Here is a 115,343-nt window from a genome sequence, read left to right as displayed (position 1 = left end):
CGCGTCCCGGCTGGGCGGCGACCGGGGCGCGGCGTTCGGCACGCTGCCGAGCGGCCTGGACCTCGCGGCGGTGGTGGACCGGGCACGCGCGGTCGGCTGAGCGGGCGGCGCCCGCCGGTTCACCGGCTCGCCCCCGGCCGCGGCGGCCCGTCGCGGCAGCCGCGGGGGTGGTGCTGCGCCGACACGGCACCACCCCCGTGGCACGGGCCTGTTCGAGGCCGCGAACACCGCCCGGAGGCGGCGCCGTGGACAAGTCTCGGCCACGGTGCGGCGGTTCACCAGGGTTGCAAGGGGTTGCAACCCCGCGACAACTGTGCCGCGCCGGTGTGCCACCGGCACCCCCGGGCGGCACCATGGGACCACGACGCCGGACCGCAGAGCGCCGTCCGGCGCCCGACAGCCGTGTGCGATGCCTTCCCGGGGAGGAACCCAAGTGGTGGACCCGCCGATCGACGTGGCCCGACTGGCCGCCGTGGACGCGGCGCGGGCGGCGCGGGTGCTGAACGAGGTCCGCGAGGCCACGCTCGCCGGTGGACGGACGCGGTTCGCGCCCCGGCCGGTGATCGAGCAGTCCTGGGGACGGATGCTGCGCGGCGGCGTCGACCCCGACCACGACTTCCGGTCGGGGCTGCTGTCCCCGGACGAACTGCGGCGCCGGCGCGAGGAGTCACCGCTGCGGCACATCCTGCCGGTGCTGCGCGAGGGGCTGCTCTCGGTCGCGGACGTGGCCCAGCACATCATGGTGGTCGCCGACGCGGACGGCCGCGTGCTGTGGCGCGAGGGGTCGGCGCCGGTGCTGCGCAAGGCCGACGGCCTCGGCTTCGAACTCGGCGCCGACTGGCGCGAGGACGTCGTCGGCACCAACGGCCTGGGCACCCCGGCGGTGGAGCGGCGGCCCGTGCAGGTGTTCGCCGCCGAGCACTTCGTCCGCTCGCACACCTCCTGGACCTGCTCGGGCGCCCCGGTCACCGACCCGCGGGACGGCCGGCTGCTGGGCGTGGTGGACGTCAGCGGCCCGCTGGAGACGATGCATCCGGCGACCCTGGCCTGGGTCGACTCGGTGGCCAAGCTCGCCGAGGCCCGCCTGCGGGAGCGGCACCTGGCCGCCCTGGAACGGCTGCGCGCGACCGCGGCGCCGGTGCTGGCCGGGCTGCGGGGACGGGCGCTGGTGGTGGACGCCGACGGCTGGACGGCCGCGGTGACCGGGATGCCGTACCCCCGGCGGGTGGCGCTGCCCGCGTCCCTGGCCCCGGGGCGCCGGTGGCTGCCGTCGCTCGGGCCGTGCTCGGTGGAGCCCCTGGCCGGGGGCTGGCTGCTGCGGGCGGCCGACGAGCCGCCGGCCACCGCCACCCGGGTCGTGCTGGACCTGGGCAGGCCGCACCGCCGGTCGGTGACGGTGTCCGGCGCCGCGGGTTCCTGGTCCTGTGAACTGAGTCCGCGGCACGCGGAGTTGCTTCAGCTGCTGGCCGTGCACCGGGCCGGCCGCAGCGCGGCGGACCTGGCCGGGGCCCTCTTCGGCGACCGGTCCCGCACGGTGACGGTACGGGCCGAGATGTCCAGGGTCCGGCGGTACCTCGGGGCGCTCCTGGAACATCGGCCGTATCGTTTCTGCGAGGACGTGGAGGTCGAGGTGCTGCCACCCGGTGACCCCACCGGCCTGCCCTCCCGCCCGACCGGACCAGGCGCGGAGCGGGTGGAGACGCGTGAGGCGGCGCATGCAGCGGCGCGGGCGGAGGCCGCCGGGCGGGGCGGGGCAGCCGGCGGGGGCTGAGGCGGCCGGCGGGGGCCGAGGGGCCCGGGTCCGGCATCTCCCCACCTGGACCGCGTGGGGCCACATGCCCGAATCCGGAGGTGTCTTCCGCATATTTGCGCAGACTTCGACCCGCGCGGCCCGCACTGCCGTAGCATCCTTCGTGGGCCTCCCCACCTGCTCCTCGGTCAACATGCCGACCATCAGGCGCAGTTGGCCCGCTCGGGAGGAGACATGAAGTATCGCGGCAGACACCGCAGACGCAGGCGGGGCGCGGCACTGCGCGGCGTCCTGGCCGGGACCGCGCTGGCCCTGACCGCGGCCGCCACGCTGATCAGCACGTCGCAGGCCACGGTCGCCGAGGACCCCGGCGCCCTGAAGCCGCTGACCTCCCCGGCCGCCACCCGGCAGCTGCGCCTCCAGGAGCACCTGGTGCCCGGGCGTTCGCTGGACCGGCTGGCCGCCGCGATGGGCGCCCCGGTCGGTGTGGACGCGGTCCTCGGCGACACCGACGGCCACCTGCGCGAGGGAGCCGGCTGCGGCGCCGCCGACCGCGCGTCGCTGCCCTCCGCGCCCGCCGCGAGCCGCGCCTACTGCTGGGACCCGGCCGACACCGGCACCGCCGGCTGGCGGCCCGCCTCGGTGACCACGTCCGGGGACGCGGACGACGACGGCCGCTGGGGCCCGCACCGGGTGATCCTCACCGGCTGGACCCACGGCGCCGGCTCCGGCCCCGCCGCCGAGCGGGGCCTCGCCCGGGTCGCGGTCGTGAACGCCGACGACCCCGGCCGCCCGGACTACCGCTGGGTGCTGCTGGTGGTGCCGGTCGACGGCGGCCGTGACTACCGGGGCCTCACCTCGCAGGTCTCCGGCATGGTCTGGTACCAGAACAGACTCCTGGTCACCGCCCGCCGGGGCGCCGGGGAGGCGCTGTACGTCTACGACCTGAACCGCATCCAGCGCACCACCGTGGACGCCCCGGCGATCGGCCGCGTACCGGGCGGCTGGGCCGCCGACGGTCACCGGTACGTGATGCCCGCCGTCGCCGCCTACCGCTTCGCCTCCGGCCGGTGCGCCGCGACGGCGGCCCCCTGTCCCGGCGCGCTCGCCCTGGACCGCGGCTCCGCGCCCGACAGCCTGGTCCTCGCCGAGTCCACCCCGCCGGGCAGCGACCGGCACGCCCGGCTGTGGCGGTACCCCTTCAGCCGCGACCCGGCACGCGGCGGGCTGCTCGCCGCCGACGCCGCCGGGCGGGTGGACGCGAGCGAGGCGTACGAGACCCGGGCCGCCGGGATCACCGGGGTGCTCGCCCACCGTGCCCGCGGGGCCACCGGCTCCTCCTGGTACCTCGGACGCGTCTTCGGCTCCTTCGACGGCCGCGGCAGCCTGTGGCGCCAGGACGGCACGGGGGCCGAGGCGGCCCGCTGCGGCTCCGACTCCGGCCACCGCTGCTGGGCGGAGGGCGCCGGATCGCTGTCGTACTGGCAGGGAACGGGCACGGTGTGGTCGGTGTCGGACCGGATGCTCTTCTCGGTGCCGCTGGCGTCGGTGGACGACTCGCTGGGCTAGGGCGTCCGGGGGCCGGACGCGATCGACAGGTCCCGGCCCCGGATGATTCCCTGGCCCGCATGAACAGCGTTGCCCTGACCACCTGGTCCCTGGAGCAGACCTCCCCGGCCGACCTCCTGCCCGCCGCCGCCCCCGAAGGCGGCCTGCGCATCGAGCGCGCCGAGGTGCCCTCCCCCGAGTTCAGCCGCTTCCTCTACGCCTCGGTCGGCGGGGACATCTGCTGGATCGACCGGCTCGGCTGGACGTACGACCGGTGGCAGGAGTACCTGAACCGGCCGGGCGTCGAGACCTGGGTGGCGTACGACCGCGGCACCCCGGCCGGTTACGTCGAGCTGGAGCCGCAGGCGGAGGGCGCCGTCGAGATCGTCTACTTCGGCCTGATCCCCGCCTTCCGCGGCCGCCGGATCGGCGGCCACCTGCTCGCCCACGGCACGGCCCGCGCCTGGGACCTCGCGGACCGGTGGCCCGGACACCGGCCGACCGAGCGGGTGTGGCTGCACACGTGCAGCAGGGACGGGAAGTTCGCCATGGACAACTACCTGCGGCGCGGGTTCCGGCTGTTCGACACCAAGGTCGAGGAGGAGCCCGAGGTGGTCCCGCCCGGCCCCTGGCCGGGAGCGCTGGCCGGCTGACACCGGGCGCCCGGCTCCCACCGGGCCCCGTCGGCTCAGCGGCCGCCGGTGCCGGGGGCGGTGTCCTCCGTGCCCCAGCGCCGGGCGGTGCGGCCGCCGCGCCGGGCCAGGCCCAGCGCGGACAGCAGCCGCTCGTCCAGGACGGCCTCGCTGGGCACGCCTCCCTCCTCGTAGGCCCGCCGGATCAGCCGGGCGGCGCAGCCCATCACCCGCACCAGCGGATCGCCGGGGCCCAGGGCGTACGGCGCCCAGACCCAGTCGTGGCTGCCGTCGGCCAGCGGCCCGGACCACTCGCCGGGCGAGCCGTCCCGCAGGGCGTCCCGCGTCGCCGGCAGCCGCACCAGGTCACCGAGGAAGCAGGCGCTCGGCAGGGCGGCGTCCTCCTCCCGCGCCATCACGTCCAGCAGGGCGAGCGCCGCGACCGGGGTCCTGATCCGGCCCAGCATGTGGACGGCCTCGGACCGGCCGGGCGCCACCGCGCGGCGCAGCGCGGGGACGGCGATGTCGCCCATGCCCACGAGCGCGTCGGCCAGGTCGGAGCGGTCGGTGAACCGGTCCGGCGTCTCGGAGGCGGGGTCGAGCAGCAGCGCCGCCAGTTCCCCGGCGGCACGGGGCAGCGCGGTCGCGGCGAGCGCGCTCACGGCCGCGGCCCGCACCGGCCCCGGGACCGGGTCCGCCGCGGCCGTCCGCAGCTCCTCGAACACGGCGTTCCCCCGGGGCCGCGGGTCGCGGGCGAGCGCCCCGAACGCCGCCGCCGGCGAGGTGACCTCCAGGTCCGCGCGGGCCTGCCGGAGCGTGGCCCAGGCGTCCGCGATGACGGCGTCCGCCAGCGCGTCGTCCACCCGGCCGGCGTCGGCCAGGCACTCCAGAGCCAGCAGCGCGTCGTAGCGGCGCACGTCCTCGATCATCGGCGAGCAGTCGCCCTCCGCGCTGCCGAACCACAGCCGCACCGTTTCCCGCCAGCGCTGCGGGTCCGCGCGGTGGCGCTCCAGCAGGCCGGGCCAGTCGCCGGCGAGTGCGGTGGCGGCCAGGTACTCCTGGAGGGTGAGGTGGGCGAACTGGTAGCGCTCGTCGCCGGCGACCCGGATCAGCAGCCCACTGCGCTCGACGATCTCCACCAGCACCCCCTTGGCCTGCTCGACGGGTTCGCGCTCGGCCGCCAGCGCCTCCTCGGTCCACTCGCGCACCGCGCCGACGCTCAGCTCGCGTCCCGTCCCGTCGCCGGTGAGCGCGTCCTGCGCCCGCAGCCCGAGCCGGCGCAGCACCGCCCGCTTGACCTCGGGCGGGAACAGGTTGCCGAGCCGCTCCCGGTCGCCGACGAAGACGCTGGTCACCTGCTGGTAGAACTCGGCACGGGTGCGCGGCAGGGCCTTGCCGGTGCCGGGGTACACATGGGTGTACAGGTAGGCGATCATCGTCAGCAGCAGGGGGTTGCGGGCGAGGGACATCAGCCGGGGGGTGTCCTGGAGGGCCCGCAGCAGCCGGTCGACGGAGTCCTTGGCGAACTCCCGCGGCCAGGGCCAGTCCGCCAGGAAGCGCCGGATGAGGTGGTCGCTGAACTCCTGCACGGCGAGGACCTGGTCGAAGGCCTCGATCAGCCGGCCGCGGTGCGCGGGGTAGACGGCGGTCCGGCAGGTGACCACGATGCGGACCTTCCCGCTCACGGTGGCCAGCTCCCTGATCTTCTCGACCGTCTGGGGCCGGCGCTGCGCGGGCACCTCGTCGAGGCCGTCCAGATAGAGGGCGATACGGCCCTCGCGCAGGCGTTCCCTGATCCAGTCCGGCCGGACGCCGGGGCAGTCGTGCTCCTCGAAGTGCCGGACGAGATGGTCGGTGAAGTCGGTCTGCGTGAGGTCCAGCAGGTGCAGGTCGACGAGGACGGGGACCGGTTCCGGCTCCGCCGTCCGCCGGGCGCGCGCGCCGCGGCCCCGCGACGGCCACGGCAGCCGCGGCGATGCCCTGCCCCGGCCGCCTCCGTGTCCCGCCGGGGCCACCGGTGCCGGCGCGGCCGCGGGAGCGACCGGTTCCCGGCGCCGCAGCGCCCACCGCAGCACCGTGTGCTTCAGCAGCATGCTCTTGCCGGCCCCGGGGTCGCCGCACACCACAGCCCGGCGGACCCGCTCCAGGGTCTCCGAGGCGTCGTGCCCGCTCTCCTCGTCGCCGGGCCCGGCGGTGGCGCGCGGCCCCTCCACGACCCGCAGCGGAACGTAGGCGGAGCTGGTGGACAGCCGCTGGATGCGGTGGTCGGCGAACGGGACGGGGAAGTCGCGGTGGCGGTCGTAGAGCGCGTCGGCGTAGCGGCGCAGCAGCCGGTGGTCGGCGCCGAGGAGGCGGGCGAGCCGGGAGCCGGAGCGGGTCAGCAGGCCGGTGGCGGCCGGCTTGAGCACGTCCTTCAGCGCCGTGGCCAGGACGCCGAGCACCAGCGCCCCGACCGCCGAGGCCCACACCCACAACTGCCCCCACACCGGCGCCCCCTTTGTCCAGCCCATGCAGAATAGGGGCGATGCGGTGCCCCCGTCACCGAGGCGCCTGGAGTGACGCAGGCCACCTCGTCTCATCATTCAAAATACTTTCGTCCGCATGTTGGACGATGGTGGACTGCCCAGAGATCCCCGTGACACGCTTCCGTCATGTCCGGAACTGGAATTGCCTTGGTGAGTCGGCGTCACGTCGACCTCGGCCGCATGTCCAGCGCCATCTGTCCGGCGAGCTGATCTCGCCCTGGTGGCCGCAGGCCACCGGCTGAGCACCGCCGACTCCCCGTAACCGCCTCCGCCCGCGCACGGCCGCGCACGTCTGCCCCGACGTGCCCGGGCACGGGTCCGAGCCGCTTCCGCCTGTCCCGAAGGACGTACCAGCCATGGCCGCCACCCCGCAGAACCCTGCCGCCTCAGCGCCCCGCCGCAAGGTGAGTCGTCACCGCGGTGAGGGTCAGTGGGCCGCGGGGCACTTCACCCCGCTCAACGGCAACGAGCAGTTCAAGAAGGACGACGACGGTCTCAATGTGCGGACACGCATCGAGACGATCTACTCCAAGCGCGGCTTCGACTCGATCGACCCGAACGACCTGCGCGGCCGGATGCGCTGGTGGGGGCTGTACACCCAGCGCAAGCCCGGCATCGACGGCGGCAAGACCGCGGTGCTGGAGCCGGAGGAGCTGGACGACGAGTACTTCATGCTGCGAGTGCGGATCGACGGCGGGGCGCTCACCACGCGGCAGCTGCGGGTGATCGGCGAGGTCTCGCAGGAGTTCGCGCGCGGCACGGCCGACATCACCGACCGGCAGAACGTGCAGTACCACTGGATCCGGATCGAGGACGTGCCGGCGATCTGGGAGCGGCTGGAGGGCGTGGGCCTGTCGACCGTCACCGCGTGCGGCGACACCCCGCGCGTGATGATCGGCTCGCCGGTCGCCGGCATCGCCGAGGACGAGATCATCGACGCCACCCCCGCGCTGGAGGAGATGAAGCGCCGCGTCCTGAACAACCCGGCGTACTCGAACCTGCCCCGCAAGTTCAAGACGGCCATCTCGGGATCGCCGCTGCTGGACGTGGTGCACGAGATCAACGACGTGGCGTTCGTCGGCGTACGCCACCCCGAGCACGGGCCGGGCTTCGACGTGTGGGTCGGCGGCGGTCTGTCCACCAACCCCAAGCTGGGCGTGCGGCTGGGCACCTGGGTCTCCCTGGACGAGGTCCCGGACGTCTACGAGGGCGTCATCTCCATCTTCCGGGACCACGGCTACCGCCGGCTGCGCACCCGGGCCCGCCTGAAGTTCCTGGTCGCCGACTGGGGCGCGGAGAAGTTCCGGCAGGTGCTCGAGGACGACTACCTCGGACGCAAGCTGACCGACGGCCCCGCCCCGGAGCAGCCGGTGCAGCAGTGGCGCGACCACATCGGCGTGCACCGGCAGCGGGACGGCCGGTTCTACGTCGGGTTCGCCCCGCGCGTCGGCCGGGTCGACGGCGCCACCCTGACGAAGGTCGCCGACCTCGCGGAGGCGCACGGCTCGGGCCGGGTGCGGACCACCGTCGAACAGAAGATGATCATCCTCGACGTCGAGGAGGGCCAGGTCGACTCGCTGGTCGAGGGCCTGGCGGCGCTGGACCTCACCGCCCGCCCGTCCTCCTTCCGGCGCGGGACGATGGCCTGCACCGGCATCGAGTTCTGCAAGCTCGCCATCGTCGAGACCAAGCAGCGCGGCTCCCAGCTGATCGACGAACTGGAGCGCCGCCTGCCGGACTTCGACCAGCCGATCACCATCAACCTCAACGGCTGCCCGAACGCCTGCGCCCGTATCCAGGTGGCGGACATCGGTCTCAAGGGCCAGCTGGTGCTGAACGAGCGGGGCGAGCAGGTCGAGGGCTACCAGGTGCACCTGGGCGGCGCCCTCGGCCTGGAGGCGGGCTTCGGCCGCAAGGTCCGCGGCCTGAAGGTCACCTCGGACGAGCTGCCCGACTACATCGAGCGGGTCCTGAAGCGCTACGAGTCGGAGCGCGAGAGCGGCGAGCGCTTCGCCACCTGGGCCGCCCGGGCCTCCGAGGAGGCTCTCTCATGAGTGAGCGTGCGGCTCCCTTCTACTGCCCCTACTGCGGGGACGAGGACCTGCGTCCCCACGAGCAGAACCACGGCGCCTGGGAATGCGCGGCGTGCAACCGCGCATTCCAGCTGAAGTTCCTCGGGCTCCTCGCCCGGGGTGTTCAGCGAGCCGACCACGGAGGGGACGAGCGGATATGACGACGGCTCAGGAACTGCGCGGTGACGAGGAGTTGCGGGCACTGGCCGAGCAGGCCGGCCGCGACCTGGAGGACGCCTCCGCGCTGGAGGTCCTGCGGTGGGCGGTCGACACCTTCGGCGAGCGCTTCTGCGTGACCTCGTCCATGGAGGACGCGGTGGTCGCCCACCTCGCCTCCCGCGCCCGGCCCGGCACGAAGGTGGACGTGGTGTTCCTCGACACCGGGTACCACTTCCCGGAGACCATCGGCACCCGTGACGCGGTCGAGGCCGTGATGGACGTCAACGTCATCACCCTCACCCCGCGGCAGACGGTCGCCGAGCAGGACGCCGAGTACGGCCCCCGCCTGCACGACCGCGACCCCGACCTGTGCTGCCGGCTCCGCAAGGTGCTGCCGCTGGAGCGGGGCCTCGCGGGCTACCAGGCGTGGGCGACGGGCCTGCGCCGCGACGAGTCCCCGACCCGGGCGAACATCCCGGTCGTCGGCTGGGACGAGAAGCGGCGGAAGGTGAAGATCTCCCCCATCGCCCGCTGGAGCCAGGACGACGTGGACGCGTACGTCGCCGAGCACGGCGTACTGACCAACCCGCTGCTGATGGACGGCTACGCCTCCGTCGGCTGCGCCCCCTGCACCCGCCGGGTGCTGCCGGGCGAGGACGCGCGCGCCGGCCGCTGGGCGGGACGGGCGAAGACCGAGTGCGGGCTGCACGGATGACGGCCACCGCGCTTTCGACGAACCAGGAGAACCACGTGACGACCGGAGCCACCGTCTGGCTCACGGGTCTGCCGAGCGCCGGCAAGACCACCATCGCGTACGAGCTGGCCGGCCTGCTGCGGGCCGGGGGGCACCGGGTGGAGGTGCTCGACGGCGACGAGATCCGCGAGTTCATCTCGGCGGGCCTCGGCTTCAGCCGCGAGGACCGGCACACCAACGTGCAGCGCATCGGCTTCGTCGCCGCACTCCTCGCGCGCAACGGCGTCACGGTGCTCGTCCCGGTGATCGCGCCCTACGCCGACAGCCGGGACGCGGTGCGCAAGCGGCACGAGGAGGCCGGCACCCCCTACCTGGAGGTGCACGTGGCGACCCCGGTCGAGGTGTGCTCGGTGCGTGACGTGAAGGGCCTGTACGCCAAGCAGGCCGCGGGCGAGCTGACCGGGCTCACCGGGGTCGACGACCCGTACGAGGCACCCGAGGTGCCCGATCTCCGGATCGAGTCGCACAACCAGACCGTGCAGGAGTCCGCGGCGTCGGTGCGCGCCCTGCTCAGCGAGAGGGGACTGGCATGACGGCCGTCGCCGCAGTCGAGGAGGGCACGGCCAGCCCGTACGCCCTGTCGCACCTGGACGCGCTGGAGTCCGAGGCGGTGCACATCTTCCGCGAGGTGGCGGGTGAGTTCGAGCGGCCGGTGATCCTGTTCTCCGGCGGCAAGGACTCCATCGTCATGCTGCACCTGGCGCTGAAGGCGTTCGCCCCGGCCGCCGTGCCGTTCTCGCTGCTGCACGTGGACACCGGGCACAACTTCCCCGAGGTGCTGGAGTACCGCGACCGGACCGTCGCGGAGCACGGGCTGCGGCTGCACGTGGCCTCCGTCCAGGACTACATCGACCGCGGGGTGCTCAAGGAGCGCCCCGACGGCACCCGCAACCCGCTCCAGACCCTCCCGCTGACGGAGAAGATCCAGGGCGAGAAGTTCGACGCCGTCTTCGGCGGCGGCCGCCGCGACGAGGAGAAGGCCCGCGCCAAGGAGCGGGTGTTCTCGCTGCGCGACGAGTTCTCCCAGTGGGACCCCCGCCGCCAGCGCCCCGAGCTGTGGAACCTGTACAACGGCCGCCACGCCCCGGGCGAGCACGTCCGCGTCTTCCCGCTGTCCAACTGGACCGAGCTGGACGTCTGGCAGTACATCGCCCGCGAGGACATCGAACTGCCGCAGATCTACTTCGCGCACGAGCGCGAGGTGTTCCGGCGCGGCGGGATGTGGCTGACGCCGGGCGAGTGGGGCGGTCCCAAGGAGACCGAGACCGTCGTCAAGCGCCAGGTGCGCTACCGCACGGTCGGCGACATGTCCTGCACCGGCGCGGTCGACTCCGACGCGACCACGCTGGACGACGTCATCGCCGAGATCGCCGCCTCCCGGCTGACCGAACGCGGCGCGACCCGCGCCGACGACAAGATGTCCGAGGCCGCGATGGAAGACCGCAAGCGCGAGGGGTACTTCTAGACATGAGCACCACCACGACCGAGGCGCTCCCGGAGACCACCCTGCTGCGGTTCGCCACCGCCGGGTCCGTCGACGACGGCAAGTCGACGCTCGTCGGACGGCTGCTGCACGACTCCAAGTCGGTCCTCACCGACCAGCTGGAGGCCGTGGAGCGCGTCTCGGCGAGCCGGGGCCAGGAGGGCCCGGACCTCGCGCTGCTCACCGACGGACTGCGCGCCGAGCGCGAGCAGGGCATCACCATCGACGTGGCCTACCGCTACTTCGCCACGCCCCGCCGCCGCTTCATCCTGGCCGACACCCCCGGCCACGTGCAGTACACCCGCAACATGGTCACCGGCGCCTCCACCGCCGAGCTGACCGTGATCCTGGTCGACGCCCGCAACGGCGTCGTCGAGCAGACCCGCCGGCACGCGGCGATCGCGGCGCTGCTGCGGGTGCCGCACGTGGTGCTGGCCGTGAACAAGATGGACCTGGTCGACTACCGGGAGCCGGTGTTCGCCGCGATCGCCGAGGAGTTCACGGCGTACGCGACCGAGCTGGGCGTGCCCGAGGTCACCGCGATCCCGATCTCCGCGCTCACCGGTGACAACGTCGTGGAGCCGTCCGCGACCATGGACTGGTACGGCGGCCCGACGGTCCTGGAGCACCTGGAGACCGTCCCGGTCAGCCACGACCTTGCGCACTGCCACGCCCGGCTGCCCGTGCAGTACGTGATCCGGCCGCAGAGCGCCGACCATCCCGACTACCGGGGCTACGCCGGGCAGATCGCCGCCGGCACCTTCCGCGTCGGCGAGGCCGTCACGGTCCTGCCGTCCGGGCGGACGACGACGATCTCCGGCATCGACCTGCTGGGCCGGCCGGTCGACGCGGCCTGGACGACGCAGTCGGTGACGCTGCTGCTCGCGGACGACATCGACATCTCGCGCGGCGACCTGATCGTGCCCACCAAGGACGCGCCGGCGACCACCCAGGACGTCGAGGCGACCGTCTGCCACGTCGCCGACCAGCCGCTGTCCGTCGGGCACCGGGTGCTGCTCAAGCACGGCACCCGCACGGTCAAGGCGATCGTGAAGGACATCCCGTCCCGGCTCACCCTCGACGACCTGTCCCTGCACCCGCACCCGGGACAGCTCGTCGCCAACGACATCGGCCGGGTGAAGATCCGTACCGCGGAACCGCTGCCGCTGGACTCCTACGCGGACTCCCGCCGGACCGGTTCCTTCATCCTGATCGACCCCAGCGACGGCACCACCCTCACCGCGGGCATGGTCGGCGAGTCGTTCGCGGCGCCCGAGCCCGTCAAGGACGACACCGACCACGACGGCTGGGACTTCTGAACGTGAAGACGACCGACTACTACTCCACGTTCGCCAAGGAGGGCGGCCGCGTCGGCAGCGGCGCCCTCGGCAGCGGGCAGGGCGGAGTCGCGCGATGTGTGCGCTGACGTACGCGCACCGCTCGCGCGCCCTGTCCCCCCACCCGACGTCCCGGAAGCGACGAAAACCTTCTGCCGAACTCCCGGCCACGACCTGAGACCGTGACCGCCGGGCCAACGAGAGGAAAGCCTCCCGTGCCTGCCAACCGTTCCACCCTCCTGCGCCGCGGTCTCGCCGTGGCCACCGCACTTCCGCTTCTCGCCCTGGCCGCCTGCGGCTACGGTTCGGACGCCAAGGACGAGGGCACCACCAAGGTCGCCGCCGGCGCCGAGAAGACCGACGGTCTCGACTCCGTGAAGATCGGCTACTTCGGCAACCTCACCCACGCCACCGCGCTGGTCGGCGCCCAGAAGGGCTTCTTCCAGAAGGAGCTGGGCGCCACCGAGGCCAAGTACCAGATCTTCAACGCCGGTCCGTCCGAGATCGAGGCGCTGAACTCCGGGTCCATCGACATCGGCTGGATCGGCCCGTCCCCGTCGATCAACGGCTACACCAAGTCCGGCGGGACGAACCTGCGGATCATCGGCGGTTCGGCGTCCGGCGGGGTCAAGCTCGTGGTGAACCCCAAGAAGATCAAGTCCCTGAAGGACGTCAAGGGCAAGAAGATAGCCACCCCGCAGCTGGGCAACACCCAGGACGTGGCGTTCCTCAACTGGGCCGCCGAGCAGGGCTGGAAGGTCGACGCCGAGAGCGGCAAGGGTGACGTCTCGGTCGTCCGCACCGACAACAAGGTGACGCCGGACGCCTACAAGAGCGGTTCCATCGACGGCGCCTGGGTGCCGGAGCCGACGGCGTCGAAGCTGGTCGCCGAGGGCGGCAAGGTGCTGCTGGACGAGTCGACGCTGTGGCCCGGCAAGAAGTTCGTGATCACGAACATCATCGTGTCGCAGAAGTTCCTCAAGGCGCACCCCAAGGCCGTCGAGGCCGTGCTGAGGGCCTCGGTCGAGACCAACAAGTGGATCAACGCCAACCCCGACCAGGCGAAGGCCGCCGCCAACAAGCGGCTGGGCATCGACTCCGGCAAGGAGCTGCCGGCCGACGTCCTGGACCCGGCGTGGAAGTCGATCCAGATCACCGACGACCCGCTGGCGGCGACCCTCGACACCGAGGCGAAGCACGCCGTGAAGGCGGGCCTGCTGGAGAACCCCAAGCTGGACGGCATCTACGACCTCACCCTGCTGAACAAGGTCCTCACGGCCGAGGGTGAGAGCACTGTGGACGACGCCGGACTCGGCGTCAAGTAAGCCCCGATCCGAGCGTTCCCAGGAGGTGACGACCATGGCAACCGCCCTCGCCAAGGCCGACGAGGCCGAGGCAGTCGAGTACGCCGCCCGCATCGAGCACGTCTCGAAGTCCTTCACCGGGCCCACCGGGCAGCAGCTCGTCCTCGACGACATCACGCTGGATGTCGCGCCCGGCGAGTTCGTCACCCTCCTGGGGGCCTCGGGCTGCGGCAAGTCGACCCTGCTCAACCTGGTGGCGGGACTGGACGACCCGTCCGCCGGCGCCATCACCACCCACGGCCGGCCGGCCCTGATGTTCCAGGAGCACGCGCTGTTCCCGTGGCTGACCGCGGGCAAGAACATCGAACTCGCCCTGCGGCTGCGGGGCGTGCCGAAGAACGAGCGGCGCGGCCGGGCCGAGGAACTGCTCGAACTGGTCCGGCTGACCGGCGCGTACGGCAAGCGGGTGCACGAACTGTCCGGCGGCATGCGCCAGCGCGTGGCGATGGCCCGCGCGCTCGCGCAGGACAGCCAGCTGCTGCTGATGGACGAGCCGTTCGCGGCGCTCGACGCCATCACCCGGGACGTGCTGCACGACGAACTGACCCGGATCTGGACGGAGACGGGACTGTCCGTCCTGTTCGTGACCCACAACGTGCGCGAGGCGGTGCGGCTGGCGCAGCGGGTGGTGCTGCTGTCCTCCCGGCCCGGCCGGGTGGCGCGCGAGTGGACCGTGGACATACCGCAGCCGCGCCGCATCGAGGACGCTCCGGTGGCCGAACTGTCCCTGGAGATCACCGAAGTACTGCGTGGGGAGATCCGCCGCCATGGCCAGCACTGAGACGACGCCGGTCCGGGACGCCGGGAGCGTCGAGGCGGGCCTCGACGCCCTGGAGACCACGGCCACCGGCCGCACCCCCTTCCGCCGGACCTTCCTCGACAAGATCGTGCCGCCGCTCACCGCGGTCGTCGTGGTCCTGGTGATCTGGCAGGCGCTGATCAGCTTCCACGTCGTGGACGATCCGTCGAAGCTGCCCTCGCCGGCGGCCGTGGGCGACGAGTTCAAGGACGCCTGGCTCGCGGGCAAGCTCCTCGGCTACATCTGGACCAGCGTCTCGCGCGGTCTGCTCGGCTTCCTGCTGGCGCTGGCCATCGGCACGCCGCTGGGGCTGCTGGTGGCCCGGGTGAGGTTCGTGCGCGCGGCGATCGGCCCGGTCCTGTCCGGGCTGCAGTCGCTGCCGTCGGTGGCCTGGGTGCCGCCCGCGGTGATCTGGCTGGGCCTGGACAACTCGATGATGTACGCGGTGATCCTGCTCGGCGCCGTGCCGTCCATCGCCAACGGCCTGGTCTCCGGCATCGACCAGGTGCCGCCGCTGTTCCTGCGGGCGGGCCGCACCATGGGCGCCACCGGTGTGCGGGGCGCCTGGCACATCGTGCTGCCGGCCGCGCTGCCGGGCTACCTGGCGGGCCTCAAGCAGGGCTGGGCGTTCTCCTGGCGCTCGCTGATGGCCGCCGAGATCATCGCCTCCTCCCCCGACCTCGGCATCGGTCTGGGCGCCCTGCTGGAGAACGGCCGCAACGCCAGCTCCATGTCCATGGTGTTCGAGGCGATCTTCCTGATCCTGTTCGTCGGCATCGCCATCGACCTGCTGATCTTCAGTCCGCTGGAGCGGTGGGTGCTGCGCAGCCGCGGCCTGCTGGTGAAGGGCTGAGCCCCGGTGCGCCCCCCGGTCCGTCCCGTCCGCCCCGTCCGGCGCGCCCGTCCCGTGCGCCCGGTCCTCGTGGTGGTCGCCCACGGCAGCCGTGACCCGCGGCACGCCGCGACCGTGCACGCCCTGGTGCGGCGCGTACGGTCGCTGCGGCCGGGGCTGCGGGTGGAGACCGGTTTCCTGGACTTCAACGTCCCCTCCGTGCACGCGGTGCTGGAGTCCCTGGCGGCGGAGGGTGTCCAGGACGTCGTCGCCCTGCCGCTGCTGCTGACCCGCGCCTTCCACGCCAAGGCCGACATCCCGGCCGTACTGCGGGAGGCGCCGGCGCGGCTGCGCGTCCGGCAGGCGGACGTGCTCGGCCCGTCCCCGCTGCTGCTGTCGGCGCTGGACCGGCGGCTGGGCGAGGCCGGGCTGACGTCCGCCGACAGGTCCTCGACCGGGGTCGTCCTGGCCGCCGCGGGGTCCAGCGACCCGGAGGCGATCGCGGTGATCGCGGACGTGGCACGGGAGTGGCTCCACACCGGCTGGCGTGCGGTGCGGCCCGCGGTCGCCTCCGCCGCCGGTCCGGGCGGGCTCCCGCGCACGGAGGACGCGGTGCGGGAACTGCGCGCGCTGGGCTGCCGCCGCGTCGCCGTCGCCCCGTACGTCCTGGCCCCCGGCTTCCTGCCGGACCGCATCGCGCGGGGCGCGGCGGGCGCGGACGTCCTCGCGGACGTCCTGGGCCCGGCGCCGGAGGTGGCACGGGTGCTGCTGGAGCGCTACGACGCGGCCCGGGTGCCCGCCCTGTGGGCCGTCGGGGCCTGACCGGACTCACCCGGCGGTCAGCTCGGCCAGTTTCAGCACGGTGTTCCAGTTCCGGCTGGTCGCGACGGTGCCCTTGGTGATCCGGGGCCGCGCCAGCGCCTCGGCGAGCCGGGAGCGGCCGAGGCCCTCGGGGGCGTAGAGGTAGAGGCAGCGGTCGCCGAGCCGGAACTCCTCCGGGAGGTGGGCGTCCCGGTCGACGTCCGCGAAGCGCTCCGGGCCGACCGGGACCGAGAAGTAGGTGACGTGCAGCTGCTTCGGTTCCAGGTCCGCCGCCGGGAACGGGCAGGCGTCGGCCACCGCCCGCAGATAGGTGTGGTCGCGCACGATCACGTCCACCGGGAACCCGAAGCGCCCCTCGATCGCCTGCGCCAGTTCGGCCCCCAGTGACTCGCCGTCGCCGCGCCCGGTGGTGAAGACGGCCTGGCCGCTCTGGAGATGGGTGCGCACACCGGTGTGGCCGAGGCCCTCCATGAGCTGCCGCAGGTCCGCCATCGGGAGCTTCTTGCGCCCGCCGACGTTGATTCCGCGCAAGAGCGCCGCATAGGTCGTCATGCCCACACCCTAGGACCGGCCGCGAACCCTGATCGCCGCCCCCGACGCCGGCCCATGGATGTAGGGGCCCGCCGTCCTCCGCAGTGGTGAGGGCGGGGGGTCCGGGGGGAGGAGTCCGGGTCGCCCCGGTTCACCGGGGAGCACGACGTGACGTGCTCACGTGGCCCATACCGTCGAAGTCACGAAGCGGAGCGTGGCGGCAGGGGCCGTCACCGCACACGAGGGGGCAGGCCCGTCATGGGTAACGGAGATTCGCCGGCGCGGGTGCGGGGCCTCGCCGCCCGGGCCGGAGGCTGGAGCGCCCGGCACCGCTGGGCGGCGGTCGGCATATGGGTGCTGTTCGTCGTCCTGGCGATGGGACTCGGCTCGGCGGCGGGCCGGGTGGACGTCAGCGAGGGCGACCAGCTCAAGGGCGAGACGCACACCGCCGCGCGGATCATCGACGACGCGGGGATCGAGGAGCCGGCCGGTGAGACCGTACTGATCCAGTCGAAGGACAGCACCGTCAGGGCCACCGACGCCGGGTTCCGGGCGGCCGTCGCGGACGTCATGAAGGCCGTCGGCAGGACCGGTGCGGTCACGGCCGTGACCTCGCCGTACGACACGAGGACCATCTCCGCCGACGGGCGCAGCGCGCTCGTGCAGTTCGACATGCGCGGTGACGCGGAGACCGCCGCCGACCGGGTGGAGCCGGTGCTGGAGGCCGTCGCCGGGGTGCAGCGCCACCACGGGTCGCTGACGATCGCGGAGATCGGCGGCGCCAGCATGAACAAGCAGTACGCGGACGCCTTCGGCGACGACTTCCGGAAGGCCGAGTACTCCGCGGTGCCGGTGGCGCTCGGCATTCTGCTCATCGCCTTCGGCGCGCTGGTGGCGGCGCTGCTGCCGGTGGGCCTCGCGGTCACCGCGATCATGGCGACGATGGGCCTGATGGGCGTCGTCAGCCACGCGCAGCCGATGAGCGACACCGCCAGCTCCGTGATGCTGCTGGTCGGCATGGCCGTCGGCGTCGACTACTGCCTGTTCTACCTGCGCCGGGAGCGCGAGGAGCGGAAGGCCGGCCGGGACGCGCGGACCGCGCTGCGGATCGCCGCCGCGACCAGTGGCCACGCGATCGTCGTCTCCGGGGTGACGGTGTGCGTGGCGATGGCCGGCATGCTCTTCACCGGGCTCGCCGAGTTCGAGGCGATGGGCCTGGCCTCGCTGATGGTCGTGGCGGTCGCCATGGTCGGGTCGGTGACCGTGCTGCCGGCGCTGCTGTCGCTGCTGGGCGAGCGGGTGGAGAAGGGCCGCATCCCGTTCCTGCGCCGCCGGCGGCGGCACGGCGGCGGTGAGAGCCGGTTCTGGACGGCCGTCCTGCGCGGTGTGCTGGCCAGGCCCGCCCTCTCGGTCGTGGTCGCGGTCGGCGCGCTGCTCGCGGTCGCCGCCCCGGCGCTGGGCATGAAGACCTCGCAGCTCACCCTGGACCAGGAGTTCGGCGACACACTGCCCATCGTGCAGACCTACGACCGCCTCAACCAGGCCTTCCCCGGCGGCTCCGAGCCCGCCGAGGTGGTCGTGCGGGCCAGGGACATCGACGCGCCCGAGGTCCGCGACGCCCTCGCCGCGTTCAAGGACCGGGCGCTCTCCTCGGGCGCCTCGCGCGGCCCGGTCACCATCACGCTGCACGACGCGCAGAACGTCGCCCTGGTCTCCGTACCGCTGGTCGGCGGCTCGGACATGGACCGGGCTACGGACAGCCTGCTGAAGCTGCGCGACGAGGTGCGGCCCGCCACGCTGGGCAAGGTCGACGGCGTCCAGGCGCCGATCACCGGGAACGTCGCCGGCTCCCACGACTTCAACGACCAGTTGCTCGGCTCGGTCGTCCCGGTCTTCGCGTTCGTGGTCGTCTTCGCTTTCCTGCTGATGCTGGTGTCGTTCCGCTCGCTGACGGTGGCGATCACCTCGATCGCCCTCAACCTGCTGTCGGTGGGCGCGGCCTACGGCATCCTCGTCGCCGTCTTCCAGCACGGCTGGGGTGCCTCGCTGGTGGGCGCGCAGGGCGTCGGCGCGATCGTCACCTGGCTGCCGCTGTTCCTCTTCGTGATCCTGTTCGGACTGTCCATGGACTACCACGTGTTCGTGGTCTCCCGCATCCGCGAGGCGCGGCTGCGCGGCCGCAGTACCCGGGACGCGATCCAGCACGGCGTGGTCACCACGGCGGGCGTCGTCACCAGCGCCGCCGTCATCATGGTCGCCGTGTTCGGGATCTTCGGCACGCTGTCGATGCAGTCCATGAAGCAGATGGGCGTGGGTCTGGCCGCCGCCGTCCTCATCGACGCGACGGTCATCCGCGGTGTGCTGCTGCCGGCCGTGATGGCACTGCTCGGGGAGCGCAACTGGTACCTGCCGAAGTGGCTGCACCGGATGCCCGACCTCACGCACGACGAGTCGCCCGAGGCCGTCGCGCCGGCCGTGCGGGACGAGGGCGAGCCGCTGCGGGTGTGAGCCCGCCCCGGCACGCGGGGTCCGCCGGTCCGAGGGGGACCGACGGGCCCCGCCGCGTCGTGTGCCGCCCGGGTCAGCGCTGGTAGCGGGCCAGGACCAGGTTGCCGTCCCGTTCCAGGCGGTGGCGCAGCCCGCTCAGGCCGATCGCCCCGCTGTAGTACTCCTGGAGGGCGGGTGTGGCGACCTTGTCCTTCCACTCGGGGTAGCCGCGCACGGACTGGGCGGGCGCCGGGTACAGGTGGGCCGCCAGCGCGGTGCCGGTGGCCCAGCCGTTGTCGGCGGTGTGCAGGGCCGGGTCGCGCAGGGCGCTGGTGGCGGTGGGCAGCATCCAGTCGCCCAGTGCGAGGCGGACCATGTTGCGGGGCCGCAGCAGGAAGTCGACGAACGCGGCGGCCTCCTTCTTGTGGGGGCAGTCCTCGGCGATGGAGAGCGTCTGCGGGCTGACTCCCTGGGCGAGGCCGCCGGCGCCCGCCGGTGCGGGCAGTACCTGCCAGCGGAAGCCCTTCGGCGCCTGCTGGACGATCTGCTGGCGGTAGGAAAAGCCCAGCGGGACCATCGCGTACTTCCCGGCGAAGAGGCCCGGCAGGGTGTCCGAGCCGCCGCTGCCGAGCAGGGCGGCGGGCGCGCTGTGGTCGGTGCCGACCTGGTCGCGGACGGTGCGCGGCACGATCTCGTCGCCGGCCTCGAAGCGCACGCTCACCCTGCCGTCCGCGCCGCGGTGGAACAGCCGTCCGCCCGCCGACAGCGACAGGTTCAAGGTGGCGGAGACGGGCTCCTTCAGCGGCCAGGCGACGCCGTACCGGCCGGCGCCGCTGAGCTCGCGGGTGACCTGCCGGAACTCGGCCCAGCTCCACGGCCGCCGCGGGGTGGGGATGCGCACGCCGGACGCGCGCAGCCGGTCCGCGTCGGCGATCAGCACCCTGGGTTCCTGGAGGAACGGCACGCCGTACACGCCGTGCCCGAAGGTCGTCGTCTCCCAGCTGCGGCGCGGGATGTCGGAGCGCAGGCGGCCGGACAGCAGGCCGGTCAGGTCGGCGAGGTAGCCGCCGTAGGCGAAGTCCGCGAGGTCGTCGGAGGCGTCGTGGATGACGTCCGGGGCCTCACCGCCCTCGAAGGAGGTCAGCAGCTGGTCGTGGACGCTGTCCCAGCTGCCCTGCACGTACGCGACCCGGACGCCCCGGTGCGTGGCGTTCCACTCCCGCACCAGCTCCTTGTTGACGGCGACCGACTCCCGCTGCCAGGCCAGGGACTGGAAGCGCAGGGTGACCGGGCCGCCGTCGTCGCGGCCGCCCGGGGAGCAGCCCGCCAGGAGCAGCAGGAGCGCGAGGAGCGCCGTCGTCAAAGGTGTGCGCATCAGCTCTTCACCGCCCCGGTGAGCAGGCCGCCGGTGATCCGCCGCTGGATGAGCGCGAAGACGACGAGGGAGGGCAGCGTGGCCAGGGACGCGGCCGCCGCCAGCGGGCCCAGGTCGGCCGCGCCCTCCGCGCCGATGAAGTGGGTGAGGACGACCGGCAGGGTCTGTTTGCGCGGTGTCTTCAGCAGCACCAGCGCGAAGAAGAACTCGTTCCACGCGGTGACGAACGCGAACAGCGCCGTCGCCGTGATCCCGGGTGCCAGCAGCGGCGCCGTCACCGACACCAGCGTCCGCAGCCGTCCGGCCCCGTCGACGGCCGCCGCCTCCTCCAGCTCGGCCGGCACCGCGCGGACGTGTCCGACCAGCATCCACAGGGCGAACGGCAGCGCCCACACCACGTACACCAGCACCAGGCCGGCCTGGGAGTCGATCAGCCTGAGGTGCTTGAGCACCAGGAACAACGGGATGATCACCAGCACGAACGGGAAGGCCTGGCTGACGAGCACCCAGCCGGTGGCCGCCCGGGTCAGCGGCGAGCGGCGCCGGGCCATCACGTAGGCCATGGGGGTGGCGACCGTGACGGCGACGACGGCGGCCCCGAGCGCGGCGAGCAGGGAGTTGAGCGCTGCCCGGGCCAGCGGCTGTTCGCCGAAGGCCTGCCGGAAGTTGTCCAGGGTCGGGTGCGCGGGGATCCAGGTGGGGTGCAGACTGCCCAGCTCACGCGGTGACTTGAACGCGGTGGACAGCAGCCACAGGAACGGCAGGGCCAGGAACAGCAGGTAGGCGAGCAGCGCCGCGTACTGAGCGGCGCGGGTGCCGGTACGGGTCCTCATGCCGCGTCGCCTCCTCGCAGCCGGCCGGCCAGGAACACGGCGAGAAGCACCGAGATCACCGCCACCAGCACGCATCCCATCGCCGCCGCGTAGCCGAACTGGCCGTAGCGGAAGGCCTCTTCGTAGGCGAACAGCATGGGCAGCCGGGTGCGGCCGCCGGGTCCGCCGCCGGTGAGCACGTACACCAGGGCGAAGGAGTTGAGGTTCCAGATGAGGTTGAGGGCGGTGACGGCCACGGCGACCGGTCTGAGCGCCGGCCAGGTGACCGTGCGGAAGCGGCGCCAGGCGCCCGCGCCGTCCACCGCGGCCGCCTCGTGCAGTTCGCGCGGGGTGTTCTGCAGCCCGGCGAGCAGGGTGACCGTGGTCTGCGGCAGGCCGGCCCAGACGCCGACGACGAGGACGGCGGGCAGGGCGGTGCCCAGGTCGCTCAGCCAGTCCCGGCCGCCGCCGAGGCCGAGGTCGCGCAGTGTCTCGTTCAGGACACCGGCGTCCGGATGGTAGATCAGCCGCCACATGATGCCGACGACGACCTCCGGCATCGCCCACGGGACGATCGCCAGGGCCCGGGCGAGCCCGCGCAGCCGTAACTCCTCGTTGAGCAGCAGGGCCAGGCCCAGCGCCAGCAGGAACTGGGGCACGGTCACCCCGGCCGCCCACGCCAGGCCGATCCGGAAGGACTCCCAGAACAGCGTGTCGTGCAGCAGGTCGCGGAAGTTGAGGACGCCGGTCCACCGGGTGGGCGCGGTGCGGCCCGACTGGGCGTCGGTGAACGCCAGCCAGATCCCGTACAGCAGGGGGCCGACGCTCAGCACCAGGATCGGGATCAGCGCGGGCAGCACCAGGAACCAGACGCCGGGAGCGGGAGCGCGCCCCGGCCCGCGAGACGTCCGGCCCGGATGGGCGGTGCGGGTCGCCAGTGCCATGGAAACCTCCCCCGTCGCGTGGCCCGGGTGGGCCTGGTCATGGTCGTGAAGGCGGCGGGCCGCGTCAAGGCGTCCCGCGGTCCCGCGGGTGCGGCGACCTGTGCGGATGCGAGACTGGCCGCGGGAGCGGCGCGAACCCGGCGCCGACCGGGGAGTCGACGACGGAGGCGGACGGATGGACGAGGCACGCGCGCGGGACGTACTGGCGGCGGCCGGGGTGCTGCCCGGCCCGGCCGGGGACGCGCGGCTGCTCGCCCTGGGCGAGAACGCGGTGTTCGCCGCCGGTGACCTGGTCGTCAAGGTGGGCCGCGACGCGGAGCTGCTGGAGCGGGCCCGGCGGGAGCTGGCGATCGCCGGCTGGCTGGCCGGGGCCGGTGTACCGGCGGTGCGGGCGGCCGGCGCGGAGGCGCTGCTGGTCGAGGGGCACCCGGTGACGGTGTGGCACCGCCTGCCCGACGCCGTACGGCCGGCCGAACCCCGGGACCTGGCCGCGCTGCTGCGGACCGTGCACGCGCTGGAGGCGCCCCCCTTCGCCCTGCCGCCCCGCGACCTGCTGGGCGGTGTGGAACGCTGGCTGCGCCTCGCGGGCGACGCCGTCGATCCCGCGGACGCCGCCTATCTGCGCGCGCGCCGGGACGGCTTCGCGGCGGCCGCGGCCGCGCTGACGCCCCGTCTGACGCCGGGCCCGATCCACGGCGACGCGCTGCCGCGCAATGTGCACGTCGGCCCCGACGGCCCGGTCCTGGTGGACCTGGAGACGGTCTCCGCCGATCTGCGCGAGCACGATCTGGTGGTCATGGCCCTGTCCCGGGACCGCTACGGCCTGTCCGCCGAGGCCTACGACTCCTTCACCGCGGCCTACGGCTGGGACGTGCGCGAGTGGGAGGGCGCCCCGGTGCTGCGCGGCGCCCGAGAGACGGCCAGCTGCGCCTGGGTGGCCCAGCACGCCCCGGCCAACCCGAAGGCACTGGCCGAGTTCCGCCGCCGGGTGGCGTCGCTGCGGGACGGGGACGAGACGGTGCGCTGGTACCCCTTCTGAGGCGGGGCCGCGCCGCGGTCCGGTCCGGCGGGGCGGGGCGCGGTCAGCCGCGCGGGGAGCGGACCCGGTCGGCCGCCTGCTCCCGCAGCGGCCACCGCCCGTCCACCGCCGCCGTGGCGTCGCCCTTGCGGCGCAGGAAGTCCTGGAAGTCCGCCGCCCAGGACGCGTACCACTCGATCTGGCGCCGGTGCAGCAGCGCCGGGCCGAGGGCCGCGACCTTCGGGTGGCGGTCGGCTATCGCACCGGCCAGGCGGGCCGCGGCGAGGGCGTCGGCGCCGGCGTCGTGGGCCGCGTCGAGCCGGATACCGTACTCGGCGCAGACCGCTTCGAGGTTGCGTTTGCCCGGGCGGCGGCGGTCCACCCAGCGGTCGATGGTGTAGGGGTCGACGACCGGGGCGGGGGCGAGGCCGCCGAGGCGGTCGGCGAGGGACGGCAGTCCGTGGCGGCGCAGCTCGGCGGAGAGCAGGGTGAGGTCGAAGGCCGCGTTGTAGGCGACGACGGGGACGCCCGTGCGCCAGTAGCCGGCCAGGACGTCGGCGAGGGCGTCGGCGACCTGGTCGGCGGGCCGGCCCTCGCTCACCGCGCGTTCGTTGCTGATGCCGTGCACGGCGACCGCCTCGGCCGGGATCGGCACGCCCGGGTCGGCCAGCCACTCCCTGCGGCCCAGCGGCTGCCCGGCCCGGACCTCGATCACGGCTCCCGTGACGATGCGTGCCTCGAACGGGTCGGTGCCCGTGGTCTCCAGGTCGAAGCCGACGAGCAGCTCCCGGTGCCAGCCCATGGGCGGCCCCCCTTCTCGGTGGTGCGTTCCCCCGGTGATCTCAAGTGGTCCCACCCTCGCACGCGCCACTGACAATCCGGGGTCCGCGGCCCGACCGCTCTCGGGACAGACCGGACCAGATCGACATCGCGAGCACGACGGTCAGAGCGTCAGGGAAGGGGCCTTTCAGGACACCGGGCGTGAATCCGCCCAGGCCTGCTCGAACTCCTCGCGGTAGGTGGGGAAGAGGCCCGCTTCGGAGGTGTCGCCCGACCTGACCAGCCGGCTGCCGCCGCGCAGCACCAGCACCGGCGACTCCATGCCGCGCGCCGCGCGCAGGTAGGACTGCACGACGCCCACCCCGTCGGCGCCGTCCCCGTCCACCAGGTAGGCGGTGCAGCGGGGGGTGTCGTCGTAGACCTGGATCTCGAAGGCGCCGGGGTCGCGCAGCCGGGAGCGCACCCGGCGCATGTGCAGGATGTTCATCTCCACGGCGCGGCTCAGCTCGCCCCGTTTCATGCCCAGCTCGCGCTCACGGCGCTTGACCGCGCTGGAGGCCGGGTTGAGGAAGAGCAGCCGCACCCGGCAGCCGCCCTCGGCGAGCCGGACCAGGCGCCGGCCGGAGAAGTTCTGCACCAGCAGGGTGAGGCCGATGCCGATCGCGTCGAGGCGGCGGGCGCCGCCGAAGATGTCCTCGGCCGGGAACTGCCGCAGCAGCCTGACCCGGTCGGAGTGCACCGCGACCACGTCCGCGTACCGGTCGCCGACCAGGTCCTCGACCGCGTCGACGGGCAGCCGGCGCGAGGGCACGTCACCACCGGCGCCCAGCATCTCCAGCAGCCGGGCCGAGGCCCGCTCGGCCTGGTTCAGCACGGCCTCGGACAGCGCCCGGTTGCGGGAGACGACGTTGCGGGTCACCTCCAGCTCGTCCAGGGCGAGTTCGAGGTCCCGGCGCTCGTCGAGGTACGGCTCGAAGCACGGCCAGTGCTGCACGATCAGCTCGCGCAGCTGCGGCAGTGTGAGGAAGCTGAGCACGTTGTCGTCGGCCGGGTCCAGCAGGTAGCCCTTGCGGCGGCTGACCTCGCGCACGGCGACCGCGCGCTGCACCCACTCCTGTCCGGCGGGCCCGGCCGCGGCGACCACCCAGTCGTCGCCGTGCACGGGTTCGTAGACGGGCCGCAGGACGGCGGCCACGACCGTGCGCAGCCGCTGTTCGACGAGGTTCAGCCAGATGTAGGCCCGGCCGGCCCGCTGGGCGCGGGTGCGCACCTCGAGCCAGGCGTCGGTGTCCCAGTCCAGTTCCGGTCCGATGGAACCCGCCGCGTCCATCGGCCGCGCCAGGGACACCGCGCCGGGCGGGACGTCCGTGGAGTTCCCCTCGTGACCGTCGTCACCAGGGGGCAGCTCCAGCCCTCCCGAGCCCACCCGCGCACCGCCTTCCGCTCCCCCGGGTCATCCCCGTCCCAACGATCAAGGAAGGGTACTCCGGGAGCGGTCGGCGGTGCAGCCCGATGGACAGGGTCGTCGCGTCAACTACGCGGCCGCCAGTGGCCGTTCTGGGACGACAGCTCGTCCGGAGTGAGCGGATTCATAGCCGTGACGTCGCGCGGGGCGATGGCGAACCCCTGCCAGTGCACGGGCATGGGCTGCTGGTCCTCGTCGCGGGCGATGTGGTGGAAGCCCACGTTCATCCAGATCACCGGGTGGGTGAGGGTCTGCCCGTCGACCCACTTGTCCACGGATTTGCCCGCCCCGGCCGGGCAGGCGCCGGGGTTGTTGCTGGCGAACTGCTCGCACTTGTTGTACTCGGTGACGTACACGTCGTGCTTGGTGAAACTGCGGCCCGGGTAGCGGGTGGTGGGGCCGGGGACGATCTCGTACGAACGCGCGTGCCCGTCCTTGTTCTTGCCGGTGGCGCTGACCACCCGCCACCAGCGGTAGGTCTTGGCGTCGCCGGCGAGTTCCTTGGTGACCTTGGTGCGGGTGGTCCTGTTGGTGGGCGCCTCCTGGCCGCGGGCGGGCGCGGTGACGGCCGAGTCGTACTGCTCGACCTTCGTCCTGGAGGAGCCGTCCAGGCCGAAGTCCAGCCGCCAGAAGACGTTGTGGCTGTGGCTGGTGGCGTACGCCTTGGCGCCCTTGCCGATGGGCCAGCCGCGGCCGTCGCCGGCGTCGTAGTCGTCGTAGGAGAGGCTGCCGGTGGCGCCGACGTTCATGGTGACCGTGCCGTCGTCCTGGAAGCGCCACTCGGTCATGTACTCGTACCAGCCGACCTGGTTGACGGTGTAGACGAGCAGGTCCTTGCCCTGGGCCTGGAACACCTTGTTCGCGGTGTCGCCCTGCATGCGGTAGGCGTGGCCGCGGGAACGGGTGGTGGTGCACAGGCCGTTGACGTCCGGGTGCTGCGGGTCCCAGGCGTCCGGTACGCGCACGGTCCTGATGGTGCCGCCGGGGCACTCGCCGGGCGCCAGGTTGACCAGGCCCTGGGCGAAGCCGAAGCCCGTCAGGTCGTCGTACTCGACGCTGCCGTCGTCGTAGGGCACGTCGATCTGGGCGAGCCGGGCGCTGTTGAGGACCTTGATCGGCTGGGCCTCGCCCTTGGGCTGGTAGGAGATCTTCTCCAGCACCAGTCCGGCCTTGCTGTCGTAGCGCCAGCACATCCGCCAGGTGGTGCCGCTGGAGAGCTTCTGCTCGATGCGGTAGGCGGCACTGCAGTCGGCGGCGGCCGCGGTGGCGGTCCGCGGCTGGGCGGCGGCCGGTCCGGCGCCCGCGGTGGCGCCGGCGGCGAGCGCGGCCAGGGTGACGCCGACGGCCGCCCGCGAGCGGGCCCGGCGGGGCCGGAGGTCGCTGGTTGAGCACTTCACGCGCATGGAAAGGTGACTCCCCTTGCAGGAGGTACGGGTTCGGAAGGTGGCGGGCGGGCTGCTCAGCCGCGGTCGAGCCGGGCGACCTTGCGGGCGCTCAGGTCGACGATCAGCGACCGGGCGTCGATCCAGGGCCCGTTCTTGATCTTCGGGAACAGCCGCACGCACCGGTGTTCGCCGCACGCGTCGAGGACGGCGGGCTGCGCGCCGGGGGCGGCCCGGTAGACCGCGCCGTTGAGCAGCAGCTGGTCCGGCGAGGTCAGCTCCTTGCCGGTGGCGTCCCGGTAGTCGGCCTTGAGGTCCGCGCCCAGCGGGTCGGCGATCAGCAGCCGGGCCGCCTCGGCGTTCTCGGCGCGGCTGAACGGCGGCTGCACGCCGTGCTGGTAGCCGGTGCGGACCACCTTGCCGGTGGTGAGGTCGACCGTCCGGGTGATGAGCCGGTCGCCGTGGTAGTCGTAGAACGTCACGTCCGCCCGTCGCGGCGCGTCCGGGTCGTCCACCTCGCCCGGCTCCGGGTCGGCGAGGTCGACGCTCAGCCGCTGCGGGCCGCGGTCGCCGTCGACGCCCTCGCCGGAGGCGAGCAGCTGCCGATTCAGGGCGATCCTGCCGACCCGGTCGATCTCGTCGTCGGTCAGCGGGTCGCGGCCCGTCCCCTCGGCTCCCTCGGCCGGCGCCCCCTCGACGACGCCCGGCCGGACCGGGTCCTGCCCCTGGCCCGCCTGTCCCTGCGCGGCCCGGGTCCCGGCGGTGCCGCTCCCCGTCCCGCTTCCGCCCGTCTCTCCCGCCCCGGCCGTGCCGGGCAGCGTGATCCCCACCATGACGGCGGTGGCGGCCACCGCGATGGCGGTGCCGGCCACCACCTTGCCCAGATGGCGGTGCACTGTGTCGCGCACTGAATTCCCCCTGCTCCCCCCGCTTCCCCGGGAGTGCGATCGGCCCCATTGGTTCGGCGCACAGCGGGTACACGCTCCGCTGTATGCACTGGTCGACCGGTAAGAGGGGCCCGCCTCACAGGAGGTTGCCTCACTTTCCGGAAGACTCGGGACCAAGCCGTCCCCAGCGGGGCGTCACACCTGGAAGAGTCGTGTCCATGCAGGTCTGGCCTGGAGAGGCGTATCCGCTCGGTGCCACGTACGACGGCGCCGGAACCAACTTCGCGGTCTTCACCGAAGCCGCGGACCGAGTAGAGCTGTGTCTGTTGCACGACGACGGCTCGGAGACGGCGGTGGAACTCCGCGAGAGCGACGCGTTCGTCCGGCACGCGTACCTGCCGGGCGTGATGCCCGGACAGCGGTACGGGTTCCGGGTACACGGACCCTACGACCCCGCGCGCGGGCTGCGCTGCAACTCGTCGAAGCTGCTGCTCGACCCGTACGCGAAGGCGGTCAGCGGGTCGATCCGCTGGGGCGAGGAGGTGTACGGCTACCACTTCGGCGCGCCCGACAAGCGCAACGACCTGGACTCGGCGCCGCACACCATGACCTCGGTGGTCATCAACCCCTACTTCGACTGGGGGGACGACCGGCGTCCGCGGACCGAGTACCACCGCACCGTGATCTACGAGGCCCATGTGAAGGGCCTGACGATGCGCCACCCGGGGCTGCCCGAGGAGCTGCGCGGCACCTACGCGGCGCTCGCCCACCCGGCGATCATCGAGCACCTGACCGAGCTGGGCGTCACGGCCCTGGAGCTGATGCCCGTACACCAGTTCGTCAACGACCACCGGCTGGTCGACATGGGGCTGAACAACTACTGGGGCTACAACACCATCGGCTTCTTCGCCCCGCACAACGCGTACGCCTCCTGGGGCGACCGCGGCCAGCAGGTCCTGGAGTTCAAGTCGGCGGTCCGGGCGCTGCACGAGGCCGGGATCGAGGTCATCCTGGACGTGGTCTACAACCACACCGCCGAGGGCAACCACCTGGGCCCGACGCTGTCCTTCAAGGGCATCGACAACCCGCAGTACTACCGGCTCACGGACGATCCGCGGTACTACATGGACACCACCGGCACCGGTAACTCGCTGCTCATGCGGTCCCCGCACGTCCTCCAGCTGATCATGGACTCGCTGCGGTACTGGGTCACCGAGATGCACGTCGACGGCTTCCGCTTCGACCTCGCGGCGACCCTGGCCCGGCAGTTCCACGAGGTGGACCGGCTGTCGTCGTTCTTCGACCTGGTGCAGCAGGACCCGGTGGTCTCCCAGGTGAAGCTGATCGCCGAGCCGTGGGACGTGGGCGAGGGCGGCTACCAGGTGGGCAACTTCCCGCCGCTGTGGACGGAGTGGAACGGCAAGTACCGGGACACCGTCCGCGACCTGTGGCGGGGCGAGCCGCGCGCGCTCGCGGAGTTCGCCTCCCGGCTGACCGGCTCCTCCGACCTCTACCAGGACGACGGGCGCCGCCCGCTGGCCTCGATCAACTTCGTCACCTGCCACGACGGGTTCACCCTGCACGACCTGGTGGCCTACAACGACAAGCACAACGACGCCAACGGGGAGGACAACCGGGACGGCGAGAGCCACAACCGCTCCTGGAACTGCGGGGCGGAGGGCGACACCGACGACCCCGGGGTACGGCGGCTGCGCGCCCGGCAGATGCGCAACTTCATCGCCACGCTGATGCTGTCCCAGGGCGTGCCGATGATCAGCCACGGCGACGAGTTCGCCCGCACCCAGCGCGGCAACAACAACGCCTACTGCCAGGACAACGAGCTGTCCTGGGTGGCCTGGCCGGGCACCGACGGGGTCGGCGAGGACCTGCTGGAGTTCACGCGCGCGATGGTGTGGCTGCGCCGGGACCACCCGGTCTTCCGCCGCCGCCGCTTCTTCCACGGGCGCCTGGTCGAGGGCGCCCACGACGAGCTGTCGGACATCGCCTGGTTCACCCCCGAGGGCGGGGAGATGACCCAGCAGGACTGGGACTCGGCGTCGGCGCTGACGGTGTTCCTCAACGGCAACGCCATCTCGGAGCCCGGCCCGCGCGGGGAGCACATCGGGGACGACTCGTTCCTGCTGATGTTCAACGCCTCTCCCGAGCCGCTGGAGTTCGTGGTGCCGGTCGACCACGGCCGGCAGTGGCAGGTGGTCGTCGACACCGCCCGGGAGGAGGGCGTGCCGCCCGGCACGGGACCCAAGGTCCAGGCCGGCGAGCGCCTCACCCTGCCGGACCGCAGCCTCACCGTGCTCCAGCGGCCGGTCTGAGGCGGCACCGGCCCCGGCGGCAGGACCGGCCACAGGAGCCGGGAGCGGACCGGTGGCCGGGCCGGTGACGGGATTCGTCCGGCGCGGTGCGCGAGCCGCGCCGCGCCGGACGGGTCCGCGCCCGCCGCCGAGGCCCGCCCGGCCGGCCGGCCGGGCGGGCCTCGGCGGGTACGCCGGACGGGTGAGCCGGGCCGCTCGGTCCCCGGGACCGGCGGCCGGTCCCGGGCACCCGGTCACGTCCGTACGGACCCGGGTGACACGAAAGCCGGCGGGGTGGGTACCTAGGTTCCCATGACGACTGAGCGACCCGGCCCGGCGGTGCCGACGGCCACCTACCGGCTCCAGCTGCAGCCCCAGTTCCCGTTCTCCGCCGCCGCGGCGGCCGTCCCCTACCTGGCGTCGCTCGGCGTCTCGCACGTGCACCTGTCCCCCGTGCTGGAGTCCGTGCCCGGCTCCGTGCACGGCTACGACGTGGTCGACCCCACCCGGGTGCGCGAGGAGCTGGGCGGCGAGGAGGGGCTGCGCGCGCTGGCGCGCACCGCGCGGGAGCACGGCCTGGGACTGGTGCTGGACATCGTCCCCAACCACATGGCCATGGCGCCCCGCCACAACCCCGTGCTGTGGGAGGTCCTGCGCGAGGGCCCCACGTCACCGTACGCGCGCTGGTTCGACATCGACTGGGAGGCACAGGGCGGGCAGCTGCTGCTGCCGGTGCTGGGCGGTCCGGTCGGCGCCGAACTGGAGCACCTGCGCGTCGACGGCGGCGTCCTGCGCTACCACGACCACGCCTTCCCGCTGCGCGCGGGCACCGAGGACCTGCCGCTGCCCCGGCTGCTGGACGCCCAGTGGTACCGCCCGGTGTGGTGGCGGCTGGCCCGCACCGAGCTGAACTACCGGCGCTTCTTCAGCATCTCGGAGCTGATCGGCGTACGCGTGGAGGACCCGGAGGTGTTCGAGGCCACCCACGCCAAGGTGCTCCAGCTGCTGCGCGAGGGCGTGGTGGACGGGCTGCGCGTCGACCACCCGGACGGGCTCGCCGACCCCGAGGGCTATCTGCGGCGGCTGCACGCGGCGACCGGCGGCCGCTGGACGGTCGTGGAGAAGATCCTCGCCGACCACGAGCACCTGCCGGCCTCCTGGCCGGTCGCCGGCACCACCGGCTACGACGCCCTGCGGCACGTCGACGGCGTGTTCGCCGACTCCGCGGGCGCGGCGGACCTGCTCGGGCACTACCGCGCGTTCGCGGCCCCGCAGACCGACCGGGGCGGGGACTGGGCGGCGACGGCCCGGCGGGCGGCGTACAAGGTGCTCACCCACGAGCTGTACGCGGAGGTGGAGCGGCTGACCCGGGTGGCCGCCCGGCTGTGCGCCCACTCGCCGGAGCCGGCGCTGCGCGACCGGGCCCCCTGGGCGCTGCGCACGGCCCTGGAGGAGCTGCTGGTGCGGCTGCGCGTGTACCGGCCCTACGCCTCGGGGGACGTGGCCGCCGTCGTCACCGAGGAGGCCGCCGAGGAGGCCCGCCGGGCCTTCCTGGTGCCCGAGGAGGCGGGCGCGGTGGACGTGGTGCGCGCCCTGCTGGTCGGCACGCCCGGGGACGAGTCCGCCGAGGACGGGCCTGAGCGGGCCGAGCTGCGGGCGCGGTTCGCGCAGACGGCGTCGGCGCTGCGCGCCAAGTCGGTGGAGGACACCGCGTTCTACCGCTACGTGCCGCTGCTGTCGGCGACCGAGGTGGGCGGCGAGCCGGGCAGCCCGGCCGTGTCCCCCGAGGACTTCCACGCGTACTGCGCGCGCGTGCAGCGCGACTGGCCGGCCACCGGCACCGTCGTCTCCACCCACGACACCAAGCGCAGCGCCGACGTGCGGGCGGCGCTGTCCGTGCTGACCCAGGTCCCGGGGCGCTGGGCGGAGCTGCTCGCCGAGGTGACCCGCGACGAGGCGGACGTGCCGGACGGACAGCTGGCCTGGGCCGCCTGGCAGACGGTGTTCGGGCTGGGCCCGGCGGAGGAGGAGCGGGTCCAGCAGGCGCTGCTCAAGCACGTGCGCGAGGCGGGCATGTACACCAGCTGGACGGAGCAGGAGCCGCCGTACGAGGAGGCGGTGGCCGCCTTCGTCGCGGCGGGGCCGTGCGGGCCCTCGAGCGAGCGCGTGGCCGCCTTCCGCAAGTCGGTGGAGGGGCACGTCCGGGCGAACGTCCTGGGCACCGCGCTGGTCCATCTGACGATGCCCGGCGTGCCCGACGTGTACCAGGGCACCGAGGGCGAGTACCGGGCGCTGGTGGACCCGGACAACCGGCGTCCGGTGTCCTTCCCGCCCGAGGTGCCGGGCGAGAAGGACGCGGTGACGGCGGCGGCCCTGCGGCTGCGCGCCCGGCGGCCCGCCGCCTTCGGCCCGGCGGCGACGTACGCGCCGCTGGCCGCCGAGGGCCCGGCCGCCGGGCACTGCCTGGCGTTCGCGCGCTCGGGCGAGGCGGTCACGGCGGTCACCCGCCTGTCGGTGCGGCTCGCGGAGGCGGGCGGCTGGGGGGACACCCGGCTGCCGCTGCCGCCCGGCCGGTGGGCCGACGCCCTCGCGCCGGGGCGGGAGTTCACCGGGCACGCGCGCCTGGCGGACCTCTTCGAGCGGCTGCCCGTGGCGCTGCTGGAGCGGGTCGGCGACGGCGCCTGACGCGGCCGGCCGCGGGCGCGGTGCTCAGCGCAGCCGCACCGGCAGCGCCCGGGGCGCCCCGGCGGACAGCTCCGCGCGGGCGGCCCGGGCGCCCGCCCCGGGGAGCAGCACCGGCGCCGCCTCCAGCAGGGCGTGCAGGCCGTGCACGGCGGTCAGACGGGCCGTCAGGGCCGCCGGGCCCGCCTCGCCGTGCTCCCCGGCGGTGAGCGGCCCCAGGGGCGCCGGGTCGGCGCGGAAGGCGTCGTAGCGGTCGGGGTCGGCGTACCGCGCCGGGTCGCGGCCTGCGGCGCCGAGCAGGCAGGCCACGGTGGCGCCCGCGGGTATGCGGCCCACGGGGCGGGCGGCCCGGCGCAGCACGACGTGCAGCGGCGGGTCGCGGCGCAGCGACTCCGCCCACGCCCCGGCCGCCAGCTCCGGGCGGGCCCGGACGGCGGCCAGCTGGCGGGGGTGGGCGACGAGGCTGGCGAGGAAGGACGCGAGCGCCGCGGCCGTGGTCGCCGCACCGCCGAGCAGGGCGCGGGCCGACGCCGTCACGCTCTCGTCGGACGGCCGCGCGCCGTCCGCCCGCCGTGCGCACAGCGCGGACAGCACGTCGCTGCCGGGATGGGCACGGCGGCGGGCCACCAGGGGCCGCAGGAACGCGTCGAGGTCCGGCGCCGGGCCTGCGGGGTGCCCGCCGTGACCCGGGACACCGGGACCGGCGCGGCACCAGCGGTGCACGCGCGCGGTGTGCTCGTACGACAGCCCGAGCGCGGCCGCGGCCGTGGCGGCGGGCAGCCAGTCGCAGAACTCGGTGACCAGGTCGGCCTCGTCGCGGGCGGCCAGGCGGCGCGCCAGGACGTGGGCGGCGCGGCGCACGGCGGCCGTGAGCGCGGCGAGCACGGGGGCGTCCAGGGCCGCGTGGGCCGCCGGTGGGGTCCCGGTGACGGGCACCAGCCGGGGGTCCGCGAGGGCGGCGCGGACATCGGCGTACCGGCTGACCAGCCAGGCGCCGAACGGCTCGTCGTAGACCAGCGGGAAGTGGGTGCGCAGGGCGCGGTAGAGCGGGTGGGGGTCGGGGCCCGCGGCGGCGAGACTGGGCGGCGGCACGGGTGGCGGCGCGACCGCTCCCGCGGTCCGCGTGGTCGGCACACCGGTGAGACACAGCACCGCGGGCTCCAGGACGGTCGTGCGCGAGCGCGGCCCGTCGTCCGCGCGCGTGGCTGTCCCCAGCCGACCACCGCCGCACGCGCGGCGCAGTCCTCGTACGCCCGGACGGGTGACGCGGCCGCCGCGGGCACCGGCCAGGTGGCGGGCGGGAGGTCCACTAACGCGGCAGGCACCGGACCCCCGGGTCTCTCACGTGCCGAGTACTTGACAGTTCACCTACGCCGTGCGGGACTGGGAGGGCGAAGCCAGGCGGACATGACGGGGGTGAGTCCGTTGCCGGAGTCGCGTTATCCCAGCGTGCCCGAACTCGTCGCGTCCGCACGGGCGCTGACGGCCCGGGAACCCGGACTGTGCACGCTGCGGCAGGTGGGCGTCTCCCGGGCCGGGCGGCCGCTGCACCTGCTGTCCGTGGGACACGCCCGGCGCGCGGTGCTGGTGGTCGCCGGCGCCCACGCCAACGAGCCGGCCGGCGGCTCCGCCCTCCGTTCGCTCGCCGAGCGCGTGCTGGGCGGCGGGCAGCTGCGGGCGGACACCGCCTGGCACTTCCTGCTGTGCGCGGACCCCGACGGGGCCAGCCTGCACGTCACCCCGGCGCCGCGCAGCCTCCTCGACTACCACCTCGGCTTCTACCGGCCGGCCGGCGCCGAGCAGCCGGAGTGGTCGCCCGCGGTGCTGCCCCCGGACCGCCTGCCGCCCGAGACCCGCGCCCTGACCGGTGTCATCGACGAACTGCGCCCCTACCTCCAGGTGACGCTGCACGGCACCGACCTGGGCGGCAGCTGGGTGCAGCTGACCAAGGACGTGCCGGGGCTCGCCGAGCCGTTCGCGAAGTCCGCCGCCGAGCTGCACATCCCGGTGGAGACGGGCGCCTCGGACGCCGCGGGCTGGCCGGCCTCGGGCCCCGGGGTGCACGTCATGCCGGGGCCGGGGTCGGACGCGGCGTACCCGAGCCTGCCGGACGACGCCCGGCGCAGCACCTGGTACCACGCGCACCGCTACGGCGGGCTGACCGCGGTGGTGGAGGTCCCGATGTGGGCCAGCGACCTGGTGGACGACCCCGCGCCGCATCCGGCACCGGCGGCGGCGATGCGCGGCCTGGCGCGCCGTCTGCTGCGCGACGCCTGCCGGGTCGAGCAGGTGCTCGCCGAGGCGCTGCCCCGGCTGGACGGGGCGGAGGGGCCGTTGCTGCGGGCCGCCCGGTGGGCGCTCGGGCTGATGCCGGGCCTGGCGGCGGACTGGGCGTGCACCCGGCCGGCCGGCACGACGATGGCGTACGTGGGCAGCGTGGACGCCTTCGGGCGGCGGCTGCCGCTGCGGGCGGCGGCGATGCTGCTGCGGGTCCTGCGGGAGGCGGACGACCGGGCGGCTCCCCGCCTGGAACGGCTCGTCGCCTGCTGGTGCGACTCCTTCGCGGAGCGGTTCGGGGCCCGCTGGGTGCCCCTGGAGCACCAGGTGGAACACCAGTGCCGCACGGTGCTCGCCACCGCCCGGCACGCCCGGGACCGGGCGGCGTAGGACCGCGCCGGCCCCCGGAGCGGCGACCGTGCTCCGCCCCGGGGCCGCCCGGGCGCCGTCCGCGGGGTGTCAGGCGTCCAGGGCGAACACCGAACCGGTGCGGGCCTCCATCACGCACGCACTGGAGAACGTCTCGGTGTAGGAGACCGGACGCCCGTTCCACCGCCCGCGCGCGTGGGCGGTCACCGGCGCGTAGATCGACGGGCAGACGGCGTCGCGGTGGACCGGGATGCCGGCGATGTCGCCGCCCGAGGTGGCGAGTTCACTGCACGCCTGGGCCGCGCGGGCGTGGCCCAGGGGCGGGTCGCACAGCAGGAGGGTGCCCCGGGTGTCGCTGGAACGGGTGTCGCCGCGGGCGACGGTGACGTAGAGCCAGTCTCCGGAGTGGGCGGGCCGGGAGGATGCGGCCTGGGCGGAACCGGCGGTGAGGAGGGAGGCGGCCGCCAGCAGGGCGCCCGCCGCGGCTGTCGCTCGGGTGAGGTGCGTCATTCCCGGTGCATCGGCACGGCGGCCCCGGCGCTCCAGCCCGACTCACCCGAACGGGAGCGTACGCGCGCGTGCCGCTGCGCCAGCTCGAAGGCGCTCAGGACGACGCGCGCCTGGTACTCGGCCTGGCGGGCGACCGGGATCCAGCGGGCGCCGAAGCCGTCACGGTAGTCCGCGCACCAGGTGTCGATGAGCCGGTCGAGGTCGGGCAGGGCGCCCGCCGGGCCGGGTCCGGCGCCGCGCACCAGCCGGTGCAGCAGTCCGGCGGTGCGCAGGGCCAGCCGGCGCCCGGCTATGCGCAGGGCGGCCAGATGGCCGGTGGTGAGCGCGGGCAGCGGGCGGCCCCGGCCGTCGTCGGTGTCGGGGTCCCAGGCGTCGGCGAGGCCGGGGCAGACCAGCAGGTAGTCGTCGACCGGCGCGAGCAGCGCGGCCGCGTCCGGTACGGCGGCCAGCCGGGGCCTGACCCGGGCGAGGACGCCGGTCAGCAGCCGGGTGTCGGCGCGCAGCCCGCGGCTGACGGCCCGCAGCACCGCGTCGGGGTCGGCCGGCGGTGAGCCGTCCTCCACGGCGGCCACGCCCCACATCGGCGCCTCCACCACGGCGGTCAGGGTGCCGTGCCGGCAGGGGTGGAACCAGGTGGACTCGACGGCCGCCTCGGTGATGGCCGCGGCCAGGTCGCCGCGGCGCGGCGGCGGGATGCGGTAGACGGCGGGCTGCAGCGCCGGCCAGTACAGGGTGTCGTAGGCGCCGAGTTCGCGGGGGATGCCGAGGCGGGCCGCGGTGTGCGCGACGCGCCGGGCGAGGCCGGGCAGGTCACGGGTCAGCTCGACGAAGCCGCCGCCCACGTCGACGCCGTGCAGCGAGCACTGCAGCACCGGCCGCAGCTCGTCCTGGAGGTCGAGCAGGGCCCGGGTCTCCGGCAGGGCGGCGGCCGCCGCGCCCTGGGGCAGCCACTCGGGCTGCTCCAGGAAACCGGGCCGGAAGAAGTTCCGGAAGTAGTGGCCGAGAGTGTACGGCCCGGCCAGCCACTCCTCGTTGCGCCGGGAGCCGTCCGGGTCGAGGCACAGCAGCAGGTTCCAGGTGGTGTCGGCACCCTCGGTGAGCCGGGGGTCGGCGAGGGCGCGTTCGGCCAGCCGCAGCACGGTGGCGCCGCCGACCGGCTCGTTGGCGTGCGGACCGGCGACGACGAGCGTGTGGCGGCTGCCGTGACCGACGGAGAGCAGCCACAGGGGCGTGCCCGCGCGGGACGTCCCGACCCGGCGCAGCCGGGCGTCGCGGGGACGGCGGGCGACCAGCGCGGCCGCCCGGGTGCCCAGTTCGTCCACGGACGGGTAGCGCGGGAGTGGCGGCAGGGCACACCTCCACGATGCGGCGCCGTCGGTTCACCTGGTGTGTCTGGTGTACGCACAGTCAGTCACGACTTGTGGGGTACGTCAACACCGCCTCTGACAGCGCCTTTTCGACCACATCAGCTTTCCGCGAGCCGGAAGACCACCTGTCCGAAGGAGACCTGGTCGCCCTCGCGGACCACGGCCGCGCCGGTCACCCGGCGGCCGTTGACCGTGGTGCCGTTGGTCGAGCCGAGGTCCCTGAGCACCCACATGCCGCCCTGGCGGCCGAGTTCGGCGTGCACCCGGGAGACCGTCTCGTGGTTCAGCCGCAGCCCGCTGGCGGGGTCGCGGCCGATGCGCAGCGCGTGGCCGGCGCCCGGGTGCGGCAGCAGCAGCTTGGGCAGCCGTTCGGCCCGCCAGGCCCGGCGCAGCCGTACCGTGAAGCCCGAGACGGCCTCGACGCCGCCGAACAGCGCGCGCGAGAAGCGGTTCTCCTGGCGCAGGTCGGCCGTGAGGACGGCGAGGTCCTCGGCGCGGCGGGCGGCGAGCGCGAGTTCCATGCGGCGCACGAAGGTGTCGTGGGAGAGGCGGCCCAGGGCGGCGCCGTCACGCAGCACCCGCAGCGCCTTGTCCCGCTCCGCGTCGGAGACCCGCGCGGGGTACGTGGGGAACTCGAAGGACGACGTCACGTCGGTGATTGTCGGTCAGCGGACCGCGGGGTGTCCAGAAGACGGGGAAACCGTGCCCACGCGCGCGTGCGTCCCGCGACACCTGCGGGGAAAGACGATATCGGGCGCCGGAACGATCTCGTTCACGGCACGATGGACGAGCTACATACCGGTGAGCAGACGAAGGGGAACCGTCCGTGCAGTTCGAGGTGTGGGCACCGGAGGCGGAGCGTGTGACGCTCCATTGCGACGGCGGTACGCGCGCGTTGGCGCGCGACCCGGGCCGGGATGGCTGGTGGACCGGGGAGGCGGAGGCGCGGGACGGCACGCGCTACGGGTTCGCGCTGGACGACGGTCCCGTGCTGCCGGACCCGCGTTCGCGCCGGCAGCCCGACGGCCCGGACGGACTGAGCGCCGTGGTGGATCACGGGCGGTACGCGTGGCGTGCCGCCGCGCCCGGGCGGCCGCTGCCGGGCGCGGTGCTGTACGAGCTGCACGTGGGCACCTACACCCGCGAGGGCACCCTGGACGCGGCCGCCGGCCGGCTGGAGCACCTGGTGGAACTGGGCGTCACCCATGTGCAGTTGATGCCGCTGTGCCCCTTCCCGGGCCGGCACGGCTGGGGGTACGAGGGGGTGTCGCTGTGGGCGGTGCACGAGCCCTACGGCGGCCCCGAGGCGCTGAAGAGGTTCGTCGACCGGGCGCACGAACTGGGCCTGGGCGTCGTCCTGGACGTCGTCCACAACCACCTGGGACCCTCCGGCAACTACCTGCCCGCGTTCGGGCCGTACTTCACGGACACCCACCAGACGCCGTGGGGCTCCGCGGTGAACCTGGACGCGCCCGGCTCGGACGAGGTGCGCGCGTACCTGCTGGGCAGCGCGCTGGCCTGGCTGCGCGACTACCGCATCGACGGGCTGCGCCTGGACGCGGTGCACGCGCTGGTGGACACCCGCGCGTGCCACTTCCTGGAGGAGCTGTCGGGGGCCGTGGACGCGCTCGGCGCCGAGCTGGACCGGCCGCTGTTCCTGATCGCCGAGTCCGACCTCAACGACCCGCGGGTCATCACCCCGCGCGCGGAGAACGGCCTCGGCCTGCACGCGCAGTGGAACGACGACTTCCACCACGCCCTGCACACCGCGCTGACCGGTGAGTCGCAGGGCTACTACGGCGACTTCGCGCGGGCGCCGCTCGCCGCCGTCGCCAAGACGCTGACCGGCGGCTACTTCCACGACGGCACGTACTCCACGTTCCGGGGCCGCCGCCACGGCCGCCCGCTGGACCGCGCGCGGGTGGCCGCGCACCGGCTGCTCGGCTACAGCCAGACCCACGACCAGGTCGGCAACCGCGCCCAGGGCGACCGCCTCGCCGCCGCCCTCTCCCCCGGCCTCCAGGCCTGCGCGGCCGCGCTGACGCTGACCGCGCCGTTCACGCCGATGCTGTTCATGGGCGAGGAGTGGGCGGCGGGCACTCCCTGGCAGTTCTTCACCGACCACACCGACCCCGACCTCGCCGAGGCCGTACGGCGGGGCAGGCGGCGGGAGTTCGCGGCGCACGGCTGGCGGGAGGAGGAGGTGCCCGACCCGCAGGACCCGGCGACCCGGGAGCGTTCCTGCCTCGACTGGTCGGAACCCGGACGCGATCCCCACGCGCGCGTGCTGGCGTGGTACCGCCGGCTGATCGCCCTGCGCCGCGAGCAGCCCGACCTCACCGACCCCGACCTCGCCGACACCAAGGTGGCCTACGACGAGCAGGCCCGCTGGCTCGCGTTCCGGCGCGGGGACGTCCGGGTCGCGGTGAACCTCGGCAAGGAACCCGCGGCGATCCCGCTGGGCGCCGGGCACGTGGAGATCCTCGCCGCGTGGGACCCCCCGGAGGCGCCGTACGGGGACGGGGTGCTCCAGGTGCCCGGGGAGTCGTGCGTGGTGCTGACCCAGGTCTGACGAGCGGCCGGGGGCGCCGGGCGGTCTCAGGGCGCCGCGTCCGGCCCGCCCCGCCCGCCGCCCGGGCCGTCGGCGTCGGCGTCGGCGTCGACCGGATCGTCGGCGCCGTGGGCGGCGTCGGCGGCGGCGTCGTCGGTGGCCTCGCGGAACTCCGTCACGCGTTCCAGCAGGATGGCCTCCCAGGCGCGCGCCAGCTGGGTGCGCAGCAGGGCCTCGGGCGGGCCGGGGCGGCCGTCGAGGGCGTCGGTGAGACGGACCACCGTGTCGCAGCGGGCCAGCCACAGGCCGCGCAGGCAGGGGCGGGCGCCGTACCCGGCGAGGGTGGCGGCGCGGACGGCCGCGCCGGAGCCCACGGCCAGGGCGAGCCCGGCGATGTCCTCCGCCGGGTCGCCCACGACCGCGCCGGACCAGTCCAGGACGCCGCGCACCCGCCCGTCGGCGCTGACCACCAGGTGCTCGCCCCGCAGGGCGTGGTGGGTGAGCACGGCGCCGCCGGGCTGCGCGGCGAGCTGGACGGCCACCCGGGGCGTGAGCTGCTTCAGGCGCACGGCGTCGAACTCGTCGGCCGCGGCGAGGCGTTCGGCGGCGTGCACGGCCATCCGGCGCAGCGCCTCCAGCGAGCGCGGGGCGGTACGCGGCACCCCGAGCGTCTCGGCCTGCCGTACGGGCACCGCCCGCAGTCCGGTGAGCAGCCCGGCCAGGTCGGCCTCGCCGACGGCGGAGACGTCGTGCTCCTCGGCCGTGCCGCCGGGCACCCGGGCGTCGAGCGTGTAGGTCAGCCCCGGGGCCCACTCGCCGTGCGCCACGCACGCAGGCACGGTGACGGGCAGGTGGGGGCGGATCAGGTCCCGCAGGCGCAGTTCGCGGCGCCGGCGGAGGGCCGCCTCCCGGTCGGGGGCGAGCCGCAGCACGTGGCGGGTCCCCACCCACCAGGTGCGGTGCTCGCCGGGGACCTGTGCGACGGGCCGGACGTCGGGCGTCGCGGCCGCGTCCCGGCCCTCCTTCAGGAGGGTGCGGACAAGCCGGCGGACGGTGTCCGCGGTGGGTGTCGGTGCCTGGGTCATGGTCGCGCCGTAGCCGTTCCCGGGGTGGTGTCGAGGATGTCTCTCCTGGTGCCCCTATTCCACTATGACCATCTCGCGGGTGGTGTCGTTGAGGCGGCGGCCGCCGTCCCCGGTGACGGTGACGATGTCCTCGATGCGGACGCCGAACCGGCCGGGCAGGTAGATGCCGGGCTCCACGGAGAAGCACATGCCGGGCACCAGCGGCTGCTCCTCCCCCTCGATCATGTACGGCGGCTCGTGCGTGGTCACGCCGATGCCGTGGCCGGTGCGGTGGATGAAGTACGCGCCGTACCCGGCGTCCGCGATCACGGCGCGGGCGGCGCGGTCGACCTCCTGGCAGGGCACGCCGGGCCGCACCGCCCGGAAACCCGCCTCCTGGGCGGCGCGCACGACGTCGTGCACCTCGCGCTCCTCGTCGGTCGGCTCGCCGACGTGCACCGTCCGGCTGGTGTCGGAGCCGTAGCCGTCCTTGAGGCCGCCGAAGTCGAGGACGACCATGTCGCCGTCCCGGATGACGCGGTCGCCGACCTCGTGGTGCGGGTTGGCGCCGTTGGGTCCGGAGCCGACGATGGTGAAGTCGACCTGGGTGTGACCGAAGCGGCGCAGCAGGTCGGCGAGGTCGCGGCCGACGTCGCGCTCGCGGCGGCCGGCGAAGCCGACGCCCCGGATCTCCTCGAAGGTGGCGTCGGCGGCCGCGGCGGCGGCGGCCAGCAGCTCCAGCTCGGCCGGGTCCTTGACGGCCCGGAGCATGGGCAGCGCCTCGGTCAGGGCGGCGTAGGAGGTGCCGGGCAGGGCGCGCTGGAGGCCGAGCAGGTGCATGGCCCAGGTGTTGTCGCTGATGCCGAAGCGGCCGCGGGTGCCGAGGAGCTCGGCGGTGACGGCGTAGGGATCGGTGCCGTCGGTCCAGTCGCGCAGGGTGAGGACCTCCGCGGCGACCGCCCGCTCGGCGTCCGGGGCCTCCAGGGTGGGCACGACGAGCACGGGCGCGCGCCCGGGAACCAGGACGAGGGCGGTGAGCCGTTCGGTGACCGCGGTGGGCGTGTAGCCGGTGAGCCACACCATGTCCGGGCCCGGCGCCACGAGCAGCCCGGCCAGCCCGGCGTCGGCGGCCGAGCGGACGGCGCGCTCCATCCGGGCCCGGTGGTCGTCGGCGGTGAAGGGCGCGGGCGCGGTGCCGGTCATCCGGGCCTCCGGGCGGGTGAGGAAGCGGGGCAAGGAGTCTCGGGAGGCATCCTGCCCGCCCCGGCGGGGACGCGCGAGCCGGTTTCAGCGGGGTGGGGCGGCGGTGCCGCCCGGGGCGGGGGCGGCCGGGGCGCTCAGGTGACGACGCCGGGGACGACGGTCAGCTGCTGGTACCCGCCGCCGGCGTGCCGCACGGTGAGCGTCACCGCGGTGCCGGGACGGGCGCGGGCGACGGCTGCGACCAGGTCGGCGGCCGAGTCCACGCGGCTGGAGCCGAACCGCACAGCCACGTCGCCGCGCACCAGACCGGCCGTGTAGCCGGGGCCGGGCACGTGCACGGCGACGACCAGCGCGCCCGGCGTGCGGGCGTCCATGGCCTCGACGCCGAGGGTGGCGGCGGGCCGCGCCGGGGCGAAGCCCGGTGCGGTGAGGGCGGTGGTGCGGGCGGAGGCGGCCGGCGGGGCCGGGCGGTGCGCGGCGGTGAGCCCGCCCGGACCGGCCATCGTGACGCCGACCACCCCGATGCCGATCCCGCACAGCAGCAGCACGCCGCCGGCGGACAGGCCGCACAGCAGGGTCCGCAGTCTCCGGCCGCGGCGTGGCGCGGCGTGCGGGCGCCGGGCGGGGCCGGGCGCGGCGCCGCCGCGGCGGTCCTGTCCGGGCATCGGCTTGGGCCGCAACGCAGTCTGTTCCATGGTTCGCCTCCGGCTGGTGCTCTACCCGGTGCACCGGGCCGCGACGAGCCACGAACGGGTGAGACCGGCCCGCCGGACGGGACGGACCCGCCGCGGGGTGCCTCAGCGGGCCGGGCTGAGCAGCGGGACAGGGGCGGACGGCCGGTCCGGGAGGAAGCCGTGGGTGCGGCGGCCGAGGTAGGAGGCCTTGTAGCGGTCCACCTCCCGGTGCCAGTTGAGGATTCCGGCCATCCAGTTCTGCAGGCCGGTGACATAGGCCGCGAGGTCGCCCCGCGCCCGGGCGGACAGCTGGAAGTCCTCGCAGACGACGGGGAGTTCATGGGTCAGGACGTGCTCGAACTGCTGCATGCGCTGGGTCGTCAGGTCGTGCACGATGCGCAGGGCGGCCGGGTAGTCGATGCCGAAGAAGTTCTGCACGACCAGGACGGCGTTGTGGATCTCGCCCTCGTACTCGATCTCCTTCTGGTAGGAGAAGATGTCGTTGAGGAGGCAGGCGTAGTCGATGGCGGCGTTCTCCAGCGACCGCACGGGACCGCTGCGGTAGACCTCGGCCGGGATCGCGGGCCCGTGGCCCATCCGGCACAGGCTCAGGGTGAGGTCGGAGCCGAAGGTGGAGCGCCGCATCTCCAGGTAGTCGACCGGGTCGGGGACGCGGTTCTGCGCCTGGTTGGACAGCTCCCACACCCAGCTCTCGGTCATCGTGTCGACGGCCGCCTTGAGGGTGCGCCGCTGGTCGGGGGTCATGTCCGCCGTCGTGCGCGCCCACAGGTCGACGAGCCCGCGCTCCACGGCCGACGCGGGCACCGGCACGGGCTCCCCCGCGACGGGCATGCACGCCGACAGCCGCGCCGTGGTCAGCCGGGCGGCGGCCAGGTCGCGCCGGTGGCCGTGGACCAGGGGGTAGTAGTCGTCGCCGTAGGTGCCCCAGGCGAGCCACTGGGAGCTGAGGTCGAGGGCGTCGGGGGTGGCGTCGGGGTCGAGGCCGGCCGCGCACAGCGGGAGGTCGCAGGAGGCGAGCTTGTCCTCGTCCCAGACGCCCTCCTGGAGCATGCCCATCCGCCGGGTCCAGCCGGTGAGGCGCTGCCGGGCGCCGTCGAGGTGCGGGCTGAGCCGGAGCGGGTAGGGCATGTAGAACTCGGGCAGCAGGGAGGGGCCGACCTTCTGCCGGGGCACGTGGGAGTGGGCGCGCAGGCGCTCCGCCGCGGCGGCGGCGAGCAGGGCGCCGACGTCGGCGGCGGAGGTGCCGGGACGGGCGAGGAGCTGCCAGGGCGAGTGGGCGCGGGCGCCCTCGTTCATGTACCGGCTGGAGCGCAGGTGCCATTCGTGGCCGCCGGACTGCCAGTCCTGGAGTCCCTTGGTGTAGGCGGCGACGGCGGCGGCCTCGGCCGGTGTGAGGCCCTTCTCGGCGGCCACGGCGGGCACTTCGGTCAGCGCGGTGTGCTCGAACTGGTGCAGGCGTGAGGTGAGGACGTCGTTGACGGTGTCGGCGGCCTCCTGGGTGGTGCAGCCGAAGAAGGTTTCCAGGACCAGAACGCCGTTGCTGTTCTCCCCCTCGTCCTCCACCTCGCGCTGGTAGGAGAACAGGTCGTTGCGCAGGTGGACCGCGTCGGAGAACGTCTCCATCAGCACCCTCAGCGGCCTGGTCCCGGCGACCGCGGCGGGCACCTCGGCGGTGGCGTACTCCACGAGTCCCGCCGACCAGGGCGCCCCGCCCACCTTGCGGCGCATCTCGATGTACTCGACGGGGTTGGCGATCCGCCCCTCGTTGATGTTGGACAGCTCCCACAGGGACTCGTTGAGCAGGTGCTCGGTGGCGACCGCGAACCGGCGGCGCCAGCCGGCGGACATCGCCGGCACCGTACGCGCCCAGAGGTCGGCGAGGCCCGCCTCCACCGGGTTGCGCGGCTCGGGCACGGGCGTGGCCGGGTCCAGCGGCATGAACAGCGGCAGGCGGTCCAGGTGGGCCTTGCCCGCGGCGCGGTCCTGGGTGCGCTTGAACATGTCGAGGAAGTGGTCGTCGAAGAAGAACACCCACACGTACCAGTCGGTGATCAGCGACAGCGCCGGTCCGTCGCAGTCGGGGTGGGTGTAGGCGCACAGGAGTCCGTAGTCGTGCGCCTCCAGGTCGGACTGCTCCCAGATCCCGGACCCCTCGAGCATGCCCATCTCGCGCGCCCACGCGGTGCAGTGCGCGCGTGCCTCGTCCAGGTGCGGGTTGAGCCGCGCGGGATACGGCATGTAGAAGTGCGGGAGTGTGAACGGCTGCGTCATGGCCGGGCCCTACCCGCGGCCCGGTACCGCCATCCGCCGCGCGGCACATGATCACACCATCGCGTGAATCGCGGACAAACCCGGAACTCACGCCTCGGGATGTGGTGTTGGCTCCATGGCGGGCACGGCAGGCGCGGGCGCCCCTGTTCGCGGTCGCGGGCGACGGCGCCCGCGGGTCACGTCCGCCGGCTGCCGGGCGCCGGGTTCACCTGGATCAGCGCGTGGGTGCCGCCGGTGCGCCAGCGCCCTGGCTCCGCCGCGTCCAGCGCGGCCTCGGTGGCGGCGTCAAGGCCGGTGACCACCTCGGACTTCAGGGTGCGCAGCGCGGCGACCGGGCCGGGGAAGCGGGCGGTGACCTCGTGGAAGGGCGTGGTCGGCGGCCACCGCCGGTCACCCACCAGGCGGCGGTAGTTGAGGTCGCCCTTGACGACGGTGAGGGAGGCGGCGGCGAAGTCGGCGCGCAGGTCCTCGGGCGCGTCGGCGTAGGGCAGCGGGGCGCAGGAGAAGGGGTGGGCCCGCACGGTGAGGCGGCCGTCGGCCATGGCCGCCCACAGCAGGCGCCCGTACCCGGCGGCCGCGCCCGGCGCCGCGGTGAGCCGGCGCAGCGCGTCGACGACGTCGGCGGTGGTGGCGTCGGAGACGTAGTACGGGTAGGGCTTGACGTGCAGCACCGCGCGTGCGGCGCGCCCCTCGGCGAGGAGGTGGGCGATCAGCAGCAGGTCGGGGATCAGTTCGCGGCCCGCGTTGTCCGCGACGAGGCAGAGGGTGCCGGCGGCGGAGGGCGTGAGCAGCGACCAGAGGGTGTCGCTGTCGTCGGCGACCAGGGCGGGCACGGCCTGCCGGGCTTCGGCGCCCGCGGCGGAGAGGCGGAAGCCGAGGTCGGCGCGGTTGCCCCAGAGCGAGCCGTGCAGCAGGGCCCGGGCCCGCTCGGGCTCCGGCCGGTCCTGGAGGCGGTCGAGCGCGGCCAGTTCGTCGTCCGTCTCCGGGGCGTCGAGTTCGGCGCGCTTGAAGGGGAGGAAGGGGTCGATGCCCTGCCAGGGTCCGGGGCGGAAGTAGCCGACGGCGTCGAGGAGCCGGCGGTAGAACCAGCTCTCGGACCACAGCCACGGCACGTCGAACCAGGACCGCCCGGTGTACGCGGCCAGGCCCCAGTCGTGCCAGCGGTCCCGGTCGGGCGCGTCGGCGGGGAGCGGCTCGATCACGCCCCGCGTGCAGCCGGCCAGCAGCTCGTCGAGCGCGCGGTGCTGCCCGGGGCCGTACGGGAAGGCGTCCCGGACCTGGCGGATGATGGCGGGGTGCCGTTCGGCCAACACGCTGTGCGGGAAGGAGCCCGTCTCGTCGGCGAGGAGCACGGGCGCGCTGGGGGTGTCGGGCATGGGCGCCACGCTACCGCTCCGGTCATACGTTCCTGATCTCCCGCTCCAGCTGCGCGGCGAGCGCCAGATAGCGGGGCCGGCGGTGCACCGGGACCAGGCCCCGGATCGACAGGTGCCACATCTCGGCCACCCGGCGCGGCAGCCGGCCGACGGGTTCGAGGGAGCGGCCCGCGATCCGGGTGCCGACGAAGAAGCAGACCAGTGAGTGGGCGACGGCGTGGACGTCGACGTCGGGGTGGATGTCGGACTCCCGGACGGCGCCCGTGAGTTTGCGGGTGGAGAACTCCAGCCACTCGGTGAAGGGATGGCGCAGCGGCGGCCGTACGGCGACGTCCGCGGTGGCGAGCCGGAGCCCGGCGCGCGGGACCGGATCGGCCACGGCGAGGCGGGCGAGCCCGAACGTGACGCGCATCAGCGAGTCGAGCGCGGACTGGCCGCGCTGCTCCGCCTCCGTCACCACCCGGCGGGCGGCCTCGGACTGCAACTCCAGGATCGCGTGCGCGAGGTCCTCCTTCGCCGCGAAGTGGAAGTACAGCGCCCCCTTGGTGACCTGGGCGTGGTCCACGATGTCACTCAGACTGGTGGATTCGTAGCCGTGCCGGTCGAACAGGTCGGCGGCGGCCGTGATGATCGTTGCGCGGGTCTGCTCGGCGCGTAACTGCCTGGCCATCGACGGGACTCTCTCTTCTCGCGGCTCAAAAGAACGGGACGTGCGGTTTGTTTCTGACCCCACGCATACGATAGCTCACCGTACGACAGGACATCGCGGGTGTGCCGAGCCCGTTCCGCACCCGGATCACTCCGGTCTCCGGCCGCCCGGACCCGTCCTGGTCCGGCATCGGGCGAGATCAGGGCACGTTCCCCTCTCGGTGAGCAGTGGAATTCCGGTGCGGCGCGGGGTCGGTGGCTTGCCGTTGCGTGATCGCCACGATACGAGCCGGGCGGTCGGTTCTCAATGGCCTCTCCAGGGGCTGTCCGGCGCATCTCGCTCTGCGAGACGCGCCCCCGCGCCGGGCGTGCGGGGGCCGGGCACGCGCGCGGGCGGCTGAACGCGGCGGCCGCGGGCGCCGTACTGGACGCCGCCATGTCTTTTCCCGCGCCCACCGAGGAGACGTCCCGGATGAGTCGGACGACCGCCCGCCTGGGCGTCCTGGGGGCCGCAGCGGCGGCCCCGCTCCTGCTGCTGCCGTGGACGGCCGGGCCCGCCCAGGCCCATGGCGCGCCCACCGATCCGGTCAGCCGGGTGTACGCCTGTTCGCCCGAGGGCGGCGCCGCGTCCGGGTCGGCGGCCTGCCGGGCCGCCGTCGCGGCGAACGGCGCCCCCTTCACCGCGTGGGACAACCTGCGGGTGGCCGGCGTCGGCGGCCGGGACCGGCAGGTGATCCCGGACGGCAGGCTGTGCAGCGGCAACCTGCCCGCCTACCGCGGGCTGGACCTCGCGCGGGCGGACTGGCCGGCGACGCGGCTGACCCCGGGCGGCCGGATGACGATGACGTACGCCTCGACGATCGCGCACACCGGCAGCTTCGCCCTGTACCTCACCAGGCCCGGCTACGACCCGGCGAAGCCGCTGACGTGGTCCGACCTGCCCGCGCGTCCCTTCGCCGAGGTCACCGACCCGCCGCTGCGCGACGGGGCGTACCACTTCACCGTGACGCTGCCGCCGGACCGGACGGGGCGGCACGTGCTGTACACGGTCTGGCGCAACACGAGCACGCCGGACACCTATTACTCGTGTTCCGACGTGCGGTTCGCGGCGACACGAACGGCCGGAAGCGGCGCCGCCCGGTCGGCGCAGGCGCCCCCGCACGCGTCCACGACGGCGCCGGTGCCGTCCTCGGCGAGCGCGCCGGCCCGGCACCCGTCGGCCACCGCGAGCGGCCCGGGCACCGCCGTGTCCGAGCGCGCCGCACCGGCCGGGAACGCCGGGAGCGCCGGTGGCGTCCGCCGGGATGCCGGCCGGAGCGGCACCCCGGCGGTCTCGGCCACCGGCGCGGCATCGGGCCCCTCGGCGCCCGTGCTGGCGGGCGGCGCCGCCGCGGTGCTGCTGCTCACCGGGGGCGCCGCCCTCGCGCTGCGTCTGCGCCGGCGCTGACCGCCGGGCGGACGCGGCTCAGTTGACGTAGACCGCGGCACCTCCGTCGGTGACCGGGCCGTACTTGGCGGTGAAGTAGCCGTTGGCGAAGCAGAGGGAGGAGCCGGAGACCTTCGCGAACTGCTGGTTGGCGAAGGCGATCGTGTTGCCCGTGTTGCTGGCCGTGCCGGTCAGGCTCGCCCCCTGGTAGACGCAGGTGACCGTGCCCAGCAGGGTGCGCAGCTTGACCGTGGTCTGGATGGTCGAGCCGCTCGGCGGGGTGACGTTGAGGGCGCCGGCGGAGGTGACGGTGGCGCTGAAGGGCAGGTGGTCGATGGTGATGCCGGAGACGCCGAGCACTCCGGTCACGTTGCTGGTGCAGCTGCTGCTGTTGAACGTCTGCGCGGTGACCGACTCGGTGGCCGTGCCGGGCGCCGTCGGGTTGCCGGTGACGGTGGCGGTGAACTGCGAGGACGTGCAGGTGACGCCGCTGGTACCGGTCGCGCTGGAGTAGAACGTGGCCGAGGTGCCACTGGCCAGCGGCGCGGTGAGCACGTGCCCGACGGGGACGGCGGCGCCGCCCGGGCCGCCGGTGGTCAGCACGGCGGAGGCGGCGGCGGAGGCGGAGGCGGGAACGGCGGCCGAGAGCGTCACGGCGGCGACGGTGGCGGCCAGGGAGAGTAAGGATCGAGTACGCATGCGGGTGCCTCATCTCTGAAGTGGGGAGACGGCTCGAACGGTGGGAACGGCCCGGGAGAGCCCGCCGTCGCCGGTCCGGGACGCCTTCTCCGTACGTCACGGACCGGCGACGGCGGACGACCGGGCAGCGGTCGTGGGCCTCGCGGAAAGGGCTTCCCCGGCCGGGCCGGGGTGAGGTGGGGCGGCCGTGCACGGACCGGGAGGAAAGCGGCCGTGCCGGAGGCGTGCCGAGGCGGAGCGGAAGGTGCACGGGGGCCGGGAACGCGGCTCGTGCGGCCGCTCGGCGGGTCCGGCGCCACGGACCCGAGGAAACCAGGGAAGTTGTAGACCTGAACAACCGTCAGCGTCAAGCGCTTGTGCGGGACCGGCAGCCGGGCGGGCCGGGAGACGCGCGGCCCCGCGAAGCGGGTTGCCTGGTCGCCGGCGCTGACCGGAAAACACCTGGCCGCGCCGTCGATACCGGGCCGGCGCCCTTTTTTCACACGTCTCTTGACCCTTCAAAGTAACCGGCGGTAACTTCCCAAAGGCTACTGCTGCGTAACGAGAAAGCCCTTGCACCCGCCGGGAGTGCCGGGAGCGTGCGCCGCGGTCCCCGTCCGCGCCAGGACAACGCGCCACTGAAGCCCAACCCGCATTCCCTATGCCCACGGGAGCAGACATGGCCTCGTCCCCGGACTTCTCGTCCGCCGACCACGACTCCACCAGCCCGTCAGGGGCTTCCGGACCGGTGCCACCACCGGCGCCCCCTGCCGCCGGGGACGGCGAGCGGCGCGGGCGGGTCCGGCTGCGCCGGGCCGCGGTGATGGCGGTGCCCGCCACCCTGGTCGCCGCGGCGCTGGCGGTGCTCACCGCGCAGGGGGCGCTCGGTGTGCAGTTCGCGATCTCCGGCATGCCGTTCACCGTCACCGCGACGGAACTCAACGGCACCGGCTTCGAGCAGTTCGGCGCCCTCGACAACATGGCGGAGGACAGCCCCAACGCCGGCGACACCGGCGGCCAGGTGCTCGTCATCACCTCCGCGATCAAGAAGGCCACCCTGACCAAGCTGTGCCAGAGCGTCGACCTGGGCGGCACCAACCTGCTGATCACGGCGGGCAGCGGCGCGCAGAAGGTCTCCGCGAGCGACCTCACCACCGACTCCACGGAGCTGTCGGGTGACGCGTCGTTCGACAACATCGAGATCGGCAACGACGCCAGCACCCTGACCAAGGCCAACGCCAAGGGACCGATCGGCGTCTTCAGCCAGCAGGCGGACACCGTGCACATCGGCAACCTGCGGCAGACCAACTACGCGACCACGGCAGGGGTGTTCAAACTGCCCGGCCTGCGGCTGCGCTTCAGCGACTCGGGTTGCTGAGTCCGGTGCCGGGGCGTCCACGAGGAGAGCGGCGGGGGACTTTCCACCAGTGGCGGGCCCGCCGGCCGTTCTGGGGCGGGCTGCTGCTGGCCCTGGGCGGGGCCGAGATCCTGCTGACCGAGAAGGCGTCGCTGAAGGTCGTCCTGCACATCGGCATGCAGGGCCTGGCGGGCTATCTGCTGCCGGCGCTGATGGTGATCCTGGGACTGCTGATCCTTTTCAACCCCACCCAGCGGCTGTTCTACTCGATCACCGGCATCCTGCTGTCCCTGGGCACCTGGCTCACCTCCAACCTCGGCGGCTTCTTCGTCGGCCTCCTCCTCGGCGCGGTCGGCAGCTGCCTCACCTTCGGCTGGCTGCCCGACCAGGAACCCCGGGTGAGCCGGCGCCGGCGGCGCCGGCAGGCCCGGGCGGCACGCGAGTGCGGGGCCACGGCGGCGGACGGCGACGCGGCACCTCCGGCGGACGCGGCCGGTGCCGCGGCGGCGGAGCGTTTGGGCGGCGGGGCCGCGCGTCCCGGGCAGGGGCCGGTGCGGCAGGCCTGAGCCGCGGGACACGAGCCCGGCGGGTGGCCCCGGTCCGTCACAGCCGGGCGAGCGCGGGCAGCAGTCCGGCCGCCGCCGCGACGTCCGCGGTCAGCGGGCGGTCCTCGGTGCCGGACGGCAGCGCGGCCGCCGCGAGCGTGTACGCGGCCACCGGCGGAGGCGCCGGACGCAGTCGCAACGCCCGCACGGCGACGACGAGTTCGCAGGCCAGCACGGTGGTGTAGGCGTCGGCGGCCCGCTGCGCCTGCCGGGCCGCCTGCCCCGCGAAGGCGGCCGCCTCCTCCAGCCCGTGCGAGAGGACGGCGTGGCCGGCGGAGGCGGGGGCGGCGCAGGAACGCAGCTCGGCGAGGGCCGAGTTGGCCGTGTACTCCAGGATCATCGTGCCCGAGCTGCCCGCCGGGCCCACGGCGAGGAAGGCGGGCAGGTCGGTCAGGTCGGCGCGGCCGAGCGCGGACAGGCGCGCGGCGCACAGCCGGGCGGTCTGCAGCAGCGCCAGGTTCAGGCCGTCCAGGGCGAGCCCCAGGGGCGCGGCGAAGAAGCCGCCGTGGTGGTAGAGGTCGCCGTCGGGGGCCAGGACGGGGTTCTCCGTGGGGCAGTTGATCTCGGTCTCGACGACCCGGCGCAGCCGCCCGGACGCCTCCAGGGCGGCGCCGTGGACCTGCGGGAAGGCGCGGAAGCCGTACGGGTCCTGGATGCGGTGCCCGGTGGTGACCGGCCGGTCGGGCAGGCCGAGCAGCCGGCGCACCTCGGCGGCGGCGCGGGCCGGGCCGGGGTAGGGGCGCAGGGCGTGCACCTGGGCGGCGTACGCCTCCGGTGACCCGGAGACGGCGGCCAGGGAGAGGGCGGCCACGGCGTGCGTGGCGCACAGCAGCACCTCGGCCTCGTGCGCGGCGAGCGCGGCCTGGCCGAGGGCGAGGGCGTTGCTGCTGAGCAGCGCCATCGCGTCGCCCGCCCGCAGCTCGACCGGCGCGGGCAGCACCGCGGGGGGCCGGGCCGGCCGCAGCGCCGCGGTGCTGGTTCCCGGGCCGGTGGCGGTACCGGTGCCCGTGGCGAGGCCTCTGCCGCTGCCGCAGCCGTCGGCTCCCGGACCGCCGTGGCCCGGAGCGTCGTAGCCCCGGCTGTCGCTCTCCTCGGGGCCCAGCCACGGCCGCTCCCCGATGAGGGTGAGGCCCGTCTGCGCCAGGGCCGTGAGGTCGCCGGTGCCCACGCCGCCGTAGGTGCTGACCGCGGGGTGGACGCCGAGGCGGAGGGCGTCGGTGAGGGCGGTGACGAAGTCCGGGTGGATGCCGGAGCCGCCGGCCAGCAGCTGGTTGGCGCGGACGGCGAGCATGGCACGGACCTGGCGGGCCGGGACCAGCGGCCCGGCGCCGCCCGCGTGGCTGCGCAGCAGCCGCAACCCGTGGTCGCGCTCGTCGGCCGCGGCGACCGGCACCGAGCGGTGCGCGCCGACACCGGTGCCGCGGCCGTACCAGCGTCCGGTGGCGGCGAGCCGGTCGGCGGCCTCCCGGGCGCGGTGCACCCGGTCGAGCGCCTCGGGCGCCACCACCGGTTCGGCGCGGGCGTCGGCGAGCCGCACCAGCCCGGGCAGTTCCAGACCGCGACCGTCGAGCACGACGCGGGTGGCCCCGGCGTCCGGGGGCACCCGCGTCGAGCCGTCGGCGGTCGCGTCCAAGGGCGGTGGTCAGCCGAGGCCGGCGGAGGCCAGCCACGCCTTGGCGACGTCCAGCGGGTCCTTGTTCTGCGACTGGACCTGGGTGTCGAGGTCCAGCAGGGTCTGGGTGTCGAGCTTGGCGGAGACGGCGTCGAGCGCGTCGGCGCCCTTCTTCGGCAGCGCGCTCTTGTACACCAGCGGCTGGATGTTCTCGAAGCCGAAGAGGTTCTCCGGGTCCTGAAGGACGACGAACTTCTCCTTGGAGATGGTCGGGTCCGTGGTGAAGATGTCCGCGGCCTGCACGGTGTTCTTCTTCAGCGCGGTCTGGGTCAGCGGACCGCCCGCGTCCAGCGCCTTGAACGACTTGAACTCCAGGCCGTAGACGTCCTTCAGGCCGGCCAGGCCCTGGCGGCGGGTCTGGAACTCCGGCGAGGCGCCGATGGCCAGGTCGCCGGCGGCGGCCTTGAGGTCGGCGATGGAGGATTTGCCGGTGAGGTGGTACTTCGCGGCGGTGGCCGCGTTGACGGTGACCGAGTCCTTGTCCTGGGCGGGCGAGGGGGCGAGCAGCGTCAGCTTCGGGTCCAGCTTGGCCTCGATGGCCGAGGTGGTCGCCCCCACGGACTTCGGGGCCGCCTTCGGGTCGAGGTAGGCCAGCAGGGCGCCGTTGTACTCGGGCAGGACCGAGATGGTGCCGTTCTTGAGCAGGCCGTAGGTGGTCTCCCGGCTGCCGATGTTCGGCTTGTAGGTGACCTTGATGCCCTTGGCCTTCAGGGCCTCGCCGTAGATGTCGGCGAGCAGGATGCTCTCGGCGAAGTTGTTGGACCCGACGACGACCGTGTCGCCGCTCGCCTTGCCCTCGGCCAGGGGGTTGTCGCCGTTGTCGTCGGAGTCGGAGGAGGAGCAGCCCGCCAGCAGGACCGTCGTCGCGGCGAGCGCGACCGCCGCCACGCCTCGGGTCTGCCGGATGAGCCTGCTGCTGTGGGTTGTCGAAGTCACCCGCTGATCCAATCCAGCGGGTTCTCGGTCAGTCAAGTGCCGCCTGGTCACCGATTGGCGTCGATTCCCGTCCATGTCAGTCCAGTTGCGCGCGCGGCGCGGTCGTTTCGTAACGGAGTCTTCACAAAGGGCGGGCTGCTCGATCGTTCCAGGCGCCTGTAGGGTCACGGCAGTTGCTCTCGGTCACAGCGGAGTACGGGGCCCGCTTCGGTGCCGTGACGTACGACACGCAAGGCACCCATGAAGGAGGCCCGGTGTCCACGAACCAGGTGGACGCGCCCGCCCGGCACGCCCCGCAGCGAGGCGGTGTGCGGGGTTTCGCGGACCGCTGGCCCTTCCGGCGCAAGCTGAACCTGCTGGTCGGCATCCCGCTCGTGGTGGTCACCGTCCTGCTGGCGTACCTGGTCACCGACCTGCTGCGGCAGTCCGGCAGTGCCGCGTCGGCGGCCCGGCTGGTGCGCGACAGCAGCCAGGTGGCCCGGCTGGTGGACCGGGTGGAGGCCGAGCACCAGCAGGCCATCCTGCTCTCGGCGCGCTACGAGTCCGGCGACGCGCGGCCCTCCACCGCGCCCTACCGGGCCGCCCGGGCGGCGGTCGACGCCCAGGTGGCGGAGGTCCGCGAGACCTTCGGCGACCGGCTGCCGGACAGTGAGGCACGGGCGCTCAAGGAGATCGAGGGCCTGTCCAGCCTGCGCGCCTCCGTCGAGCAGTCCTACCTGCCGGCCGACAACATCGACCCGGCCTACGCCAGCGCCGCCGACGGCCTGATCGACGGCCTCGGCCTCGACCGCAACGCCGACCTCGCCACCACCTTCACCGGCAGCCTGCTGGACTCCCTGCTGCGCGCCGACGCCGCCCACGGCGCCTTCGAGACCAACGTGTTCGCGGCCACCACCGGTGACACCAACGCCCTGATCGAGTTCACCAACGCGGTCGGCGCCCACGACCTCTACACGCACCAGGCCGACCGTTTCACCCGGTTCGCCACCGAGCGGCAGGCCGGGCAGCTCACCGGGATCGAACACAGCCCGGCGCAGCTGAGGATCGCCGAGTCGTACGCCGAACTGCGCGTCGACACCGGCCGGCTGGAGCCGGGCAGCCGGTCCGAGATCCGCGCCGCGGTGACGGACGCGCTCGGCGACTATCCCGACTACCCCCGGCAGGCCGCCGCCCGGCTGCGGATCACCACCTCGCTGATCGGGCAGATCGCCGACCGGGCCGACGGCGCCGCACGGTCCGCGCGCTGGCACGCGGGGCTGCTGCTGACCGCCGCGCTGCTCGGCTTCGCCCTGTGGATCGCCTTCGCCGTGCTGGTGCGCCGCTCGGTGATCCGCCCGGTGCAGGCCCTCACGGGCGTCGCCGCGGAGGTCGCCGACGTGGCCGGACGCGAGCTGGCCCGGGTCGCCGACGACGACGCCGAGGACGACGGCCCGCCCCGGCTGCGGGACGTGCCGGTCACCGCGCGGGACGAGATCGGTGAGCTGGCCACCGCGTTCAACCGGGTGCAGACCACGGCCGCCGCGCTCCTCGAACGCCAGGTGCTCAGCCGGCGCAACACCGCCGAGATGTTCGGCAACGTCGGCCGCCGCGTCAGCAACCTGTCGACCCGTCAGCTCGCGCTGATCGACGCCGTGGAGCGCGGCGAGACCGACCCCGCGCTGCTGGAACGCCTGTACTCCATCGACCACATCGCCGTCCGCCTGCGCCGCAACGCCGACAGCCTGATGCTGCTGGCCGGCATCCGCGAGACGGTGCCGGACGCCGGCCCCACGGCACTGACGACGGTCGTGCGGGCCGCGCTCGGACAGATCGAGGGCTACCGGCGGGTACGGCTGTACGCGGCCTCGGACGCCGTGGTCGAGCCGGACGTCGTCGGCGACCTGACCCTGATGCTGGCCGAACTCCTGGAGAACGCCGCGTCGTTCTCCCCGGAGGGCAGCCCGGTCGAGGTCACCGTCCGCGCCGGCGCCGACGGCACGCACGTCGTGGTCACCGACCACGGCCTCGGCATGAGCGCCGAGCGCCTGGCCGAGGAGAACGCCCGCCTCGTCCGGCGCGAGCGGCTCGACCTGGTGCCGACCAAGGTGCTGGGCCTGTTCGTGGTGGGCGCCCTGGCCCGCCGCTGGGAGATCGGCGTCGAGCTGACCCGCACCCCGGGCGGCGGTGTGACGGCGGAGGTGACCCTGCCCGTCGCGCTGCTGCTGCCGGCGGGCCCGGCGGCGCCCGCGGCCCCGGCTCCCGCCGCGAGGGCGACGGCCCGGGAGAGCGCGGCCGGGCCGGTGCCCGCGCGGCCGGCGCCCGCGCCGGCGAGGCAGGAGACCCCGGACCCCGTCGCCACCAGGCACGCGCCCCCGGCCCCCGACGCCGGACCCGACCGGACCGCTCCCGCCGCACCCCCCGGGCAGCCCGTCCCGCTCCCCCGCCGCACCCCGCGCCGGGAAGCCGCCCTGCCGGCCGGCACCGCCGCCGGCCCCGAGGCCCCGTCCGCCGAAGGCGCCCCCGGAGCCGGCCGCTCCCTGCGCCGCCGGGTCCGCGGGGCCACGCTCGGGGCGACGGCCGGAGCGGCACGGGCCGTGCCGCGGACGGCGCCCGCGCAGGACGCGGCGGCCGTGCGCGACGCCCTGGAGGAGTTCGAGGCCGCGGTGGAACGCGCCCGGCGCGAAAGCGGCGACGGCACGGACACCGGCACCGGCACAAACACCGGCGGTACCGAGACCGGCGGCGCCGCGGCCGCGGGTCCCGCCGCGGCTCCCGTACCCCACCCGGCGACCCCGTCGCACCACCAGCACCACCTCCCGGAAGGAGCCGAGCAGTGAGCACGTCGACAGGTGACACCCCGACGGGCGGCAGCACGCCGACCGATCTGCGGGCAGCCGCGGCCGACTTCACCTGGCTGCTGAACCGTTTCGCGACCGAGACCGCGGGCGTGGTCGACGCGATCGCCGTCTCGTCCGACGGCCTGCTCATCGCCGTCTCGGAGCTGCGCGAGCGCGCCCACTCCGAGCGGCTCGCGGCGATCGTCTCGGGCATCACCAGCCTGGCCGCCGGCGCCTCCGGCAACTACGGCCTCGGCGGCCTCAACAAGGTCATCATCGACCTGGAGGGCGGCCATGTCATCGTCTCCGCGATCGGCAGCGGCGCCGTGCTCGGCGTGGTCACCGGCAAGGAGGCGAAGCTCGGCAACATCGCCTACGAGATGACGCTGTTCGCCAACCGCGCCGGTGCCGCCCTCAGCCCGCAGCTCGTGCTGGAACTGAAGAACAGCGTCGGCGCCGCGCCGACCCGCTGAGGAAGAGAAGACAGCCATGGCGGACGGCTCCCCGGCCGCGGACCCGGACCCGGTCGGCCCCGCCCCCGCCGTACGGCCGTTCCTGGTCACCGCAGGCCGGGTGGCGGACGCCGCCTCCGGCCGGGCGCTGCCCGTCGAGACGCAGGTGGTGGCCACCACCGCCGGGCTGGACGCGCTCGGCCGGCTGTCGTTCGAGCGGCACGACATCGTGGCCGCCTGCCGGCTGCCGCAGTCGGTCGCGGAACTCGCGGCCCGGCTGCGGCTGCATCTCAACGTGGTCCGGGTGCTGGCCGAGGACCTGCGCGACGCCGGGCACCTGACGGTGCACGTGCCCGACCCCGGCGCCGTCCACGACGCATCCGTCCTGCGCAGGCTCATCGACGGCCTCAGGGCCGTCCCCGACTCCCGAGGGGTACCGAGTGACACCGACTGAACCGCTCACCGGGAACGGGGCCGCACCGGCCGCCGTACGGCCGCCGCTGCCGGTGAAGATGGTCATCGCGGGCGGCTTCGGCGTGGGCAAGACCACCGCCGTGGGCGCGATCTCCGAGATCGAGCCGCTGACCACCGAGGCGTCGATCACCGAGGTCGCGGCGGGCGTGGACGACCTCACGCACACCCCGCGCAAGACGACCACCACGGTGGCGATGGACTTCGGCTGCCTCACCATCGACCCGACGCTCAAGCTGTACCTGTTCGGCACGCCCGGGCAGGAGCGGTTCGGCTTCATGTGGGACGACATCGTGGAGGGCGCGCTCGGCGGTCTGGTCGTCGTCGACACCCGCCGGCTCGACGACTGCTACGCGGCCGTGGACTACTTCGAGCACAAGGAGATCCCGTTCGCGGTGGCGGTCAACGCCTTCGACGGGAAGGTCGAACACGCCCTGGACGAGGTCCGCTGGGCGCTCGACGTCTCCGACGGCGTCCCGGTCGTGGTGTTCGACGCCCGGGACCGCGGCTCGGTGCGGGACGCGCTGCTCGTCGTACTGGAGCTGGCGCTGGCCCGCACCGGGCACTAGCGGTGCCGGGTCAGCCGCTGCGGCGTACCCCGGGCGAGACCGTGAAGCGGCCCACGGCCCAGAACAGCCCCAGGGTCGCCAGCGCCATCGCGGCGACCAGGGTCGCGCCGCCGACGACCTTCTCGTAGTTCTTCTGGTAGAGCCCGTCGATGATGAACCGGCCGAGCCCGCCGAGGCCGAGGTAGGCGGCGATGGTGGCGGTGGAGACGATCTGGATGGCCGCCGAGCGCAGCCCGCTGAGGATCAGCGGCGTGGCGACCGGGAGTTCCACCTGGAACAGGATGCGTGACTCGGTCATGCCCATGCCCCGCGCGGCGTCCACCGGCGAGGGGTCGACCGAGCGGACCGCCTCGTAGGTGGTGACCAGGATCGGCGGGACGGCGAGGACGATCAGCGGGACCATCACCGGCAGCATGCCGAAGCCCAGCCAGATCACCATCAGCACCAGCAGACCGAAGCTGGGCAGCGCCCGCCCGGCGGTGGCCACCAGGGCGAGGACGTTGCCGCCGCGCCCGAAGTGCCCCGTGAGCAGGCCGACCGGCAGCCCGATCAGGGCCGCGTAGGCCAGCGCCTCCGCGGAGTACCCGAGGTGTTCCACGAGCCGGGTGGGGATCCCGTCGTAGCCGTGCCAGTGGGCGCCGTCGCTGAAGAAGGCGCGGACGAAATCGAGGACGTTCACCGGGCGGCGCCCTTCCGCGGCATCCAGGGGGTCAGCAGGAGGCGTACGACGACCAGGGCGGCGTCGGCGAGGACGGCCAGGACCGCCGTGGTCAGGACGGAGTTCACGGCGAGTTCGGGCCGGTGGTAGATGTTCGCGTCGTTGAGCAGGTTGCCCAGGGCGCCCTGGTTGCCGATGAGCATGCCGACGCTGACCAGCGAGATGCTGGACACCGTCGCCACCCGCAGCCCGGCGATGATCGCGGGCACGGCGATCGGCAACTGCACCTGGAGGTAGCGCCGGACGGGTCCCAGTCCCATCGCGGTGGCCGCGGCCAGGGTCTCCTGGGGCACCGAGCGGACGCCGTCCACGATCGCCGGGACCAGCACCACCAGGCTGTACACCGCGAGCGGGATCATCACCGTGGTCTCGGTCTGGCCGGTGTAGTCGATGAGGACGACGAAGAAGGCCAGCGACGGCACGGCGTACAGCACCGTCGTCACACCGAGCACCGGCGGGTACAGCCAGCGGAACCGCACGCAGAGCTGGGCGACGGGCAGCGAGACGACCAGCCCGGCCAGCACCGGCAGCAGGGCCTCGCGCAGGTGCAGGCCGATCAGTCCGGCGTAGCTGTGCTGGAGGTCGCTGGGGATGTCGAAGAAGCCGCTCACCGGGCGGCCCGCACGTCGGTCCGCTCCACCGCGTGCTCCGGCCCCGCGTCCGCGCCGGCGCGCTCCGCCACCCGGCTGTGGGCGGCGCGGATCGCCTCGCCGATGGCGGGCTGGGAGACGACGCCGACGGCGCGCTGTTCCCCGTCCACGGCCACGGCCCAGCCCGTCGGCGAGAGCACGGCCCCGTCGAGCGCGGTGCGCAGCGAGTCCCGGCCGGGCACGAAGGGCCGCCCGTACGGCAGCAGGCGCGCGGGGTCGATCTGCCCGGCGGTGAGGGAGCGCGGCTCGGCCCAGCCGAGGGGCCTGCCGTCGAGGCCGGTGACGAGGAGGTAGGGCGTCTCGCCCGCGGCGCGCGCCGCGAGCTGTTCCGCGCTCGCGTCGATGGCGACGACCGGGGCGGTCTGCAACGGCAGTTCGCCGGACGGGAAGAACGACAGCCGGCGGATGCCGCGGTCGGCGCCGAGGAAGTCCTCGACGAAGGCGTCGGCCGGTGCGCTCAGCAGCTCGGCCGGGGGCGCGAACTGGGCGAGCCTGCCGCCGGTGCGCATGACGGCGACCATCGTGCCGAGCTTGATCGCCTCGTCGATGTCGTGGGTGACGAAGACGATGGTCTTGCCCAGCTCGTCCTGGATGCGCAGGAGTTCGTCCTGGAGTCCCTTGCGGACGACCGGGTCGACGGCAGAGAACGGCTCGTCCATCAGCAGCACCGGCGGGTCCGCCGCGAGCGCCCGCGCCACACCGACGCGCTGCTGCTGCCCGCCCGAGAGCTGGTAGGGGTACCGCTTGGCCAACGAGGCGTCCAGGCCCACCCGTTCCATCAGCTCCGCCGCCCGCGCCCGGGCCTTGGCCTTGCCCCAGCCGAGCAGCCGGGGCACGGTCGCGATGTTGTCGAGGATGGTGCGGTGCTGGAAGAGACCGGCGTTCTGGATGACGTAACCCATCGACCGGCGCAGCGTGTTGACCGGCTGCTGCCGGATGTCGGTGCCGTCGAGGAGGATGCTGCCCTCGCTGGGGTCCACCATCCGGTTGATCATCCTGAGGGTCGTGGTCTTGCCGCAGCCGGAGGGGCCGACGAGGACCGTGATCGAGCGGTCCGGTATGTCCAGCGACAGCCGGTCGACCGCGACGGTGCCGTCCGGGTACCGCTTCGTGACTGCATCTATCCGTATCAAAACGCCGAATGCCCTTCGGGTTTGGCGGAGGTCCGCCCGGTTTCGGCCACGGTGCCATGGCGCGGGCCGTTGCCGGGAAAGTCTAGACGGCGAGTGTTTCGGCACGTCGGCGGGAGAGTGAACCGGTTCTCGGGGCGGGGTGGCCGGGCACGCCGGACATGGCCGGGCGCCCGGGCCCGCGATCGGGTCCCGGGCGCCCGGTGCGCTCAGGCCTCGCCCGGCTCCAGCCGCAGCGAGATGCTGTTGATGCAGTACCGCTGGTCGGTCGGGGTGGGATAGCCCTCGCCCTCGAAGACGTGCCCCAGGTGGGAGCCGCAGCGGGCGCAGCGGACCTCGGTGCGCAGCATGCCGTGGGTGCGGTCCTCGACGAGTTCCACGGCGTCGGTGTCCTTGGGGTCGTAGAAGGACGGCCAGCCGCAGTGGGACTCGAACTTGGTGCCGGAGGTGAACAGTTCGGCGCCGCAGGCGCGGCACGAGTACACGCCGCGGGTCTTGGTGTCGGTGTACTCACCGGTGAAGGCCGGCTCGGTGGCTGCCTGGCGCAGCACGGCGTACTCGGCCGGAGACAGCTCCGCCCGCCACTGCTCGTCCGGCTTCTCGACGTCGTACGACATGAGTCTCAGCCCCTTACTTGGCCAGGCGGTCCAGGATGCGCGGGCCCAGGTCGGTCACGTCACCCGCGCCCATGGTGAGAACGAGATCACCGGGCTTCGCCATTCCCGCGACCACCGAGGGGATCTCGGCCTTGTCGTGCACGGCGGTGACGTCGGCGCCCGCGGCCCGCGCCGACTCGATGATCAGGTCGCTGGTCACCCCGGGGATCGGGTCCTCGCGGGCCGGGTAGATGTCGAGGACGACCGAGGCGTTCGCGAGGGCCAGGGACTGGCCCATCTCCTTGCCCAGCTCCTGGGTGCGGGAGAACAGGTGCGGCTGGAAGACGACCAGGATGCGGGCGTCACCGGCGGCCGCGCGCATCGCCTCCAGGTCGGCGGTCATCTCGGTGGGGTGGTGGGCGTAGGAGTCGATCACCTGGACGCCGGCCGCCTCGCCCATCAGCTGCAGGCGCCGCTTCACGCCGGTGTAGGCGGCGAGGGCGGGCGCCAGCTCGCCGGCCGGGACGCCGAGGGCCGCGCCGGCGGCCAGCGCGGCGACCGCGTTGTGGGCGTAGTGCCGGCCGGGCACGGAGACGGTGAAGGTCAGCTCCCGGCCGTCGAGGAGGACGGTGACCTCGCTGGTGAGTCCGTGCGGGACGACCGACAGCACGCGGACGTCGGCGTCCGCCGCCTCGCCGTACGTCACCGTCCGCACCGAGCCGGCCAGCCGCCGGGTCAGCTCCCGGGCGCCCTCGTGGTCGGCGGAGATCACGAGGGTGCCGCCGGGCACGATACGGCCCGCGAAGATCTCGAAGGACTCGTAGATCTCGTCCATCGAGGCGTAGTTGGCATGGTGGTCCAGCTCGACGTTGAGGACGATGGCGACCTCGGGCGCGTACGTGTGGAAGCTGCGGTCCGACTCGTCGGCCTCGGCGACGAAGATCTCGCCGGTGCCGTGCAGGGCGTTGGAGCCGGGCGCGTCCAGGTCGCCGCCGATGGCGTACGACGGGTTCAGGCCCAGTTCGCCCAGGGAGACCGCGAGCATGGAGGTGGTGGTGGTCTTGCCGTGGGTGCCCGCGACCGCGATCGGCCGCAGGCCCTCCATCAGCGCGGCCAGCGCGTCGGAGCGGTGCACCACCGGGACGCCCAGCTCGGCGGCGCGGGCCAGCTCCGGGTTGTCCTGGCGGATGGCCGAGGAGACGACGACGCAACTGGCGTCGTCCGCGAGGTGCCCGGCGGCGTGGCCGATGTGCACGGTGACGCCCAGCGCGCGCAGCGCCTCGGCGGTCGCCGACTCCTTGGCGTCGCTGCCGGCCACCACGGCGCCGCGCTGCGCGAGGATCTTGGCGATACCCGACATTCCGGCGCCGCCGATGCCGATGAAGTGCGGTCGGTCCATGGCGACAGGAAGGCCGGGTGCCATGCGTTTCTCCCAGAAGACGGTACGAACAAGACCCGCCCTACCCTAAGCGCTCCCACCCCACCCCCCGGGCAGGCCCCGCCCCCCAGGGGCGCGAGGAACCGCGCACAGTCACCCCCACCCACCCGCACCGGCGAAGAAACCGCACCCCACCCCACCACCCCGCCAAAAAGCGGAGCGCTACGCCTTGCTGTGCGAGAACAGCTTCAGCACCGGCACCCCCACCTTGTGCCGCGCACGGGACGCCCAGTCACGGTGGAAGAACTCCTCCACGTAATGCGGATCGGTCAGCACGATCACCTCGTCGGCGCCCACCTCGGCCACCAGCGACTTCAGCGCCTCCAGCGGATGGTCCTCGACCAGCCGCCCTCCCGCCTCACTCCCCGCGCCCCGCAGCGCCTGCAAGGACACCGCGAGGGCCCGCTCCCCCACGCTCCTGGCCTCGTCCCCCTCAGGGGTCTCCCCCTCGCGGACCGCGTCGTCCAGTTCGCCGAGCGCGATGTCGTCGATGGCCCGCAGCAGGCGGTCCGCCTGGTCGCCGCGCGGCTGGAGCAACACGTGGAAGGAGACCGGCTCGTCCCCGTGCAAGGTGGTGACGAACTCCACGTCGGCGGAGGTCAGGGCCTTCTCGATCATCAGAACGCTTGTGAACACCAGGCGCCTCTTCTCCTTCGAGAGCCGGACGGCCCTCAGTCCTGCGCAGGGCCGTCGTGCGGACCCTGCGGAAACCATCCTGCCCCGTGATCGCACAGGTACTGCCGTATTTGTTGCGCCGGTCGGAAGCCGACCGCGCGGATTGGTTCCGCCGAGGTCAGGAGCGGCGGTACCGGGTGAAGAGGAAGCCGTCCTCCTCCAGCAGGGACGTGAGGGCGAAGCGGCTCGGGACGGCGACCGGCGGCCCCCCGGCGATCCGCTGCGCGTCGCCCGCCGTGAGCATCGGCGCGACGGTCAGGCACAGCTCGTCCAGCACGTCGGCGGCGACCAGCTGGCCGAGCAGCCGGGGGCCGCCCTCGGTGAGCAGCCGGGTGTGGCCTGCGGCGGCGAGGGCGCGTACGGCACGGGCGGGATCGACGCCGGTGCCGTCGCCGGCGACGAGCACCCGGGCACCGGCCCGCTCGGCGGCGGCGATCCGGTCCGCGGCGGCGGCCGCGCCGGTCAGGACGAGGGTGGGCACCAGGGGCGAGGTGAACAGCGGGAGCGAGAAGTCGAGGTCGAGCCCGGCGGTGACGACCGCGATCGCCGGGGCGGGCCCCTGCCCCGCGGCCTGCCGGGCGGCGGCGAACTCGGCCCGCGCGCGAGCCGGGCGGTACCCCTCCTGCCGTACCGTCTGCGCGCCCACCACGATGACGTCGGCGAGCGCGCGCAGCGTGCCGAAGACCCGCATGTCGGTGTCGCTGGAGATGGGCTGGGAGCGGCCCTCGTGCTGGGCGGCGCCGTCCAGGGTGGAGACCATGTTGGCCCGCAGCCACGGCCGCCGCCCGCCGGCCCCGGGGTCCGGATAGGCGTAGGCGGCGGCCAGCTCGGCCAGGCTCCACCGGCGCCCGGCGCCCTCGCCGGCCCCCGTGGCACCGGCGGCCACCCCCGTCCCATGGGCTCCGCCGGCCCCCTCCGCGCCCCCGCCGGAGGCCTGGGCTGCTGTTTCTTCGGTCACAGGGAACAGGCGTCGCATCCGTGCAGTCTGACACGCGGCTTAGCATGGGTAACCGTGTCGTCCTCCACCGCCGCCTCCGGCCTCAGCCCCATAGCCGACGCGACCCCGTTGTCCCTGTGCGCCCGCGAGCCGCACGTCCCCGCGGACCGGCTGGTCGCCGAGATGGTGCCGCCGCCGCGGTTCGACTCGGCCCGCTTCGCCACGTACCTCCCGGACCCGAACCAGCCCAGCCAGACCGAGGCCGTCCGGGTGCTCGAGGGCTTCGCGGCCGGGCTCGGCGGCGCGCCGGCCACCGGCTCGGGCAGGCGCGGCTTCCTCGGCCTCGGCAGGTCCAGGGCGCCGAAGGTCCCGGCGGGCCCCCGCGGTGTCTACCTCGACGGCGGCTACGGCGTCGGCAAGACCCACCTGCTCGCCTCGCTCTGGCACGCCACCCCCGCGGAGCCCGCCCGCAAGGCGTTCGGCACCTTCGTGGAGCTGACCAACCTGGTCGGCGCCCTCGGCTTCCAGCAGACGGTGCAGACGCTGTCCGGGCACCGCCTGCTGTGCATCGACGAGTTCGAGCTGGACGACCCGGGCGACACCGTGCTGGTGTCCACGCTGCTGGGCAGGCTGGTGGAGGCGGGTGTCGCGCTCGCCGCGACCTCCAACACGCTGCCCGGGAAGCTGGGCGAGGGCCGGTTCGCGGCCGCCGACTTCCTGCGCGAGATCCAGGGTCTGTCCGCCCACTTCCGGGCGCTGCGCATCGACGGCGAGGACTACCGCCACCGCGGCCTGCCCGACGCCCCGGCGCCGTTCACCGACGAGCAGGTGACCCAGGCGGCGCACGCCACCCCGGGTGCCTCCCTGGACGGCTTCCCGCGGCTGCTGGACCACCTGGCCAGGGTGCACCCCAGCCGCTACGGCGCCCTGACCGACGGGGTGCGGGCGGTGTGCCTCACGGACGTCCGGCCGGTGCCGGACCAGTCGACGGCGCTGCGGCTCGTGGTGCTCGCCGACCGGCTCTACGACCGGGAGATCCCGGTGCTGGCGGCCGGGCTGCCGTTCGACCGGCTGTTCAGCGAGGAGATGCTGAACGGCGGCTACCGCAAGAAGTACTTCCGCGCGATCTCCCGCCTCACCGCGCTGGCCCGCGACGCCAAGGGCCTCGTGACCACCGGCTGACCACCCCCGCTCCCCCTAGTCGGCCGAGCCGCGCCGGTCAAGAGCCGTAACGCGCCACGCCAGCGGCATTTTTCACGCTCTCTCGCGCCCGAAACACGGAGTTAACCCTGCAAAGGGCGGTGCGGGGCTAACGTATTCCTTGACCATCCATTGACCATGGCTTGGTGTGCACTAGAGGTGCACGTCGGGGAGGGGAGGCGCATGTTCCGAGGCAGGACCCCCTGGATCGCGCCGCCGCCCTTCACCGCCACGCCGCTCACCCCGCCGTTCTTCTCGCCCGGCGGAAAATTCGCGTCCGCGTATACGAATCGTCAAGCCGAGGCCAGGGCTCAGCCCGGAATCAAGCACTCCTCGAACCCCCCGCGCGACGGTTCGCACACGTTCCGCGACACCGGCTCTCCCGTTCTCCCCCACATCCGTCGTGCCCGTCCGAGGCGCCACCGCCGCGCGCCAGGAGGAGTCCCCACAGATGCAGCCCCTCATCGACAACGCCCGTACCTTCGGACAGCGCCCTGAGGAGTTCGCCGGGCTGGCCGCAGGCCAGTCCCCGCAGGTCCTCTTCATCACCTGCTCCGATTCCCGGGTCGTCCCCGCCCTGATCACCGGCGCCCGCCCCGGCGAGCTGTTCGAACTGCGCACCGCGGGCAACATCGTCCCGCCGTACGCCTCCCCGCACCCCACCGCCGAGGCCGCCACCATCGAGTACGCGGTGGAGGTGCTCGGCGTCCGCGACATCGTCGTCTGCGGCCACTCGCACTGCGGCGCCGTCGGCGCCCTGGTGCGCGGCGACGACCTGACCGCCGTACCCGCCGTCCGCGACTGGCTGGCGCAGGCCACCCCGCGCCCGGCCGGGACCCCCGAGGACCCCGAGGTCGCCGAGGGCGTGCAGAGCCACGTCCTGACGCAGCTGCTGAGGCTGCGCTCCTACCCGTGCGTCGCGGCCGGGTTGGCGCGGGACCGGCTCGCCCTGCACGCCTGGTACTACGAGGTGCACACCGGGGCCGTACGCACGCACCGCCCGCAGACCGACACCTTCGAAGCCCTGTGAGCGCCCGATGACCACTCAACTGTTATCCCGCTTTCCCCATCTGCGGCAGGACTTCGCCGCCTCCCTCGTCGTCTTCCTGGTCGCGCTCCCGCTGTGCGTGGGCGTGGCCGTCGCCTCCGGTGTACCGGCCGAACTCGGCCTGGTCACCGGCATCGTCGGCGGCATCGTCACCGGCCTGATGCGCGGCAGCAGCCTGCAGGTGTCGGGGCCGGCCGCCGGGATGACCGTGCTCGTGTTCGAGGCGGTGCGCGAGTTCGGCCTGTCCGTGCTCGGCGTGATCGTGCTCGCGACCGGCGCGCTCCAGGTCCTCATGGGCGCCCTGCGGCTGGGGCGCTACTTCCGGGCCATCTCGGTCTCGGTCGTCGAGGGCATGCTGGCCGGAATCGGCCTGGTGCTGATCGCCGGCCAGCTCTACCCGGCGCTGGCGGCCAAGGCCCCGGCCTCCGGTCCGGGCAAGATAGCCGGGCTGCCCGGGGCGTTCGCACACGCCCTGGGCGACGGCCGGGCGGCGGCCTCGCTGGCCCTGGCGGCGGGTACCGTCGCCGTCCTGGTGCTGTGGAAGCGGCTGCCCGCGAAGGTGCGTACGGTGCCGGGTCCGCTCGCCGCCGTGGGCCTCGCCACGCTGGCCGTGCCGCTGCTGAGCCTGCCGGTGGCCACGGTCGAGGTGCGGGGGCTGCTGGGCGTCGTCCAGCCGCCTCCGCCGGCCGCGTTCGCCGAGGCGGCCGGCTTCGGCCTGCTCGGCACGGTCGTCGCGTTCACCCTGATCGCCTCCGCCGAGTCGCTGTTCAGCGCGGCGGCCGTGGACCGGCTGCACGACGGTCCGCGCACCCAGTACGACAAGGAGCTGCTCGCCCAGGGCGCGGGCAACACCGTGTGCGGGCTGCTGGGCGCGCTGCCGATGACCGCGGTGATCGTGCGCAGCGCGGCCAACGTCCAGGCGGGTGCCCGTACGAAGGCGTCCCGGGTGCTGCACGGCGTCTGGCTGCTGCTGTTCGCCGCCCTGTTCCCGCAGGTCCTCGGCTACATCCCGATCCCGGCGCTCGCGGGCATCCTCGTCTACTCCGGCGCCAAGCTGATCCCGGTGCGCTCGCTGGCCGCGCTGTGGCGCGAGCACCGCGGTGAGGCGCTGATCCTGGCGGTCACGGCGGTGTCCATCGTGGCGGTGAGCATGTTCGAGGGCGTGCTCGTCGGTCTGGCGCTGTCGGTGGTCAAGACCGCGTGGGAGGCGTCGCACATCCGGCTCGAGGTGATCGACAAGGGCGCGGGCCCGGTCGAGGCCCACCTGTCGGGCAACGCGACCTTCCTGCGGCTGCCGAGGATCCTCGACAGCCTGGAGGCGCTGCCCCAGGACCGGCCGGTCCGGCTGGACCTGTCGGGTCTGCACCACCTGGACCACGCCTGCCGTACGGCGCTGGAGAACTGGGCCGAGCGGCACAGCGCGGCCGGCACCGAGCCGGTGCGGATGACCGTGCCCGCCCAGGCGGCGCGCGCCGCCCGGGCCGCCGCCTGACCCGGACGCCACCCGGCCCGCACCGCCCGGCCGCGCGGCCCCCTGCCCGCCCATGGCTTCACGCCCTGGGCGGGCATATCGTTGCATGAACGCACGAAACGCGTGGAACCTCACCATCCGGGACCGGCGGCGGGCGGCCGGGACCGGTGAGGCCTCTGGGCGAGGAGGTCGACATGCTCCAGGAACTGCTGACGGCCGTCGCCGTGGTGGGCTCCGCCGGGGTGGTGTACGTGGCGGCGGCGGCCCGCGTGGTCAAGCAGTACGAGCGCGGCGTGCTGTTCCGGCTCGGCCGGCTGAAGGGTGAGGTGCGCTCGCCGGGCCTGACGCTGGTGATCCCGTTCGCGGACCGGCTGCACAAGGTCAACATGCAGATCGTGACGCTGCCGGTGCCCGCCCAGGAGGGCATCACCCGGGACAACGTGACCGTCCGGGTGGACGCGGTGGTCTACTTCCGGGTGATCGACCCGGCCAGCGCCCTGGTGAAGGTCGAGGACTACAAGTTCGCCGTCTCCCAGATGGCGCAGACCTCCCTGCGCTCGATCATCGGCAAGAGCGACCTCGACGACCTGCTGTCCAACCGGGAACAGCTCAACCAGGGCCTGGAGCTGATGATCGACAGCCCGGCCGTCGGCTGGGGCGTGCAGGTGGACCGGGTCGAGATCAAGGACGTGTCGCTGCCGGACACGATGAAGCGCTCCATGGCCCGCCAGGCCGAGGCCGACCGCGAACGCCGGGCCCGGATCATCAACGCCGACGCCGAGCTCCAGGCCTCCAAGAAGCTCGCCGAGGCCGCCCAGCAGATGGCCGCGACACCCTCCGCCCTCCAGCTGCGGCTGCTGCAGACCATCGTGGCGGTGGCGGCGGAGAAGAACTCCACCCTCGTCCTGCCCTTCCCGGTGGAACTGCTGCGCTTCCTGGAGCGCGCCCAGCTGCCCGGCCCGGACGGCGGCCAGACACCGCCCGCCGCCTGAGGCGGATCACCCGGGCGGGCGTACGGGTGCCCGGGCGGTGGCATACGTGCAGCGAGAGGCCCTGGGCGGGCGGTGCGGGTGCCGTGCGCCGCGGGAGCGAGAGCCGGTCGACGCGAGGGGATGGTCCGGTGGCGGACAAGGACAAGGACGCGAAGAAGCACCGCAGGACCGGACACGGGAGGCACGGGGGGCTCGCGCAGCGGCTGCGGCTGCCGGCCGGCGAGCGGCCCGACCTGCGCGCGTACGACGCCTCGGCCACACCCGGCGCCCCCGGGGGCAAGTCCGACGCCCTCGCGGCCACCGCCGGGCTCGGCGAGCGGCTGGCCGGGCTCCAGGAGCGCCTGTACGCGTCGGCCACCGCGGGCGACCGCCGCCGCGTCCTGCTGGTCCTTCAGGGCATGGACACCAGCGGCAAGGGCGGCACGGTCAAGCACGTCATCGGCCACTTCAACCCCTCCGGCTGCCGTATCCGGGCGTTCCAGGCCCCCACCGAGGAGGAGCGGCAGCACGACTTCCTGTGGCGCGTGCGCCGCGCGCTGCCCCGCCCGGGCGAGATCGGCATCTTCGACCGCTCCCACTACGAGGACGTCCTGGTCGCCCGCGTGCGCGGCCTCGCCCCGCGCGCGGAGATCGACAGCCGCTACGACCGCGTCAACGACTTCGAGCGGGCCCTGACCGAGGACGGCGTGACGGTGGTCAAGTGCTTCCTGCACATCTCCTTCGACGAACAGCGCCGCCGCCTGCTGCGCCGCCTCGACAACCCCGACAAGCACTGGAAGTTCAGCCCCGAGGACATCGACGACCGGGCCCTGTGGCCCGCCTTCCGCAAGGCCTACGAGAAGGCCCTGGAACGCTGCTCGACACCGGACGCCCCCTGGTACCTGGTCCCGGCCGACCGCAAGTGGTACCGCAACTGGGCGATCTCCCAGCTGCTGCTGGAACACCTGGAGGCCCTCGATCCGCAGTACCCGAAGGCGGACTTCGACGTGGCCGGGGCCCGGCGGCGGCTGCTGGACGGGACGTGACGCGGACGGCCGGGCGGGGTACCCGTCGCCCATGGATCATGAGCAGCGACAGGTCACCGATTCGTACTGGCTCCAGACGGCCCCCGGCCCCTCCCACCCCGTCCTGACCGAGGACCTCGAGGTCGACGTGGCCGTCATCGGCGCGGGCATGGCCGGACTGAGCACCGCGCACGAGCTGGCCCGGGCGGGGCTCGGGGTGGCGGTGCTGGAGGCCGACCGGGTGGCGGCCGGCGTCACGGGGCACACCACCGCCAAGCTCACGGCGCTGCACACGCTGATCTACGACAAGCTGCGGCGCACCCGTGGCGCGGAGGGGGCACGGCTGTACGCCCGCTCCCAGTCGGAGGCGGTCGAGCACGCGGCCGCGCTGGTGGCCGAGCTGGGCGTCGACTGCGAGTGGGAGCGGCGGGACGCCTACACCTACGTCGAGGACCCGGCGCGGGCCGAGGAGGTGCGGGCGGAGGCGGAGGCCGCCCGGGAGGCGGGGCTGGCGGCCTCGTTCGTGACGGAGACCGGGCTGCCGTTCCCGGTGGCGGGCGCGGTCCGGGTGACCGGGCAGGCGCAGTTCCATCCCCGCAAGTACCTGCTGGCCCTCACCGAGGACCTGCTCGCGCGCGGTGGCCAGGTGTTCGAGGGCACCCGGGTGACCGGTCTGGAGGAGGGTGAGCCGTGCCGGCTGACGACGGACACGGGAGCCACGGTCACCGCCCGCGAGGTCGTCGTCGCCACCCACTACCCGGTGTTCGACCGGGCGCTGCTGTTCACCCGCCTCTCCCCGCGCCGGGAACTGGTCGTGGCCGGGACGGCGGACGCCGCGCAGGACCCCGGCGGCATGTACATCACCACCGAGCAGGGCACCCGCTCGGTGCGCAGCGCGTCCTCGGGCCGGGACGGGCAGCGGCTGCTGGTGTTCACCGGGGAGCACTTCACGCCCGGCACCGGTGACACCCCGGCCCGCTTCGAGCGCCTCGCCTCCTGGGCCGAGGAGCACTTCCCCGGGGTGGACCTCACCTACGCCTGGGCCACGCAGGACAACGACTCCACGGACACCGTGCCGCTGGTCGGCCCCCTGCACCCGGGCGCCCGGCACACGTACGTGGCGACCGGTTTCGGCGGCTGGGGGATGAGCGGCGGCATCATGGCCGGCCGGCTGCTCGGCGCGCTGATCACCGGCCGGGAGTGCGCGTGGAGCGAGCTGTACGACCCGCGGCGGATGAAGTCGGCGGTGCGCGAGGGGACGTCGTTCCTCAAGCACCAGGCGCAGGTGGCGGGGCACTTCGTCGGCGACCGGCTGCGGCCGCCGTCGTCGGTGGACGACCTGGCGCCCGGCGAGGGCGCGCTGGTGCGGGTCGGGGCCCACCGGGTCGCCGCCTACCGCGACGAGCAGGGCCGGCCGCACGCCGTCTCGGCCCGCTGCACCCACATGGGCTGCCTGGTCTCCTTCAACCGCTCCGAGCGGGCCTGGGAGTGCCCCTGCCACGGCTCGCGCTTCGGCGTGGACGGCGAGGTGCTTCAGGGCCCGGCCACCGAGCCGCTGGAACCGCGCGAGCTGTAACGGCGTCCCGGGCGCCGCCGCCGCCCGGGTGACTGCGGCGCCGCGCCACGAGTCATATCAGCCGACAATCGTTCATATAGTCCTACGTTCGTGCGGTGATCCCACATGTACGACGCCTCGCCGCCGCCTGTGCCCTGAGCGCCGCCGCCCTGGCCCTCGCGGCCTGCGGCGCCGACGAGCCCTCCAGCACCGTCCGCCCGGCCCCCGCCCGGCCGGCGGCCCCGCCCGCGTCCCGCCCGCCGACGCTCACCCCCGGCCCGGGCGGCCTGACCCCGGTCTTCGAGCACGGGCCGCGCACCGCCGGCAAGACCGTCGCGTTCACCTTCGACGCCGACATGACCGCCGACCAGGGGCCGCGCGCGGCGTCCGGCGAGCACTTCGACAACCCCGCGCTCATCGGCACGCTGCGCACGCTGCGCGTACCGGCGACCGTGTTCATGACCGGCCGGTGGGCGGAGCAGTATCCGACCCAGGCCCGTTCCCTCGGCCAGGACCCGCTGTTCGAGGTCGCCAACCACTCCTACAGCCACTACGCGTTCACCGGGGACTGCTACGGCCTGCCCGACGTGGCCCCGGACCGGATGCGGGCGGACGTCGAGCACGCGTACACCGCCTTCCACCAGGCGGGCCTGCGGACCGTGACGCCCTACTTCCGCTTCCCCGGCGGCTGCTACGACCGCCAGGCGCTGCGGGCGCTCAGCGGTCTCGGCGTCACGGCGGTGCAGTGGGACGTGGTGAGCGGCGACGCCTTCGCCACGGACGCGGACGCGGTCGCCCGGCAGGTGCTGGACGGGGTGAAGCCGGGCTCGGTCGTGGTCATGCACTGCACCCGCAGCGCCGCCCCGACGACCGAGCAGGTCGTACGCACCGTCGTCCCGCAGCTGCGCGCCCGCGGTTTCCGCTTCGTCAAGGTGTCCCAGCTGATCGGCGCGACCGCCGGCCACCGCTGACCGCCGCGCCCCGGGCGCCCGCCGCAGCGGTTGCGCCGCCCCTTAGGGTGGTCTCCCGTGAACTCCGCCCCAGCATCCCCCGGTGACACGCGCGACGAGGCGCCGCAGTACGTGCTGCCGCTCGTCGTACGGATCGAACGGGCGGACCCGCCGCCCCGCACGGACGCCCTGGAGACCGCCGCCCGGGCCGTGCTGGTCCTGCTCAGCGACGAGCGGGCGCTCGGCGACGGCGAGTGGGCGCCGTCCGTGCGCGCCTGGGAGGACGCCCGTATCCGCAAGGTCGTCCGGCGGGCCCGCGGGGCGGAGTGGCGGCGCGCCGGGACCCTGCCCGGCATCACGGTGACCGGCAAGTCCGCCGAGGTCCGGGTCTTCCCGCCGGTCCCCCTGGACGGCTGGCCCAAGGACCTGGCGAAGCTCCAGGTGTCCGGGACCGACCTGGACGACCCCGAGCCCCCCGCCGACGCCGACCCCGCACAGCCCGTCCTGTGGCTGAACCCCGGCCTCGACATGTCGGCCGGCAAGGCGATGGCCCAGACCGGCCACGGCGCCCAGCTGGCCTGGTGGGCCCTGCCCGACACCGCCCGCACCGCCTGGCGCGACGCGGGCTTCCCCCTGTCCGTACGCCCGGCACCCACAGCCACCTGGCACCACCTCACCACCTCCGGCCTCCCCCTGGTCCGCGACGCCGGCTTCACGGAGATCGCCCCCGGCTCCTGCACGGTGGTGGCCGACCACCCGGCACTGCGCTAGCGGCATCCACGGCCGCCTCCGGGAGGCAGTTGCCTGCCGTCCTGCTTCGCAGTACCGCGGGCCGCTGTCCTTGGGCAGACGACCGGCCTTCGCTGTTACGTCGGGGATCAGCACCGCGATGTGGCCGCGCAGCGTCGCCGCGCGGGTGGCTGGCTCAAGTGGGTCGGCTTCGGCAAGGACTTCGACGTCAACACGGGGCCGTGGGAACTCCGGCTCATGGAGACACCGACAGCGAAGTCGACACTCGACCAGTACAACCGGCCCCCCGAGTGAACCAAGCCCCTACGTCCGCCGACGGTCCTTTCGGATCCTCCGCGAAGCTCAAATATTGCTCTGAAGGCACTCGCCCGGGGGTTCGGGGATCAGGGGCGGGGCCATACCTTCGTCACGGGTCCGGGGGGCCGGTCGGAGGGGGAGGGGTCATGGTGGTGTTGGGGACGGGGATCGGGTGGCGGCCGGAGATCGCGGACGCGGTGGAGCGGATGCCCGGCATCGAGTGGGTGGAGGCGGTCGCGGAGAACGTCTGCCCCGGGCACCTGCCCGAGTCGCTGCTGCGGCTGCGCGCGCGGGGTGTGACCGTCGTCCCGCACGGGGTCTCGCTCGGTCTCGGCGGTGCGGACCGGCCCGACGCGCAGCGGCTGGCGGCGTTGGCCGAGCGGGCCGTGGCGTTCGGGTCGCCGCTGGTCAGCGAGCACATCGCGTTCGTGCGGGCGGGCGGCGCGCTGACCGCGTCGCCCCGGCTGGAGGCGGGGCACCTGCTGCCCGTGCCGCGTACCCGGGACGCCCTGGACGTGCTGTGCGAGCACGTGCGGATCGCGCAGGACGCGCTGCCGGTGCCGCTGGCCCTGGAGAACATCGCCGCGCTGATCTCCTGGCCCGGCGAGGAGATGACCGAGGGGCAGTTCCTGTACGACCTCGCCGACCGCACCGGCGTACGGCTGCTGATCGACGTGGCGAACCTGCACACCAGCCACGTCAACCGGGGCGAGGACCCCGCCGCGGCACTGGACGCGCTGCCGCTGGAGGCCATCGCCTACGTCCACGTCGCGGGCGGCTTCGAGCGCGACGGCGTCTGGCACGACAGCCACGCCCATCCCGTGCCCCGGGCGGTCCTGGACATCCTGGGCGACCTCGCCTCCCGGGTGACGCCGCCCGGGGTGCTGCTGGAGCGCGACGAGGACTTCCCCGAGCCGGATGAGCTGGAGGGGGAGCTGGCGGCGATCCGGCAGGCCGTGCGCACCGGACGGGCGAAGGGGGGCGCCGAGCGCGAGGGCGGGGCGCGTGCGGGCGCGGCGGGCGCGGCGGGCGCTGCCGTATCCGTGGCGGGGGCCGCCGCGGGGGCCGGGTCCGGGGGCGGGGTGGCGGTGCTGGCGGCGCCGCGGGCCCCCTCCCGCGCCGGTGAGGACGCCCGGCAGCGGCTCGCGGTGGCGCAGGCGGCCGTGCTGTCGTCGCTGGTGGCCGGGACGCCGGTGCCGGAGGGGTTCGACCGGGTCCGGATGGGTGTGCAGGCGCGGGCGCTCGCCGCGAAGCGGGCCGGGGTCGTGGCGAAGGTGGCGCCCGAGCTGCCGGAGATCCTCGGGGCGGGGTACCGGGAGGCGTTCCTGGAGTACGCCCGCGCCCGGCCGATGACCGACGGCTACCGGCGCGACGCCCTGGACTTCGCGGGGCGGCTGCTGCGCGCGGGGCTGCCGCGGGACCCGGCGGCGCGGCGTGAGCTGCGCGACTGGTGGCGGGAGCGGTCGGGGCCGGCTCCGCGGCGGCGGCCGGTGGCCCGGGCCGTGCGGGCCGCGGGGCGGGTGCTGGGGCGCGGGGGGCCGGCGCGGCCGCAGTAATATGCCGTTCGCGCACCCGTGCGAGCCACACCGGCGTGCGGTGCCGCACCAGGAGGCACCATGCGACCACGACCCCCGATCGAGGGCCGAGGCATCTTCAGCGGGACCGGGCTCATCGTCACCGCCCTGGCCGCGACGCTCGTGGCGCTCCTCGTCCCGCTCTGGTCGTACGCCGGCCGGTCCGCGACGGCCGGCGCGGACGTGCTGAGCGCGCACACCGTCACCACCCCCTACGGGCCGCTGTCCGACCAGGACCGCGACTTTGTCACCAAGGTCCGGCTGGCCGGGCTGTGGGAGCTGACCGCCGGGCAGCTGGCCGGGCGCGAGGGCACCACCCCGGCCGTACGCACGGCCGGACAGCACCTGGTCGACGGGCACACCGCACTCGACGCGCACGTGCGGATCGTCGCCTCGCGGCTCGGCGTGCCGCTGCCCGACGAACCCAACGAGCAGCAGGAGCAGTGGCTCGCGACCCTGCGCGCGGCGCACGGCACGGACTTCGACCGGCAGTTCGCCACCATCCTGCGGCTCGCGCACGGCAGGGTGTTCTCACTGGTCGCCCAGGTCCGCGCCGGCACCCAGAACGCGCTGGTCCGCGATCTCGCCGACGACGCGGAGGCGACCGTGCTGGACCACATGAAGGTCCTGGAGGCGACCGGGTACGTGGACTTCGCCGCCCTCGCCCGGGACCTGGCCGCCGGTGCCTCGCCGGTGCCCACGCCGCCGCTGGTGGAGCCCGGCGCGGCGGTCCCGGTCGGCCCCTCGGCGCCCCCGGTGTACCCGCTGCCGCCCGCCGCCACCAGTGCGCCACCGGCGACGGCCCCCTGAGGCCGGCGATCCCGCCGAGAGCGAACGCAACGTCACAAACCGGCCACACTGTGTCCGGATAGTGAACAGGGCATGGTGTTTCGCGGATCCCGGGCATAGAAACTTGTCATGTTCTGGGTCCTCCTGCTCCTCCTGGCCTGGGCCGTCGCCGGCATCGCGTGCACCCGGCTGTGCCTGGCCGCCGTACGCTCCGCCGCCGTCGACGCGGACGGCGCGAGCGTCCGCCCCGGCGCGGCCGGCGCCGGCGGGGACCACGACCTGACGCTGTACGAGGCGGCGTTCCTCTCCGGCGGCCCCGCCCGGGTCGCCGATCTGACCCTGGTCTCCATGGCGCGGCAGCGGCGGCTGCTGCTCGCGCACACCGGGTGGGCGACCGTCGTCGACCCGCGCGGCCGGGACGACATGGAGCGGTCGGTGCTCGGCGCCATCGGCCCGGAGGGGCAGTCCCGGATCGCTCCGGTACGGTCCGCCGCCGCCCGCGCCGAGGCGGTACGGCGGCTCGGCGAGCGGCTGGTCCGCGCCGGTCTCGCCGTGCCCGAACAGGCCGGTACGAACGTCGCGTCCGCCGTCCGCCAGGTCCGCGCCGCCGCGGTGGCCGTGCTCGGGCTGGGCGTGACCGCGCTGCTGCTGCCCGGGCCGGCCGGTATGCCGCGCCACCTGCTCGCCCTGTGGTTCGCCCTCCCCCTCGTGGTGTCCCTGAGCTGCCTGGCCATCACCCGGGTCGAGGCGCACCCCACCTCCCGCTGGGCCTCCCCGGCCGGGCAGCGGCTGCTGAGCACGCTGAAGCGGCCGGCGGGCGGCGGCGAGGGCGACGACCGGGGTTTCCTCACCCGGGTCGCCGTACGCGGCATACGGGCGATCGGCGAGCCGGAGCTGCGCGCGGCCTTCGCCCACCGCGACCAGCCCTGGCGGGAGTGAACCGGCCCGGAGTGAACGGGCCCGGAGTGAACGGGCCTTCCGGGGGCGCACGGGGAGCATTGGCGCCGACACCGGCGGCCGGTGCTTGCCTTCACCCGCGGCCGCACGAAACATCCCTTCTGTCGCTGCGGGCCCCCGGGTCCGGAGTGCCGCCGGGCCGTGGCCGCGAGCCACGGCTGCCGCGCTCCGAAGGGATACGCCATGAGAGCCGCCGTCTGCTGCTCGGCCGCCGCGTCCGTGCTCCTGACCGCCCTCGCCGCCACCCCCGCGGACGGCTCGGCCACCGCCCCCGGCGCGCCGGTGACCGGACGGCACGGCACGGCTCCGACCCCGCGAGGAGGTACGGCGCCGGCCGGGCAGCACGGTACGCCGCCGGCCTGGCTGCGAGGTAGGGAACCGGCCGGGCTGCGGGGCACCGCGCCGGCCGAGCTGCGCGGTACCGCGGTGGCCGCGGCGCGCGCCCGGGCGGCCGGGATCGACTTCGGGACGTGCTCCGCCGAGCAGGACGCGCCGGGCAGCCTCGAGTGCGGCACGGTGACCGTCCCGCTGGACTACGCCCACCCGGGCGGCAAGCAGATCACCCTGACCGTCAGCCGGGTACGGGCCACCGGGAAGGACCCGGGCAGCAGCGGGCGCCCGGTGCCCCGACAGGGCGCCCTCGTCTACAACCCCGGCGGCCCCGGCGCCTCCGGCATGTACTTCCCGCTGATCGGCGCGGTCCCGCCGTGGAAGGGGATCGCCGCCGCCTACGACCTCGTCGGCTACGCCCCGCGCGGGGTGGGCCGCTCGGCGCCGCTGTCCTGCCAGGACCCCAAGCGGCTCGGCACGGGCCCCACCCAGGCGCCCACCCACCCCTCGCAGGCGTACAAGAGGGAGCGCGTCGCGCGGGCCAGGGCCTACGCGCGCGGCTGCGCCGAGCGGTCCGGCGACCGGCTGCGGTTCTCCACCTCGCTGAACAACGCCCGCGACCTCGACGTGCTGCGCGCCGCCCTCGGCGAGGACCGGCTCACGTTCATGGGAGCCTCGTACGGGACCTACTTCGGGGCCCTGTACGGGACGCTGTTCCCCTCCCACGTGCGGCGGATGGTGCTGGACGCGCCGGTCGACCCCGATCCCGCGCGGATCTGGTACCGCGACAACCTCGACCAGTCGGCCGCGTTCGAGGGCCGCTGGGCGGACTTCCGCGAGTGGGTCGCCCGCCACGACGACGTGTACGGACTCGGCGCGACGGCCGAGCGGGTGGGCCGCGCCTACGACACGGCGCGGGCCCGCCTGGCGGTCCACCCGGCCGGCGGGACGGTGGGGCCGGGACAGCTCCAGGACGCGTTCCTGTCGGCCGGCTACTACGACGACTTCTGGCCCAGCCGCGCGCAGGCGCTGTCGGCGTACCTCAAGGGCGACCCGAAGCCGCTGGTCCGGCTGGCCGCGCCGGACCCGCGGACGGCGGCCGAGGCGGAGAACGCCGGCGCCGTCTACACGGCCGTCGAGTGCAACGACGCGCCCTGGCCGACGGACTGGGCGGTGTGGGACCGCGACAACACCCGCCTCGCGCGCGTGGCGCCGTTCGAGACCTGGGACAACGCCTGGGCGAACCTGCCGTGCGCCTACTGGCCCGGCCCCCGGCAGCGGCCGCTCGACGTGCGGACCGGGCCGGGCGAGCTGCCGCCGGTGCTGATCCTCGCGGCGGAGCGGGACGCGGCCGCCCCGTACGCCGGGGCGCTGGAGATGAACCGGCGCCTGTCGGACTCGGTGCTGGTGACCGAGCGGGACGCGGGCACGCACGGGATCGGGGGCGGCCCCAACCGCTGCGTCAACGCCTACCTGGAGGCCTATCTGCTCCAGGGACGGCTCCCGGTGCGGCGGGCGGCCTGCGCGCCGCACCCGGAGCCGGTCCCCTCCGGAGCCCGCGCCGGCACGGGCACCGGCGAGGCACGCAAGGGCGGGACCGGCCGGCGCTGAGGCCCCGGACCCGGCCCTCGCGAAAGCCTCAGGCCAGGCCCGCCACCAGGTCCGCGACGTCCTTGCGGCGGCCCGTGTAGAACGGCACCTCCTCGCGGACGTGCATCCGAGCCTCGGAGGCGCGCAGGTGACGCATGAGGTCGACGATGCGGTACAGCTCGTCGGCCTCGAAGGCGAGGATCCACTCGTAGTCGCCGAGGGAGAAGGAGGCGACCGTGTTGGCGCGCACGTCCGGGTAGCCGCGGGCCATCTTGCCGTGGTCGGCGAGCATGCGGCGGCGGTCCTCGTCGGGCAGCAGGTACCAGTCGTAGGAGCGCACGAAGGGGTAGACGCTCACGTAGTCGCGGGGCGTCTCGTCGGCGAGGAACGCCGGGATGTGCGAGCGGTTGAACTCCGCCGGGCGGTGCAGCGCCATGTTCGACCAGACCGGCTCCAGGGCGCGGCCCAGCCTGGTGCGGCGGAAGAGGTTGTACGCCTCCTGGAGCTGGTCGCTGGTCTCGGCGTGCCACCAGATCATGACGTCGGCGTCGGCGCGCAGGCCGGAGACGTCGTAGGTGCCGCGGATCGTCACGTCCTTGGCGGCGAGCTGGTCGAACAGCTCCTGGACCTCGTCGGCGTAGCCCGCGCGGTCCTCGGGCAGCACGTCCTTCAGCCGGAAGACGGACCACAGGGTGTAGCGGATGACATCGTTGAGGTCCTTGGCCAGCTTGCCCTTGTTCGGGATCCTGCCGGACTCGGTGGTGGGGGCGTCGTCACTCATGTCCCTCATTCTCCCGCTCCCCCGTGCAGGCTCTGCACCGGGTGGGCCATCAGTTCCCGGGCCGCGCGCAGGTCGCCGCCGAGCTGGTCCACCGCCGCGTTCGCGCTCGCGACGCAGGCCGGGATGCCGACGCCGTCGTACTGCGCGCCGCACACCGCGAGGCCGGGCAGCGCGGCGACGTGGGCGCGGATGCGGGCCACGCGCGCGTGGTGGCCGACCGGGTACTGGGGCAGGCCGTCGGTCCAGCGGGTGACGCGGGCCTCGAGGGGAGCGGCGTCCAGGCCGGTGGCGGCCCGCAGGTCGCGCCGGGAGACCTCCACCAGCTCGGCGTCGGTGAGCTGGAGCACCGCCGTCTCACCGTGCCGGCCGACGGAGGTGCGCAGTACGGCGACACCGGGGTCCTCGTCGGCGATCCAGCCCCACTTCTGGGAGGCGAACGTCGACGCCTTGATGGCGCGGCCGTCGACGGGCGGCACGAGGAAGCCGCTGCCTTCGGGCAGGCCGAGGCCGGCGCGGCGGTAGGCGAGGGTGACCAGGGCCATGGAGGCGTACTCGACGGCGGCCAGCTCGGCGGCGGCCGCAGGGGCCTCGGCGCGCAGCAGCGCGGCGGCGGCCGGGGCGGGTACGGCGACGATCACGGCGTCGGCGTGCAGGACCCGGTCACCGGCGACGACCCGCCAGGCCGTGCGCGCGGACCCGGCGCCGTCCGCCGCGGCCGTGCGGCGCAGCTCCGTCACCGGTGCCCCGGTCAGGATCTCGCCGCCGCGCGCGCGGACCGATCCGGCGACGGCGAGCGGCAGCGATCCGACGCCGCCCTCGATGCCCATGAAGACGGGTCCGCTCTGCGGCGCGGCGGCCGCCCTGGCCTGGATCGCGCGGACGGCCTCGGTGAGGGAGTCGTGGGTGCAGGCGGCCTGGTAGAGCTGGGGCACGGCCGAGCGCATCGACAGACGGTAGGCGTCGCCCGCGTAGACCCCGCCGAGGAGGGGCTCGACCAGCCGGTCGACGACCTCGTGGCCGAGGCGCGCCGCCACGTACTCCCCCACGGCCACGTCGTCGCCGACCTCCGTGCGGGGCAGTTCGGCGTCGCGTCCGATCCGGGCCAGGCCCTCGGCGGAGAGCACCCCGGCGAGGGCGTCGGCGGACCCGGGGACGCCCATCACATGGCCCTTGGGCATGGGGCGCAGGGCGCCGCGGGTCCAGAGGGCGGCGGTGGCGGTGGCGGGTGTGCGCAGCCGGCCGGCGAGACCCACCTCGCGGGCCAGGCCGACCGCCTCGGGGCGGCGGGCCAGCATCGACTCGGCGCCCAGGTCGACGCGGACGCCCGCGATCTCGCCGGGCCGCAGCTTGCCGCCGACCCGGCCGGACGCCTCCAGGACGGTCACGCGCGCGCCGCGCTCCAGCAGCCGGTGAGCCGCGGCCAGCCCAGCGATCCCGGCTCCCACGACGACGACGTGACCGGTGCCCGTACCCGTACCCGTTGCGCTCATGGCCTCCACTCTCTCAGACCCCGCCGGCGCTCCCGCCCGGGCCCGGCGCCCGTCCCGCCGTCCGGTGCGGGGTCGGTGCCGGTGTCCCCGCCGAGTCCGGACCGTGACCGCATCGGGACCGGTGGCCGCCAACGTTCCGGGCCGGGGCGCCGTCGAAGGAACACCGGTGGCCGGCCGGTTCCGGCACGTTCCAGCGAAGAGGGGTATCCGCCGATGCGCACACCACGTCCCGCACGCTCCGCCCAGGCCCTGGCCGGGGTCCTGCTCGCCGTCTGCCTCGGGCTCACCGCCTGCGGGGGCTCCGCCTCCTCGGACGCCTCCGCCGGCGACAAGGCCGCCCGGGCCGCCGACGGCAAGGCCGCCCCCGACACCGGCGTCCGGGCGGGCGGCGGCTCGTCGGAAGCCGGGGGCGCCTCCCGCGCCGGGGCGCGCGTGGCGGTGCCGAGCGCCGTCATCCGCACCGCCTCCCTCACCGTGCGGGTCGCGGACGTGCCCGGGGCGCTGGCCTCGGCCCGCGCGGCGGCCGAGGACGCGGGCGGCTACGTCGGCAAGGAGACCACCGGCCGGGACGCGGCGGGCCACGAGCGCACCCGGGTGGTGCTGCGGGTGCCCGCCGACGCGTACGACGACGTCCTCGCCTCGCTGGAGGGCGAGGGGAAGCTGATCCGCCGCAGCGCGCAGGCGCGGGACGTCACCGACCAGGTCGTCGACGTGGACAGCCGCGTCAGGTCGCAGCGGGCCAGCGTGGCCCGGGTCCGCGCGCTGATGGACCGGGCGGCCGAGATCGCTGACGTCGTCGCGCTGGAAGGGGAACTGAGCAGCAGGGAGGCGGACCTGGAGGCGCTGCTCGCCCGCCAGGCGTCCCTGAAGGACCGCACGAGCCTGGCGACCATCACCCTGTCGCTGACCGCGAAGCCGGCCGCCGAGGCGCCGGGCGACAGCGCCCCCGGACCGGCCGACGCCCTGGCGGGCGGCTGGCACGCCTTCGTCACGATGCTGCGCTGGATCGTCCTCGCCCTGGGTGCGGTGCTGCCGTTCGCCGCGCTCGCGGCGCTGCTCGCGCTGATGTGGCTGCGGATCGTCCGGCCACGGCTGCCGCGCCGCGCGGCTCCCGCGCCCGTGACGACCGCGGTGGGCCCGCTCCCGCAGGCCCGCCCGGCACCGGAGGCGGCCGCCCACGGGCGCGAGCCCGGCCAGGCGGACTGAGCCGGGTGCCGGACCGGGTGCCGGGTCGACCCGGCCGGGGACCGGGCCCGGGCGGCGGGCGGGCACCCCGTAGCGTGTCGGCATGACGATGCGTGCGGCGGGACGGGGCGGGGCGGAGCGGCTGGTCGTGATCGGCGGGGACGCCGCGGGGATGTCCGCGGCATCGCAGGCACGGCGGCTGCGCGGACCCGGCGAACTGGAGATCGTGGCCTTCGAGCGGGGCCACTTCACCTCCTACTCGGCGTGCGGGATCCCCTACTGGGTGGGCGGCGACGTGGCCGGGCGCGACGAGCTGGTCGCCCGGACGCCCGAGGAGCACCGCGCGCGCGGCATCGACGTCCGGCTGCGCACCGAGGTCACCCGCATCGACGTGGCGGGTCGGCGGGTGCGCGCGCGGGACGGCTCCGGCACCGAGTCCTGGACGTCGTACGACAAGCTCGTGATCGCGACCGGTGCCCGCCCGGTCCGGCCTGACCTGCCGGGCGTGGACGCCCCCGGGGTGCACGGCGTGCAGACCCTGGACGACGGCCAGGCCCTGCTGGACACCCTGGACGCCACGCGGGGCCGCCGGGCCGTGGTCGTCGGCGCCGGGTACATCGGCGTGGAGATGGCCGAGGCGCTGATCAAGCGGGGCTACGAGGTGACGGTCGTCAACCGCGGCCGGGAGCCGATGTCCACGCTGGACCCGGACATGGGCCGTCTGGTGCGCCGGGCCATGGAGGGCCTCGGCATCACCATGGTGAACGGCACGGCGGTCACCGGGCTGCCCACCGGCGCGGACGGCCGGGTGCGCGCGGTCGCCACCGAGGACGGCGAGCACCCGGCGGACGTGGTGGTGCTCGGCATCGGGGTGCGCCCGGAGACGGGCCTGGCCCGGGCGGCTGGCCTGCCCCTGGGCGAGCACGGGGGCCTGCTGACCGACCGGGCGATGCGGGTCACCGGCCACGACGACATCTGGGCGGGCGGTGACTGCGTCGAGGTGCTGAACCTGGTCTCCGGGCAGCGGGCGCACGTCCCGCTCGGCACCCACGCCAACAAGCACGGTCAGGTCATCGGCACCAACGCGGGCGGTGGGTACGCCACCTTTCCCGGTGTGGTCGGCACGGCGGTGAGCAAGGTCTGCGACCTGGAGATCGCCCGCACCGGGCTGCGCGAGAAGGACGCCCACCGGGTCGGCCTGCGGTTCGAGTCGGTCACCGTCGAGTCGACCAGCCGCGCCGGCTACTACCCCGGCGCCTCCCCGATGACGGTCAAGATGCTCGCCGAGCGCCGCACGGGACGGCTGCTCGGCGTGCAGATCGTGGGCCGGGAGGGCGCGGCGAAGCGGGTCGACGTCGCCGCGGTGACGCTGACCGCGCAGCTGACGGTGGAGCAGATGACGGCCCTTGACCTGGGGTACGCGCCGCCGTTCTCACCGGTGTGGGACCCGGTGCTGGTGGCCGCGCGGAAGGCGGCGGCGAAGGTCCGGTCGGCGGAGTGATCCGGTCGGCCGAGTGACGTCCCGGCGCCGCTACGCCGTCCCGCTGATGCGGGGCAGGGAGGCCACCGACGCCCCGGCGGCCGGCGTCGGGCCGGACGACAGCGCGGTGCCGGACGACAGCCCGGCGCCGGAGGACACCGCGGCGGGCTGCTCCCCCGCCGGCCGGGCGTGCGCGGCGCCCGGCCGGGCCGAGCGCAGCCGGTGGCTCACCGCCTCGTCCAGCGTCACGGGCCGCCGCAGTTGGGCGGCCAGCCGGCCCGCCTCCTGGCCGAGCCGCGCGACGTCCTCCCAGGGCAGCCGTACCAGCAGGGCGATCTCCGCCTCCCCGTCGGGCAGGGCGTGCATCACCGGAACCTGTGGGGCAACTCGCTCGTCCATCGCCTGATCCTCACGTCGGTTGCCGACACATACGCACGCACCGGCGCGGGCGTTCACCGATTCACCGGCCGCGGCCGGGGCACTGGATCCGTGTGGTCATCCCCGTTCATGACGTCAATCCGGTGCGCCGCACCCCCTGGGTGACGTATGCGCTGATCGCCGTCAACGTGCTGGTGTTCCTGGCCATGCCCGGCACGGCGGACGCCGTGACCGGCGGCGGGCTGGTCCGGCTGTGCCGCCTCCAGGCCTTCATGGACCACTGGGCCGCGGTGCCCCGCGAGCTGATCCACCATCAGCTGCCGCGGACGGTGCCGACGGGCCAGGTGGGCGTGGGCCCGCAGGGGCCGGGCTGTGTGGTGGGGCCGCCGGGCTACGACAAGTCGCCGCCGCTGTCGGTCCTGACGGCGATGTTCCTGCACGGCGGCCGGCTGCACCTGCTGGGCAACATGCTGTTCCTGCTGATCTTCGGCAACAACGTCGAGGACCGCATGGGCCACCTGCGCTACCTGGTCTTCTACGTCGTCTGCGGCTACGCGGCCGGGTACGGCTTCGCCCTGCTGAACGCCGGCTCGGCCGAACCGCTGATCGGCGCCTCCGGGGCGATCGCCGGCGTCCTCGGCGCCTACCTGGCGCTGTATCCGCGGGCCCGGGTGTGGGTGCTGGTGCCGTTCCTGGTCTTCCTGCCGCTGCGGCTGCCGGCCTGGCTGGTGCTCGGCTTCTGGTTCGGGCTCCAGGCGGTGTACTCGGCCGGCCACGGCGTCTCCGGCACCGCGACGGTCGCGTACGCGGCGCACGTCGTCGGCTTCGTCGCCGGGCTGCTGCTGGCGCTGCCGCTGCGCCCGGGCACCCCGCCCCCGCCGGAGCCGCCCGGCCTGCTGTTCGGCAGGCGGGCCCGGCCCCGGCACGGCTGGTGAGGGCGGCGCGCCCGGTGCGGGCGCGGCGGGCGCCGGGTCAGCGCGCGGTGAGGGTGTGGACGTGGTCCACCAGGCGGGTCAGCGCGTCCGGGTCGGTGTTCGGCATGACGCCGTGGCCGAGGTTGAAGATGTGTCCCTCCAGGCCCGCGGCCGCGTCCAGGACCTCACGGGTGCGGGTCTCGACGGCCTCGGTGGTGGAGAACAGCACCGTCGGGTCGAGGTTGCCCTGGAGCGCCTTGCCGGGGCCGACGCGGCGGGCGGCCTCGTCCAGCGGGACGCGCCAGTCGACGCCGACGACGTCCGCGCCGGCCTCGCCCATCAGGTTCAGCAGCTCACCGGTGCCGACGCCGAAGTGGATGCGGGGCACGCCGTACCCGGCGACGGCCCGGAACACCTTGGCCGAGGCGGGCATGACGTAGCGGCGGTAGTCGGCGGGGGCCAGGGCGCCCACCCAGGAGTCGAACAGCTGGACGGCGCTCGCGCCCGCCTCGATCTGCACCTTGAGGAAGGCCGCCGTGATGTCGGCGAGGCGGTCGAGGAGGTCGGCCCACAGTCCGGGGTCGCCGTACATGATCGCCTTGGCGTTCTCGTACGTGCGGGACGGGCCGCCCTCGACCAGGTAGCTCGCCAGGGTGAACGGCGCGCCCGCGAAACCGATCAGCGGGGTGGCGCCCAGCTCGGCGGTGAGCAGGCCGATCGCCTCGGTGACGTAGGAGACGTCCGCGGGCGTGAGGTCGCGCAGCCGGGCGAGGTCGGCGCGGGTGCGGATGGGCCGCTCCACGACCGGGCCGACGCCGGGCTTGATGTCCAGGTCGATGCCGATGGCCTTCAGCGGGACGACGATGTCGCTGAAGTAGATCGCCGCGTCCACCTGGTGCCGGCGCACCGGCTGGAGCGTGATCTCGGTGACCAGCTCCGGCCGCATGCAGGACTCGAGCATCGGGATGCCCTCGCGCACCTTGCGGTACTCGGGCAGGGAACGGCCGGCCTGGCGCATGAACCACACGGGCGTGTGGGGTACGGGCTCACGCCTGCACGCCTTGAGGAAGGCTGACTCTCTCAGCGCGTCGGACGCCGCTGCCGGCTGCTGGCCCGTGGGGCTGGGGTTGACACTCACGACGGCAAGTCTCGCACGGCCGCGCGGCGGAGGCGGCCGTGGCCTCCTGGGGTGTGCCTCCCTGCGCCGGGCCGCTGTTCCCCTTACTCTTCCCCGCATGGCTGCGGCTCAGGGACGACTGTCGGACGGCGCTGACGGAACGGGTGACGGAAAGGGCGACGGGGAGGCGGAGGAGCATGCGGGCAGCGCGGTGCCGCCGGCCTTCCGGGCCGCGGTCGAGGGGCTGCGCACCGCGCGGCTGCGGCCGCAGGTCGAGGTGGAGCCGACCCCCGCGCCGAAGCGGCTGGCGCCGTTCGCGTACGCGCTGGAGGCGGTCGTGGTCGACGGCGAGCAGGAACTCGCCGACGGCCGGCTGGTGCTGCTGCACGATCCGGCCGGGCACGACGCCTGGCGCGGCACCTTCCGGCTGGTGACGCTGGTGCGGGCGGAGCTGGAGCCGGAGATGGCGGCCGATCCGCTGCTGCCCGAGGTGTGCTGGTCGTGGCTGACCGGGGCCCTCCAGGCGCGCGGGCTGGCCTGCAGCGAGCCGAGCGGCACCGTCACCCGGGCCGGCTCGCACTACTTCGGGGGGCTGTCCGAGCGGCCGCCGGCCTCGCAGATCGAGATCCGCGCGTCCTGGACGCCGCGCGAGGGACTGGGCGGGGTGCCGGACACCGCCGCCCACCTCGCCTCCTGGTGCGACCTGCTGGCCCAGGTCGGCGGTCTGCCGCCGGCCGGTCCCGGGGACGCCTCGGTGGTCACGCTGCCGCAGCGCAGGGACCCGCAGTCCCGCTGAACCGGTCCTGAAGCGACCCGGACCCGCCCAGACCTGATCCCGCCCCGACCCGCCGCACCGCCGCTCCGTGCCGCCGCCCGTGCCGCGGGTCGACGCGTGCTGCCGCCGCCGGGTCAACGCGAGGTGCGCCGACTCACCCCGCATTGACCCTCTCTTTGTCGATACGGCCACTTTCGATCCCGGTCGTGCACACGCCGAACCGATTCGATCTTCGGATGATCGATCGCGCGTCCGAATTGCACAGATTGTTACTCACTAGATCGTGATCATCCTCTAAAGGCGGACGGGTTCGGTGCCGAAGACGACTGTGACCTTGAAAGCACGGTTCGTCCCGGCTTCCTCCCCACAAGCCGGCCCCGTCCCCCACCCAGGAGGCCTGGTGTCCGTTCTCCTCGAGCAACCCGCAAGCCTGGTCGCCTACCGCCCGAACAAGCCGACCGCCATGGTGGTCGTGGCCGACCCGCGCGTCCGCTCCACCGTCACCCGCCATCTGTGGGCGCTCGGTGTGCGCGACGTCATCGAGGCCTCGTCCGTCGCGGAGGCTCGTCCCCGCATCGGCAACCCCCGCGACATCTGCGTCGCCGACGTCCACCTCCCCGACGGCTCCGGTCTGACCCTGCTGTCCGAGACCCGTGCCGCCGGATGGCCCAACGGCCTGGCCCTGTCCGCCGCCGACGACATCGGCGCCGTGCGCAACGCCCTGGCCGGCGGCGTCAAGGGCTACGTCGTCACCGGCACCCGGACCAACATCGGGCTCCCCACCCGGCCGGGCGCCGCCCCCATCGGCTCCGCCGCCGCCCGTATGCACCGCCGCCCCCCGGGTGCCCCGAGCCACCCGGGCGGCTACCGGGAGCTGTCCGGCCGCGAGGTCGAGGTGCTGCGGCTGGTCGCCGAGGGCCAGTCGAACAAGGCGATCGGCGTCTCCATGGGCCTGTCCGCGCTGACCGTCAAGAGCCACCTCGCCCGGATCGCCCGCAAGCTGGGCACCGGCGACCGCGCCGGCATGGTGGCCGTGGCCCTGCGCACCGGCATCATCCACTGACCCCGCTCCCGGCCACCGCGCCCGTGACCCCTTCCGCCGTCCCGTCCGCCCGCGACTCCGCCGCCCCCGCCTCCCCCTCCTGATCGTTCACTCGCGTGAACCGCGAGTTTCACCGACGTGACTGGTTTACGACCCTCCGGCGCCCGTCGACGGAACGTTCCGGCGACGGGCGCTGTCCCCACACAGATACCCTTGACAGGTGACCGACGCCCAAGAGACCGCCGCAGCAGACAGCACCCTGCGAACCGCCGGGGAGATCCCCGCGGACGACGCCGGACCTTCTGTGACGGGGACGCCGGTCCCACTGCTCGAACCGCGCGAGGGCATCCCGCCCGTCGTCGCCGACGAGGCCGCGCTCGCCGAGGTGATCGCCGCCTTCGCCGCCGGGTCCGGCCCCGTCGCCGTCGACGCCGAGCGCGCCTCCGGCTACCGCTACGGCCAGCGCGCCTACCTGGTGCAGCTGCGCCGCGAGGGCGCCGGCACCGCGCTCGTCGACCCCGTCGCCTGCCCCGACCTCTCGGGTCTCGGCGAGGCCCTGTCCGGCGTCGAGTGGGTGCTGCACGCCGCCACCCAGGACCTGCCCTGCCTGCGCGAAATAGGCATGGTGCCCAGCCGCCTGTTCGACACCGAGCTGGCCGGCCGGCTCGCCGGCTTCCCCCGGGTCGGCCTCGGCGCGATGGTCGAGGGCGTCCTGGGCTTCGTCCTGGAGAAGGGCCACTCCGCCGTCGACTGGTCGACCCGCCCGCTGCCCGAGCCGTGGCTGCGCTACGCCGCCCTGGACGTCGAACTCCTCGTCGACCTGCGGGACGCGCTGGAGAAGGAGCTGGACCGGCAGGGCAAGCTGGAGTGGGCCCGGCAGGAGTTCGACGCGATCGCCTCGGCGCCGCCCGCCGAACCGCGCAAGGATCCCTGGCGCCGGACGTCCGGCATGCACAAGGTGCGGCGCCGGCGGCAGCTGGGCGTCGTACGGGAGCTGTGGCAGACCCGGGACCGGATCGCCCAGCGCAGGGACGTCTCCCCCGGCAAGGTGCTGTCCGACGCGGCGATCGTGGAGGCGGCGCTTGCCCTGCCCTCCACCGTGCACGCGCTGGCCGCGCTGAACGGGTTCGGGCACCGCATGGGGCGGCGCCAGCTGGAGCAGTGGCAGGCGGCCGTCGACCGGGCCAAGGCGCTCCCGGACTCCGCGCTGCCCCAGCCCGGGCAGTCGGTGGCCGGTCCGCCGCCGCCCCGCGCCTGGGCCGACAAGGACCCGGCGGCCGCGGCCCGGCTGTCCGCCGCCCGGGCCGGGGTGTCCGCGCTGGCGGAGGAGCTGACCATGCCGCCGGAGAACCTGATCGCCCCGGACGCGGTGCGGCGGGTGTGCTGGGAGCCGCCGGCACCGGTCGACGCCGAGTCGGTCCGGGACGCGCTGACGGCGTACGGCGCCCGGGCCTGGCAGGTGGAGCAGGTGACACCGGCGCTGGTCAAGGCGCTCACCGCGACCGCGGCCACGGGCTGACCCGGGGCTCCCCGGCCGGCCGCGGGGCCTGGCGGAGCGGGCCCGGGGCGTCGAGATCGCGCCAAGATCCGGACGCGACGGCACCCCGCCGGCCCGGGGCCGGTGTGACGTTCACCGCTTGGCCGGGTAGGGGTGTGCAGCTACGTTACCCACAAGTAGCATGGGTTCTGAGCGCGCGCTCAGCTCTTGCGCGCCGCAGCAGTGCCACCCCGCACCCTGGAGGAGAGCCATCGTGCCTCGTACCGTCAGGGACGTCGTCTTCGTCGACGGCGTCCGTACCCCGTTCGGCAAGGCGGGCCCGAAGGGCATCTACCACGAGACCCGTGCCGACGACCTCGTCGTCAAGGCGATCCGGGAGCTGCTGCGCCGCAACCCCGGACTGGACCCGAAGAAGATCGACGAGGTCGCCATCGCCGCGACCACGCAGATCGGTGACCAGGGCCTGACCCTCGGCCGTACGGCCGGCCTCCTCGCCGGTCTGCCCCAGTCGGTGCCCGGCTACTCGATCGACCGCATGTGCGCGGGCGCCCTGACCGCCGTCACCACCACCGCTGGCTCCATCGCCTTCGGCGCGTACGACGTCGTCATCGCCGGCGGCGTCGAGCACATGGGCCGCCACCCCATGGGCGAGGGCGTCGACCCCAACCCGCGGTTCGTCAGCGAGAAGCTGGTCGACGAGTCCGCCCTGTTCATGGGCATGACCGCGGAGAACCTGCACGACCGCTACCCGCAGATCACCAAGCTGCGCGCGGACGAGTACGCGGTGCGCTCGCAGGAGAAGGCCGCCAAGGCCTACGCCAACGGCAAGATCCAGGCCGACCTGGTGCCGGTCTCCGTGCGCCGCACCAACCCGGAGGCCGGGGAGACGGGCTGGGGCCTGGTCACCGCCGACGAGCCGATGCGCCCGGGCACCACCCTGGAGAACCTGGCGAACCTCAAGACGCCGTTCCGGGTGCACGGCCGGGTCACCGCGGGCAACGCCGCAGGACTCAACGACGGCGCCACCGCCTCCATCCTCGCCAGCGAGGACTTCGCCCGCGAGAACGACCTGCCGGTGAAGATGCGCCTGGTCTCCTACGCCTTCGCCGGCGTGGAGCCGGAGGTCATGGGCTACGGCCCGATCCCGGCGACCGAGAAGGCCCTCGCCAAGGCGGGCCTGTCGATCTCCGACATCGGCCTGTTCGAGATCAACGAGGCCTTCGCCGTCCAGGTGCTGGCCCTCCTCGACCACTACGGCATCGCCGACGACGACCCGCGCGTCAACCAGTACGGCGGCGCCATCGCCTACGGCCACCCGCTGGCCTCCTCCGGCGTCCGCCTGATGACGCAGCTGGCCCGCCAGTTCGAGGAACAGCCGAACGTCCGCTACGGCCTGACGACCATGTGCGTCGGCTTCGGCATGGGCGCCACGGTCATCTGGGAGAACCCGCACTTCGAGGGGGACAAGTGAGCAGCACCACCGAGCTTCTGAAGAAGGCTTCGGAACTCTTCCCCGACGAGGTCGTCACGCAGGCCCACGTACGCCACCTGGACCTGCCGTCCGGTGCCGGGCGCTTCGCGCTGATCACGCTGGACAACGGCCTGGACCACACCAAGCCGACCACCTTCGGCCCGGCCTCGCTGGCGAACCTCGACGCCGCGGTCGACCAGGTCGAGCGGGAGGCCGCGGCCGGTGAGATCGTCGGCGCCGGCATCACCGGCAAGCCGTTCATCTTCGCGGTCGGCGCCGACCTCAAGGGCGTTGAGCTGCTCCAGGAGCACGAACACGCGCTGGCCATCGGCAAGGGCGGCCACGAGGTCTTCAAGCGCCTCGCGACCCTCGCCGTCCCCACCTTCGCCTACTACAACGGCGCGGCGATGGGCGGCGGCGTCGAGGTCGGCCTGCACTGCACCTACCGCACGGTGTCCGCGGCCATCCCCGCGTTCTCCCTGCCCGAGGTCTTCCTGGGCCTGGTCCCGGGCTGGGGCGGCTGCACGATCCTGCCGAACCTGATCGGTCCGGAGAAGGCCGTCTCGGTCATCATCGAGAACTCGCTCAACCAGAACAAGCAGCTCAAGGGCGCGCAGGTCTACGAACTGGGCATCGCCGACGCCCTGTTCGAGGGCGCCGACTTCCTCGAGCAGTCGCTGATCTGGACGGCCGCCGTTCTCAAGGGCGAGATCGCCGTCGAGCGCCCGGCGATCGACCGCGGCGAGGCCTGGGACCAGGCCGTCGCCAAGGGCCGCTCCGTCGCGGACTCCAAGGTGCACGGGGCCGCCCCGGCCGCCTACCGCGCCCTCGACATCATCGCCGCCGCCAAGAACGGCGACCTCCAGCAGGGCTACGACGCCGAGGACCAGGCGCTCGCCGACCTCATCATGGGCGGCGAACTGCGCTCCGGCATCTACGCCTTCAACCTGGTGCAGAAGCGCGGCAAGCGCCCCGCGGGCGCCCCGGACAAGAGCCTGGCGCGCCCGGTCACCAAGGTCGGCGTCGTCGGCGCCGGTCTGATGGCCTCCCAGCTCGCCCTGCTGTTCCTGCGCCGCCTCGAGGTGCCCGTCGTGCTGACGGACATCGACCAGGAGCGCGTCGACAAGGGTGTGGGCTACGTCCGGGCCGAGATCGACAAGCTGCTCGGCAAGGGCCGCATCAACCAGGACAAGGCCAACCGCCTCAAGGCGCTGGTGACCGGCGTCCTGGACAAGGCCGAGGGCTTCGCGGACGCGGACTTCGTCATCGAGGCCGTGTTCGAGGAGATCGGCGTCAAGCAGCAGGTGTTCGCCGAGGTCGAGGCGGTCGCCCCGGCGCACGCGATCCTCGCCACCAACACCTCCTCCCTGTCGGTGTCGGAGATGGCGTCGAAGCTGAAGAACCCCGAGCGGGTCGTCGGCTTCCACTTCTTCAACCCGGTCGCGGTGCTGCCGCTGCTGGAGATCGTCCGCGGCGAGCAGACCGACGACGCCTCGCTGGCGACCGCCTTCGCGGTGGCCAAGAAGCTGAAGAAGACCGCGGTGCTGGTCAAGGACGCCCCGGCGTTCGTCGTCAACCGCATCCTGACCCGCTTCATGGGCGAGATCCAGAACGTCATCGACGAGGGCACCCCGGTCGAGGTCGCCGAGCGGGCGATCGAGCCGCTCGGTCTGCCGATGTCCCCGCTGGTGCTGCTGGAGCTGGTCGGTCCCGCGATCGGCCTGCACGTCTCGGAGACCCTCAACCGGGCCTTCCCGGACCGCTTCACGGTCTCCCCGAACCTCAAGGCGGTCGTCGAGGCGGGCAAGCGCGGCTTCTACGTCTACGACAGCGGCAAGCCGGAGCTGGACCCGGAGGTCGCCGCGCTGCTGAAGCAGGGCGACAGCGTCCTGACCGAGGAGCAGGTCCGCGAGCGGGTGCTGGACGCGGTGGCGCAGGAGATCGGGCTGATGCTCGACGAGGGCGTCGTCGCCGAGGCCCAGGACGTCGACCTCTGCCTCATCACGGGCGCCGGCTGGCCCTTCCACCTGGGCGGCATCACGCCGTACCTGGACCGCGAGGGCGTCTCGGAGCGCGTGAACGGCAAGAAGTTCCTGGCCCCGGGCGTGGCGAGCGTGCCCGCGTAACCCACCGGAACGCCGGGTCGGAGGGCCCCCGCCGCGGATGTCCGCGGCGGGGGTCCTTCGCGTGGGTCACACCTCCCGCCACGCCTCCAGGGCCAGGCCCGGTTCGTCCTTGCGGCGGGTGAGCAGGAGGCGGCCGGTGGACGGGGACCACGTCGCCGCGACCACCCGGCCGTCCTCGTCGGCGCCCACGCAGACCCGCGCGTCGGCGGGGAGCACCGGGCCGGACGCGGTCCACCATGCGCCCGCGGACTCGTCCTCGGTGGGATAGGCGGCGAACGCCACCCGGCCGTCGGCGGAGCGCTGGGCGAGCAGCGTGCAGTCGTGGCCGTCCAGCGCGCAGCGCACCGCGGAGACGGGGCCGGGGCCCGCCGCGGGCAGCAGGGCGACGGGCCGGGCGCCGGGTCGCCAGGCGCACAGTGCGCCCGCCTCGTCGGTGTGGAAGAGGGTGGTGGCCTCCGGGGAGGTGGCCAGCGCGCGCAGGGTGCCGGGGCGGACCGGGGTGCCGGCCGTCTCCGCCGGCACCGGCTGCGCGCCCGGCTTCTCCTGGCGCCAGCGCAGCAGGCCGCCGGGCGCGGCCGCGAACAGTTCGACCAGGCCGGACTCCCCGGTCACGGCCGCCAGGTCCGCGTGCACCTCCCGGCCGCCGAGGTCCCGCCAGGGGTCCCAGCCGCCCTTCTCCTTCTGGGCGCGCATGCTGACTCCGCCGTCCCGGTTGCGCACGAACACATGGGCCCGGCCCCGCGCGTCCACGGCGACCGCGGGCGGACCGAGGCGCTCGCCCCTGGTGTGCGGATGGCCGATCGGCTGCCAGTCCAGGGCGGCGAGGTGGGACCGGAAGTGGGTGGAGTGCACCAGGCCCGACTCGCCGTTCGTGGTGGGCCGCCAGGACACCAGGTGGGCATATCCGTCGGCGCCCTGCCCGACGGCGAGGACGGGGTGCAGCCGCTGCTCGCCGCCCACCGTGCGGGGGGCGCTCCAGCGGCCGCCGGGGCCGCGCTCCGCCCGGCACCGGACGGCGTCGCCCGACAGCTGGTAGACACTGAGCCGCCCGTCGCGGCCGCGTATGAGCCAGTCGCCGTTCACCGGTTCACCTTAAGCGGGGGCGGCCCGGGCCGGGTGACCGGTCCGGCGGCGGCCGGGGCGTGGGACGCTGGGGCGCATGGACGAGCAGGACTGCCCGGTGGTGATCGTCGACGCGGCGAACGTCGTCGGGTCGGTGCCCGACGGCTGGTGGCGGGACCGCGCCGGGGCCGCGGCACGGCTGCGGGACCGGCTGGCCGCGGGAGGCGTGCCGCATCTCGCGGGGTCCGCCGAGATCGTGCTGGTGGTGGAGGGCGCGGCCCGCGGGGTGGAGTCCGTGCCCGGCGTACGGGTGGAGGCGGCGGCCGGCAGCGGCGACGACCGGATCGTGGAGCTGGTCGCCGGGCACACCGGCGGGCCGGTGCTGGTGGTGACCGCCGACCGGGAGCTGCGGCGCCGGGTGACCCGGCTCGGCGCCGAGGTGACCGGGCCGCGCACGGTACGCGGCTGAGATCCGGGGGCGTCAGGGGGCGCCGGGCACGCGGGCGTACAGGACGGCCCCGTCGACCTCCCCCACCTTCGCGTAGCGCGCGGCCAGCAGCCGCCGGAGGGTGGGGACGCGGTCGGGGCCGTACGGCTTGCCCCGGGAGTCGTCGATCACCAGCTCGGGAGCGTGCGCGGCCAGCTCCGCCCGGAAGACCGGCCAGGCGCCGTCGACGGCGTACCGCTCGCCGACCCGGGGCCCGTCGCGGCCGCCGCTGTAGTTGGTGAGCAGGCCCGCGGTGAGGTAGCGGGTGGCGGGGGTGCGGCCGGCCAGCCAGTACGTCTCCGGGTGCATGCCCCAGACGAGGACGCGGTCGTCCGGGCCGGTGCGCTCGGCGAGGGCGGCCGCCAGCCGCTGGGCGTGGGCGAGTGCGGGGCGCGGGGCGAACAGCCCCCAGGCGAGGAACAGCGCGCAACAGCAGGCCGAGGTGCGCACGGCGGTGGCGCGCCGCTCCGGGGGCAGGGCGTGCAGCGCGGCGGTGGCCAGCAGTGCGGCGGGCGGGGTGAGCTGGAGGTAGTAGTGGCCGAAGAAGTGGAAGCCGAGCAGCACCGCGCCGGCCGACGCGGCCAGCCACAGCCACAGGTCGGCGGTGCCCGTACGGCCCGTGGTGCGCAGGGTCCGCAGGACCGGCGGGAGCAGGCCCGCGCAGCCGGTCGCGAGGAGCGCGCTGTTGACGGCCGCCCGGGCCAGGACGTGCAGTTCGGAGCCGGTGAAGGAGGCGTAGGCGGTGGAGCCGGTGACCGTCCAGAACAGGAACCCGGCCGGGTCGGTGACCAGGGCCGCGCCGAGCACCGGCAGGGCCGCGCCGGCGGCCAGCCGCGCCGGCGCGGCGCGCGGAACGCCGGAGCGGCGCAGCAGCCACAGCACCGGCAGCAGCACCGCGCCGCCGGTCTGCTTGGCGAGGAACGCGCAGGCCAGGGCGGCTCCCGCGGCGCCGAAGCGGCGGCGGTCCGCGCACCACATCGCGGCGGCGGTGCCGGGCAGTATGAACACCTCGAAGGTGGCGGCCTGGGCGTCCTCGGGGTTGAGGCCGACGGAGACCAGCAGGTATAGGACCGCGGCCGTGCGGCCCGCCGTGTCGCCCCAGCGGCGGCGGGCGAGGGAGGCCAGCAGGAGGGCGGTGAGCAGCTGGGCGAGGACCGCGAGGATCCGGACCGGGGTGAGCGAGCCGGAGCCGCAGACCGCGAAGGCGGCCTCGTACAGCCAGGGCACCAGGGGCGGCTTGCGGTCGACGACCGTCTCGTACAGCTGTCCGCCCTGCGTCAGTATGCGTGCCTGGACGGCGAGGTAGCCCTCGTCCGGGCTCCACAGCGGCCGGGCGAAGGAGGGGATCCGGGTGAGGCAGGCCAGGGCGGCCAGCGGGGGGAGCGTCCGCGTCCAGTACGCCGTCCGGGTGGCCGCGGGCCGGGGTGGGACGAGGGGGGCGGCGCGCATGATGAGCACGCTATCCGGCCCCGCGGTCTCCGCCGTGGCGGGACATACGGGGCCGGTCGGGTGCGTGGTGCGGTGCGGTGCGGTGCGGTGCGCGGCGGCGGGGCCGCCCGCCGGGTCCGACCGGGTTACGGCGCCTGCCTCGCCGGGGGCGGGGCGGTCCCGTCGGCCTCGGCGCGCTGCCGCTGGCCGAGGCGGCTGTGGCCGCGGCCGTAGAGGAAGTAGACGACGAAGCCGATGACCATCCAGATGGCGAAGCGGAGCCAGGTCTCGGCGGGCAGGTTGAGCATCAGCCACAGCGAGGCGCACACCGAGAGCACGGGGACCAGCGGCACCATCGGGGTCCGGAAGGAACGTTCCAGGTCGGGGCGGGTCCGGCGCAGGATGATCACGCTGATCGCGACGACCACGAAGGCGAAGAGCGTGCCGATGTTCACCAGTTCGGCGAGTTCACTCAGACTGGTGAAGCCGGCGACGATCGCGATGATCACGCCGAGCAGGATGGTGGGCCGGTAGGGGGTGCGGAACCGCGGGTGGGTGTGCGAGAAGAACCGGGGCAGCAGTCCGTCGCGGCTCATGGCGAAGAACACCCGGGACTGGCCCAGCAGCAGGATCATGCAGACGGTGGTGAGGCCGACGGCGGCGCCGAAGCTGATCAGGCCCGCGAACCAGGGGTGTCCGGTGGCCTTGAAGGCGTCGGCGAGCGGTGCGGTGATGGACAGCGCGCTGTACTTCTGCATGCCGGTGACGACGATCGACACGGCGACGTAGAGCAGGGTGCAGATGATCAGGGAGCCGAAGATGCCGCGCGGCACGTCGCGCTGCGGGTTGCGGGTCTCCTCGGCGGCGGTGGCGACGACGTCGAAGCCGATGAAGGCGAAGAACACCACGGAGGCCGCGGTGAAGATGCCCATGACACCGAAGTCGGAGGGCGCCCAGCCGAACATCAGCTGGATCAGCGGCGCCTGGAGGTTGCCGCCCGGCGGTACCGGTTGCGCCTTCGGGATGAACGGGTGGTAGTTGCCGCTCTGCACGAAGAAGGCGCCCGCGATGATCACGACCAGGACGACGGCGACCTTGATGGCGACGACGACCGAGGTGACCCGCGCGGAGAGCTTCATGCCGACGACGAGGATGGCGGTGAGCACCAGCACCAGGGCGGCGGCGAGGATGTCGAACCCGAATCCGGAGGCCCCGTCCCGGCCGCTGAGCGCCATGGGCAGGTGCCAGCCCGCGTTGTCCAGCAGCGAGTGGATGTAGCCGGACCAGCCGACGGCGACCACCGCCGTGCCCAGCGCCAGCTCCAGCACCAGGTCCCAGCCGATGATCCAGGCGGGGAACTCGCCCAGGGAGGCGTACGAGAACGTGTACGCGGAGCCGGCCACCGGCAGGGTGGAGGCGAACTCCGCGTAGCACAGGGCGGCGAGCGCGCAGACGACACCGGCCACGACGAAGGACAGGGACACGGCGGGACCCGCGGTGTTCTTCGCGGCCGTGCCGGTGAGGACGAAGATGCCGGTGCCGATGATGACACCGACGCCGAAGACCGTGAGGTCGAGGGCGGAGAGGGACTTCTTGAGCGAATGCTCGGGTTCCTCGGTGTCCCGGATGGACTGCTCGACGTTCTTCGTCCTGAACAGCGAACTGCTCACGTGCCTACCTCCCACGCTTGTGAGGCCTCGATATGGCTCAACATGATCGAGAGGGCCGGGATGCGTGTGCCCCGGCACTGGCAGGTTCACGCAGTCGGGCCGGTTCCGCCACCCGAAGGTGAGCGGGAACCGGCCCGGAAGCGGCGTGCTGTCGCGGCTGTGGCGTGTCCTAGTCGCGGGCGGGCTCCACCGAGTCGACGCCGGCGGTGCCGCGGTCGAAGCGGCCGTCCAGCTTGGAGACCAGTCCGGTGACCTGGCGGGCGATGTCCGGGGCGGTCAGCCCGATCTCCGCCAGCACCTCGGCGCGGGAGGCGTGGTCGAGGAAGCGCGGCGGGATGCCGAAGTCGCGCAGCGGTACGTCCACGCCCGCGTCGCGCAGCGCCTGGGCGATCGCGGAGCCGACACCGCCGACCCGGCTGTTGTCCTCGACGGTGACGACCACCCGGTGCCGCTCGGCGAGCGGGGCCATGGCCTCGTCGACGGGCTTGACCCAGCGCGGGTCGACGACGGTGGTGGAGATGCCCTGGCGGTCGAGCAGGGCGGCGATCTCCAGGCACATCGGGGCGAGGGCGCCCACCGAGACCAGCAGCACGTCCGGCCGGTCGGTGCCCGGCTCGCGCAGCACGTCCATGCCGCCGACCCGTCCGACGGCCGGTACGGCGGGGCCGACGGCGCCCTTGGAGAAGCGCACCACGGTCGGCGCGTCGTCGACGGCGACGGCCTCCCGCAGCTGCGCGCGGACCTGGTCGGCGTCGCGCGGGGCGGCCAGCCGGAGGCCGGGGACGACCTGGAGGATCGACATGTCCCACATGCCGTTGTGGGAGGCGCCGTCGGTGCCGGTGACGCCGGCCCGGTCCAGCACGAAGGTGACGCCGCACCGGTGCAGGGCCACGTCCATCAGCACCTGGTCGAAGGCGCGGTTGAGGAAGGTGGCGTAGACGGCGAAGACGGGGTGCACACCGGCGTGCGCCAGGCCCGCCGCGGAGACGGCGCCGTGCTGCTCGGCGATGCCGACGTCGTACACCCGGTCGGGGAAGCGCTTGGCGAAGCGGTCCAGGCCGACCGGCTGGAGCATGGCGGCCGTGATGGCGACGACGTCCTCGCGCTCCTCGCCCAGCTTGACCATCTCGTCGCCGAAGACGGAGGTCCAGTCGGCGCCGGAGGTGGCGATGGGCAGACCGGTGTCGGGGTGGATCTTGCCGACGGCGTGGAAGCGGTCGGCCTCGTCCTGGAGGGCGGGCTGGTAGCCGCGGCCCTTTTCGGTCAGGCAGTGCACGATCACCGGCCCGCCGAACCGCTTGGCCCGGGCCAGCGCCGACTCCAGCGCCTCGATGTCGTGCCCGTCGATGGGGCCGACGTACTTCAGGCCCAGGTCCTCGAACATGCCCTGCGGGGCGATGAAGTCCTTCAGGCCCTTCTTGGCGCCGTGCAGCGTCTCGTACAGCGGCTTGCCGACCACCGGGGTGCGCTCCAGGACCTCCTTGGTGCGGGCCAGGAAGCGCTCGTAGCCGTCGGTGGTGCGCAGCGTGGCGAGGTGGTTGGCGAGGCCGCCGATGGTCGGGGCGTAGGAGCGCTCGTTGTCGTTGACGACGATGACGAGCGGGCGGTCCCTGGCGTCGGCGATGTTGTTCAGCGCCTCCCAGGCCATGCCGCCGGTCAGCGCGCCGTCACCGATGACGGCGACGACCCGGTGGTCGTTCTTCAGCAGCTGGTTGGCCTTGGCGATGCCGTCGGCCCAGCCGAGCACGGTGGAGGCGTGGCTGTTCTCGATGACGTCGTGCTCGGACTCGGCCTGCGAGGGGTAACCGGACAGGCCGCCCTTCATCTTCAGCCGGGAGAAGTCCTGGCGGCCGGTGAGCAGCTTGTGCACGTAGGACTGGTGGCCCGTGTCCCACAGGACCTTGTCCTTCGGGGACTCGAAGACACGGTGCAGGGCGATGGTCAGCTCCACCACGCCGAGGTTGGGGCCGAGGTGGCCGCCGGTCTTGGAGACGGCGTCGACGAGGAAGGTCCGGATCTCCCCGGCCAGCTGGGCCAGCTCCTCCGGGCTGAGCCGGTCCAGATCGCGCGGTCCCCTGATGCGGGTCAGCAGCGGCACCCGTGCCTCCTTGCAGTAAAAGCTGATCGAGCTGTTGCCGGGCTCGTCGAGTCTAATGTTCCGCCCGGGCGGCGAACGTCCGGGCCGTGACGGGACACGTCCCGGTTGGGCCGTACCCACTGTGCGCCCGTCCCAAGACACGGCTGCGCCCGGCACCACCAGGGTGCCGGGCGACAGGGTGCGGCCGGTGCCCGGGGTCCGGGCACCGGCCGCCGGGGGGCCTAGGCGCGGCCCGCCGTCTTCTGCGTCTTGCGGGTGAGGGAGTCGATGACCACCGTGGTCAGCAGCACCGCGGCGGTGATCATGTACTTCACCGGCTCCGCGATGGACTCCAGCTGGAGGCCGTACTGGATGGAGACGATCACCAGCACACCGAGCAGCGCGTTCCAGGTGCGGCCCCGCCCGCCGAACAGCGAGGTACCGCCGATGACGGCCGCGGCGATCGCGTTCATCAGCAGGTCACCGGTACCGGCGCTCTGGTTGGCCGACGCGATCTTGGAGGCCAGGAACAGACCGCCGATGGCCGCGAAGCCGCCCGAGATGCCGAAGACGGAGATCCGCACCGCGGTGACGTTGATGCCGGCCCGCCGGGACGCCTCGACGCTGCCGCCGAGCGCGAAGATCTTGCGGCCGTAGGAGGTGCGGCGCAGCAGGAAGTCGGTGGCGACCAGGAACGCCAGGAAGACGACCGTGGCCAGCGGCAGGCCCTTGTACTGGTTGTACATGTAGGCGGCCGCGAAGGAGACCACGGCCAGCAGGCCGGTGCGCAGCAGCGTGTCGCTGAGCGGCCGGGACGGGACGCCCGCGGCCTCGCGGCGGCGGTTGCCCAGGAAGGAGCTGACGAAGAACAGCACCACCACGATCGCGGCGAGCCCGTAGGCGGCGGCCACGTCGGCGAAGAAGTACGTGGTCAGCTTGCCGATCAGACCGTCGCTGTCGAGGTTGATCGTGCCGTTCTCGCCCAGCACCTTGAGCATGAAGCCCAGCCAGAACAGCAGGCCGGCCAGGGTGACGGCGAAGGCGGGGGCGCCGAGCACCGCGAAGAAGAAGCCGTGCAGGGCGCCGATGGCCACACCGGCGGCGACGGCGACGAGGACGGCCGCCCACTCGGGCCAGCCCTGGTTGACCGCGAGGACGGCCGCGAGGGCGCTGGCCGCGCCGCTGACCGAACCGACGGACAGGTCGATCTCGCCGAGCAGCAGCACGAAGACGATGCCGACGGAGATCATGCCCGTGCCGACCATGGTGACGGTGATGTCACTGATGTTCTGCGCGGACAGGAAGTTGGAGTTGAGGACCTGGAAGATGATGCAGATCGCCGCCAGGCCGAGGATGACGGGCATGGAGCCCAGCTCGCCGGCCTTCATCTTCCGCTTGAACTCGCTCCAGTAGCCGAGCAGGCCCTGTTCGCGGACGAGGAGGCGGGGGTCGACCGCGGTGACCGCGGCGGCCGCGGCCTCGGGGTTCACCACGGCGTGCGCGTCCTGCGCGCTCGTGGAGGTCTTGTCGATGCTCACTTGGAAACCTCCCCGGTCGTGCGCGCCGCACGGCGGGTCACGGCGTTGTCGGTGGCGCCGGTGATGGCCGAGATGATCTCTTCCTGCGAGGTCGACTTGACCCCGAAGACGCCGTTGTTGCGGCCCAGGCGCAGGACGGCGACCTTGTCGGCCACCGCCTTCACGTCGGCCATGTTGTGGCTGATGAGGATGACGGCGTGGCCGCGCTCGCGCAGCCGCTCGACCAGGTCGAGGACCTGGGCGGTCTGCTCGACACCGAGGGCCGCGGTGGGCTCGTCGAGGATGACCAGCTTGGGCTCGCCGAGCATGGAACGGGCGATGGCCACGGTCTGGCGCTGACCGCCGGAGAGCGAGGCGATCGGGATGCGGACGCTCGGGATGCGGATCGACAGCGTGGTGAGCAGCTCGCGGGCGCGGCGCTCCATCTCGACCTCGTCGAGGACGCCCCACTTCTTCAGCTCACGGCCGAGGAAGAGGTTGCCGACGACGTCGATGTTGTCGCACAGCGCGAGGTCCTGGTAGACCGTCGCGATGCCCAGGGCCTGGGCGTCGTGCGGCCTGCTGATCGAAACGGGCTTGCCGTCCCATTCGATGACGCCCTCATCGATGGGGTGCACGCCGGCGATCGTCTTGACCAGCGTGGACTTTCCGGCGCCGTTGTCGCCCACCAGGGCGACCACTTCACCGGCGTGGACCTCAAGCTCTACGTCGGTGAGCGCCTGAACGGCACCGAACCGCTTGGAGACCCCGCGCAACGCCAGCACGGGCGTAGCGGACACGTGAACCATCTCCTTCGCCGCCTGACCCGGCGGGAGGTTGTGCAGAAGTTTGGGGGGAGTTTCCGTCCGGCGCCCCGCGCCGAGCTTGCGGGGCTGTCTGAATGCGCGGAGCGCCGGAGGGAGCTTATTGCAGCGAGGCTGCTACTTGAGACCGAGCTTGTCGCAGGCCGACTTGTACTTGCCCGTGCAGATGTCGGCGACGGTGTAGACGCCGTCCTTGATCACGGTGTCCTTGATGTTGTCCTTGGTCAGCGCGGTGACGCCGACGAGGACCGAGGGGACGTCCGTGGCGGAGCCGCTGGAGACCTTGTCCTTGGCGACCGAGTCGAGCGACTTGCCCTGGGCGAGCGCCACGGCCATCTCGGCGGCGGCCTCGGCCTCGGGGGCGTAGGGCTTGTAGACGCTCATGTACTGGTCACCGGTGACGATGCGCTGCACACCGGCCAGCTCGGCGTCCTGGCCGGTGACCGGCACGGACAGGTTCGCGGCCTTCAGAGCGGTGATGATACCGCCGGCCATGCCGTCGTTGGCCGAGTACACGCCCGCGATCTTCTTCGCGCCGAGGGCGGAGATCGCCGTCTCCATCTCGGAGTTGGCGTTGTCCGGCGACCACTCCTTGGTGTCGTACTCCTTGGCGATGGTCACCTTGCCGTCCAGGACCGAGTGCGCGCCCTTCTTGAACTGCGCGGCGTTCGGGTCGGTGACCGAACCGTTGACCATGACGATCTTGGAGGACTTGGTGGCCTTGTCGCCCAGCGCCTTCAGCAGGGCCTCGCCCTGGGTCTTGCCGACCTGCTCGTTGTCGAACGAGGTGTAGGCGCTGATCGGGCCCTCGGCGAGGCGGTCGTACGCGACGACCTTGATGCCGGCGTCCTTGGCCTTCTGGACCGAGTTCTGGATCGCCTTGGCGTCCACGGCGTCCACGATGAGCACGTCCACCTTGTTGGTGATCATCGTGTCGACCTGCTGCGCCTGCAGGTTCGCGTCCTGGCGGGCGTTGTTGTACTGGATCTCGGCCTTGTTGTTCGTCAGCTCCTTGATCTTCTTCTCGATCAGCGGCCGGTCGAACTTCTCGTACCGAGCGGTCTTGTTCTCCGGAAGCAGGAGACCGACCTTGATGTTGTCGCCCTTCGTGGCGGACGCCGACGACGAGGAGCTGTCGTCGCCCTTCGACTCCTTGGCACTGCCACAGGCGGCCAGCGAGACGGCCATCGCACCAGCGGCAACGGCAACGGCGGCACGACGCATACGCGTGTTCACTTCGAAAACCTCCCTGACGAGGCCGCGACGTTGCGGCCGAGGTGGCTGGAAGTCAACTCGGCCACACGTGCGACGTCAAGAAGTAAATCCTTAACGAGATGGCAACGGTGCCATCCGTTCTCTAAGTGAAGGCAGGGGTCGCCGTCGGCAGCGTGTCGGTGACAGAACCGTCCAACAGGGTCGAATCGCCCATCTCGCTCAAGGCGAGGGCGAGCGCTCCGAGCACCTCCGCACGGCCCCCAAGTGCCCCGGGGAGAACGGACAGTTGACGCGCCGCGCTGGGGATGGCGTAGCGGCCGACGGACTCCCTGATCGGCCCGAGGACCAGCTCGCCGGCCTCGGCGAGATCGCCGCCCAGGACCACCCGGCTCGGGTTCAGCAGGTTGCAGAGATTGGCGACTCCACTGCCGATGTGACGGCCGACGTCGGCGATCACCCGACGGCAGCCCGGATCTCCGTCCCGGGCCAGCCTCACGACGCCCTCCATCGTCAGATCGGTGCCATGACTGGACTGGAGCAGCGGCAGCACGTAGCGCGCGGCCGCGAAGGTCTCCAGGCAGCCCCGGTTGCCGCAGCGGCAGACCGGGCCGGATTCATCGAGTGTAATATGCCCGATTTCGCCTGCTGTGCCGCCCGGGCCGCGATAGATCTTCCCGTCGATCACCAGACCGGCGCCGACACCGCTGGCGACCTTGATGTAAGCAAGGTCACGTACGCCCTTGCCGCTGCCCCACACCAGTTCCCCGAGCGCGCCCAGGTTGGCGTCGTTGTCCACGTGCACCGGCACGCCGAGCCGCCCCCGCAGCTCCTCGGCGGGCTTGGCACCGGTCCAGCCCGGCAGGATCGCCGTGGAGCCGAGACTGCCGGACTCCACGTCGATCGGGCCCGGTACGCCCAGGCCGATGCCGGCGATCTTCGAGCGGTCCACGCCCGTCGCGTCGATCAGGCGGTTGACCAGCTCCTCGGCCCGGTCGAACCCCTGGGTCGCGGACGCGTCCACGTCCAGCGGCTCGGACTCCTCGGCCAGCACCTGGTGCGCCAGGTTCCCGATCGCCACCCGTAGGTGGGTATGGCCGAAATCGACCCCGATCACGATTCCCGCGTCCCCGCTCAGCGAGACGCTGCGGGCCCGCCGCCCGCCCGCCGAGGTGGGCGTGACCTCGACCGTTCCGCCGTCCTTCAGCTCGCGCACGATATTGGAGACCGTCGCGGCGGACAGGCCGGTCGTCCGCGCGATCTCCGCCTGCGTGAGCGACCCGGCCAGCCGCACCGCCCGTACGACTCGTTCCAGGTTGGCTCGGTGCAGCGACGACTGCGACCCCGGAGTCTCCATCGACTCATCCACTCCCGCCATCGGCCGGGCGGCCCCTGCGCCGCCCGTGGCCCAGGTCACATCCGCGGAACCGGGCCACTTACAAGTTATGAACTCCAAGCTCTGCTGAACGGGTTACCGCAGTCAAGTCCTTGACGGAAATACCCGAGGGTTCCTTGGTCGCGCCCAGGACATCCTCCGGCCACCCCGGCGCCACCGCGGAGCAGGGCGGGATTCCTCGCGCGGGCCGCCGCGGCGGGGCCCGGAAGCCCCGGTGAGAGGTGCGGCACAGTGCGGCGCCGAGGAGAGCGGGCAGGCGCCGCACCGTTCAGACAAGGAAACCGGGGCGCGCGACCGTGACCGGACCGTGACCTGATTCCGGGGCGGCGGAGGCGGCGGGGCGCGGTCCGGGCCGGCGGGGTGCGCATCACCAGTGCGAACAGGACCCGGGCGTGGAGGGACCGCGAGGCCCGTACGGTCCCCGCGGTCCGGTGTGCCGCTCCGCCCGCCCGGGCGGTGATCCGCGCCGGGTTACTTCAGCGCCCCCGCGGTGAGCCCCTGCACCACCTGCCGCTGGAAGACGATGTACGCCGCCAGGACGGGCAGCATGGCCATCACCAGGCCAGCGAAGAGGCCGGACCAGTCACCCTTGTAGCCCTGGCTGACCGCCAGCTGGACCAGGCCCTGGGTGAGGACGTGCTTGTCGGGGTCGGTGTTGAGGACCGTGGGCAGCATGTACTGGTTCCACTGGCCCAGGAAGTTGAAGATGCCGACGCTGATCAGGCCGGGCTTGGCCATGGGCAGCATGATCTGGAAGAACGTCCGGGTGTGGGAGGCGCCGTCGACGAAGGCCGCCTCCGCCACCGAGGTGGGCAGGGTGCGGAAGAAGGCCGTCAGGAAGAACACCGTGAACGGCAGCGAGTACGCGATGTAGACCAGGATCAGCCCGTGGATGGTGTTCAGCAGCCCCAGGTTGTTCACCACGTAGAACAGCGGGACCAGCGCGAGCATGATCGGGAAGCTCATGCCGCCGACGAAGAGGTAGTAGATGAACCGGTTGCCGGGGAAGTCGAAGCGGGCCAGGACGTACGCCGCCATGGAGCCCAGCACCAGGGTGCCGACCAGCGAGCCCCCGACCACCAGCACCGTGTTCACGAAGTAGTCGCTCATGTGGGCGTCGGTCCAGGCCCGCGCCCAGTTGTCGAGGTGCAGCCGGTCCGGCAGCGCCCAGGGCGAGGTGAAGATGGAGTTGTCGTCCTTGAAGGACGTCATCACCGCCCACAGCAGTGGGGTGACCACCATGACCGCCCAGATGACCAGGACGCCGTGGGAGAAGACGTTGAGGACGCCGCCCTCCCGCTTCGGCCGGGCCGGCGGCGCCGGGGGCGGCACGGTCGGGAGGACGGGCGCGCCGGACTCGGCCGGCAGGGGCGCGGGGGTCTCGGTCGTCTTCATGGGCTTCAGAACTCCAGCCGCTCGCGACGGCCCAGCCGCATCACGACCGCGGCGAAGGCGAGCGTGACGACGAGCAGGGCGACGCCGATGGTGGTGGCGTAGGCGGCCTGACCGTCCCGGAACGCCTTCTGGTACACGTACAGGACCATCACGGTCGTCGAGTAGTCGGGGCCGCCCGGTCCTGTCGTCATGATCTGTACGACTGCGAACGACTCGGCGCCCAGCGCGAGGATGCCCAGGTACACCCAGCCGGACTGCACGGTGCCCCACAGCAGCGGCAGGGTGATACGGAAGAAGGTGGCGGCCCGGCCGGCGCCGTCCAGCAGCGCCGCCTCGTACAGGTCGGCCGGGATGGAGGCCATGCCCGCCGAGAACAGCACCACGAAGAAGCCGACCGTGGACCAGACGAGCACCGCCATCACGCACCACAGCGCCAGGTCCGGGTCGCCCAGCCACAGGGGCTGGAGCGAGCCGAGCCCGATGCCGCGCAGGACCGAGTTGATCGCGCCGCTGTCCGGGTTGTACGCGAAGGCGAACAGCAGCGAGACGATCGCGATGGACAGCACCTGCGGAAAGAAATAGACGATTTTGTAGAAGCCGGAGCCGCGGACCCCGGTGATGACCGGGCCGCCCTTCCGGTGCCGTCCGCCCACATTGAGCATGAAGGCGAAGAACAGCGCCAGACCGAGTGTCACCAGCGGCAGCACGAGCGCGAAGAGCAGACTGTGCTGCAACGACTTCCAGAAGATGTCGTCGTGGAACATCCTCGTGTAGTTGTCGAAGCCGACCATCGTGAATTCGGGGCTCAGCCCGGTCCAGTCCGTGAAGGAGTAGTAGATGGACTGGATGAACGGCCATACGACGAAAAGCGCGTACAACCCCAGGGGAACCGCCAGGAACCCCACGATGAACCGGTACTTGCCGTGCTGCATTACGTCCGACCCCGATCTCTGGGCGGTTGCCGCCGCTGGTGACGCCTCATCGGTCCAGGCTCACTGGTGCTTGTAGTGCTTGATCGACGTGTCCTTCGCGGCCTCGTCGGCGAAGCCCTGGATCTTCTTGATGGCCTCCGTCGGGGTGAGCCGGCCGGCCATCATCTCGCCGAGCCCGGACACGCCGATCTTCTCCTTCTGCAACTGCACGTACCAGTCCTGGAGGCGGGGGTTCACCACGTTCTGGCCGGCCTTCTCCAGCGCGGCGACGCCCGACTTCAGCCCCGGGGTGAGGCTGATGCCGCTGGTGCCGCCGTTGTAGGCGGTCAGCGACTTCACCTTCGCGGTGAAGTTCTTCGAGGAGGCCTCGCTCAGCATGATGCGCAGCTGCTCCATGCCGCCCGCACCGTTCCTCGCCTTGGCCGGTACCACGAACGGCTCACCGCCGGAGGCCCAGATGGTGCCGAACGGCATCTTGTCGGAGGAGTCGATGCCGGTGGGCGCGGAGACGGCGAGGCCGAAGTCGGCCGGGATGACGTTGGCGGACTCGTTCTCCACCCAGGAGCCGTTCGGGATGAACAGCGCCTTGCCCTTGGCCCAGGCGGTCTGCGACTGGATGTGGTCCAGGCCCGGAGTGCCCCTGAGGACGTAGCCCTTCTTGTACAGCTCGTAGTACGCCTCGAAACAGGCCTTGACCGCCGGGTGCTTCCAGGCGTTCGGCTCCAGGTTGTCGATGGCGTCCAGCACCTCACGGCCGCCGACCTTGCCGATCATCGGGTACAGCGAGAAGGGCAGGTAGTACGGGTACTTGCCCGCGTACGTCCAGCCCGCCATGCCCTTCTTCTTGGCCTTCGCGCACACGGCCAGCATCTCGTCCCAGGTCTCGGGATAGGTGGCGTCCAGCGAGTCCAGCGCCTTCTGCGAGTACCAGACGCCGTAGACGGTGTAGGCGTAGTAGAGGATCCACACCGGCGCGCCGTCGAACTGGCCCATCTCCACGATGCCGGGGCGCAGCGTGTCGCGGACCTTCTTGGCCGGGTCGTCGTAGGAGGGCGCGTCCAGCAGCGGGGTGAGGTCGGCGAGCTGCTTCTTGCCGACCAGGACGCCCATGTCCATCTGCTCGGCGCCGGAGTTGTCGATGAGGTCGGGCGGGTTGCCCTGGTTGAAGCGGGGCTGGAGGGTCGACTGGATCTTCTGGGTGGCGGCGAACTTCACCTTGGCCTTGGGGAAGCTCTTCTCGTAGAGCTTCACCGCGTCCTCGGCGTACTCCTTGCCGAAACCGCCGTCGAAGAGGACGAATTCCATCCCTGTGGTCTCATTGACCGCGAGCGGGTTCTTCGCGGTCTTCTTGCCCGATTTGGCCTTGCCCTGATCGTCGCCGCCACTGCTGGCGCACGCCGAAAGGAAGCCCACCGTGGGTACGGAGAGCAGGCCGAGCGCGGCGGACCGCTTGATCAGATCACGGCGGCCGACTCCTTCGGTTCCGTGCTGTGCTGCGGAACCTTCTGCACCGTGATTCGTTGCGGAGGTGGATCCCATGCTCAAGTCCTCGCCTTCTCCAGGACTCAGGCGGTGTACCGGATCCTCCCCGGCACCGCGGTCGGGTAGTGCTGGGTCGTGCAGGGAAACGCCCGACAGGTATAGTCCACTTCCCGCCAGCGGAGCAAGATCGAATGCAAGGTTGTCCATGGGTCTTTTCCGAGTTGAGACCTCGCGGAAATATGAGCGCCCAACGGGTGCCTCGCCGGAAAAATCCCCGACATGACCCCCCGGACGCCCCGACCAACACCCTTGACAGCAACGGCCACTTGACCACCTACTGGTTCCTACGCGCCACAGTTGACAACGTTGTCCACAGGGGCAGGGAGGGTTTCCGCAGATGCAGCGGAGGGCTCGGCACAGATCAGGTCCGGCGGTCGTCCTCACGGCCGCCTTCGTCATGGCGGTGGGGGCACAGGGGGCGGCGGTCGCCCTGCCCGCCCGGGCACCGGCCGCCGACCGGGAGTTCGCATCCTCGTTCGAGGCGGACGATCCGGCCCCCGACTGGCTCAACACCGTCGACACCGGCCCGGACGGCGCCAAGCGCGCCTCCGGGGTGGACGGCGGCTACAGCACCGGCATCCCGGGCAACGTGACCGACCACGTCACCGACGTCCGGGCGAGCGGCGAGAACCCGGGCGCCGGCGAGGTGAAGGAGAACCTCGCCGACGGCGAGCCGGGCACCAAGTGGCTGTCCTTCCAGTCCACCGGCTGGGCCGAGTTCGACCTGGACAAACCGGTCAAGCTGGTGACCTACGCGCTCACCTCGGCCAACGACTACGCCGAACGCGACCCCCGGGACTGGACGCTGCGGGGCTCGGCGGACGGCAAGGACTGGAAGACCCTCGACACCCGCTCGGGCGAGACCTTCGCGGAGCGGTTCCAGACCCGGTCCTTCGACCTCGCCCAGCCGGCCGAGTACCGCCACTTCCGGCTGGACATCACCGCCAACAACGGCGCGCCGGACATCGTGCAACTCGCCGACGTGCAGTTCTCCACGGGCGGCGGGGGCGGGCCGGTCCCGCAGGACATGCTGACGCTGGTCGACCGGGGCCCGAACGGCTCGCCCACGGCGAAGGCCCGGGCCGGCTTCACCGGACTCCGGGCGCTGCGGTACGCGGGGCGGCACACGGCCGGGGGGCGGGCGTACTCGTCCAACAAGCTGTTCGACGTGAACGTGAAGGTGGGCCGCGACACCCGGTTGTCGTACCGCGTCTTCCCCTCCATGGCGGACGGTGACCGCGACTACGACGCCACCGACGTCTCCGTCGACCTGGCCTTCACCGACGGCACCTATCTGAGCGACCTGGGCGCCACCGACCAGCACGGGTTCACCCTCTCCCCGCGGGGCCAGGGCGCGGCCAAGGTGCTGTACGTCAACCAGTGGAACGACGTCGCCTCCCGGATCGGCTCGGTCGCGGCCGGCAAGACGGTCGACCGCGTCCTGCTGGCGTACGACTCCCCCGACGGCCCGGCCAAGTTCCGGGGCTGGATCGACGACCTGGCGATCCGGCCGGTGGCGCCCGAGAAGCCCCGGGCGCATCTGTCGGACTACGCGCTGACCACCCGCGGCACCAACTCCAGCGGCAGTTTCTCGCGCGGCAACGACTTCCCGGCGACCGCGCTGCCGCACGGCTTCAACTTCTGGACGCCGGTGACCAACGCGGGCTCACTGAGCTGGCTGTACGAGTACGCGCGAGCCAACGACGACGACAACCTGCCCACGATCCAGGCGTTCAGCGCCAGCCACGAGCCGAGCCCCTGGATGGGCGACCGGCAGACCTTCCAGCTGATGCCGTCCGCCGCCTCCGGCACCCCGGACACCGGCCGCCAGGCCCGGCAGCTGGCGTTCCGGCACGAGAACGAGACCGCGCGGCCCTACTACTACGGGGTGCGGTTCGACAACGGGCTCAAGGCCGAGATGACCCCGACCGACCACGCGGCCGTGCTGCGCTTCAGCTACCCGGGTGACGACGCGAGCGTGCTCTTCGACAACGTCACCGAGCAGGCGGGCCTCAGCCTCGACAAGGAGGAGGGGATCGTCACCGGCTACTCGGACGTGAAGTCGGGCCTGTCCACCGGCGCGACCCGGCTGTTCGTGTACGGCGAGTTCGACCGCCCGGTCACCGCCGGCGACTCCAGTGGGGTGAAGGGCTATCTGCGCTTCGACGCGGGCGCCGACCGCACCGTCACCCTGCGCCTGGCGACCTCGCTGATCAGCCTGGACCAGGCGAAGGACAACCTGCGCCAGGAGATCCCCGACGGCACCTCCTTCGACACCGTCAAGTCACGGGCCCGGCAGGCCTGGGACCGGCTGCTGGGCAAGGTCGAGGTGGCGGGCGCCACCCCGGACCAGCTGACCACGCTGTACTCCAGCATGTACCGGCTGTACCTCTACCCCAACTCCGGCTCGGAGACGGTGGACGGCGTGCAGCGCTACGCCTCGCCCTTCTCCCCGATGACGGGCCCGGACACCCCGACCCACACCGGCGCGAAGATCGTCGACGGCTCGATATACGTCAACAACGGTTTCTGGGACACCTACCGGACCACCTGGCCGGCGTACTCGCTGCTGACGCCCGGTCAGGCGGGCCGGATGGTCGACGGGTTCGTGCAGCAGTACAAGGACGGCGGCTGGACCTCCCGCTGGTCCTCCCCCGGTTACGCCGATCTGATGACCGGCACCTCCTCCGACGTGGCGTTCGCCGACGCCTACGTCAAGGGCGTCCGCTTCGACGCGAAGGCGGCGTACGACGCGGCCCTGAAGAACGCCACCGTCGTCCCGCCGATGTCCGGCGTCGGCCGCAAGGGCATGGCCACCTCGCCGTTCCTCGGGTACACCAGCACCGACACGCACGAGGGCCTGTCGTGGGCGATGGAGGGCTACGTCAACGACTACGGCCTCGCGCGGATGGGGCAGGCGCTGTACCGCTCGACGGGCGAGAAGCACTACCAGGAGGAGGCCGCGTACTTCCTCGACCGCGCCCGGGACTACGTGAACCTGTTCGACCCCAAGGCCGGCTTCTTCCAGGGCCGGGACACCAAGGGCGCCTGGCGCGTCGACTCCTCGGCGTACGACCCGCGCGTGTGGGGCTACGACTACACGGAGACCAACGGCTGGGGCTACGCTTTCACCGCGCCCCAGGACAGCCGCGGCCTGGCCAACCTGTACGGCGGCCGCGCCGGCCTGGCGGACAAGCTCGACACCTACTTCTCCACCCCCGAGACCGCCTCGCCCGACTTCGTCGGCTCCTACGGCGGTGTCATCCACGAGATGACCGAGGCCCGGGACGTCCGGATGGGCATGTACGGCCACTCCAACCAGGTCGCGCACCACGTCATCTACATGTACGACGCGGCCGGTGAGCCCTGGAAGGCCCAGCGGCACGTGCGCGAGGCGCTGTCCCGGCTGTACACCGGCAGCGACATCGGGCAGGGCTACCACGGCGACGAGGACAACGGCGAACAGTCGGCCTGGTACCTGTTCTCCTCGCTCGGCTTCTACCCGCTGGTCATGGGCAGCGGGGAGTACGCGATCGGCTCGCCGCTGTTCAAGAAGGCGACCGTGCACCTGGAGAACGGCCACGACCTGGTGATCAAGGCGCCCCGCAACAGCGTCCGGAACGTCTACGTGCAGGGTGTCCGGGTCGACGGCCGTCCCTGGAACTCCACGTCGCTGCCCCACTCGCTGCTCGCCAAGGGCGGGGTGCTGGAGTTCGCCATGGGGGCCGAGCCGTCCGCGTGGGGCTCGGGCAAGGGCGCCGCGCCGGTCTCCATCACCCAGGACGACCGGGTCCCCGCCCCGCGCGCGGACGTGCTCAAGGGCGACGGCGCCCTGTTCGACGACACCTCGGCCACCGGCGCGTCGGTCACCTCGGTGGACCTCCCGGTGCCCGCCGGCGACGACGGGACCGAGGCCGTGCAGTACACGCTGACGTCGACCGACGACCGCGCGAAGGCGCCGTCCGGCTGGGCCCTGGAGGGCTCGGCGGACGGGACGACCTGGCGGACGCTGGACCGCCGCTCCGGTGAGGCGTTCCGCTGGGACCGGCAGACCAGGGCGTTCAGCATCGCCGCTCCGGGCGGCTACCACAGGTACCGCCTGGTCCTCGACGGCGAGGCGGCGCTGGCGGAGGTGGAACTGCTGGCCTGACCCGCACGGCGGCGGGCCGGCGAAAGGGAGAAGGGGGCGGACCCGGCCGGGTCCGCCCCCTTCTCATGACCCGCCGCCGCTCAGCCGGTGGCCAGGGTGAAGACGTGCAGGTCGGCGTTGTCGGGCAGCCGCACGCTGCGGACGGCCTTGCCGTCGGCCGCCGTGAACGGCGCGGTGGCGAAGACGTAGGTCGCCACCGGGTCCCGGTCCGCGCCCGCCACGTTGCGGTAGGCGCTCCTGGCGACGACCTGGTTGCCGTACTGGACCGTGCCGCCTCCGCCGCCGACGGTCCAGTCGGTGAGGGAGAGGTCGGCGGTGGCGGTGGTGCCGTCGGTGTAGGTGACCGTCGCCGTGGCCCGCTGGTCGCCGTTGACCGCGCTGCCGATGAAGGACAGCCGGTGGGCCGGGGTGCGCAGTTCGATGCTCTGGCCGGACGCGGAGGCGTTGTCGGGGCGCCCGGCGGGCGAGGCGGGCCAGGTGAAGGCGAGCCCGCCGGCCGTGCCGTCGCCGCCCGGGGTGAGACCGGCGGCGGCGAGGGCCTGGCGGGAGTAGCTCCAGCCGCCGCCGTCGAAGTCGGCCTCGTCATGGTCGCCGGTGTCGTCGCTGACGCCGGTGTTGTCGTAGGCGGCGAGCAGGGTGCCCGGGGCGGCCACGGTCAGGGCGACCGGCTGGACGTAGGAGGTGCCGTCCGAGGTCACCGTCACCTCGGCGGTGGCGAAGCCCTGGTCGGCGTCCGGGGCTGCGGTCAGGGTGATGTCCTGGGCGCCGCCCGTGACCGTGCCCTCGGCGGGGACCGCCCGCACACCCGGCGGGGTCTCGACGCGGAAGCGGACCTCGGGCCCGGCGCCGCCGTTCAGCGCGAGGGCGCGGACGCGGAGCTGCGTGCTGCCGCCGGGCGCCACGGTGGCGGCGGTGGGACCGACGCCGATCTGGTACGGCTGCTCGCCCCGCCGGAACGACGGCGGCGGCGCGGCGGCGCCCCAGGAGCGGTCGGGGGTGGCGGACAGGGTGTAGTCGAGGGTGCCGCCGTCGCGGACGAAGGAGGCGGGCAGCCAGGCCCGGTCACTGCGGCGGCCGTCGACCGCGAGGGACCGCACGTAGGGCGCGTCGGCCGCCGCCCCGGACGCCCGGACGGAGATGTCGTTGCCGTGCGGGCGGCTGATCTCCACCCGCGGGAACAGCGGCGACGCGAGCACCAGTTCCGCCCGCGAGGGCACCTGCGGGTACATCCCGAGCGCGGAGAAGACGTACCAGGACGACATCGCGCCGAGGTCGTCGTTGCCGGGGATGCCGCCGGGCCCGGTGGACCACAGCTGCCGCACGGCCGCGCGCACGGTCTCCTGCGTCCGGTACGGGGCGCCCGCGTAGTCGTACAGGTAGGGGACGTTCAGCGACGGCTCGTTGTCCAGCTCGGACTTGGTGCCGCCGCTGCCGGTGAGGGCCCAGCCGCCGTCCGCGTCGTGGAAGAAGTCGTCGAGCCGGGCCAGTGCCTCCTTGGTGCCGCCCATCGCGGCGAACAGCCCCGCCGGGTCGTGCGGGACCATCCAGGTGTACTGGGCGGCCGTGCCCTCCACGAAGCCGGCGCCGGTGTCCGGGCGGAAGCCGGTCACCCAGCTGCCGTCGGCCCTGCGGTCGGCGATGTAACCGCCGCCCGGAGCCGCCGCCAGGTCGAAGTTGTTCTGCCACCACTGCGCCCGGTGGGCGAAGGCGGCGGCGGTGTCCTCCTGCCCCGCCGCCCGCGCGAGCTGGGAGAGCGAGAAGTCGGCGGTGGACATCTCCAGGGTCTCCGCCGCCCCGCCCCAGGCGTTGGAGACGCTGGGCATGTAGTGCAGGCGCAGGTACCGGTCGAGCGAGGGCCGCTGGCCGACGGACAGCACCGGCTTGCCGGCTGCCGACAGGTCCTGCGGCGTCGGCACCGTCGCCGCCTTCACCAGGGAGGCCAGGGCGCCGTCCAGGTCGAAGTCCGTGCCGCCGAAGGCCCGGATGCCGGCCAGCGCGGTGGCCGACGGGTCGCCGTTCATCACGTGCGTGCCGGCCGCGCCGTGCAGCCACCGGTCCCAGGTCCCGCCGTTCTGCCCGGCGAGCGTGTAGAGCGACTGGGCGATGTCGGACCCGGTGCGCGGGTCGAGGAGGGTCAGCAGCTGCACCTGGTCGCGGTAGACGTCCCAGCCGGAGAAGGTGCCGTACTGGGCCCGGTGGCCGCGGCCCACCCGGTGCACCCGGCCGTCGCTGCCCCGGTAGCGGCGGTCGGCGTCGCTGATGACGTTCGGGTGCAGCAGCGCGTGGTAGAGCGCGGTGTAGAAGGTGGTGCGCTCGGCCTCCGTGCCGCCGCCGACGCGCACCGCGCCCAGCCGGTCGCGCCAGGCCCGCCGGGCGGCGTCGCGCACCGCGTCGAAGGAGCGGCCGCCGGGGTTCTCGGCGCGGAGGTTGGCCGCGGCCGCGGCCTGGCTGACGTAGGAGATGCCGACCCGGACGCCGACCGGGCCGGTGCCGGGCGCGAACCGGACGTACCCGCCCGCGCCCTTGCCCGCCACCGGCCGCCCGCCGTGCGAGAAGCCGCCCGTGGAGCCGGAGGCGGAGGTGGAACCGGGGCTGAGCCGGTCGTCCTGCCAGGTGCCGGTCGCCGCGAAGGCGCGGTCGAAGCGGGCGGTGAAGTACAGCGTGTAGTACGGGCGCTGCCC

General features: G+C 73.7%; 96 protein-coding genes (2 of these 96 running past the window's edge). 51 read left to right on the top strand and 45 right to left on the bottom strand.

The window, feature by feature from the left end:
* The 4 genes from ACZ6CZ_RS09795 to ACZ6CZ_RS09780 all read left to right on the top strand — a co-directional run.
* Positions 1-100, top strand: the 3' portion of a protein-coding gene (locus tag ACZ6CZ_RS09795) for an acyl-CoA dehydrogenase family protein (protein WP_469017268.1). It extends 1,538 nt beyond the left edge of the window; 100 of the gene's 1,638 nt are visible here — the last part of the coding sequence; its start codon lies beyond the left edge, outside the window; the stop codon is at positions 98-100.
* 309 nt (positions 101-409) lie between these two features.
* Positions 410-1,771 carry a helix-turn-helix domain-containing protein gene (locus tag ACZ6CZ_RS09790; protein WP_469017265.1) on the top strand — a complete coding sequence of 454 codons (1,362 nt, stop codon included), beginning with the start codon at positions 410-412 and terminating at the stop codon, positions 1,769-1,771.
* Between the two features lie 213 nt (positions 1,772-1,984).
* The gene (locus tag ACZ6CZ_RS09785; protein ID WP_469017263.1) at positions 1,985-3,319 is read left to right on the top strand and encodes a hypothetical protein; all 1,335 of its coding nucleotides are present in this window, start codon (positions 1,985-1,987) and stop codon (positions 3,317-3,319) included.
* A gap of 59 nt (positions 3,320-3,378) precedes the next feature.
* Complete coding sequence (locus ACZ6CZ_RS09780; protein ID WP_469017260.1) at positions 3,379-3,951, top strand: GNAT family N-acetyltransferase; 573 nt, start codon at positions 3,379-3,381, stop codon at positions 3,949-3,951.
* 35 nt (positions 3,952-3,986) lie between these two features.
* Here ACZ6CZ_RS09780 and ACZ6CZ_RS09775 read toward each other — a convergent pair whose 3' ends face one another.
* A complete protein-coding gene (locus tag ACZ6CZ_RS09775) occupies positions 3,987-6,440 on the bottom strand; it encodes an NACHT domain-containing protein (RefSeq protein WP_469017257.1) in 2,454 nt (817 codons plus the stop codon).
* A 141-nt stretch (positions 6,441-6,581) separates the two neighbouring features.
* Here ACZ6CZ_RS09775 and ACZ6CZ_RS09770 point away from each other — a divergent pair, with 141 nt between their 5' ends.
* The 11 genes from ACZ6CZ_RS09770 to ACZ6CZ_RS09720 all read left to right on the top strand — a co-directional run bounded on the left by ACZ6CZ_RS09770 (position 6,582) and on the right by ACZ6CZ_RS09720 (position 16,077).
* Positions 6,582-6,665 carry a putative leader peptide gene (locus ACZ6CZ_RS09770; RefSeq protein ID WP_309486338.1) on the top strand — a complete coding sequence of 28 codons (84 nt, stop codon included), beginning with the start codon at positions 6,582-6,584 and terminating at the stop codon, positions 6,663-6,665.
* 146 nt (positions 6,666-6,811) lie between these two features.
* Positions 6,812-8,509: a nitrite/sulfite reductase gene (locus tag ACZ6CZ_RS09765; RefSeq protein ID WP_469017254.1), complete on the top strand. Its 1,698-nt coding sequence runs from the start codon at positions 6,812-6,814 to the stop codon at positions 8,507-8,509.
* Positions 8,506-8,688, top strand: coding sequence for a hypothetical protein (locus tag ACZ6CZ_RS09760; RefSeq protein ID WP_469017251.1), 183 nt, complete (start codon positions 8,506-8,508; stop codon positions 8,686-8,688). The genes ACZ6CZ_RS09765 and ACZ6CZ_RS09760 overlap by 4 nt, the downstream gene beginning before the upstream one ends.
* Positions 8,685-9,401 (top strand): phosphoadenylyl-sulfate reductase, encoded by a 717-nt coding sequence (locus ACZ6CZ_RS09755; RefSeq protein WP_469017249.1) that lies wholly within the window; start codon positions 8,685-8,687, stop codon positions 9,399-9,401. Before ACZ6CZ_RS09760 ends, ACZ6CZ_RS09755 begins: the two co-directional genes overlap by 4 nt.
* Entirely contained in the window at positions 9,398-9,973 is a 576-nt protein-coding gene (gene cysC, locus ACZ6CZ_RS09750) for an adenylyl-sulfate kinase (RefSeq protein ID WP_469017247.1), read from the top strand. Before ACZ6CZ_RS09755 ends, cysC begins: the two co-directional genes overlap by 4 nt.
* Positions 9,970-10,905 (top strand): sulfate adenylyltransferase subunit CysD, encoded by a 936-nt coding sequence (gene cysD / locus ACZ6CZ_RS09745; protein WP_469017245.1) that lies wholly within the window; start codon positions 9,970-9,972, stop codon positions 10,903-10,905. Before cysC ends, cysD begins: the two co-directional genes overlap by 4 nt.
* A 2-nt stretch (positions 10,906-10,907) precedes the next feature.
* On the top strand, positions 10,908-12,242 hold the full coding sequence (locus tag ACZ6CZ_RS09740; protein WP_469017242.1) for a sulfate adenylyltransferase subunit 1: 1,335 nt from the start codon (positions 10,908-10,910) through the stop codon (positions 12,240-12,242).
* Between the two features lie 233 nt (positions 12,243-12,475).
* The gene (locus tag ACZ6CZ_RS09735; protein ID WP_469017240.1) at positions 12,476-13,585 is read left to right on the top strand and encodes an aliphatic sulfonate ABC transporter substrate-binding protein; all 1,110 of its coding nucleotides are present in this window, start codon (positions 12,476-12,478) and stop codon (positions 13,583-13,585) included.
* Positions 13,586-13,619: 34 nt separating this feature from the next.
* Positions 13,620-14,405 (top strand): ABC transporter ATP-binding protein, encoded by a 786-nt coding sequence (locus ACZ6CZ_RS09730; RefSeq protein ID WP_469017238.1) that lies wholly within the window; start codon positions 13,620-13,622, stop codon positions 14,403-14,405.
* Positions 14,392-15,276 carry an ABC transporter permease gene (locus ACZ6CZ_RS09725; RefSeq protein WP_469017236.1) on the top strand — a complete coding sequence of 295 codons (885 nt, stop codon included), beginning with the start codon at positions 14,392-14,394 and terminating at the stop codon, positions 15,274-15,276. The genes ACZ6CZ_RS09730 and ACZ6CZ_RS09725 overlap by 14 nt, the downstream gene beginning before the upstream one ends.
* A gap of 6 nt (positions 15,277-15,282) precedes the next feature.
* Positions 15,283-16,077, top strand: coding sequence for a sirohydrochlorin chelatase (locus tag ACZ6CZ_RS09720; RefSeq protein ID WP_469017234.1), 795 nt, complete (start codon positions 15,283-15,285; stop codon positions 16,075-16,077).
* Between the two features lie 6 nt (positions 16,078-16,083).
* Here ACZ6CZ_RS09720 and ACZ6CZ_RS09715 read toward each other — a convergent pair whose 3' ends face one another.
* Positions 16,084-16,629 (bottom strand): DUF1697 domain-containing protein, encoded by a 546-nt coding sequence (locus ACZ6CZ_RS09715; protein WP_469017231.1) that lies wholly within the window; start codon positions 16,627-16,629, stop codon positions 16,084-16,086.
* Positions 16,630-16,866: 237 nt separating this feature from the next.
* Between ACZ6CZ_RS09715 and ACZ6CZ_RS09710 the strand changes: the two genes are divergently transcribed.
* The gene (locus ACZ6CZ_RS09710) at positions 16,867-19,116 is read left to right on the top strand and encodes an MMPL family transporter (RefSeq protein ID WP_469017230.1); all 2,250 of its coding nucleotides are present in this window, start codon (positions 16,867-16,869) and stop codon (positions 19,114-19,116) included.
* 73 nt (positions 19,117-19,189) lie between these two features.
* On the opposite strand, the gene ACZ6CZ_RS09705 is transcribed toward ACZ6CZ_RS09710, so the two are convergent.
* The 3 genes from ACZ6CZ_RS09705 to ACZ6CZ_RS09695 are packed head-to-tail and all read right to left on the bottom strand — an operon-like array spanning position 19,190 to position 22,226.
* The gene (locus tag ACZ6CZ_RS09705) at positions 19,190-20,470 is read right to left on the bottom strand and encodes an ABC transporter substrate-binding protein (RefSeq protein ID WP_469017227.1); all 1,281 of its coding nucleotides are present in this window, start codon (positions 20,468-20,470) and stop codon (positions 19,190-19,192) included.
* On the bottom strand, positions 20,470-21,303 hold the full coding sequence (locus ACZ6CZ_RS09700) for a carbohydrate ABC transporter permease (protein WP_469017225.1): 834 nt from the start codon (positions 21,301-21,303) through the stop codon (positions 20,470-20,472). Before ACZ6CZ_RS09700 ends, ACZ6CZ_RS09705 begins: the two co-directional genes overlap by 1 nt.
* Positions 21,300-22,226, bottom strand: a complete 927-nt coding sequence (locus tag ACZ6CZ_RS09695; protein WP_469017223.1) for a carbohydrate ABC transporter permease — start codon at positions 22,224-22,226, stop codon at positions 21,300-21,302. The genes ACZ6CZ_RS09700 and ACZ6CZ_RS09695 overlap by 4 nt, the downstream gene beginning before the upstream one ends.
* A gap of 175 nt (positions 22,227-22,401) precedes the next feature.
* Here ACZ6CZ_RS09695 and ACZ6CZ_RS09690 point away from each other — a divergent pair, with 175 nt between their 5' ends.
* Positions 22,402-23,265, top strand: coding sequence for a phosphotransferase enzyme family protein (locus tag ACZ6CZ_RS09690; RefSeq protein WP_469017220.1), 864 nt, complete (start codon positions 22,402-22,404; stop codon positions 23,263-23,265).
* 43 nt (positions 23,266-23,308) lie between these two features.
* Here ACZ6CZ_RS09690 and ACZ6CZ_RS09685 read toward each other — a convergent pair whose 3' ends face one another.
* The 4 genes from ACZ6CZ_RS09685 to ACZ6CZ_RS09670 all read right to left on the bottom strand — a co-directional run bounded on the left by ACZ6CZ_RS09685 (position 23,309) and on the right by ACZ6CZ_RS09670 (position 27,779).
* On the bottom strand, positions 23,309-24,046 hold the full coding sequence (locus tag ACZ6CZ_RS09685) for an exonuclease domain-containing protein (RefSeq protein ID WP_469017218.1): 738 nt from the start codon (positions 24,044-24,046) through the stop codon (positions 23,309-23,311).
* 165 nt (positions 24,047-24,211) lie between these two features.
* A complete protein-coding gene (locus tag ACZ6CZ_RS09680) occupies positions 24,212-25,450 on the bottom strand; it encodes an SAV2148 family HEPN domain-containing protein (protein ID WP_469017215.1) in 1,239 nt (412 codons plus the stop codon).
* Between the two features lie 104 nt (positions 25,451-25,554).
* On the bottom strand, positions 25,555-26,892 hold the full coding sequence (locus ACZ6CZ_RS09675) for a copper amine oxidase (protein WP_469017213.1): 1,338 nt from the start codon (positions 26,890-26,892) through the stop codon (positions 25,555-25,557).
* A 56-nt stretch (positions 26,893-26,948) separates the two neighbouring features.
* Entirely contained in the window at positions 26,949-27,779 is an 831-nt protein-coding gene (locus ACZ6CZ_RS09670) for a Tat pathway signal sequence domain protein (RefSeq protein WP_469017211.1), read from the bottom strand.
* 197 nt (positions 27,780-27,976) lie between these two features.
* On the opposite strand from ACZ6CZ_RS09670, the gene glgX reads away from it, so the two are divergent.
* On the top strand, positions 27,977-30,088 hold the full coding sequence (glgX, locus tag ACZ6CZ_RS09665; RefSeq protein WP_469017208.1) for a glycogen debranching protein GlgX: 2,112 nt from the start codon (positions 27,977-27,979) through the stop codon (positions 30,086-30,088).
* A gap of 291 nt (positions 30,089-30,379) precedes the next feature.
* Positions 30,380-32,752, top strand: a complete 2,373-nt coding sequence (gene treY / locus ACZ6CZ_RS09660; RefSeq protein WP_469017205.1) for a malto-oligosyltrehalose synthase — start codon at positions 30,380-30,382, stop codon at positions 32,750-32,752.
* A gap of 24 nt (positions 32,753-32,776) precedes the next feature.
* Here treY and ACZ6CZ_RS09655 read toward each other — a convergent pair whose 3' ends face one another.
* The gene (locus tag ACZ6CZ_RS09655; protein WP_469017202.1) at positions 32,777-33,901 is read right to left on the bottom strand and encodes a cytochrome P450 family protein; all 1,125 of its coding nucleotides are present in this window, start codon (positions 33,899-33,901) and stop codon (positions 32,777-32,779) included.
* Between the two features lie 264 nt (positions 33,902-34,165).
* Here ACZ6CZ_RS09655 and ACZ6CZ_RS09650 point away from each other — a divergent pair, with 264 nt between their 5' ends.
* A complete protein-coding gene (locus ACZ6CZ_RS09650) occupies positions 34,166-35,416 on the top strand; it encodes a M14 family zinc carboxypeptidase (RefSeq protein ID WP_469017896.1) in 1,251 nt (416 codons plus the stop codon).
* Positions 35,417-35,485: 69 nt separating this feature from the next.
* Here the strand turns inward: ACZ6CZ_RS09650 and ACZ6CZ_RS09645 are convergent, their stop codons facing one another.
* From ACZ6CZ_RS09645 to ACZ6CZ_RS09635, 3 genes are all read right to left on the bottom strand, one after another.
* Positions 35,486-35,905 carry an SSI family serine proteinase inhibitor gene (locus ACZ6CZ_RS09645; RefSeq protein WP_469017200.1) on the bottom strand — a complete coding sequence of 140 codons (420 nt, stop codon included), beginning with the start codon at positions 35,903-35,905 and terminating at the stop codon, positions 35,486-35,488.
* Positions 35,902-37,227 (bottom strand): M14 family zinc carboxypeptidase, encoded by a 1,326-nt coding sequence (locus tag ACZ6CZ_RS09640; protein WP_469017197.1) that lies wholly within the window; start codon positions 37,225-37,227, stop codon positions 35,902-35,904. Before ACZ6CZ_RS09640 ends, ACZ6CZ_RS09645 begins: the two co-directional genes overlap by 4 nt.
* 143 nt (positions 37,228-37,370) lie before the next feature.
* A complete protein-coding gene (locus ACZ6CZ_RS09635; RefSeq protein ID WP_469017195.1) occupies positions 37,371-37,922 on the bottom strand; it encodes an FHA domain-containing protein in 552 nt (183 codons plus the stop codon).
* Positions 37,923-38,098: 176 nt separating this feature from the next.
* Here ACZ6CZ_RS09635 and treZ point away from each other — a divergent pair, with 176 nt between their 5' ends.
* The gene (treZ, locus tag ACZ6CZ_RS09630; RefSeq protein ID WP_469017192.1) at positions 38,099-39,844 is read left to right on the top strand and encodes a malto-oligosyltrehalose trehalohydrolase; all 1,746 of its coding nucleotides are present in this window, start codon (positions 38,099-38,101) and stop codon (positions 39,842-39,844) included.
* A gap of 26 nt (positions 39,845-39,870) precedes the next feature.
* On the opposite strand, the gene ACZ6CZ_RS09625 is transcribed toward treZ, so the two are convergent.
* The 6 genes from ACZ6CZ_RS09625 to ACZ6CZ_RS09600 form a co-directional block, all read right to left on the bottom strand.
* Positions 39,871-40,908, bottom strand: coding sequence for an aminoglycoside phosphotransferase family protein (locus ACZ6CZ_RS09625; RefSeq protein ID WP_469017190.1), 1,038 nt, complete (start codon positions 40,906-40,908; stop codon positions 39,871-39,873).
* A 54-nt stretch (positions 40,909-40,962) separates the two neighbouring features.
* Positions 40,963-42,090, bottom strand: coding sequence for an aminopeptidase P family protein (locus ACZ6CZ_RS09620; protein ID WP_469017188.1), 1,128 nt, complete (start codon positions 42,088-42,090; stop codon positions 40,963-40,965).
* Positions 42,091-42,224: 134 nt separating this feature from the next.
* Complete coding sequence (locus ACZ6CZ_RS09615; protein ID WP_469017185.1) at positions 42,225-42,785, bottom strand: PDZ domain-containing protein; 561 nt, start codon at positions 42,783-42,785, stop codon at positions 42,225-42,227.
* Between the two features lie 102 nt (positions 42,786-42,887).
* Positions 42,888-45,056 (bottom strand): germacradienol/geosmin synthase Cyc2, encoded by a 2,169-nt coding sequence (gene cyc2, locus ACZ6CZ_RS09610; protein WP_469017182.1) that lies wholly within the window; start codon positions 45,054-45,056, stop codon positions 42,888-42,890.
* 176 nt (positions 45,057-45,232) lie between these two features.
* On the bottom strand, positions 45,233-46,432 hold the full coding sequence (locus ACZ6CZ_RS09605) for a damage-control phosphatase ARMT1 family protein (RefSeq protein ID WP_469017179.1): 1,200 nt from the start codon (positions 46,430-46,432) through the stop codon (positions 45,233-45,235).
* Positions 46,433-46,454: 22 nt separating this feature from the next.
* A complete protein-coding gene (locus ACZ6CZ_RS09600) occupies positions 46,455-47,102 on the bottom strand; it encodes a ScbR family autoregulator-binding transcription factor (RefSeq protein ID WP_469017176.1) in 648 nt (215 codons plus the stop codon).
* 450 nt (positions 47,103-47,552) lie between these two features.
* On the opposite strand from ACZ6CZ_RS09600, the gene ACZ6CZ_RS09595 reads away from it, so the two are divergent.
* Positions 47,553-48,527, top strand: coding sequence for a lytic polysaccharide monooxygenase auxiliary activity family 9 protein (locus ACZ6CZ_RS09595; protein WP_469017173.1), 975 nt, complete (start codon positions 47,553-47,555; stop codon positions 48,525-48,527).
* Positions 48,528-48,545: 18 nt separating this feature from the next.
* Here the strand turns inward: ACZ6CZ_RS09595 and ACZ6CZ_RS09590 are convergent, their stop codons facing one another.
* Positions 48,546-49,205 carry a Tat pathway signal sequence domain protein gene (locus tag ACZ6CZ_RS09590; RefSeq protein WP_469017170.1) on the bottom strand — a complete coding sequence of 220 codons (660 nt, stop codon included), beginning with the start codon at positions 49,203-49,205 and terminating at the stop codon, positions 48,546-48,548.
* Positions 49,206-49,863: 658 nt separating this feature from the next.
* Here ACZ6CZ_RS09590 and ACZ6CZ_RS09585 point away from each other — a divergent pair.
* Entirely contained in the window at positions 49,864-50,562 is a 699-nt protein-coding gene (locus ACZ6CZ_RS09585) for a DUF6230 family protein (protein ID WP_469017167.1), read from the top strand.
* Positions 50,563-50,567: 5 nt separating this feature from the next.
* Positions 50,568-51,107, top strand: a complete 540-nt coding sequence (locus ACZ6CZ_RS09580) for a DUF6114 domain-containing protein (protein WP_469017164.1) — start codon at positions 50,568-50,570, stop codon at positions 51,105-51,107.
* A 37-nt stretch (positions 51,108-51,144) separates the two neighbouring features.
* On the opposite strand, the gene ACZ6CZ_RS09575 is transcribed toward ACZ6CZ_RS09580, so the two are convergent.
* Positions 51,145-52,779 (bottom strand): aromatic amino acid lyase, encoded by a 1,635-nt coding sequence (locus ACZ6CZ_RS09575; RefSeq protein WP_469017162.1) that lies wholly within the window; start codon positions 52,777-52,779, stop codon positions 51,145-51,147.
* 9 nt (positions 52,780-52,788) lie between these two features.
* Complete coding sequence (locus ACZ6CZ_RS09570) at positions 52,789-53,754, bottom strand: ABC transporter substrate-binding protein (RefSeq protein WP_469017159.1); 966 nt, start codon at positions 53,752-53,754, stop codon at positions 52,789-52,791.
* 254 nt (positions 53,755-54,008) lie between these two features.
* Here ACZ6CZ_RS09570 and ACZ6CZ_RS09565 point away from each other — a divergent pair, with 254 nt between their 5' ends.
* The 4 genes from ACZ6CZ_RS09565 to ACZ6CZ_RS09550 are packed head-to-tail and all read left to right on the top strand — an operon-like array spanning position 54,009 to position 58,062.
* Positions 54,009-56,570, top strand: a complete 2,562-nt coding sequence (locus ACZ6CZ_RS09565) for a sensor histidine kinase (RefSeq protein ID WP_469017157.1) — start codon at positions 54,009-54,011, stop codon at positions 56,568-56,570.
* Entirely contained in the window at positions 56,567-57,043 is a 477-nt protein-coding gene (locus ACZ6CZ_RS09560; protein WP_469017154.1) for a roadblock/LC7 domain-containing protein, read from the top strand. Before ACZ6CZ_RS09565 ends, ACZ6CZ_RS09560 begins: the two co-directional genes overlap by 4 nt.
* 16 nt (positions 57,044-57,059) lie before the next feature.
* A complete protein-coding gene (locus ACZ6CZ_RS09555) occupies positions 57,060-57,476 on the top strand; it encodes a DUF742 domain-containing protein (protein WP_469017152.1) in 417 nt (138 codons plus the stop codon).
* Positions 57,463-58,062 carry a GTP-binding protein gene (locus tag ACZ6CZ_RS09550; protein WP_469017150.1) on the top strand — a complete coding sequence of 200 codons (600 nt, stop codon included), beginning with the start codon at positions 57,463-57,465 and terminating at the stop codon, positions 58,060-58,062. Before ACZ6CZ_RS09555 ends, ACZ6CZ_RS09550 begins: the two co-directional genes overlap by 14 nt.
* A 10-nt stretch (positions 58,063-58,072) precedes the next feature.
* Here the strand turns inward: ACZ6CZ_RS09550 and ACZ6CZ_RS09545 are convergent, their stop codons facing one another.
* From ACZ6CZ_RS09545 to ACZ6CZ_RS09515, 7 genes are all read right to left on the bottom strand, one after another.
* The gene (locus ACZ6CZ_RS09545; RefSeq protein WP_469017147.1) at positions 58,073-58,741 is read right to left on the bottom strand and encodes an ABC transporter permease; all 669 of its coding nucleotides are present in this window, start codon (positions 58,739-58,741) and stop codon (positions 58,073-58,075) included.
* Positions 58,738-59,391 carry an ABC transporter permease gene (locus ACZ6CZ_RS09540; protein WP_469017145.1) on the bottom strand — a complete coding sequence of 218 codons (654 nt, stop codon included), beginning with the start codon at positions 59,389-59,391 and terminating at the stop codon, positions 58,738-58,740. The genes ACZ6CZ_RS09545 and ACZ6CZ_RS09540 overlap by 4 nt, the downstream gene beginning before the upstream one ends.
* Entirely contained in the window at positions 59,388-60,563 is a 1,176-nt protein-coding gene (locus ACZ6CZ_RS09535; protein ID WP_469017142.1) for an ABC transporter ATP-binding protein, read from the bottom strand. Before ACZ6CZ_RS09535 ends, ACZ6CZ_RS09540 begins: the two co-directional genes overlap by 4 nt.
* Positions 60,564-60,769: 206 nt before the next feature.
* Positions 60,770-61,177 (bottom strand): peptide-methionine (R)-S-oxide reductase MsrB, encoded by a 408-nt coding sequence (gene msrB / locus ACZ6CZ_RS09530; protein ID WP_469017140.1) that lies wholly within the window; start codon positions 61,175-61,177, stop codon positions 60,770-60,772.
* A gap of 13 nt (positions 61,178-61,190) precedes the next feature.
* Positions 61,191-62,579 carry a UDP-N-acetylmuramate--L-alanine ligase gene (gene murC, locus ACZ6CZ_RS09525; protein WP_469017137.1) on the bottom strand — a complete coding sequence of 463 codons (1,389 nt, stop codon included), beginning with the start codon at positions 62,577-62,579 and terminating at the stop codon, positions 61,191-61,193.
* A 177-nt stretch (positions 62,580-62,756) separates the two neighbouring features.
* Positions 62,757-63,230 (bottom strand): indole-3-glycerol phosphate synthase, encoded by a 474-nt coding sequence (locus ACZ6CZ_RS09520; RefSeq protein WP_469017134.1) that lies wholly within the window; start codon positions 63,228-63,230, stop codon positions 62,757-62,759.
* Positions 63,231-63,387: 157 nt separating this feature from the next.
* Positions 63,388-64,245, bottom strand: a complete 858-nt coding sequence (locus ACZ6CZ_RS09515; protein WP_469017132.1) for a pyrimidine reductase family protein — start codon at positions 64,243-64,245, stop codon at positions 63,388-63,390.
* A gap of 36 nt (positions 64,246-64,281) precedes the next feature.
* On the opposite strand from ACZ6CZ_RS09515, the gene zapE reads away from it, so the two are divergent.
* From zapE to ACZ6CZ_RS09450, 13 genes are all read left to right on the top strand, one after another.
* Positions 64,282-65,388: a cell division protein ZapE gene (zapE, locus tag ACZ6CZ_RS09510; protein ID WP_469017130.1), complete on the top strand. Its 1,107-nt coding sequence runs from the start codon at positions 64,282-64,284 to the stop codon at positions 65,386-65,388.
* A gap of 469 nt (positions 65,389-65,857) precedes the next feature.
* Complete coding sequence (locus ACZ6CZ_RS09505) at positions 65,858-66,436, top strand: carbonic anhydrase (RefSeq protein ID WP_469017128.1); 579 nt, start codon at positions 65,858-65,860, stop codon at positions 66,434-66,436.
* A gap of 7 nt (positions 66,437-66,443) precedes the next feature.
* Positions 66,444-67,946 (top strand): SulP family inorganic anion transporter, encoded by a 1,503-nt coding sequence (locus ACZ6CZ_RS09500; protein WP_469017125.1) that lies wholly within the window; start codon positions 66,444-66,446, stop codon positions 67,944-67,946.
* A gap of 173 nt (positions 67,947-68,119) precedes the next feature.
* Positions 68,120-68,917, top strand: coding sequence for a slipin family protein (locus ACZ6CZ_RS09495; protein WP_469017122.1), 798 nt, complete (start codon positions 68,120-68,122; stop codon positions 68,915-68,917).
* Positions 68,918-69,045: 128 nt separating this feature from the next.
* A complete protein-coding gene (locus tag ACZ6CZ_RS09490; protein ID WP_469017120.1) occupies positions 69,046-69,942 on the top strand; it encodes a PPK2 family polyphosphate kinase in 897 nt (298 codons plus the stop codon).
* A 31-nt stretch (positions 69,943-69,973) separates the two neighbouring features.
* The gene (locus ACZ6CZ_RS09485) at positions 69,974-71,497 is read left to right on the top strand and encodes an FAD-dependent oxidoreductase (protein WP_469017117.1); all 1,524 of its coding nucleotides are present in this window, start codon (positions 69,974-69,976) and stop codon (positions 71,495-71,497) included.
* Positions 71,498-71,592: 95 nt separating this feature from the next.
* Positions 71,593-72,447, top strand: coding sequence for a polysaccharide deacetylase family protein (locus ACZ6CZ_RS09480; protein ID WP_469017114.1), 855 nt, complete (start codon positions 71,593-71,595; stop codon positions 72,445-72,447).
* A 57-nt stretch (positions 72,448-72,504) separates the two neighbouring features.
* A complete protein-coding gene (locus ACZ6CZ_RS09475; protein ID WP_469017112.1) occupies positions 72,505-73,197 on the top strand; it encodes a peptidyl-tRNA hydrolase in 693 nt (230 codons plus the stop codon).
* Between the two features lie 120 nt (positions 73,198-73,317).
* Positions 73,318-73,470 carry a hypothetical protein gene (locus tag ACZ6CZ_RS09470; RefSeq protein ID WP_469017110.1) on the top strand — a complete coding sequence of 51 codons (153 nt, stop codon included), beginning with the start codon at positions 73,318-73,320 and terminating at the stop codon, positions 73,468-73,470.
* Between the two features lie 149 nt (positions 73,471-73,619).
* Positions 73,620-75,029, top strand: a complete 1,410-nt coding sequence (locus ACZ6CZ_RS09465) for an MbnB/TglH/ChrH family RiPP precursor modification enzyme (RefSeq protein WP_469017107.1) — start codon at positions 73,620-73,622, stop codon at positions 75,027-75,029.
* Between the two features lie 60 nt (positions 75,030-75,089).
* A complete protein-coding gene (locus tag ACZ6CZ_RS09460; RefSeq protein WP_469017105.1) occupies positions 75,090-75,857 on the top strand; it encodes a DUF4142 domain-containing protein in 768 nt (255 codons plus the stop codon).
* A gap of 108 nt (positions 75,858-75,965) precedes the next feature.
* Complete coding sequence (locus tag ACZ6CZ_RS09455; RefSeq protein WP_469017102.1) at positions 75,966-76,775, top strand: TIGR04222 domain-containing membrane protein; 810 nt, start codon at positions 75,966-75,968, stop codon at positions 76,773-76,775.
* A gap of 201 nt (positions 76,776-76,976) precedes the next feature.
* Entirely contained in the window at positions 76,977-78,734 is a 1,758-nt protein-coding gene (locus ACZ6CZ_RS09450; RefSeq protein ID WP_469017100.1) for an alpha/beta hydrolase, read from the top strand.
* A 28-nt stretch (positions 78,735-78,762) separates the two neighbouring features.
* Here ACZ6CZ_RS09450 and hemQ read toward each other — a convergent pair whose 3' ends face one another.
* Positions 78,763-79,494, bottom strand: coding sequence for a hydrogen peroxide-dependent heme synthase (gene hemQ / locus ACZ6CZ_RS09445; protein WP_469017098.1), 732 nt, complete (start codon positions 79,492-79,494; stop codon positions 78,763-78,765).
* 5 nt (positions 79,495-79,499) lie between these two features.
* A complete protein-coding gene (hemG, locus tag ACZ6CZ_RS09440) occupies positions 79,500-80,984 on the bottom strand; it encodes a protoporphyrinogen oxidase (protein WP_469017095.1) in 1,485 nt (494 codons plus the stop codon).
* Positions 80,985-81,197: 213 nt separating this feature from the next.
* Here hemG and ACZ6CZ_RS09435 point away from each other — a divergent pair, with 213 nt between their 5' ends.
* Both ACZ6CZ_RS09435 and ACZ6CZ_RS09430 read left to right on the top strand, forming a co-directional pair.
* On the top strand, positions 81,198-82,190 hold the full coding sequence (locus tag ACZ6CZ_RS09435) for a DUF4349 domain-containing protein (RefSeq protein ID WP_469017093.1): 993 nt from the start codon (positions 81,198-81,200) through the stop codon (positions 82,188-82,190).
* Between the two features lie 82 nt (positions 82,191-82,272).
* Complete coding sequence (locus ACZ6CZ_RS09430) at positions 82,273-83,670, top strand: FAD-dependent oxidoreductase (RefSeq protein ID WP_469017090.1); 1,398 nt, start codon at positions 82,273-82,275, stop codon at positions 83,668-83,670.
* Between the two features lie 30 nt (positions 83,671-83,700).
* Here the strand turns inward: ACZ6CZ_RS09430 and ACZ6CZ_RS09425 are convergent, their stop codons facing one another.
* Positions 83,701-84,048: a hypothetical protein gene (locus ACZ6CZ_RS09425; RefSeq protein ID WP_469017087.1), complete on the bottom strand. Its 348-nt coding sequence runs from the start codon at positions 84,046-84,048 to the stop codon at positions 83,701-83,703.
* A 92-nt stretch (positions 84,049-84,140) separates the two neighbouring features.
* Between ACZ6CZ_RS09425 and ACZ6CZ_RS09420 the strand changes: the two genes are divergently transcribed.
* Positions 84,141-84,962, top strand: coding sequence for a rhomboid family intramembrane serine protease (locus ACZ6CZ_RS09420; RefSeq protein ID WP_469017085.1), 822 nt, complete (start codon positions 84,141-84,143; stop codon positions 84,960-84,962).
* A gap of 37 nt (positions 84,963-84,999) precedes the next feature.
* On the opposite strand, the gene hemE is transcribed toward ACZ6CZ_RS09420, so the two are convergent.
* On the bottom strand, positions 85,000-86,079 hold the full coding sequence (hemE, locus tag ACZ6CZ_RS09415; RefSeq protein WP_469017082.1) for a uroporphyrinogen decarboxylase: 1,080 nt from the start codon (positions 86,077-86,079) through the stop codon (positions 85,000-85,002).
* Positions 86,080-86,176: 97 nt separating this feature from the next.
* On the opposite strand from hemE, the gene ACZ6CZ_RS09410 reads away from it, so the two are divergent.
* From ACZ6CZ_RS09410 to ACZ6CZ_RS09390, 5 genes are all read left to right on the top strand, one after another.
* Entirely contained in the window at positions 86,177-86,854 is a 678-nt protein-coding gene (locus ACZ6CZ_RS09410) for a DUF3000 domain-containing protein (RefSeq protein ID WP_469017079.1), read from the top strand.
* 379 nt (positions 86,855-87,233) lie between these two features.
* Positions 87,234-87,896 (top strand): response regulator transcription factor, encoded by a 663-nt coding sequence (locus ACZ6CZ_RS09405; RefSeq protein ID WP_129305965.1) that lies wholly within the window; start codon positions 87,234-87,236, stop codon positions 87,894-87,896.
* Positions 87,897-88,095: 199 nt separating this feature from the next.
* Entirely contained in the window at positions 88,096-89,394 is a 1,299-nt protein-coding gene (locus ACZ6CZ_RS09400) for a ribonuclease D (protein WP_469017076.1), read from the top strand.
* 232 nt (positions 89,395-89,626) lie between these two features.
* Positions 89,627-90,844, top strand: coding sequence for a thiolase family protein (locus ACZ6CZ_RS09395; RefSeq protein WP_469017074.1), 1,218 nt, complete (start codon positions 89,627-89,629; stop codon positions 90,842-90,844).
* Complete coding sequence (locus ACZ6CZ_RS09390; RefSeq protein WP_469017071.1) at positions 90,841-92,970, top strand: 3-hydroxyacyl-CoA dehydrogenase NAD-binding domain-containing protein; 2,130 nt, start codon at positions 90,841-90,843, stop codon at positions 92,968-92,970. The genes ACZ6CZ_RS09395 and ACZ6CZ_RS09390 overlap by 4 nt, the downstream gene beginning before the upstream one ends.
* A gap of 66 nt (positions 92,971-93,036) precedes the next feature.
* Here ACZ6CZ_RS09390 and ACZ6CZ_RS09385 read toward each other — a convergent pair whose 3' ends face one another.
* Positions 93,037-94,053 (bottom strand): PLL family lectin, encoded by a 1,017-nt coding sequence (locus tag ACZ6CZ_RS09385; protein WP_469017069.1) that lies wholly within the window; start codon positions 94,051-94,053, stop codon positions 93,037-93,039.
* 76 nt (positions 94,054-94,129) lie between these two features.
* Here ACZ6CZ_RS09385 and ACZ6CZ_RS09380 point away from each other — a divergent pair, with 76 nt between their 5' ends.
* A complete protein-coding gene (locus tag ACZ6CZ_RS09380) occupies positions 94,130-94,501 on the top strand; it encodes an NYN domain-containing protein (protein WP_469017067.1) in 372 nt (123 codons plus the stop codon).
* A 12-nt stretch (positions 94,502-94,513) separates the two neighbouring features.
* On the opposite strand, the gene ACZ6CZ_RS09375 is transcribed toward ACZ6CZ_RS09380, so the two are convergent.
* The 10 genes from ACZ6CZ_RS09375 to ngcE all read right to left on the bottom strand — a co-directional run bounded on the left by ACZ6CZ_RS09375 (position 94,514) and on the right by ngcE (position 108,509).
* Positions 94,514-95,968, bottom strand: a complete 1,455-nt coding sequence (locus tag ACZ6CZ_RS09375) for a glycosyltransferase family 39 protein (protein ID WP_469017065.1) — start codon at positions 95,966-95,968, stop codon at positions 94,514-94,516.
* Positions 95,969-96,093: 125 nt separating this feature from the next.
* Positions 96,094-97,617, bottom strand: coding sequence for an amino acid permease (locus ACZ6CZ_RS09370; protein WP_469017062.1), 1,524 nt, complete (start codon positions 97,615-97,617; stop codon positions 96,094-96,096).
* Between the two features lie 169 nt (positions 97,618-97,786).
* The gene (dxs, locus tag ACZ6CZ_RS09365) at positions 97,787-99,715 is read right to left on the bottom strand and encodes a 1-deoxy-D-xylulose-5-phosphate synthase (protein ID WP_469017060.1); all 1,929 of its coding nucleotides are present in this window, start codon (positions 99,713-99,715) and stop codon (positions 97,787-97,789) included.
* A gap of 221 nt (positions 99,716-99,936) precedes the next feature.
* Positions 99,937-101,232 (bottom strand): sugar ABC transporter permease, encoded by a 1,296-nt coding sequence (locus tag ACZ6CZ_RS09360; protein ID WP_469017057.1) that lies wholly within the window; start codon positions 101,230-101,232, stop codon positions 99,937-99,939.
* On the bottom strand, positions 101,229-102,020 hold the full coding sequence (locus tag ACZ6CZ_RS09355; protein ID WP_469017055.1) for an ATP-binding cassette domain-containing protein: 792 nt from the start codon (positions 102,018-102,020) through the stop codon (positions 101,229-101,231). Before ACZ6CZ_RS09355 ends, ACZ6CZ_RS09360 begins: the two co-directional genes overlap by 4 nt.
* 132 nt (positions 102,021-102,152) lie before the next feature.
* Positions 102,153-103,259, bottom strand: a complete 1,107-nt coding sequence (locus tag ACZ6CZ_RS09350) for a sugar ABC transporter substrate-binding protein (RefSeq protein ID WP_469017893.1) — start codon at positions 103,257-103,259, stop codon at positions 102,153-102,155.
* 133 nt (positions 103,260-103,392) lie between these two features.
* The gene (locus tag ACZ6CZ_RS09345) at positions 103,393-104,604 is read right to left on the bottom strand and encodes an ROK family transcriptional regulator (RefSeq protein WP_469017052.1); all 1,212 of its coding nucleotides are present in this window, start codon (positions 104,602-104,604) and stop codon (positions 103,393-103,395) included.
* Positions 104,605-105,114: 510 nt separating this feature from the next.
* A complete protein-coding gene (locus ACZ6CZ_RS09340; protein WP_469017049.1) occupies positions 105,115-106,038 on the bottom strand; it encodes a carbohydrate ABC transporter permease in 924 nt (307 codons plus the stop codon).
* Between the two features lie 5 nt (positions 106,039-106,043).
* A complete protein-coding gene (locus ACZ6CZ_RS09335; RefSeq protein WP_469017047.1) occupies positions 106,044-106,970 on the bottom strand; it encodes a carbohydrate ABC transporter permease in 927 nt (308 codons plus the stop codon).
* Positions 106,971-107,030: 60 nt separating this feature from the next.
* Positions 107,031-108,509 (bottom strand): N-acetylglucosamine/diacetylchitobiose ABC transporter substrate-binding protein, encoded by a 1,479-nt coding sequence (gene ngcE, locus ACZ6CZ_RS09330; protein WP_469017044.1) that lies wholly within the window; start codon positions 108,507-108,509, stop codon positions 107,031-107,033.
* Positions 108,510-108,849: 340 nt separating this feature from the next.
* Between ngcE and ACZ6CZ_RS09325 the strand changes: the two genes are divergently transcribed.
* Positions 108,850-112,662, top strand: a complete 3,813-nt coding sequence (locus ACZ6CZ_RS09325) for a GH92 family glycosyl hydrolase (protein ID WP_469017041.1) — start codon at positions 108,850-108,852, stop codon at positions 112,660-112,662.
* Positions 112,663-112,742: 80 nt separating this feature from the next.
* Here the strand turns inward: ACZ6CZ_RS09325 and ACZ6CZ_RS09320 are convergent, their stop codons facing one another.
* Positions 112,743-115,343, bottom strand: partial view of a GH92 family glycosyl hydrolase gene (locus tag ACZ6CZ_RS09320; protein ID WP_469017039.1) — the 3' portion only. The gene runs 666 nt beyond the window's last position; the window shows 2,601 of its 3,267 coding nt (coding positions 667-3,267); the start codon falls outside the window, past its right edge; its stop codon occupies positions 112,743-112,745.

Source organism: Streptomyces sp. NPDC041135 (assembly GCF_055592085.1).
The sequence above is the reverse complement of the archived record's forward strand: the minus strand, read 5'-3'. Positions and strand labels throughout refer to the sequence as shown.

Coding starts and splice junctions, on each gene's coding strand:
- ACZ6CZ_RS09790 (WP_469017265.1), top strand. CDS start 410: ATGCCTTCCCGGGGAGGAACCCAAGTGGTGGACCCGCCGATCGACGTG.
- ACZ6CZ_RS09785 (WP_469017263.1), top strand. CDS start 1,985: ATGAAGTATCGCGGCAGACACCGCAGACGCAGGCGGGGCGCGGCACTG.
- ACZ6CZ_RS09780 (WP_469017260.1), top strand. CDS start 3,379: ATGAACAGCGTTGCCCTGACCACCTGGTCCCTGGAGCAGACCTCCCCG.
- ACZ6CZ_RS09775 (WP_469017257.1), bottom strand. CDS start 6,440: ATGGGCTGGACAAAGGGGGCGCCGGTGTGGGGGCAGTTGTGGGTGTGG.
- ACZ6CZ_RS09770 (WP_309486338.1), top strand. CDS start 6,582: ATGTCCGGAACTGGAATTGCCTTGGTGAGTCGGCGTCACGTCGACCTC.
- ACZ6CZ_RS09765 (WP_469017254.1), top strand. CDS start 6,812: ATGGCCGCCACCCCGCAGAACCCTGCCGCCTCAGCGCCCCGCCGCAAG.
- ACZ6CZ_RS09760 (WP_469017251.1), top strand. CDS start 8,506: ATGAGTGAGCGTGCGGCTCCCTTCTACTGCCCCTACTGCGGGGACGAG.
- ACZ6CZ_RS09755 (WP_469017249.1), top strand. CDS start 8,685: ATGACGACGGCTCAGGAACTGCGCGGTGACGAGGAGTTGCGGGCACTG.
- cysC (WP_469017247.1), top strand. CDS start 9,398: ATGACGGCCACCGCGCTTTCGACGAACCAGGAGAACCACGTGACGACC.
- cysD (WP_469017245.1), top strand. CDS start 9,970: ATGACGGCCGTCGCCGCAGTCGAGGAGGGCACGGCCAGCCCGTACGCC.
- ACZ6CZ_RS09740 (WP_469017242.1), top strand. CDS start 10,908: ATGAGCACCACCACGACCGAGGCGCTCCCGGAGACCACCCTGCTGCGG.
- ACZ6CZ_RS09730 (WP_469017238.1), top strand. CDS start 13,620: ATGGCAACCGCCCTCGCCAAGGCCGACGAGGCCGAGGCAGTCGAGTAC.
- ACZ6CZ_RS09725 (WP_469017236.1), top strand. CDS start 14,392: ATGGCCAGCACTGAGACGACGCCGGTCCGGGACGCCGGGAGCGTCGAG.
- ACZ6CZ_RS09715 (WP_469017231.1), bottom strand. CDS start 16,629: ATGACGACCTATGCGGCGCTCTTGCGCGGAATCAACGTCGGCGGGCGC.
- ACZ6CZ_RS09710 (WP_469017230.1), top strand. CDS start 16,867: ATGGGTAACGGAGATTCGCCGGCGCGGGTGCGGGGCCTCGCCGCCCGG.
- ACZ6CZ_RS09705 (WP_469017227.1), bottom strand. CDS start 20,470: ATGCGCACACCTTTGACGACGGCGCTCCTCGCGCTCCTGCTGCTCCTG.
- ACZ6CZ_RS09700 (WP_469017225.1), bottom strand. CDS start 21,303: ATGAGGACCCGTACCGGCACCCGCGCCGCTCAGTACGCGGCGCTGCTC.
- ACZ6CZ_RS09695 (WP_469017223.1), bottom strand. CDS start 22,226: ATGGCACTGGCGACCCGCACCGCCCATCCGGGCCGGACGTCTCGCGGG.
- ACZ6CZ_RS09690 (WP_469017220.1), top strand. CDS start 22,402: ATGGACGAGGCACGCGCGCGGGACGTACTGGCGGCGGCCGGGGTGCTG.
- ACZ6CZ_RS09685 (WP_469017218.1), bottom strand. CDS start 24,046: ATGGGCTGGCACCGGGAGCTGCTCGTCGGCTTCGACCTGGAGACCACG.
- ACZ6CZ_RS09675 (WP_469017213.1), bottom strand. CDS start 26,892: ATGCGCGTGAAGTGCTCAACCAGCGACCTCCGGCCCCGCCGGGCCCGC.
- glgX (WP_469017208.1), top strand. CDS start 27,977: ATGCAGGTCTGGCCTGGAGAGGCGTATCCGCTCGGTGCCACGTACGAC.
- treY (WP_469017205.1), top strand. CDS start 30,380: ATGACGACTGAGCGACCCGGCCCGGCGGTGCCGACGGCCACCTACCGG.
- ACZ6CZ_RS09645 (WP_469017200.1), bottom strand. CDS start 35,905: ATGACGCACCTCACCCGAGCGACAGCCGCGGCGGGCGCCCTGCTGGCG.
- ACZ6CZ_RS09625 (WP_469017190.1), bottom strand. CDS start 40,908: ATGACCCAGGCACCGACACCCACCGCGGACACCGTCCGCCGGCTTGTC.
- ACZ6CZ_RS09620 (WP_469017188.1), bottom strand. CDS start 42,090: ATGACCGGCACCGCGCCCGCGCCCTTCACCGCCGACGACCACCGGGCC.
- ACZ6CZ_RS09615 (WP_469017185.1), bottom strand. CDS start 42,785: ATGGAACAGACTGCGTTGCGGCCCAAGCCGATGCCCGGACAGGACCGC.
- cyc2 (WP_469017182.1), bottom strand. CDS start 45,056: ATGACGCAGCCGTTCACACTCCCGCACTTCTACATGCCGTATCCCGCG.
- ACZ6CZ_RS09605 (WP_469017179.1), bottom strand. CDS start 46,432: ATGCCCGACACCCCCAGCGCGCCCGTGCTCCTCGCCGACGAGACGGGC.
- ACZ6CZ_RS09600 (WP_469017176.1), bottom strand. CDS start 47,102: ATGGCCAGGCAGTTACGCGCCGAGCAGACCCGCGCAACGATCATCACG.
- ACZ6CZ_RS09595 (WP_469017173.1), top strand. CDS start 47,553: ATGAGTCGGACGACCGCCCGCCTGGGCGTCCTGGGGGCCGCAGCGGCG.
- ACZ6CZ_RS09590 (WP_469017170.1), bottom strand. CDS start 49,205: ATGCGTACTCGATCCTTACTCTCCCTGGCCGCCACCGTCGCCGCCGTG.
- ACZ6CZ_RS09585 (WP_469017167.1), top strand. CDS start 49,864: ATGGCCTCGTCCCCGGACTTCTCGTCCGCCGACCACGACTCCACCAGC.
- ACZ6CZ_RS09555 (WP_469017152.1), top strand. CDS start 57,060: ATGGCGGACGGCTCCCCGGCCGCGGACCCGGACCCGGTCGGCCCCGCC.
- msrB (WP_469017140.1), bottom strand. CDS start 61,177: ATGTCGTACGACGTCGAGAAGCCGGACGAGCAGTGGCGGGCGGAGCTG.
- murC (WP_469017137.1), bottom strand. CDS start 62,579: ATGGCACCCGGCCTTCCTGTCGCCATGGACCGACCGCACTTCATCGGC.
- ACZ6CZ_RS09515 (WP_469017132.1), bottom strand. CDS start 64,245: ATGCGACGCCTGTTCCCTGTGACCGAAGAAACAGCAGCCCAGGCCTCC.
- ACZ6CZ_RS09505 (WP_469017128.1), top strand. CDS start 65,858: ATGCAGCCCCTCATCGACAACGCCCGTACCTTCGGACAGCGCCCTGAG.
- ACZ6CZ_RS09500 (WP_469017125.1), top strand. CDS start 66,444: ATGACCACTCAACTGTTATCCCGCTTTCCCCATCTGCGGCAGGACTTC.
- ACZ6CZ_RS09495 (WP_469017122.1), top strand. CDS start 68,120: ATGCTCCAGGAACTGCTGACGGCCGTCGCCGTGGTGGGCTCCGCCGGG.
- ACZ6CZ_RS09485 (WP_469017117.1), top strand. CDS start 69,974: ATGGATCATGAGCAGCGACAGGTCACCGATTCGTACTGGCTCCAGACG.
- ACZ6CZ_RS09465 (WP_469017107.1), top strand. CDS start 73,620: ATGGTGGTGTTGGGGACGGGGATCGGGTGGCGGCCGGAGATCGCGGAC.
- ACZ6CZ_RS09460 (WP_469017105.1), top strand. CDS start 75,090: ATGCGACCACGACCCCCGATCGAGGGCCGAGGCATCTTCAGCGGGACC.
- ACZ6CZ_RS09455 (WP_469017102.1), top strand. CDS start 75,966: ATGTTCTGGGTCCTCCTGCTCCTCCTGGCCTGGGCCGTCGCCGGCATC.
- ACZ6CZ_RS09450 (WP_469017100.1), top strand. CDS start 76,977: ATGAGAGCCGCCGTCTGCTGCTCGGCCGCCGCGTCCGTGCTCCTGACC.
- hemQ (WP_469017098.1), bottom strand. CDS start 79,494: ATGAGTGACGACGCCCCCACCACCGAGTCCGGCAGGATCCCGAACAAG.
- hemG (WP_469017095.1), bottom strand. CDS start 80,984: ATGAGCGCAACGGGTACGGGTACGGGCACCGGTCACGTCGTCGTCGTG.
- ACZ6CZ_RS09435 (WP_469017093.1), top strand. CDS start 81,198: ATGCGCACACCACGTCCCGCACGCTCCGCCCAGGCCCTGGCCGGGGTC.
- ACZ6CZ_RS09430 (WP_469017090.1), top strand. CDS start 82,273: ATGACGATGCGTGCGGCGGGACGGGGCGGGGCGGAGCGGCTGGTCGTG.
- ACZ6CZ_RS09425 (WP_469017087.1), bottom strand. CDS start 84,048: ATGGACGAGCGAGTTGCCCCACAGGTTCCGGTGATGCACGCCCTGCCC.
- ACZ6CZ_RS09410 (WP_469017079.1), top strand. CDS start 86,177: ATGGCTGCGGCTCAGGGACGACTGTCGGACGGCGCTGACGGAACGGGT.
- ACZ6CZ_RS09380 (WP_469017067.1), top strand. CDS start 94,130: ATGGACGAGCAGGACTGCCCGGTGGTGATCGTCGACGCGGCGAACGTC.
- ACZ6CZ_RS09375 (WP_469017065.1), bottom strand. CDS start 95,968: ATGCGCGCCGCCCCCCTCGTCCCACCCCGGCCCGCGGCCACCCGGACG.
- ACZ6CZ_RS09355 (WP_469017055.1), bottom strand. CDS start 102,020: ATGGTTCACGTGTCCGCTACGCCCGTGCTGGCGTTGCGCGGGGTCTCC.
- ACZ6CZ_RS09350 (WP_469017893.1), bottom strand. CDS start 103,259: ATGCGTCGTGCCGCCGTTGCCGTTGCCGCTGGTGCGATGGCCGTCTCG.
- ACZ6CZ_RS09345 (WP_469017052.1), bottom strand. CDS start 104,604: ATGGAGACTCCGGGGTCGCAGTCGTCGCTGCACCGAGCCAACCTGGAA.
- ACZ6CZ_RS09340 (WP_469017049.1), bottom strand. CDS start 106,038: ATGAAGACGACCGAGACCCCCGCGCCCCTGCCGGCCGAGTCCGGCGCG.
- ACZ6CZ_RS09335 (WP_469017047.1), bottom strand. CDS start 106,970: ATGCAGCACGGCAAGTACCGGTTCATCGTGGGGTTCCTGGCGGTTCCC.
- ngcE (WP_469017044.1), bottom strand. CDS start 108,509: ATGGGATCCACCTCCGCAACGAATCACGGTGCAGAAGGTTCCGCAGCA.
- ACZ6CZ_RS09325 (WP_469017041.1), top strand. CDS start 108,850: ATGCAGCGGAGGGCTCGGCACAGATCAGGTCCGGCGGTCGTCCTCACG.